This window comes from Nocardia sp. NPDC005745, from assembly GCF_040630775.1.
Classification (GTDB): Bacteria; Actinomycetota; Actinomycetes; order Mycobacteriales; family Mycobacteriaceae; genus Nocardia.
In genome coordinates, this window is the sequence record NZ_JBEXYF010000010.1 from 1 (window position 1) to 113,086 (window position 113,086).

The 113,086-nt window shown below is 69.5% G+C and carries 108 protein-coding genes, 1 rRNA gene and 1 riboswitch (1 of these 110 cut by a window edge); of the genes, 49 read left to right on the forward strand and 60 right to left on the reverse strand.

Annotated elements, in window-relative coordinates; all coding sequences use genetic code 11:
• The first annotated feature begins 158 nt into the window (after positions 1–158).
• Positions 159–275, forward strand: a 5S ribosomal RNA gene (gene rrf / locus ABZ420_RS12840).
• A gap of 66 nt (positions 276–341) precedes the next feature.
• Here the strand turns inward: rrf and ABZ420_RS12845 are convergent.
• Entirely contained in the window at positions 342–1,214 is an 873-nt protein-coding gene (locus ABZ420_RS12845) for a helix-turn-helix domain-containing protein (protein WP_357121080.1), read from the reverse strand.
• 96 nt (positions 1,215–1,310) lie between these two features.
• Between ABZ420_RS12845 and ABZ420_RS12850 the strand changes: the two genes are divergently transcribed.
• Together ABZ420_RS12850 and ABZ420_RS12855 are read left to right on the forward strand one after the other, a co-directional pair.
• Entirely contained in the window at positions 1,311–2,102 is a 792-nt protein-coding gene (locus tag ABZ420_RS12850) for an SDR family oxidoreductase (RefSeq protein WP_357121083.1), read from the forward strand.
• Between the two features lies 1 nt (position 2,103).
• Complete coding sequence (locus tag ABZ420_RS12855) at positions 2,104–3,180, forward strand: diacylglycerol kinase (protein ID WP_357121086.1); 1,077 nt, start codon at positions 2,104–2,106, stop codon at positions 3,178–3,180.
• 446 nt (positions 3,181–3,626) lie between these two features.
• Here the strand turns inward: ABZ420_RS12855 and ABZ420_RS12860 are convergent, their stop codons facing one another.
• The gene (locus ABZ420_RS12860; RefSeq protein WP_357121089.1) at positions 3,627–4,679 is read right to left on the reverse strand and encodes an aminotransferase class V-fold PLP-dependent enzyme; all 1,053 of its coding nucleotides are present in this window, start codon (positions 4,677–4,679) and stop codon (positions 3,627–3,629) included.
• A gap of 78 nt (positions 4,680–4,757) precedes the next feature.
• Positions 4,758–5,234: a nuclear transport factor 2 family protein gene (locus tag ABZ420_RS12865; RefSeq protein ID WP_357121092.1), complete on the reverse strand. Its 477-nt coding sequence runs from the start codon at positions 5,232–5,234 to the stop codon at positions 4,758–4,760.
• A 242-nt stretch (positions 5,235–5,476) separates the two neighbouring features.
• On the opposite strand from ABZ420_RS12865, the gene ABZ420_RS12870 reads away from it, so the two are divergent.
• The 3 genes from ABZ420_RS12870 to ABZ420_RS12880 all read left to right on the forward strand — a co-directional run bounded on the left by ABZ420_RS12870 (position 5,477) and on the right by ABZ420_RS12880 (position 7,709).
• The gene (locus ABZ420_RS12870; RefSeq protein ID WP_357121095.1) at positions 5,477–5,737 is read left to right on the forward strand and encodes a three-helix bundle dimerization domain-containing protein; all 261 of its coding nucleotides are present in this window, start codon (positions 5,477–5,479) and stop codon (positions 5,735–5,737) included.
• A gap of 142 nt (positions 5,738–5,879) precedes the next feature.
• Positions 5,880–6,617: an IclR family transcriptional regulator gene (locus ABZ420_RS12875; protein ID WP_357121098.1), complete on the forward strand. Its 738-nt coding sequence runs from the start codon at positions 5,880–5,882 to the stop codon at positions 6,615–6,617.
• A 225-nt stretch (positions 6,618–6,842) separates the two neighbouring features.
• Positions 6,843–7,709 carry an expansin EXLX1 family cellulose-binding protein gene (locus ABZ420_RS12880; protein ID WP_357121101.1) on the forward strand — a complete coding sequence of 289 codons (867 nt, stop codon included), beginning with the start codon at positions 6,843–6,845 and terminating at the stop codon, positions 7,707–7,709.
• Positions 7,710–7,712: 3 nt separating this feature from the next.
• Here the strand turns inward: ABZ420_RS12880 and ABZ420_RS12885 are convergent, their stop codons facing one another.
• Both ABZ420_RS12885 and ABZ420_RS12890 read right to left on the reverse strand, forming a co-directional pair.
• The gene (locus ABZ420_RS12885; protein ID WP_357121104.1) at positions 7,713–9,404 is read right to left on the reverse strand and encodes an FAD-binding dehydrogenase; all 1,692 of its coding nucleotides are present in this window, start codon (positions 9,402–9,404) and stop codon (positions 7,713–7,715) included.
• Entirely contained in the window at positions 9,401–10,039 is a 639-nt protein-coding gene (locus ABZ420_RS12890) for a TetR/AcrR family transcriptional regulator (protein WP_040866469.1), read from the reverse strand. The genes ABZ420_RS12885 and ABZ420_RS12890 overlap by 4 nt, the downstream gene beginning before the upstream one ends.
• Positions 10,040–10,270: 231 nt before the next feature.
• Between ABZ420_RS12890 and ABZ420_RS12895 the strand changes: the two genes are divergently transcribed.
• Positions 10,271–11,275: a zinc-binding alcohol dehydrogenase family protein gene (locus tag ABZ420_RS12895; protein WP_357121579.1), complete on the forward strand. Its 1,005-nt coding sequence runs from the start codon at positions 10,271–10,273 to the stop codon at positions 11,273–11,275.
• A 215-nt stretch (positions 11,276–11,490) separates the two neighbouring features.
• The gene (locus ABZ420_RS12900; RefSeq protein WP_357121107.1) at positions 11,491–12,090 is read left to right on the forward strand and encodes a cutinase family protein; all 600 of its coding nucleotides are present in this window, start codon (positions 11,491–11,493) and stop codon (positions 12,088–12,090) included.
• A gap of 66 nt (positions 12,091–12,156) precedes the next feature.
• Here ABZ420_RS12900 and ABZ420_RS12905 read toward each other — a convergent pair whose 3' ends face one another.
• The 4 genes from ABZ420_RS12905 to ABZ420_RS12920 all read right to left on the reverse strand — a co-directional run bounded on the left by ABZ420_RS12905 (position 12,157) and on the right by ABZ420_RS12920 (position 18,466).
• Entirely contained in the window at positions 12,157–14,187 is a 2,031-nt protein-coding gene (locus ABZ420_RS12905; protein ID WP_357121110.1) for an SDR family oxidoreductase, read from the reverse strand.
• Between the two features lie 302 nt (positions 14,188–14,489).
• Positions 14,490–16,193, reverse strand: a complete 1,704-nt coding sequence (locus ABZ420_RS12910; protein ID WP_357121113.1) for a bifunctional metallophosphatase/5'-nucleotidase — start codon at positions 16,191–16,193, stop codon at positions 14,490–14,492.
• An 84-nt stretch (positions 16,194–16,277) separates the two neighbouring features.
• The gene (locus ABZ420_RS12915; protein WP_357121116.1) at positions 16,278–16,934 is read right to left on the reverse strand and encodes a biliverdin-producing heme oxygenase; all 657 of its coding nucleotides are present in this window, start codon (positions 16,932–16,934) and stop codon (positions 16,278–16,280) included.
• Between the two features lie 107 nt (positions 16,935–17,041).
• On the reverse strand, positions 17,042–18,466 hold the full coding sequence (locus ABZ420_RS12920; protein WP_357121582.1) for a threonine/serine exporter family protein: 1,425 nt from the start codon (positions 18,464–18,466) through the stop codon (positions 17,042–17,044).
• 233 nt (positions 18,467–18,699) lie between these two features.
• Here ABZ420_RS12920 and ABZ420_RS12925 point away from each other — a divergent pair, with 233 nt between their 5' ends.
• The gene (locus ABZ420_RS12925; protein WP_357121585.1) at positions 18,700–19,554 is read left to right on the forward strand and encodes an LLM class F420-dependent oxidoreductase; all 855 of its coding nucleotides are present in this window, start codon (positions 18,700–18,702) and stop codon (positions 19,552–19,554) included.
• Between the two features lie 141 nt (positions 19,555–19,695).
• On the opposite strand, the gene ABZ420_RS12930 is transcribed toward ABZ420_RS12925, so the two are convergent.
• Genes ABZ420_RS12930 through ABZ420_RS12940 form a run of 3 tightly spaced genes read right to left on the reverse strand, consistent with a single transcriptional unit; the run spans position 19,696 to position 22,918 of the window.
• Positions 19,696–21,336, reverse strand: coding sequence for an ABC transporter permease (locus tag ABZ420_RS12930; RefSeq protein WP_357121119.1), 1,641 nt, complete (start codon positions 21,334–21,336; stop codon positions 19,696–19,698).
• Positions 21,333–22,265 carry an ABC transporter ATP-binding protein gene (locus ABZ420_RS12935; protein WP_040866512.1) on the reverse strand — a complete coding sequence of 311 codons (933 nt, stop codon included), beginning with the start codon at positions 22,263–22,265 and terminating at the stop codon, positions 21,333–21,335. The genes ABZ420_RS12930 and ABZ420_RS12935 overlap by 4 nt, the downstream gene beginning before the upstream one ends.
• Complete coding sequence (locus ABZ420_RS12940; RefSeq protein WP_357121122.1) at positions 22,265–22,918, reverse strand: TetR family transcriptional regulator; 654 nt, start codon at positions 22,916–22,918, stop codon at positions 22,265–22,267. Before ABZ420_RS12940 ends, ABZ420_RS12935 begins: the two co-directional genes overlap by 1 nt.
• Before the next feature lie 103 nt (positions 22,919–23,021).
• On the opposite strand from ABZ420_RS12940, the gene ABZ420_RS12945 reads away from it, so the two are divergent.
• Positions 23,022–24,974, forward strand: coding sequence for an acyl-CoA dehydrogenase (locus tag ABZ420_RS12945; protein ID WP_357121125.1), 1,953 nt, complete (start codon positions 23,022–23,024; stop codon positions 24,972–24,974).
• A gap of 37 nt (positions 24,975–25,011) precedes the next feature.
• Here the strand turns inward: ABZ420_RS12945 and ABZ420_RS12950 are convergent, their stop codons facing one another.
• From ABZ420_RS12950 to ABZ420_RS12960, 3 genes are all read right to left on the reverse strand, one after another.
• Positions 25,012–25,908, reverse strand: coding sequence for an NERD domain-containing protein (locus ABZ420_RS12950; RefSeq protein WP_357121128.1), 897 nt, complete (start codon positions 25,906–25,908; stop codon positions 25,012–25,014).
• 109 nt (positions 25,909–26,017) lie between these two features.
• Positions 26,018–27,415, reverse strand: coding sequence for a DUF2252 domain-containing protein (locus ABZ420_RS12955; protein WP_357121131.1), 1,398 nt, complete (start codon positions 27,413–27,415; stop codon positions 26,018–26,020).
• A 50-nt stretch (positions 27,416–27,465) separates the two neighbouring features.
• Positions 27,466–29,160: a GMC family oxidoreductase gene (locus ABZ420_RS12960; protein WP_357121134.1), complete on the reverse strand. Its 1,695-nt coding sequence runs from the start codon at positions 29,158–29,160 to the stop codon at positions 27,466–27,468.
• A 218-nt stretch (positions 29,161–29,378) separates the two neighbouring features.
• Here ABZ420_RS12960 and ABZ420_RS12965 point away from each other — a divergent pair, with 218 nt between their 5' ends.
• From ABZ420_RS12965 to gcvP, 8 genes are all read left to right on the forward strand, one after another.
• Positions 29,379–29,972 (forward strand): CDP-alcohol phosphatidyltransferase family protein, encoded by a 594-nt coding sequence (locus tag ABZ420_RS12965; RefSeq protein WP_357121588.1) that lies wholly within the window; start codon positions 29,379–29,381, stop codon positions 29,970–29,972.
• Positions 29,973–30,014: 42 nt separating this feature from the next.
• Positions 30,015–30,413 (forward strand): glycine cleavage system protein GcvH, encoded by a 399-nt coding sequence (gene gcvH, locus ABZ420_RS12970; protein WP_040866479.1) that lies wholly within the window; start codon positions 30,015–30,017, stop codon positions 30,411–30,413.
• Between the two features lie 168 nt (positions 30,414–30,581).
• Positions 30,582–31,067: an FHA domain-containing protein gene (locus ABZ420_RS12975; protein WP_040866480.1), complete on the forward strand. Its 486-nt coding sequence runs from the start codon at positions 30,582–30,584 to the stop codon at positions 31,065–31,067.
• A gap of 93 nt (positions 31,068–31,160) precedes the next feature.
• Positions 31,161–31,964, forward strand: a complete 804-nt coding sequence (locus ABZ420_RS12980; RefSeq protein ID WP_357121591.1) for a MerR family transcriptional regulator — start codon at positions 31,161–31,163, stop codon at positions 31,962–31,964.
• 158 nt (positions 31,965–32,122) lie between these two features.
• Positions 32,123–32,596, forward strand: coding sequence for a bifunctional nuclease family protein (locus ABZ420_RS12985; RefSeq protein ID WP_357121137.1), 474 nt, complete (start codon positions 32,123–32,125; stop codon positions 32,594–32,596).
• Positions 32,597–32,783: 187 nt separating this feature from the next.
• Complete coding sequence (locus ABZ420_RS12990) at positions 32,784–33,341, forward strand: MerR family transcriptional regulator (RefSeq protein WP_040866483.1); 558 nt, start codon at positions 32,784–32,786, stop codon at positions 33,339–33,341.
• Positions 33,342–33,413: 72 nt separating this feature from the next.
• On the forward strand, positions 33,414–34,829 hold the full coding sequence (locus ABZ420_RS12995) for a M14 family zinc carboxypeptidase (protein WP_357121140.1): 1,416 nt from the start codon (positions 33,414–33,416) through the stop codon (positions 34,827–34,829).
• Between the two features lie 93 nt (positions 34,830–34,922).
• Positions 34,923–35,022: riboswitch (glycine riboswitch) on the forward strand.
• A gap of 157 nt (positions 35,023–35,179) precedes the next feature.
• Complete coding sequence (gene gcvP / locus ABZ420_RS13000) at positions 35,180–37,990, forward strand: aminomethyl-transferring glycine dehydrogenase (protein ID WP_357121143.1); 2,811 nt, start codon at positions 35,180–35,182, stop codon at positions 37,988–37,990.
• A gap of 25 nt (positions 37,991–38,015) precedes the next feature.
• Here the strand turns inward: gcvP and ABZ420_RS13005 are convergent, their stop codons facing one another.
• The 8 genes from ABZ420_RS13005 to ABZ420_RS13040 all read right to left on the reverse strand — a co-directional run bounded on the left by ABZ420_RS13005 (position 38,016) and on the right by ABZ420_RS13040 (position 43,656).
• A complete protein-coding gene (locus ABZ420_RS13005; protein WP_357121146.1) occupies positions 38,016–38,498 on the reverse strand; it encodes an SRPBCC family protein in 483 nt (160 codons plus the stop codon).
• Positions 38,495–38,836: a metalloregulator ArsR/SmtB family transcription factor gene (locus tag ABZ420_RS13010; protein ID WP_357121149.1), complete on the reverse strand. Its 342-nt coding sequence runs from the start codon at positions 38,834–38,836 to the stop codon at positions 38,495–38,497. Before ABZ420_RS13010 ends, ABZ420_RS13005 begins: the two co-directional genes overlap by 4 nt.
• Before the next feature lie 94 nt (positions 38,837–38,930).
• Positions 38,931–40,535 (reverse strand): VWA domain-containing protein, encoded by a 1,605-nt coding sequence (locus ABZ420_RS13015; protein WP_357121152.1) that lies wholly within the window; start codon positions 40,533–40,535, stop codon positions 38,931–38,933.
• Positions 40,536–40,707: 172 nt separating this feature from the next.
• Entirely contained in the window at positions 40,708–40,980 is a 273-nt protein-coding gene (locus tag ABZ420_RS13020) for a WhiB family transcriptional regulator (RefSeq protein ID WP_357121155.1), read from the reverse strand.
• Between the two features lie 28 nt (positions 40,981–41,008).
• The gene (locus tag ABZ420_RS13025) at positions 41,009–41,554 is read right to left on the reverse strand and encodes an HNH endonuclease (RefSeq protein WP_357121158.1); all 546 of its coding nucleotides are present in this window, start codon (positions 41,552–41,554) and stop codon (positions 41,009–41,011) included.
• A 50-nt stretch (positions 41,555–41,604) separates the two neighbouring features.
• Complete coding sequence (locus ABZ420_RS13030) at positions 41,605–41,832, reverse strand: hypothetical protein (RefSeq protein WP_357121161.1); 228 nt, start codon at positions 41,830–41,832, stop codon at positions 41,605–41,607.
• Between the two features lie 29 nt (positions 41,833–41,861).
• Positions 41,862–42,398 (reverse strand): DM13 domain-containing protein, encoded by a 537-nt coding sequence (locus ABZ420_RS13035; protein WP_357121164.1) that lies wholly within the window; start codon positions 42,396–42,398, stop codon positions 41,862–41,864.
• Between the two features lie 115 nt (positions 42,399–42,513).
• Complete coding sequence (locus tag ABZ420_RS13040; protein ID WP_357121167.1) at positions 42,514–43,656, reverse strand: acyl-CoA dehydrogenase family protein; 1,143 nt, start codon at positions 43,654–43,656, stop codon at positions 42,514–42,516.
• An 89-nt stretch (positions 43,657–43,745) separates the two neighbouring features.
• Here ABZ420_RS13040 and ABZ420_RS13045 point away from each other — a divergent pair, with 89 nt between their 5' ends.
• Positions 43,746–44,444: a helix-turn-helix domain-containing protein gene (locus ABZ420_RS13045; RefSeq protein WP_357121170.1), complete on the forward strand. Its 699-nt coding sequence runs from the start codon at positions 43,746–43,748 to the stop codon at positions 44,442–44,444.
• A gap of 27 nt (positions 44,445–44,471) precedes the next feature.
• Here the strand turns inward: ABZ420_RS13045 and ABZ420_RS13050 are convergent, their stop codons facing one another.
• The 4 genes from ABZ420_RS13050 to ABZ420_RS13065 are packed head-to-tail and all read right to left on the reverse strand — an operon-like array spanning position 44,472 to position 48,185.
• On the reverse strand, positions 44,472–45,761 hold the full coding sequence (locus ABZ420_RS13050; protein WP_357121173.1) for an acyl-CoA dehydrogenase family protein: 1,290 nt from the start codon (positions 45,759–45,761) through the stop codon (positions 44,472–44,474).
• A gap of 2 nt (positions 45,762–45,763) precedes the next feature.
• Entirely contained in the window at positions 45,764–46,402 is a 639-nt protein-coding gene (locus tag ABZ420_RS13055) for a TetR/AcrR family transcriptional regulator (protein WP_357121176.1), read from the reverse strand.
• Complete coding sequence (locus ABZ420_RS13060) at positions 46,399–47,448, reverse strand: zinc-binding dehydrogenase (RefSeq protein ID WP_357121180.1); 1,050 nt, start codon at positions 47,446–47,448, stop codon at positions 46,399–46,401. The genes ABZ420_RS13055 and ABZ420_RS13060 overlap by 4 nt, the downstream gene beginning before the upstream one ends.
• The gene (locus ABZ420_RS13065) at positions 47,445–48,185 is read right to left on the reverse strand and encodes an SDR family oxidoreductase (RefSeq protein WP_357121183.1); all 741 of its coding nucleotides are present in this window, start codon (positions 48,183–48,185) and stop codon (positions 47,445–47,447) included. The genes ABZ420_RS13060 and ABZ420_RS13065 overlap by 4 nt, the downstream gene beginning before the upstream one ends.
• A gap of 244 nt (positions 48,186–48,429) precedes the next feature.
• Here ABZ420_RS13065 and ABZ420_RS13070 point away from each other — a divergent pair, with 244 nt between their 5' ends.
• A complete protein-coding gene (locus ABZ420_RS13070; protein WP_357121186.1) occupies positions 48,430–50,610 on the forward strand; it encodes a malate synthase G in 2,181 nt (726 codons plus the stop codon).
• Between the two features lie 588 nt (positions 50,611–51,198).
• A complete protein-coding gene (locus ABZ420_RS13075; protein WP_157113816.1) occupies positions 51,199–51,774 on the forward strand; it encodes a hypothetical protein in 576 nt (191 codons plus the stop codon).
• Positions 51,775–51,901: 127 nt separating this feature from the next.
• Here ABZ420_RS13075 and ABZ420_RS13080 read toward each other — a convergent pair whose 3' ends face one another.
• Entirely contained in the window at positions 51,902–52,777 is an 876-nt protein-coding gene (locus ABZ420_RS13080; RefSeq protein ID WP_357121189.1) for a hypothetical protein, read from the reverse strand.
• A 46-nt stretch (positions 52,778–52,823) separates the two neighbouring features.
• Entirely contained in the window at positions 52,824–53,549 is a 726-nt protein-coding gene (locus ABZ420_RS13085) for a hypothetical protein (RefSeq protein WP_357121192.1), read from the reverse strand.
• Positions 53,550–53,960: 411 nt separating this feature from the next.
• On the opposite strand from ABZ420_RS13085, the gene ABZ420_RS13090 reads away from it, so the two are divergent.
• Positions 53,961–54,719 (forward strand): NAD(P)H-dependent oxidoreductase, encoded by a 759-nt coding sequence (locus ABZ420_RS13090; protein ID WP_357121594.1) that lies wholly within the window; start codon positions 53,961–53,963, stop codon positions 54,717–54,719.
• A 7-nt stretch (positions 54,720–54,726) separates the two neighbouring features.
• Here the strand turns inward: ABZ420_RS13090 and ABZ420_RS13095 are convergent, their stop codons facing one another.
• The 13 genes from ABZ420_RS13095 to ABZ420_RS13155 all read right to left on the reverse strand — a co-directional run bounded on the left by ABZ420_RS13095 (position 54,727) and on the right by ABZ420_RS13155 (position 69,515).
• Complete coding sequence (locus ABZ420_RS13095) at positions 54,727–55,368, reverse strand: DUF305 domain-containing protein (RefSeq protein ID WP_357121195.1); 642 nt, start codon at positions 55,366–55,368, stop codon at positions 54,727–54,729.
• A gap of 2 nt (positions 55,369–55,370) precedes the next feature.
• Positions 55,371–56,945, reverse strand: a complete 1,575-nt coding sequence (locus tag ABZ420_RS13100) for a hypothetical protein (RefSeq protein WP_357121198.1) — start codon at positions 56,943–56,945, stop codon at positions 55,371–55,373.
• A gap of 158 nt (positions 56,946–57,103) precedes the next feature.
• On the reverse strand, positions 57,104–58,036 hold the full coding sequence (locus ABZ420_RS13105) for a 3-methyladenine DNA glycosylase (RefSeq protein ID WP_357121597.1): 933 nt from the start codon (positions 58,034–58,036) through the stop codon (positions 57,104–57,106).
• A gap of 37 nt (positions 58,037–58,073) precedes the next feature.
• On the reverse strand, positions 58,074–59,138 hold the full coding sequence (locus ABZ420_RS13110; protein WP_357121201.1) for a hemolysin family protein: 1,065 nt from the start codon (positions 59,136–59,138) through the stop codon (positions 58,074–58,076).
• Positions 59,131–60,513, reverse strand: a complete 1,383-nt coding sequence (locus ABZ420_RS13115) for a hemolysin family protein (RefSeq protein ID WP_062967740.1) — start codon at positions 60,511–60,513, stop codon at positions 59,131–59,133. Before ABZ420_RS13115 ends, ABZ420_RS13110 begins: the two co-directional genes overlap by 8 nt.
• Positions 60,514–60,757: 244 nt before the next feature.
• Entirely contained in the window at positions 60,758–62,194 is a 1,437-nt protein-coding gene (locus tag ABZ420_RS13120; RefSeq protein ID WP_357121204.1) for a GuaB1 family IMP dehydrogenase-related protein, read from the reverse strand.
• Between the two features lie 207 nt (positions 62,195–62,401).
• Positions 62,402–63,247 carry a DMT family transporter gene (locus ABZ420_RS13125; RefSeq protein ID WP_357121207.1) on the reverse strand — a complete coding sequence of 282 codons (846 nt, stop codon included), beginning with the start codon at positions 63,245–63,247 and terminating at the stop codon, positions 62,402–62,404.
• Between the two features lie 4 nt (positions 63,248–63,251).
• Positions 63,252–64,853 carry a DEAD/DEAH box helicase gene (locus ABZ420_RS13130; protein WP_357121210.1) on the reverse strand — a complete coding sequence of 534 codons (1,602 nt, stop codon included), beginning with the start codon at positions 64,851–64,853 and terminating at the stop codon, positions 63,252–63,254.
• A 179-nt stretch (positions 64,854–65,032) separates the two neighbouring features.
• Complete coding sequence (locus tag ABZ420_RS13135; protein ID WP_357121213.1) at positions 65,033–65,971, reverse strand: M56 family metallopeptidase; 939 nt, start codon at positions 65,969–65,971, stop codon at positions 65,033–65,035.
• Positions 65,972–66,014: 43 nt separating this feature from the next.
• Positions 66,015–66,413 carry a BlaI/MecI/CopY family transcriptional regulator gene (locus ABZ420_RS13140; RefSeq protein WP_040866505.1) on the reverse strand — a complete coding sequence of 133 codons (399 nt, stop codon included), beginning with the start codon at positions 66,411–66,413 and terminating at the stop codon, positions 66,015–66,017.
• A gap of 71 nt (positions 66,414–66,484) precedes the next feature.
• Positions 66,485–67,384, reverse strand: a complete 900-nt coding sequence (locus ABZ420_RS13145; RefSeq protein ID WP_357121216.1) for an ABC transporter ATP-binding protein — start codon at positions 67,382–67,384, stop codon at positions 66,485–66,487.
• The gene (locus ABZ420_RS13150; RefSeq protein WP_357121218.1) at positions 67,381–68,472 is read right to left on the reverse strand and encodes an iron chelate uptake ABC transporter family permease subunit; all 1,092 of its coding nucleotides are present in this window, start codon (positions 68,470–68,472) and stop codon (positions 67,381–67,383) included. Before ABZ420_RS13150 ends, ABZ420_RS13145 begins: the two co-directional genes overlap by 4 nt.
• On the reverse strand, positions 68,469–69,515 hold the full coding sequence (locus ABZ420_RS13155; protein WP_357121221.1) for an iron ABC transporter permease: 1,047 nt from the start codon (positions 69,513–69,515) through the stop codon (positions 68,469–68,471). The genes ABZ420_RS13150 and ABZ420_RS13155 overlap by 4 nt, the downstream gene beginning before the upstream one ends.
• Before the next feature lie 131 nt (positions 69,516–69,646).
• Between ABZ420_RS13155 and ABZ420_RS13160 the strand changes: the two genes are divergently transcribed.
• From ABZ420_RS13160 to ABZ420_RS13195, 8 genes are all read left to right on the forward strand, one after another.
• Complete coding sequence (locus tag ABZ420_RS13160) at positions 69,647–70,354, forward strand: hypothetical protein (protein WP_357121223.1); 708 nt, start codon at positions 69,647–69,649, stop codon at positions 70,352–70,354.
• A 383-nt stretch (positions 70,355–70,737) separates the two neighbouring features.
• Positions 70,738–71,544 (forward strand): carbonic anhydrase family protein, encoded by an 807-nt coding sequence (locus ABZ420_RS13165; protein ID WP_357121226.1) that lies wholly within the window; start codon positions 70,738–70,740, stop codon positions 71,542–71,544.
• Between the two features lie 196 nt (positions 71,545–71,740).
• Positions 71,741–72,142, forward strand: coding sequence for a hypothetical protein (locus tag ABZ420_RS13170; RefSeq protein ID WP_357121229.1), 402 nt, complete (start codon positions 71,741–71,743; stop codon positions 72,140–72,142).
• Between the two features lie 241 nt (positions 72,143–72,383).
• Positions 72,384–72,773, forward strand: a complete 390-nt coding sequence (locus ABZ420_RS13175; RefSeq protein WP_357121600.1) for a PaaI family thioesterase — start codon at positions 72,384–72,386, stop codon at positions 72,771–72,773.
• Positions 72,774–72,849: 76 nt separating this feature from the next.
• Complete coding sequence (locus ABZ420_RS13180; RefSeq protein ID WP_062967452.1) at positions 72,850–73,152, forward strand: urease subunit gamma; 303 nt, start codon at positions 72,850–72,852, stop codon at positions 73,150–73,152.
• A 50-nt stretch (positions 73,153–73,202) separates the two neighbouring features.
• The gene (locus ABZ420_RS13185; protein ID WP_357121232.1) at positions 73,203–73,514 is read left to right on the forward strand and encodes an urease subunit beta; all 312 of its coding nucleotides are present in this window, start codon (positions 73,203–73,205) and stop codon (positions 73,512–73,514) included.
• A gap of 56 nt (positions 73,515–73,570) precedes the next feature.
• Entirely contained in the window at positions 73,571–75,292 is a 1,722-nt protein-coding gene (locus ABZ420_RS13190) for an urease subunit alpha (RefSeq protein ID WP_357121234.1), read from the forward strand.
• Positions 75,293–75,399: 107 nt separating this feature from the next.
• On the forward strand, positions 75,400–75,873 hold the full coding sequence (locus ABZ420_RS13195) for a hypothetical protein (protein ID WP_357121237.1): 474 nt from the start codon (positions 75,400–75,402) through the stop codon (positions 75,871–75,873).
• Between the two features lie 69 nt (positions 75,874–75,942).
• On the opposite strand, the gene ABZ420_RS13200 is transcribed toward ABZ420_RS13195, so the two are convergent.
• Positions 75,943–76,485, reverse strand: a complete 543-nt coding sequence (locus tag ABZ420_RS13200; RefSeq protein ID WP_357121240.1) for a YaeQ family protein — start codon at positions 76,483–76,485, stop codon at positions 75,943–75,945.
• A 136-nt stretch (positions 76,486–76,621) separates the two neighbouring features.
• On the opposite strand from ABZ420_RS13200, the gene ABZ420_RS13205 reads away from it, so the two are divergent.
• Complete coding sequence (locus ABZ420_RS13205; protein WP_357121243.1) at positions 76,622–77,188, forward strand: hypothetical protein; 567 nt, start codon at positions 76,622–76,624, stop codon at positions 77,186–77,188.
• Positions 77,189–77,203: 15 nt separating this feature from the next.
• Here the strand turns inward: ABZ420_RS13205 and ABZ420_RS13210 are convergent, their stop codons facing one another.
• Positions 77,204–78,796 carry a phosphatase PAP2 family protein gene (locus ABZ420_RS13210; RefSeq protein WP_357121246.1) on the reverse strand — a complete coding sequence of 531 codons (1,593 nt, stop codon included), beginning with the start codon at positions 78,794–78,796 and terminating at the stop codon, positions 77,204–77,206.
• 187 nt (positions 78,797–78,983) lie between these two features.
• On the opposite strand from ABZ420_RS13210, the gene ABZ420_RS13215 reads away from it, so the two are divergent.
• Positions 78,984–79,598, forward strand: coding sequence for an LppP/LprE family lipoprotein (locus ABZ420_RS13215; RefSeq protein WP_357121249.1), 615 nt, complete (start codon positions 78,984–78,986; stop codon positions 79,596–79,598).
• A 171-nt stretch (positions 79,599–79,769) separates the two neighbouring features.
• Here the strand turns inward: ABZ420_RS13215 and ABZ420_RS13220 are convergent, their stop codons facing one another.
• On the reverse strand, positions 79,770–80,426 hold the full coding sequence (locus tag ABZ420_RS13220) for a TetR/AcrR family transcriptional regulator (protein WP_357121252.1): 657 nt from the start codon (positions 80,424–80,426) through the stop codon (positions 79,770–79,772).
• An 18-nt stretch (positions 80,427–80,444) separates the two neighbouring features.
• Here ABZ420_RS13220 and ABZ420_RS13225 point away from each other — a divergent pair, with 18 nt between their 5' ends.
• The 3 genes from ABZ420_RS13225 to ABZ420_RS13235 are packed head-to-tail and all read left to right on the forward strand — an operon-like array spanning position 80,445 to position 81,723.
• Entirely contained in the window at positions 80,445–80,897 is a 453-nt protein-coding gene (locus ABZ420_RS13225; RefSeq protein ID WP_357121255.1) for an SRPBCC family protein, read from the forward strand.
• Positions 80,894–81,235 (forward strand): winged helix-turn-helix domain-containing protein, encoded by a 342-nt coding sequence (locus ABZ420_RS13230; RefSeq protein ID WP_357121258.1) that lies wholly within the window; start codon positions 80,894–80,896, stop codon positions 81,233–81,235. Before ABZ420_RS13225 ends, ABZ420_RS13230 begins: the two co-directional genes overlap by 4 nt.
• Before the next feature lie 26 nt (positions 81,236–81,261).
• Complete coding sequence (locus ABZ420_RS13235) at positions 81,262–81,723, forward strand: SRPBCC domain-containing protein (protein WP_357121261.1); 462 nt, start codon at positions 81,262–81,264, stop codon at positions 81,721–81,723.
• A gap of 369 nt (positions 81,724–82,092) precedes the next feature.
• On the opposite strand, the gene ABZ420_RS13240 is transcribed toward ABZ420_RS13235, so the two are convergent.
• On the reverse strand, positions 82,093–83,010 hold the full coding sequence (locus ABZ420_RS13240; protein ID WP_357121264.1) for an SDR family oxidoreductase: 918 nt from the start codon (positions 83,008–83,010) through the stop codon (positions 82,093–82,095).
• Positions 83,011–83,105: 95 nt separating this feature from the next.
• Here ABZ420_RS13240 and ABZ420_RS13245 point away from each other — a divergent pair, with 95 nt between their 5' ends.
• Positions 83,106–83,705, forward strand: a complete 600-nt coding sequence (locus ABZ420_RS13245) for a TetR family transcriptional regulator (RefSeq protein WP_357121267.1) — start codon at positions 83,106–83,108, stop codon at positions 83,703–83,705.
• Positions 83,706–83,790: 85 nt separating this feature from the next.
• Here the strand turns inward: ABZ420_RS13245 and ABZ420_RS13250 are convergent, their stop codons facing one another.
• The 4 genes from ABZ420_RS13250 to ABZ420_RS13265 form a co-directional block, all read right to left on the reverse strand.
• Complete coding sequence (locus ABZ420_RS13250) at positions 83,791–86,184, reverse strand: excinuclease ABC subunit UvrA (protein ID WP_357121270.1); 2,394 nt, start codon at positions 86,182–86,184, stop codon at positions 83,791–83,793.
• A gap of 301 nt (positions 86,185–86,485) precedes the next feature.
• Positions 86,486–86,896: a VOC family protein gene (locus tag ABZ420_RS13255; protein ID WP_062967434.1), complete on the reverse strand. Its 411-nt coding sequence runs from the start codon at positions 86,894–86,896 to the stop codon at positions 86,486–86,488.
• Positions 86,897–86,901: 5 nt separating this feature from the next.
• Positions 86,902–87,351 carry a helix-turn-helix transcriptional regulator gene (locus ABZ420_RS13260; protein WP_040866561.1) on the reverse strand — a complete coding sequence of 150 codons (450 nt, stop codon included), beginning with the start codon at positions 87,349–87,351 and terminating at the stop codon, positions 86,902–86,904.
• A gap of 72 nt (positions 87,352–87,423) precedes the next feature.
• Positions 87,424–88,731 (reverse strand): hypothetical protein, encoded by a 1,308-nt coding sequence (locus ABZ420_RS13265; RefSeq protein WP_357121273.1) that lies wholly within the window; start codon positions 88,729–88,731, stop codon positions 87,424–87,426.
• A gap of 200 nt (positions 88,732–88,931) precedes the next feature.
• Here ABZ420_RS13265 and ABZ420_RS13270 point away from each other — a divergent pair, with 200 nt between their 5' ends.
• Positions 88,932–89,510 (forward strand): TerD family protein, encoded by a 579-nt coding sequence (locus ABZ420_RS13270; RefSeq protein WP_357121276.1) that lies wholly within the window; start codon positions 88,932–88,934, stop codon positions 89,508–89,510.
• A 7-nt stretch (positions 89,511–89,517) separates the two neighbouring features.
• On the opposite strand, the gene ABZ420_RS13275 is transcribed toward ABZ420_RS13270, so the two are convergent.
• The gene (locus ABZ420_RS13275; RefSeq protein WP_357121279.1) at positions 89,518–89,838 is read right to left on the reverse strand and encodes a metalloregulator ArsR/SmtB family transcription factor; all 321 of its coding nucleotides are present in this window, start codon (positions 89,836–89,838) and stop codon (positions 89,518–89,520) included.
• Positions 89,839–90,512: 674 nt separating this feature from the next.
• Here ABZ420_RS13275 and ABZ420_RS13280 point away from each other — a divergent pair.
• The 3 genes from ABZ420_RS13280 (at position 90,513) to ABZ420_RS13290 (ending at position 93,025) form a co-directional block, all read left to right on the forward strand.
• On the forward strand, positions 90,513–91,451 hold the full coding sequence (locus ABZ420_RS13280; protein ID WP_357121282.1) for a CorA family divalent cation transporter: 939 nt from the start codon (positions 90,513–90,515) through the stop codon (positions 91,449–91,451).
• A gap of 151 nt (positions 91,452–91,602) precedes the next feature.
• On the forward strand, positions 91,603–91,971 hold the full coding sequence (locus ABZ420_RS13285; RefSeq protein ID WP_357121285.1) for a nuclear transport factor 2 family protein: 369 nt from the start codon (positions 91,603–91,605) through the stop codon (positions 91,969–91,971).
• Between the two features lie 151 nt (positions 91,972–92,122).
• The gene (locus ABZ420_RS13290) at positions 92,123–93,025 is read left to right on the forward strand and encodes a trypsin-like peptidase domain-containing protein (protein ID WP_357121603.1); all 903 of its coding nucleotides are present in this window, start codon (positions 92,123–92,125) and stop codon (positions 93,023–93,025) included.
• Between the two features lie 8 nt (positions 93,026–93,033).
• On the opposite strand, the gene ABZ420_RS13295 is transcribed toward ABZ420_RS13290, so the two are convergent.
• Positions 93,034–93,720, reverse strand: coding sequence for a TVP38/TMEM64 family protein (locus ABZ420_RS13295; protein ID WP_357121288.1), 687 nt, complete (start codon positions 93,718–93,720; stop codon positions 93,034–93,036).
• A 180-nt stretch (positions 93,721–93,900) separates the two neighbouring features.
• On the opposite strand from ABZ420_RS13295, the gene ABZ420_RS13300 reads away from it, so the two are divergent.
• Genes ABZ420_RS13300 through meaB form a run of 3 tightly spaced genes read left to right on the forward strand, consistent with a single transcriptional unit; the run spans position 93,901 to position 99,076 of the window.
• Entirely contained in the window at positions 93,901–95,757 is a 1,857-nt protein-coding gene (locus ABZ420_RS13300) for a methylmalonyl-CoA mutase family protein (RefSeq protein ID WP_357121291.1), read from the forward strand.
• Positions 95,757–98,036 (forward strand): methylmalonyl-CoA mutase, encoded by a 2,280-nt coding sequence (gene scpA, locus ABZ420_RS13305; RefSeq protein ID WP_357121294.1) that lies wholly within the window; start codon positions 95,757–95,759, stop codon positions 98,034–98,036. Before ABZ420_RS13300 ends, scpA begins: the two co-directional genes overlap by 1 nt.
• Positions 98,033–99,076: a methylmalonyl Co-A mutase-associated GTPase MeaB gene (gene meaB / locus ABZ420_RS13310; protein ID WP_357121297.1), complete on the forward strand. Its 1,044-nt coding sequence runs from the start codon at positions 98,033–98,035 to the stop codon at positions 99,074–99,076. Before scpA ends, meaB begins: the two co-directional genes overlap by 4 nt.
• A 145-nt stretch (positions 99,077–99,221) precedes the next feature.
• Here meaB and ABZ420_RS13315 read toward each other — a convergent pair whose 3' ends face one another.
• Genes ABZ420_RS13315 through ABZ420_RS13325 form a run of 3 tightly spaced genes read right to left on the reverse strand, consistent with a single transcriptional unit; the run spans position 99,222 to position 102,141 of the window.
• Positions 99,222–100,184, reverse strand: coding sequence for an endonuclease/exonuclease/phosphatase family protein (locus ABZ420_RS13315; protein WP_357121300.1), 963 nt, complete (start codon positions 100,182–100,184; stop codon positions 99,222–99,224).
• A 23-nt stretch (positions 100,185–100,207) separates the two neighbouring features.
• Positions 100,208–101,092, reverse strand: coding sequence for an amidohydrolase family protein (locus ABZ420_RS13320; RefSeq protein WP_357121303.1), 885 nt, complete (start codon positions 101,090–101,092; stop codon positions 100,208–100,210).
• Positions 101,089–102,141, reverse strand: a complete 1,053-nt coding sequence (locus tag ABZ420_RS13325) for a nucleoside hydrolase (protein ID WP_357121306.1) — start codon at positions 102,139–102,141, stop codon at positions 101,089–101,091. The genes ABZ420_RS13320 and ABZ420_RS13325 overlap by 4 nt, the downstream gene beginning before the upstream one ends.
• A 117-nt stretch (positions 102,142–102,258) precedes the next feature.
• Between ABZ420_RS13325 and ABZ420_RS13330 the strand changes: the two genes are divergently transcribed.
• A complete protein-coding gene (locus tag ABZ420_RS13330) occupies positions 102,259–102,834 on the forward strand; it encodes a helix-turn-helix domain-containing protein (RefSeq protein WP_357121309.1) in 576 nt (191 codons plus the stop codon).
• 88 nt (positions 102,835–102,922) lie between these two features.
• Here ABZ420_RS13330 and ABZ420_RS13335 read toward each other — a convergent pair whose 3' ends face one another.
• Positions 102,923–104,263, reverse strand: coding sequence for a CoA transferase (locus ABZ420_RS13335; protein WP_357121312.1), 1,341 nt, complete (start codon positions 104,261–104,263; stop codon positions 102,923–102,925).
• Between the two features lie 569 nt (positions 104,264–104,832).
• Here ABZ420_RS13335 and ABZ420_RS13340 point away from each other — a divergent pair.
• Positions 104,833–105,375: a hypothetical protein gene (locus ABZ420_RS13340; RefSeq protein ID WP_357121315.1), complete on the forward strand. Its 543-nt coding sequence runs from the start codon at positions 104,833–104,835 to the stop codon at positions 105,373–105,375.
• A gap of 270 nt (positions 105,376–105,645) precedes the next feature.
• Positions 105,646–106,404, forward strand: coding sequence for an alpha/beta fold hydrolase (locus ABZ420_RS13345; protein WP_357121318.1), 759 nt, complete (start codon positions 105,646–105,648; stop codon positions 106,402–106,404).
• Between the two features lie 9 nt (positions 106,405–106,413).
• On the opposite strand, the gene ABZ420_RS13350 is transcribed toward ABZ420_RS13345, so the two are convergent.
• The 3 genes from ABZ420_RS13350 to ABZ420_RS13360 form a co-directional block, all read right to left on the reverse strand.
• Entirely contained in the window at positions 106,414–106,800 is a 387-nt protein-coding gene (locus tag ABZ420_RS13350) for a DUF2784 domain-containing protein (protein ID WP_357121320.1), read from the reverse strand.
• A gap of 46 nt (positions 106,801–106,846) precedes the next feature.
• Positions 106,847–108,277, reverse strand: a complete 1,431-nt coding sequence (locus tag ABZ420_RS13355; protein WP_357121323.1) for an SDR family NAD(P)-dependent oxidoreductase — start codon at positions 108,275–108,277, stop codon at positions 106,847–106,849.
• Between the two features lie 108 nt (positions 108,278–108,385).
• On the reverse strand, positions 108,386–109,318 hold the full coding sequence (locus ABZ420_RS13360; RefSeq protein ID WP_357121326.1) for an alpha/beta fold hydrolase: 933 nt from the start codon (positions 109,316–109,318) through the stop codon (positions 108,386–108,388).
• Positions 109,319–109,666: 348 nt separating this feature from the next.
• On the opposite strand from ABZ420_RS13360, the gene ABZ420_RS13365 reads away from it, so the two are divergent.
• From ABZ420_RS13365 to ABZ420_RS13375, 3 genes are all read left to right on the forward strand, one after another.
• Complete coding sequence (locus ABZ420_RS13365; RefSeq protein WP_357121329.1) at positions 109,667–110,812, forward strand: acyl-CoA dehydrogenase family protein; 1,146 nt, start codon at positions 109,667–109,669, stop codon at positions 110,810–110,812.
• Positions 110,796–111,458: a TetR/AcrR family transcriptional regulator gene (locus ABZ420_RS13370; RefSeq protein WP_062967385.1), complete on the forward strand. Its 663-nt coding sequence runs from the start codon at positions 110,796–110,798 to the stop codon at positions 111,456–111,458. Before ABZ420_RS13365 ends, ABZ420_RS13370 begins: the two co-directional genes overlap by 17 nt.
• Positions 111,459–111,920: 462 nt before the next feature.
• Positions 111,921–112,676, forward strand: a complete 756-nt coding sequence (locus tag ABZ420_RS13375) for a hypothetical protein (protein WP_357121333.1) — start codon at positions 111,921–111,923, stop codon at positions 112,674–112,676.
• A 9-nt stretch (positions 112,677–112,685) separates the two neighbouring features.
• Here the strand turns inward: ABZ420_RS13375 and ligD are convergent, their stop codons facing one another.
• Positions 112,686–113,086, reverse strand: partial view of a non-homologous end-joining DNA ligase gene (gene ligD, locus ABZ420_RS13380; RefSeq protein ID WP_357121336.1) — the 3' end only. It continues 601 nt past the right edge of the window; the window shows 401 of its 1,002 coding nt (coding positions 602–1,002); its start codon lies beyond the right edge, outside the window; its stop codon occupies positions 112,686–112,688.

A 113,086-nucleotide genomic window follows, 5' to 3' on the forward strand; every position in this document is an offset into this window, starting at 1 on the left:
ACAAAGGTTGCTACGCGTCCACTGTGCGGTATCTGAAACAACACACAGATACCCCTTTTTTCGACACCCCGCACGGGTGTCGCCCACCAACCCCCTAACAGGGGTGGGCGACCGTGTGCGGGAGTGGTGGTGGAGGGGTGTGGATAGTTTCATAGAGTTACGGCGGCCATAGCGGTAGGGAAACGCCCGGTCCCATTCCGAACCCGGAAGCTAAGCCTGCCAGCGCCGATGGTACTGCACTCGACAGGGTGTGGGAGAGTAGGACACCGCCGGAACATCCTTCACGAAAGGCCCTCGACACCGTCGAGGGCCTTTCGTCGTTTATCAGGGAATTATTTTTCTTACCGTTCGGCGGTGAGCGCGGTCGTCAATGCGGCTGCCGTGCTCCGCGTCGCGTCCATGAATTCCTCGCGTTCCGCTCGGGTCGTCGCGGCGCGCAGCGGTCCCAGCTGCACTTCGTATGCGGCGGCGCCGCTCGCGTCGAAAACCGGCGCCGCGAGATAGCTCAGCGGCAAGACTTCCTCCGAATCCAGCTCGGCCCTGGTGAAGGGCCGCGAGGTGAGCGCGGCGAGCTGGCGAAGCGCGCGAGTGCGCAGATGAGCTTGCAGGAGTTCGGATCCCACCGCGCCGAGCAGATCCACGAGCAGATCGACCATCCCCGCGTCGTCGGCGCGGGGCCGGAAGACGGCCACCCCGCGCTCGCGGACCAGCGCCAGCAGCGCACCGGCCGTCCGTTGATCCGTTTCTGCGGCCGTGCGCAGCCAAATGTTCTGCTCATTCGCGGGCCGCCACGGCATCACGCTGGCGCCGGCCGGGAACTGTAGCGGAATGCGATGTCCCACCGGGATTCCGGGAACGACCCGGTCGACGCCGTGCCGCACGTCGAGCACCGTCAGCCGGTCGGGTTCGATGCGGCTGAACGTGGCGCCGTACCCGGTCCGGGCGGCGAGACCGGCGAGCAGGCCGCCGACGCCGTGTGGGAGGGCGGCGCCGTGCAGACCGGCCAGCGCAGGCCCGATGCCGTAGCCGCGAGCAGGGTCGCGAACCACCCAGCCGGCCGCGTCCAGTTCGCTGAGGATCGCGGTCGCGGTGGCACGGGCGATGCCGAGACGTTCGGCGATGCCCGCGACACTGATCGGCTCCCCGGAGGTCGCCAGCAACGACACGATTTCGACGACGCGACGCGTCGGTGGCGACGCCGATCGATCCGGCATGTCCGCAACCCCTTGTCCCGCTCGGGTGAGCGACCTACGATGACGAATATTAGATCACATGTTGTCGAATATTCGTCACCAGCGTAGGGAGCGCGAATGATTCTGGATCGGTTCCGAATCGACGATCAGGTCGCCATAGTCACCGGTGCGGGCCGTGGTCTCGGCGCGGCCATAGCGGTGGCGTTCGCGGAGGCGGGGGCGGATGTCGTCATCGCCGCGCGGACCGAGAGCCAGCTCGAGGAGGTGGCCGCGCGCGTGGCCGGCGCAGGGCGACAGGCTCACGTGGTGCCCGCGGACCTGAGCGACGCCGATGCCACGGCGGCTCTCGCCGCGGCGGCGGTCGAACGCTTCGGACGACTGGACATCGTGGTCAACAATGTGGGCGGGGCGCTGCCGTGCCCGCTGCTGGACACGACGCCGCAGGCGCTGACGGACGCGTTCGAGTTCAACGTCACCAACGCGCATGCCCTGGTCCGGGCCGCGGTACCGCGCATACTCGAAACCGCCGGTGGCGGTTCGATCCTGAACATCACGTCGACCATGGGTCGGCTGCCGGGTCGTGCGTTCGCTGCGTATGGCACCGCCAAGGCCGCCCTCGCCCACTACACCAAGCTCGCCGCCCTCGACCTGAACCCGCGTATCCGGGTGAACGCCATCGCGCCGGGGTCGATCCTGACCTCCGCACTGGAGATCGTCGCGGGAAACGACGCCATGCGCACCGAATTGGAATCGAAGACACCGTTGCATCGCATCGGCGAACCCGAAGACATCGCCGCGGCCGCGCTCTATCTGGTGTCGCCCGCGGGCAAGTACCTCACGGGCAAGATCCTCGAGCCCGACGGTGGCTTGATCATCCCGAACCTCGACCTCCCGATCCCGGATCTGTGACATGACATATCGCGTAGTGCAATGGGGCACCGGCAATGTGGGCAGGCATGCCCTGGCCGGCGTGATCGCCCATCCCGAACTGGAACTGGCCGGCGTGTGGGTGTCCGGCCCCGCCAAGAGCGGCATCGACGCGGGGACGCTCGCCGGCCTCGAGCACCCCGTCGGCATCACCGCCACGACCGACGCGGACGCGTTGCTCGCGTCACGGCCGGACTGCGTCGTCTACTGCTCCATGACCGACAACCGGCTGTTCGAAGCCGTGCAGGACCTCCAGCGCATCCTGGCCGCCGGAATCAATGTCGTCGCCTGCGCACCGGTGTTCTTCCAATACCCCTACGGAGTGCTGCCCGACGAGCTGCTGAAACCGGTGCAGGAGGCGGCCGCGCAGGGGAATTCGTCGCTGTGGGTGAACGGTATCGACCCGGGTTTCGCCAACGACCTGCTGCCGCTCGCGCTCGCGGGGACCTGCCTGCGCGTCGACCAGGTGCGCTGCCTGGAGATCGTGGACTACGCCAGCTACGACAACCGGGCGGTCATGTTCGACATCATGGGCTTCGGCAAGCCTGTCGACGAGATCCCCATGCTGTTGCAGCCCGGGGTGCTGTCGCTCGCCTGGGGCGGCACGGTCCGTCAGCTCGCCGCCGGGATAGGCGTCACTCTCGACGCCGTCACCCAGTCCTACGAGCGCATCCCGGCGCCGGAGTCGTTCGACATCGCGACCGGGCACATCGCCGAAGGAACCGCGGCGGCATTGCGTTTCGAAGTCCGGGGCATGGTCGGGGACGTGCCGGTCACGGTGCTCGAGCACGTGACCCGGCTGCGTCCCGACCTGTGCCCGGACTGGCCACAGCCGGCGCACCCCGAGGGCTCCTACCGGGTCGAGATCACGGGCGAGCCCGATTACGCGCTTGACCTGGTGACCTCGAGCCGCAACGGGGATCACAACTACGCGACTGTCCTGGCGACGGGCTTGCGCATAGTCAACGCCGTTCCCGCCGTCGTTGCCGCTCCCGCAGGCATCCTCACCGCGCTCGACCTACCGCTGATCACGGCTCCCGCGCACCGCCCTGGCCGGTGAGCGACCTCGCGGCCCGAGGCGCGCGGGTATCCGGCCTGCCCTGATCACCGACCGGTGACGAGGTCCCCGCGCTGAGCAATCGGCAGCGGCCCTTCGAGTTTTCGGCTCCGGCACGGCTCATTGTCCGGCCGTGTGGCCACGCGGCTGCGGCCAAGGCTCCGGTCTTGGTCGCAGACCGGTGATGTGCGAAGCTCTGTCTCGTGGGCCTGCTCGAGGTATTCGGCGGCCTCGACGCTCCGGCCGTGGTCGAAGACCGGCGGTGCGGCCACACGGCATACCGCGCTGAATTACGCCCGCTTGGTCTCCGACCCGGCGATGCGGTGCACTGCCCCGCCGCACTCCGGCCCTGTTCTCGGACCGGTGGCGCGGTCGCGTCCCGCTACGGCTTGCCGCGCTGGAGCTCGCCGATCTCTGACCGGCCGGGCGGTACGCGGCTGCCGCGGGGACTAACCGGCGCGCAGTGCGGACAGCGCCCGCTCGACGTCGTCGGCGCTGTTGTAGAGGTGGAAGGCGAACCGCAGCCCGCCGCCGCGCGCCGAGGCGATCACCTCGGCCTCCGCGAGCCGGGCTGCCAGGTCCCCCGCGCCGGGCACGGAGACGATCGGCGAACGCGCGTCGACGGGCTCGAATCCCAGGTCGCGCAGGCCGTCGCGGAAGCGGTCGGCGAGTTCGAGGTCGTGCGCGCCGATCTTCTCGACGGTGAGTTCCTCGATCAGCGACAGCCCGGCCAGCGCCGCCACGACGCCGAGCCAGTCCGGGGTCGTGTCGAACCGTCGTGCCGTCGCGGGCAGTGCGACCGGGCGGTAGAGCTCGGCCCAGCGGTCCTCGGCGGCGTACCAGCTCGAGCCCACCGGACGCAGGTCCGGGACGAGGTCGCGCGGTGTGGCGAGGAACGCGACGCTGCGTGCGCCGATCAACCATTTGAAGGTGGCGCACACCCAGTAGTCCGCGTCGGTGAAGCGCAGTGGCAGCCATCCCGCGGCCTGGGTGGCGTCCACCAGCAGGCGCGCGCCGTTGGCCCGGGTCACCGCCCGCAGTTCGGCCAGATCGGTGACGCGGCCGTCCGCGGACTGGACCACACTCATGGCCACCAGCGCGGTCTCCGGCCGCACCTGCGCGGCCAGCTCGCGCAAGGGCGCGAAGCGCACGACGAGGTCGTCCCGGTACACGAAAGGCATGGACACGGAGGAGAATTCGCCTTCCGGCAGCAGGACCTCCGCGCCGGGCGGCAGTGCGGTGGCCACGGGGGCGATGAGTCCCGCGACACCACTGCCGAGCGCGATGTCGTCGGCGGTCGCGCCGTCGAGCAGCCGGGCGAACCCGGCACGCAGGCCGGGTGCCAGTCGATCCACCTCGGTTGTCGGCGCGCCGCGGCCGGACGCCCAACTCGCACTCGCGTCGCGGACCGCGGCCAGCGCCCTGGCGGACGGCAGACCGAAGGACGCGGTGTTCAGGTAGGTGGTTTCGGGAGTGAACTCGTCAGGCGCAAGGGAGGGCATGCTCGCAGCATCCGCCGGACCGCGCCGGGCCGTCCAGCGCCACCGGGCCGATAGTGGACCGATTTCCGCGCCCGGCGATCACTTCTCCGGTGCCCACATGTTGGACAGCAGTTGGAAGCTGGGCGTGTCGGCCAACGACTGCATGGATTCGTAGATGCGGCGGTAGCCGGTGGAGGCGATGCGCCATTTGCCATCGGCGTCGCGGCGGTAGGTGTCGGTGTAGTAACCGGCACCGCGGATCAGGACCCCGTACTCGGTGGCGATGACGGTGTCCTCGAAGGCCCAGGATCCTGTGGCCGTCGCGCCGTCGACGCTGATCTCCGGGTGGTTGGCGATGTGCACGGAGACGATCGAGGGGCCGAGGTTCTCCCGCATGAACGCCGTGATGGCGTCACGGCCGTCCAGGTGCAGCGGCTCGCCCATGGCGTGCGTACCGTAGCGGCCTTCCGCGTCGAGGGCGAGGGTGTCGGCGAAATCGTCCCAGTCTTTGAGGTCGAGGCTCCGGAAGTAGCGGTACTTCAGCTGGCGGACGGCTTCGATGGCGTCGAGATCCATCTGTCGAGCCTGGCACGCGCGGCCGCCGCAGACAAGAACGTGTTCTATTTTGCTGGCGATCGGCGTCGAACGGTGGATGATCGCGTCCCCCGGAAAGGCGACTTCGGATGCAGGGGGGCGCGGCCGACGGTCACAGACGGGGTGTCGAACCGGTTCGACCGGGTACCCGTAGGACAGGAGTTGTCGTACGGCTACGACAGCGCCTCGGGTACCGATCTCGTCACGACCAGGGGAATCTTGCGATGACCGACCGTCCTGCCACTCACGACACGAACCAGCAGACCCCGCTCGACCAGGAACTCGCCTTGAAAGCGGCCGCGCAGCGCTTGGAGGACGAATTCGACGGCGTCGCCAGCGAAGCCGCGATCGAGGATCATCTGCACTCGTCCTACGATCATGTCGCCGACCACGCCACCGTCGTGAACTACCTGCCACTGCTGGCCGAGCGGTACACCCGCGAGTGGCTGTTCACCCTCGCGGATTCCGCGCACGGGTCGCCCTAGTGGCCTCTAAGCTCTACGCGAGTACGCGTGGAGGTTGGCAATGACGGTCGAGGTGATGACCGATCCCGAGCCGGGGGAGTTATGGACCGGATCCGGACAGGCAGCACGGCCGGGTCAGCCCCCGGTATCGATGATCGAGCGTATGACGCTGATACTGGAGGCTTTCGACGGCGTCACGCCGATGCTCACCCTCGTCGAACTGGCCGAGCGCACCGGGTTGCCGCGTTCGACCGTGCACCGCATTCTCGACCAGTTGATCCGGCTGCGCTGGCTGGCGCACGCGCCCGGCGGCTACCGGCTCGGTCTGCGCACGCTGGAGCTGGGCGGACTTGCCGCCGAGCACAACGAGATCCGTGACGCGGTGAGTCCGCTGCTGCACGATCTGTGTCAGCAGACCGGAATGGTCGGGCACCTCGGTGTGCTGGACGGGCGCGACGTGTTGTATCTGGACAAGGTCGGCGGCCGGTTCGCCGCGAGCGTGCCCACCCGGCTCGGCGGCCGGATGCCCGCGCACAGTACGGCGTTGGGCAAGGCGCTGCTGGCCACGTTGGACCCGCACATCGTGGAAGCATCCTTCCGGGACCATCTGCCCCAACTGACCGCACGCACTCTCACCGACAGGACCGAACTGCATCGGGAACTCGGCCGCATCCGCAATCGCCAGGGTGTCGCCGTCGACAACGAGGAGTGCGTACCCGGTCTCGCATGCGTGGCCGTGCCGATTCGCGGGCGCGGCGCCGCGGTGGCCGCGGTGTCGCTCTCGGGCCGCACCGGTTCCGAGACAGTGGTGCCGGACACCGCTCGGCTGGCCCGCGCGCTGGCCGAAGTGGCCCAGGAGGCGGGACGAAACCTCTTCCCTCGGCACGCGCGCAGGCGCTGACCTCACCGTGGGCGCGGCTGTCTGGCCCCGAGCCGCGCCGGATCATTTCCGACCAGCCGGTGCCGCCGCCGGGTGGTGAGGCCGAAATTAGCGGCGCGCTTGCTGAATTGCGTGTCTTTCACAGCGAAGAATTTTCGTTCGCGCTGCGCCGGGGCGGTGGGGCTGCTTTCCTGATGAGGTCAGGATGGACAGTCCGCGAGCAGGTGAGCCGGAGTCGGGGAAGCGATGCACCGGGTACCGATCCAAGAGCGGCCATCTCGTTCCGAGTGGCTATGGTTCGCCGCAGGCGTGCTGGCCACCGTCGCGGTGGGCGTCTGGCTGGTGCGGCCGTCGGCGCCCACCTGTGTCGCGGCGAGTCCCTTGCACGAGGCGTCCTCGCCGTCCCGATATCCGGTGACCGCCATGACATTCGCGCCGATCGGGCCGGAGACGTCCGCCGAAGCGCGCTACTTCGTCCTCGGCAAGCAGGTGTCGTGCTCCTTTCACGAGCTGCCGCCGGACGGCTTCTACGCCGGGCTGTCCACCCCCGACTTCGGGCGCGCCGACCTGTGCGGGGCGTATCTGGACGTCGCGGGTCCGCGCGGGTCGGTCCGGGCACTGGTGGTCGACCACTGCCCGGCATGCGGTCCGGGGCAGCTGGATCTGAGCGCGGCGGCGTTCGAACGGATCGCCGATGCCGACGAAGGGGTGGCTCGGGTCGGCTATCGCCTGGTCCGCGACCCGCAACCGGTGGAGGAGCTGACCTACGAGGTGAAGCAGGATTCGTCCGCGTCCTGGTTCGGCCTGCTGTTCGGCGGCACCGGAAATCCATTGCGTGAGGTTGCTGTTCGACCCGCTGCGGGCGGTCCGTGGCGACCGCTCACCCGGCGGGCGGACAACTATTGGACCCTCTCCGGCGCCGGGCCGGGCCCGTTCACCGCGCGCGTGACAGATGTCTACGGCAACGAGGCCGAGATCACCGATGTCACGGTGGAGCCGGGGCGGTACGCGGCACGGACCCGGCTCTACTCCGGCGCTCCGTCGTTCACGTCCGCGCCGGTCCTCGCCACCTCGGCCGGGACCGGCGCGGTCGCCTCCCGCTGCGAGCGGTAGCGGTCAGGAGAGTTCCGCCGCCAGCGCACGCCCGGCGGCCCGGCCCGAGAAGATGCATCCGCCGAGGAAGGTGCCTTCCAGCGCGTTGTATCCGTGCACGCCGCCGCCGCCGAACCCGGCGACCTCACCCGCGGCGTACAGACCAGGGAACGCCGTGCCGTCCGGTCGGATCACCTGGGAATTAAGGTCGGTCTGCAAGCCGCCCAGGGTTTTGCGGGTGAGGATGTTGAGCCGCACGGCGATCAGCGGGCCCGCGGCCGGATCGAGGATCCGGTGCGGTTTGGCGACCCGGCCCGCCTTGTCGCCGAGGTACCGGCGCGCGTTGGCGATCGCCATCAGCTGGCTGTCCTTGCTGTACTTGTTCGTCAGTTCCCGGTCCCGCGCGACGATCTGGCGTTCCAGATCGTCGTGGTCCAGCCGGGGGCCGCGAGCGATCTTGTTCATGCCCTCGACCAGTTCGCGCAGCGTGTCCGCCACGACGAAATCGACGCCGTGCTGTTTGAACGCCTCGACCGGCCCCGGTGCGCCCTTGGCGACGCGGCTTTTCAGCGTGAGTTTGAGGTCCTTGCCGGTGATGTCCGGGTTCTGCTCGGAGCCCGACAGCGCGAACTCCTTCTCGATGATCGACTGGGTGAGCACGAACCACGAATAGTCGTGGCCGGTCTTCAGGATCTCCTTCATCGTCGAGTTGGTGTCGAATCCGGGGAAACACGGTGCGGGCAGGCGTTTTCCGTTCGCGTCGAACCACATCGAGGACGGACCGGGGATGATCCGGATCGCGTGATCGGGCCAGATCGGGTCCCAGTTGACGATGCCTTCGGTGTAGTGCCACATGCGGTCCCGGTTGACGATGGCGCCGCCCGCGGTCTCGGTGATGGCGAGCATCCGGCCGTCGACGTGCGCGGGCACGCCGGAGATCATGGTCTCCGGGCACGGACCCAGTCGCTGGGTGGGCCAGTTGCGCCGGATCAGCTCGTGGTTGTGGCCGATTCCGCCGGAGGCCACGATCACGGCCTTGGCGCGCAACTCGAATTCGCCCACCTCGGTCCGCGACGAGGCACGTCCCCGATCCAGATCGGTGTCCTCGAGCACCGCGCCGCGCACGCCGACCACCGCGTCGTTCTCCACGATCAATTCGTCCACCCGATGGCGGAAGCCGAATCGCACCAGTCCGCGCCGCTCGCCATCGAGGACCGGCTCGGCGAAGACCCGGACCACCTCGGGGCCGGTGCCCCAGGTGAGATGGAAGCGCGGCACCGAGTTGCCGTGTCCGTCGGCGCGGTCGCCGCCGCGCTCGGCCCAGCCGACCAGCGGCGTCACCCGCAGACCGAGTGCGCGCAGGTACTCCCGCTTCTCGGTGGCCGCGAACCGCACATAGGCCCGCGCCCACTGCCTGGCCCACTTGTCCTCGTCTTCGCGGTCGAATCCGGCCGAGCCGAGCCAGTCCTGCAAGGCCAGATCGTAGGAGTCCTTGATGCCGAGGCGCCGCTGCTCCGGGCTGTCGACGAAGAAGAGCCCGCCGAGCGACCAGAACGCCTGACCACCGAGATTGTTGCGATTCTCCTGGTCGAGCACGTGCACCGTGCGACCGGCCTTGACCAGTTCGTGCGTGGCGACCAGGCCGGCCAGCCCGGCGCCGACGACGAGGACGTCCGCCTCCGGCGTCGCCTCGGGACTGCTGTGGGACATGTTCATCCTTCGGTTGCGGTGCTGTAGGCCAGCACGACGTGGTGGAACAGTTCGGTGCGGCGCTCGCGCGCGGCACGGCTGTCCGGCTCCATCAGGACCTGCACGCTGGTCCCGTCGTGGACGGCGATGAGCGCTTGGCCGAACGCCTCCGGGTCCGGCACGGTGCGGCCGCCGCGGGCGAGCGCCGCGACGATGGTCGGCATGAGGGCCGCGACGATGGCTTCCTCGCGGGCGGCCATCACCCGGCGCAGCGCGGGGGTGCGCAGGGCGTGCGCGGTGAATTCGGCGGTGATCCGGTACCAGCCCTCGTCGACCGGCACCGCCCGTTCCAGTCGCCGGACCGCAGCGCGCACGTCATCGGCGCCGTCGGCGGCGATCTCGTCGAGGATGGCGCCCGCCTCGGTGAGCATCGCCGTCGAGCGCTGCTCCCACATGGCCAGGAACAGCTCGTCCAGCGAGCTGAAGTTCGAGTAGAACGCCCCGCGGGTGAATCCGGCGCGCTCGCACACCCGCTCCACGGTGGCGCGCCCGAAGCCTTCCTCGGCGAACGCGTCGTAGGCCGCGGTCAGCAGCCGGTTCCTGGTTTCGGCGCGGCGGCGGGTGACCCGGGCGGGTGCGGCCTGCGCGGCATCGGACGCCATCGGGCACCTCCTCGGTTCGGCCTCGACCAGGGCATCTGATCTCGATCAGGGCATCGGATACAGAAATGTACTCGATACAGAAACGTATCAGACGTCGGTGGGCGGTGTGGCCGAATCCGCCGAGTAGGGTGATTTCGGCGCACCCGGCCCCGCCGGGATGCCCGGTCCGTGTCGATCCGATCGGAGCGAGGTGATCCGACGATGAGCCAGATCCGCGGCGGTAGGGCTTCGATGCGATGCTGGCGGGTGCGCAGGCCGGGCCCGATCGATGGCGTCCCGTTGCACGCGGATCGAACCTCCGTCCCGGAACCCGGTCCCGGCGAGCTGGTGGTGCGTGTACTGGCCTGCGGCGTGTGCCGGACCGACCTGCACGTGGCCGAAGGTGATCTTCCGGTGCACCGGGCCGGAGTTGTGCCGGGGCATGAGGTCGTCGGCGAGATCGTCACGGTCGGGCAGGGTGCGGAGGGGGAGGGTTTCGCGGTGGGGGACCGGGTGGGCATCGCCTGGCTGCGGCACACGTGCGGGGAGTGCAAGTTCTGCCTGCGCGGCGCGGAGAACCTCTGTCCGCATTCGGCCTACACCGGCTGGGACGCCGACGGTGGTTACGCCGAATTCGCTTGTGTTCCTGCGGCATACGCATTGCGCTTGCCCGCGGGGTACTCGGATGCCGACACCGCCCCCTTGCTGTGCGCGGGCATCATCGGGTACCGGGCGCTGCTGCGGGCCGCCGTTCCGCCGGGCGGTCGGCTGGGAATCTACGGCTTCGGCGGCAGTGCGCACATCGCCGCCCAGGTGGCCGCCGCGCAAGGAGCGGAAGTACACGTGATGACCCGAGATCCGGCGGCGCGGGAACTCGCGACCGCGCTCGGCGCCGCGTCGGTGCAGGGCGCCGCGGATCCGCCTCCGGTGCTGCTGGATTCGGCGATCCTGTTCGCGCCGGTCGGTGAGCTGGTGCCGCCCGCGCTCGCGGCGCTCGATCGTGGCGGGATCCTCGCCGTCGCCGGTATTCATCTCAGCGACATTCCCGCGCTGAACTATCAGCGGCATCTGTTCCAGGAAAGGGAGATTCGATCGGTCACCGCGAACACCCGTGCGGACGCTCGCGAATTCCTGGCTTTCGCCGGCGAGCACCGGATACATCTGACCACGCACGGGTACTCCCTGGACATGGCCGATCGGGCGCTGATCGACCTCGCGCACGGACTATTCACGGGCGCAGCGGTTCTCGTACCGTAAAAACTCCGGAGAACACGATTCGGCGCTGACTCGGTATCGGTCGGGTGGAGTTCCTTGACGGCCTCCTGGACCGTTCTTACCTTCGCGGATATAGCCGAGTAATTGTCACTGACAAGTGTCGCTCGGCTGTCTCACAACGGCGTGAGTAGGTGAGTACGATGGCCAACCGGAAGGTAATTCACTTCGAAAAGTGGCGTGTAGTAGAGGCATTCGCTGTGCTATTGCTCGTCGCGGGGTTCGGGGCTGCGACGGGATTGCACGCATGGGCGACGTCCTGTGCGGCGGTCGACGTGGTCGTCGCCCGGGGCACCCACGAACCCGGATATCTGGGTGCGGTGGTGGGCGACCCGCTCTATGACGCACTGTGGCGAGCACTTCCGGTCGATTCGCAGGCATATCGGGTGGACTACCCCGCAGACCTGCTCGACCCGTCCTCGATCGGCCGCGGCACCCAGGACATGACCGCCCATGTGCTGTGGCAAGCGGCGCGGTGCCCGGATCAGCGGTTCGTCCTGGTCGGCTTCTCGCAGGGGGCCGTCGTGACGCACGGGGTGCTCGGCACCGGCATCGTGACCGCGCTCGGTGGCATCCGGACCCTGCCCGCGGATCTGGAATCCCGCGTGGCCGCGGTCCTGTTGTTCGGTGATCCGATCCGGCTGGTCGGCTGGTCGGTGCCGGAGCAATACGCCTGGCGGACCGGAAACTACTGCGCGAGTGGTGATCCGGTGTGCGAGGGCGGCATCCGTCCGGCCGCGCACACGGACTACCGCTGGGCCATGTGGCCCGCCGTGGAGTTCGCGGTGTACCGGATGTGACCGCGCGGGACCGGGAATCCGCAGGAGTGGGGCCGACCGAGGTCGGCCCCACTCGGCTGTGCGGAGCTACCAGTGCAAGCCCGGGACCACACGAGCGATGCGCGCCGCGGGGGCCGGCAGCGCCATGAGCGGCATGATCACCGGGGCCAGCGCGGACAGCGCGCCGCCGCCGGTCGCGGGCGCGGTGGCGGGCGACGGATCGGCCGCACGGCGCTCCGCGTCGCCCTGCGCGGCGCGGGACTCGCCGAACATGCGGTAGCCCTGGTGCATGATCTGACGCTTCACCGACGGCATCAGCAATTCCACCGCCTGGGCGAAGGTGCCGACCGGCGTGTCGATGCGATGCGGCCGGTCCTCGAGCGCACGCACCACGATCGCGGCGGCCTGCTCCGGATCCGGCACCGGAAGCGAGCGGTAGAGGTCGGTCGGCGCGATCATCGGGGTCCGCACCAGCGGCATCCGCACCGAGGTGAACGTGATCCCGGCATCCCGGTTCTCCACCGCCGCGATCTCGCTGAAGTTGTCCAGCGCCGACTTGCTCGCCACATAGGCGGCGAATCGGGGCACCTTGGTCTGCACCGCGATCGAGGAGATGTTCACCACGTGCCCGAAGCGGCGCGCCCGCATCGACGGCAGCAGTCCGAGGATCAGCCGCACGGCGCCGAAGTAGTTCACCGCCATGGTGCGCTCGAAATCGTGCATCCGGTCGGTGGAGTTGAGCACCGAGCGGCGGATCGAGCGGCCCGCGTTGTTCACCAGGTAGTCGACGTGGCCGTGGTCGTCGAGCACGCACTGCACGAGCTTCTCGACCGCTTCGGAGTCGGTGATGTCGCACGGATAGGTATGCGCGACACCGCCTTCGGCGCGCACGGCGTCAGCGGCGGCCGCCAGGTCGTCGTGGCCACGGGCGACCATCAGGACCGTGGCGCCGCGCCGGGCGACGGCGTGCGCGGTGGCCAGCCCGATACCGGAGGACGCGCCGGTGATCAGCACGACCCGTCCGGCGAGCGGGTCGCCGGTGATGGACACGCGTCCGCGCTGCGGGTCGAGGTGGTCGCGCCAGTACTGCCACAGCCGCTCGGCGTAGCTGTCGAACGACGGCACCGTCAGGCCGCACCCGCGCAGCTGGGCGCGGGTGGAGTCGCTGATGAACTCCGCTGAGAACGAGGTGTGTGGAGCGACTTCGACCGGGATGCCCACCTGCTCGAGCAGGAAATCGCGCACGGCGGTGAGGCCGGGGATCTGCGCGAGCCCGCTGAGCGCCAATGCGCTGCCCGGCACCGTGCCGACACCGGTCGGGGCGCCCGCGGCGGCGGCGAGCGCGCGGTACACCTCGCCGAACGGCTGCGGCTCCGGGTTGACCAGGTGGAAGGTGCGTCCGTCCAGGCCGGGGCGGCGGATCAGCTCGGCCATTGCGGCCGAGACATAGTCCACCGGAACGATATTCGTGGCGCCGAGGTCGGGGAGCGGCAACGGCAGCTCGGACGGCAGCGCGGCCAGCCGCGCGATCGCGCCGAAGAAGTAGTAGGGGCCGTCGATCTTGTCCATCTCGCCGGTGCGGGAATCGCCCACGATGATCGCGGGGCGATAGACCCGCCAGCGCACGCCACGCGACTCGCGGACGAGCTTCTCGGCGGCGAACTTGGTGCGGTGATACGGCGAGGTCAGCCGCTGCCCGAGGTCGAAGTCCTCCTCGAAGAACTTGCCTTTGTGGTCGCCTGCCACGGCCACCGAGGAGACGTGGTGCAGCACCGCGCCCAGCTCGCGGGCCAGGGCCAGCACCGAGCGCGTGCCGGTGACGTTCGCCGCGTGCGCGGTGTCCTCGTCGGCGGTCATGTCGTAGACGGCGCCCAGGTGGACCACGTGGTCGGCCCGCGGCGCCTCGCACGCCAATCCCAGGCCCTCGGCGGTGAGATCGCCGATGAGCGCGAAGACCCGCTCGGCGCCGCGCCAGCCCGCCGCGATGTCGGTGAATTTCGCCAGCGACGTCTCACGCACCAGCACGTGGACGATCGCGTCGGCGTCGCGATCCAGCAGGTCCTGCACGACCCGCCTGCCCAAGAATCCGGTTCCGCCCGTCACGATGTAAGTGGCCATCGCACTCTCCTGCTGCTTACTCGAACCATGTTGTCGCACAAGTCATCCGGCATGCGGCAATGGATGCGGACAGCGTTGATTCGGCCCCCAGCGACAGACGTCGGGCCGAAAGTAGGAACACCTTCGTCCTGACTTATTACTGAAGAGTAATGGAGCGCGCGCTGCCCCGGCAAGCGATCATGGGCCGTGTGGCCTGTGGGGCTGATCACCGTCCGTGCAGGTCAAACGGTATGTGTTACATGGATTTCTAGTTACTCGCGTTCTGGTCGAGTGTCCAGCAACTTCATGGCGTCCCGATGCGGCTACTTCTTCTCGACCCGTGCGGACGGGGCTTGCAACGGGGGCTTGTCACGCAGGAACGTCTCGAAGGCGTCCAGGTCGGTCGGGCCCACCGCGGTGTCGGCGCCCTCGGTGAAGACGGTGAATCCGTCGCCGCCCGAAGCGAGGAAGTTGTTGGTCGTTACGCGATAGGCGGCGACCGGGTTGAGCGGCTGTCCTCCGATGCGGACGCTGCCCGCGATCACCTTCGCGCCTGTGGGAGCGGTATCGGAGTAGGCGTAGCCGATGCCCGCGAGGGACAGGATCGTCGGATTGCCGGGGTTGGTCCACTGCTGCTCCAGCAGGCGCAGAATCTGGCTGCCGGTGAGCGTGAGCGTGACGACCTGGTTGCCGAACGGCTGGACGGTGTAGAGGTCGCCGTAGGTGATCGGTCCCTGTTTCAGATCGGCGCGTACGCCGCCTGGGTTCATGAAAGCGGCCACGGCGGCGGCCGGGCCCGCGGTGACCGACAGCATGGAATCGGCGATCACGTCGCCCAGCGGTGAGGTGCCCGCCGGGTTCGGCTCGTGCGGCAGGGTGGCCGCGGTCGCGCCGACCACGCGGCCCGCGCGAGGCCGGGACTGCTCGGTGTAGAAATCGATCAGCGCGGTCGTCGGGGCGTCGGGTGTCACCTCGCGGGTCACCACTCGATTGACCGCCGACGCTTGCACGCCGTCGGGGCCGAAATGCAGCGTGACATCGGTGATGAGCCGTCCATAGGACGATGCCTGGGTGATGACCTTGCCCCCGGCGGTGCACACGTAGGGCTGGTGGCTGTGCGCGGTGAACACCGCCCGGACCGCGGGGTCGATCCGCTCGGCCAGCCCGGTCACGTTCGGGGTGACGTTCGCGCAGCCGTTGTAGTCCAGTGGTGCGTCCGGTTCGGGCCGCTGGGAGCCGCCGTCGTGCACCAGCGCCACGATCGCCTCCGCGCCCGCCGCTCTGATTTCCGGCACATAGCGGTTGATCGCGGCGGCCTCGTCGCCGAACAGATAGCCCCGGATGCCCTCGGGCAGAACGATATTCGCGGTTTCGGGGGTGACGGTGCCGACGACGCCGATCCGGTGCCCGCCCACCTCCAGCAGGGTCCACGGGCGCAGTGCGGGTGGCAGGTTGCCCTGCGCGTCGGTGACGTTCGCGGCCAGGTAGGGGAATTTCGCGCCGGTGAACGGAGCGCCGGGAGAACATCCGTCCCACGCGCACCCGCCCTGCTGCAAACGCGTCAATTCTCGTACACCGTCGTCGAATTCGTGATTGCCGACCGCGGAGGCGGCCACTCCCACATTGCCGAGGAACTCGATCGTCGGCTCGTCGTGGAACAGGCTGGAGACCAGCGGGCTCGCCCCGATGTTGTCCCCGGCCGCCAGTACGGCGCTGGACGGATAGGCGGCCTTCAGCCGGGCCAGATGGGTTGCGAGATAGGCGGCTCCGCCCGCGTCGTATTTGCCGATCTTCCCATTGGACCCGCTCGGCGGCTGGAGGTTTCCGTGCAGATCGTTGAAGCCGAACAGGTGCACCTCGTCCGGCTGCGCGGGACGCAAATCGTTCGTCGAGATCAGGGGCACGATCTGTGCCGCCGTCGACGAGCCGGGCCCGGCGCCGGGGTCGGACGTCGTGCCACAACCCCCCACCAGACCGACGCCGACAAGACCGGCTAGAACCACAGCGATGCGACGGCGCGCTCTCATACCATGACTGTCCCACGTCCCCGGCATTCGCGCAGCACTGCCGAAATGCCGCGCGCCGCAGCGCGATGCGTCATGTGGATCGGGCTACTGAGCGGCCGGGAATTCCTCGGCGAGTTCCTCGAAGACCGCGGTGTTCATCGCGAAGGCGCGCTTGCCCTCGTCGAGTACGCGGCGGCGCTCCAGATCATCGAGCGGCAGGCGATCGAGCAGGCCGCGGTATTCCCGCTTGAACGCCGCCGGATTGCGTACGCCGTCGAAGACGTAGAAACGCACCCCGTCGCCGCGATGGGGAAGGTTCCACAGCTTTTCGGCGGTGCCGCGGATGACTTGTCCGCCGGACAGGTCACCGAGGTAGCGGGTGTAGTGGTGGGCGATGTACCCGGCGGGCCAGTCGCGCGCGCACGCGTCGATGCGTTCGGCGTAGGCCGCGGTGGCGGGCAACGGTTCCAGGCCGGTACGCCAGCCGGAGCCCAGCAGATGCGCGAGATCGCGTTCGAGCTCCGCGGTGCGGGCCAGCTCCGGCCGGATGAACGGTCCGGCGACCGGGTCGTCGGCCAGCGTCTCCCACCGCTGTTCGAGCGCGCGGTAGATGAACCAGAGCTGACCGGTGTAGCGGTGATACGAGTCGACGCCGAGGGATCCGCCCAGCATGTCGCTCATGAAGCGGGAGTTCTCCGCGTCCGCGTGCTGCTGCGCGGTGGCGGTACGGATCTGCTTCGAGAACGGATCTGTTTCCGGCATGTCCGAACCACCTCACCTCACACCGGGGCCGCCATCGCATTGCGCCGCCCTGACCAGTTCGATAAGAGGTTACCGGGCGGGCGTTCGGCGCGCATGCGCCTCGCGGTTCAGTGCGCGGACGCCGAGCGGCGCCGTCGCCGCACGATCGGGCGGCGCAGCGAGCCGAACCGGCGCAGTATCCGGGGCCTGCGCACGGTGCGGTCGCACCACTCGCCGAGGGTGACACCGGCAGCCAGCGCGCAGCCGATGCCGAAGGCCGACAGCAGTTGGTTGCCTCCGATCAGCAGTTCGTCGTTGAGCAGGGCGTAGAGCCCGCGGTAGACCTTGAGGCCGGGCAGCAACGGGGTGATGCCCGCGACCGCGACGACCAGCGGGGGAGTCAGCGCCCGGCGGGCCATCAGGCCACCGGCCAGCCCGACCAGCGTGGCGGCCGCGCCGGAGGAGATCACGGGACCGAACCCGGCCTGCTGGACGAGCAGGAAGCAGATGATGCCCGCGGCGCCGCTGCCCGCCGCGGCGGCGAGGGCCCGGCGCTCGGCGTAGCAGGCGAGCGCGAACGCCAGGGCCGCCACCGCACCGGCCAGGATCTTCACCGGCAGGTCGGTGATGTCGCCGGCGGAGGTCAGATAGACCGGTGGCACCGTGGCGTCGAGGAGGTCGGCGATGCGCAGGGTGAACGCGATGCCCGCGATGATGCCGCCGGTCATCATCATCACCTCGAGCATGCGGGCCGTGGCGGTGATGGGGGCGCCGGTGATCGCGTCCTGCACCGAGCCGACCAGTTGCAATCCACTCAGCAGCACGGTGATCCCGGCGGCGATGATCAGGGTCGGGTCGGCGTCGATCCGCAAGCGCGCGGCCAGGCTCGCCAGCACGATGGCCGGGATCGCGGCGATGGCACCGCCCACCATGTGCTGGAAGAAGAAGGGCAGTCCGTAGCGATTGAGGACGCGATTGGTGCGGTCGATCGCCGCGGTGGTCGCGAAACTGACCGCGGCCACGAGGGCGCCGGCGCCGAGCAGCGCGGCGATCGCGGCCGCCATCAGCGACCACGCGGCGGTGGCGGTCCACCGGGGGTAGGGGTGCGGCGCGGAGGTGATGGCGTCGAGTGCGGCGCGGGCCTGGTCCGGGGGTACCAGTTCGTTGCGGATTCGGCGGGTGAGTCGGTCCACCGCGGCGAGCCGGGTGAAGTCCAGGGCGCGATAGTGCACGATCCGCATGGTGCTGGCCGGCGGCAGCGCGGGCCCGCGGTCGGCCCAGATGCGGATGGCGTCGTAGGTGACATCGATGCTGCAGCGGGACAGGCCGTAGGTGGCGGCGATGAACCGTACCGTCGTGGTGGTGTCCACCACGCCGGTGCCGGAGGCGAGCACCACCTCGCCGACCCGGACCGCGAGGTCGAGGACTTCGGCCACTCTGGCGTCATCGGTGAGGTCGATCGGCTGCAACGGCGTCGGCGCGGTGACGATGGTGTCCGCGGTCGCCTGCCGGTCGGCCACCAGCAGGCCGACGGCCTGGGTGACGACGGGTATGGGCCGGGCGCGCCGCAGGCGAAGCCCGCGACGCCAGCCGAGGTGATCCACCCGTTCGGTGGTGACATCGCCTACGGAAGATGCGTCGAGACTCATGCAGGCGAACCTAGTCATCCGACGTCTCCTTGGCATCCGTGCGGGTCGTGGCGGGCGCGCCGGTGCCGCTCACCCCTTGGTGGACCCGGCGAATCGTGGTAGAACTTGTTCTAATTTCGGCGATGGGAGCGCGTACGGTGCGGTACGGAATCGTGTTGTTCACCAGCGATCGGGGCATCACCCCCGCGGATGCGGCGGTGGCCGCCGAGCGTGCCGGTTTCGACACGTTCTATGTCCCCGAGCACACGCACATCCCGGTGGTTCGCGCGGCGGCGCACCCGCGCACCGGCGATGCGAGCCTGCCCGACGACCGCTATCTGCGCACCCTGGATCCGTGGGTCGCGCTGGGTACCGCCGCGTCCGTGACCGAGCGCATCGGGTTGTCCACCGCGGTGGCGCTGCCCGCCGAGCATCACCCGATCACGCTGGCCAAGACCATCGCCTCACTCGACCATCTGTCCGGCGGCCGGGTCAGTCTCGGCGTCGGATTCGGCTGGAACACCGACGAGCTGGCCCACCACGGTGTGCCCGCGGGCAAGCGCAGGACGGTGCTGCGTGAGCATCTCGAGGCCATGCGTGTGCTCTGGACGGAAGAGGAGGCGGACTTCGACGGCGAGTTCGTCACCTTCGGCGCCAGCTGGTCCTGGCCGAAGCCGGTGCAGAAGCGCATTCCGGTCCTGCTCGGCGCGGCGGGCACCGAGAAGAATTTCACCTGGTTGGCGAACTACGCCGACGGATGGATCACCACGCCGACCGAGGACGGGTTGGATCAGAAAATCGCACTGCTGCACCGAGTGTGGCGCGAGCACGGGCGCGCCGACCGCCCCGAGGTCGTCGCGCTCGCCGGGCGGCACGACGCCGAGCAGCTGGCGCGCTGGGCCGAAGCGGGTGTCACCGAAGCGGTTTTCGGGCTGCCCGATCGCGCGGCGGAGGACGTGCGCGCCTACCTCGCGCGACTGGCCGGGAAGCTCGGTATCGAGCCCAACGGGTGACGCGCTCGGCGCGCTACCACGGTCACCCGTGGCCGCGGTCGATCGGCAAGCCCGCGAGGACCGGCGCGAGGCGAGGCGATCTGCCCCCGGACGAGAAGTGGCCCGCGCGAAGCGGCTTCGCGCGGGCCACGGGGTCCGTCGTCAGCGCAGGTCGCGCCTGCGGAACGCGGTGACGCCGACGGCCAGCAGGACCGCGGCGACCGCGAGCAGCCACAGCACCGGCAGCGCCTGGAATTCGGCGCCGGGCACCTTCGGTGGGTGGACGAACGGCACCAGATCCACCATCCATTGCGGCAGCCCGTCCAGCGAACCCACGAAGAAGATCACCACCATGGCGCTGAGCACACCCCAGGCGACCGGGGCGAAGCGCGGTGCGACACCGTAGAGCGCGACCGCGATGCCCGTGACGACCCAGACCGCGGGTACCTGCACGGCGGCGGCGCCGATCGATTGCCCGAGTTTCGTGCCGAGATCACCGCCGGTGGCGCCGTACACGATGCCGATCGCCACGCCGGAGACCAGCAGTGCCGTGGCGGGCCCGAGCAGCGCGAAGCCGATGTGGCTCAGCGCGTAGCGCACGCGGCCCACCGCACCGGACAGCGTCGCCTCGACCCGGGCGCTGGTCTCCTCGTCGTGCAGGCGCAGGGCGGCCGAGATCGAGTAGGCGGAGGCCGCCGCGGCCAGCATCGTGATCGCGTAGGTGATGAACGACTGCTGTAGCTGCTGGGAGCCGCCCATCCGGGTGACCATGTCGCGGATGGACGCGCTGCCGTCGAGCATGTCGCCGACGCTGTCGACCGCGCCGCCGATCAGCAGGCCGTACAGGGCGAAGCCGACCGTCCACGCCAGTAGGGTGCCGCGCTGCAACCGCCAGGCCAATCCGAACGGGCCGGACAGCACGGGCGCCGCGGCCGGCGGCCCGGGACGCTCGGCGATGAGCCCCGAACCGACGTCGCGATTGCCGAGCAACGTGTACGCCAGCGCGGTGCCCGCCACGGCGAGGACGGCGAAGGGCAGCAGCACCCACCATCGTTCGTCGGCGTACGGGCGGATCTGCAACGACCATCCGATCGGCGAGAACCAGGACAGCACACCGTTTCCGGCGTCGCCGACCGCCCGCAAGGCGAAGGCCGCGCCGAGGGCGCCGAAGGCTACGCCGCGCGCCACTCGCGCACCGGCGCTCACCTGAGCGGCGACCGCGGCGATCGCCGCCCAGACGATGCCGGACGCCGCCAGCGCGGCGCCGAAGGCCACCGATCCCGCGCCGGGCAGGTCGGCGGCATACAGCGCCGAAGCGCACACGATCCCGGCGAGCATCGCCCCGGTGTAGGTCATGATCAGGGTGGCGGTGAGACCGGCGAAACGCCCGATACTGGTGGCGCCCACCAGTTCCGCGCGCCCGGTCTCCTCCTCGACGCGGGTGTGCCGGATCACCGTGAGCACCGTCGCGATGGCGATCATGGTGTACATGGCGCCGGCTTTCCAGGTGCCGATCGAGCCGAGCGCCGAGCTGAACACCGGACCGTACATGGCGATCAGCGCGGGGCTGTCGGCCGTAGTGCGCGCGAAGCTGTCCAAGGACGCCTGGTTGTCGTACAGGTCCTTGATGCTGACCACCTGGAACGCGGGCATTACGCCGATGAGCAGCGTCCACAGCGGCAGCACGATCCGGTCGCGGCGCAGGTACAGCCGCAGCAACCGCCCGGTGCCCGCGAAGTCGCGGGAGACGCCGAGCGCCGGCGCCGACGCCGGCGCGGCGCGCCCGGCGATGGCGGTGGTCATGCTCGCACCTTCTCCCCGGTGACCGCGGCGGACTCGGCGTCGTGGCCGTCGACGTGGTAGTGCCGCAAAAACAGCTCCTCGAGCGTCGGCGGCGTGCTGGTCAGGCTGCGCACGCCCGCGTCGCCCAGCACCCGGATCAGCTCGCCCAAGTGCTCGTTGTCGACCTGGCAGCGCAGCGTGTGGTCGTCGAGTTCGATGTCCTCCACGCCGGGGATGCGGCTCAGATCGCCCGCGTCCCCGATCAATTCGGCGGTGATCGACGTGCGCGACAGGTGGCGCAGGTCCGACAGCGACCCGCTCTCCACCGTGCGCCCGGCCCGGATGATGGTCACCCGGTCGCACAGCACCTCGACCTCGGACAAGATGTGGCTCGACAGCAGGACCGTCGCGCCGCGCTCGCGCGCCTCGTGCACACACTCCCGGAAGACCTGCTCCATCAGCGGGTCCAGACCCGAGGTCGGCTCGTCGAGCAGGAGCAGCCGCGCGCCGGAGGCCAGCGCCGCGACCAGCGCGACCTTCTGGCGGTTGCCCTTGGAGTAGGTGCGCGCCTTCTTGCGGGGGTCGAGGTCGAAGCGCTCGATCAGCTCGTCCCTGCGTTTCTCGTCGAGACCGCCTCGCATCCGGGAGAGCAGATCGATGGTCTCCCCGCCCGACAGCGACGGCCACAGCGTCACATCGCCCGGCACATAAGCCAGTTCGCGGTGCAGGGCGACCGCGTCGGCCCACGGGTCGCGCCCGAACAGCCTGGCCTGCCCGCCCGTGGCGCGCAGGATGCCGAGTAGTACCCGGATGGTGGTGGACTTGCCCGCGCCGTTGGGGCCGAGGAAGCCGTGGATCTCGCCCTCGGTGACCGTGAGGTCGAGGCCGTCCAGCGCGGTGACGTGACCGAAAGTCTTGCGGAGACCGCGGACTTCGATAATGTCGGACATCACTTCTCCTTGGTGAATGTGTCCAAGATCGTGGGATCGGTGATCAGCCCTTGGGTGTAGAACTCCAGGGCCGGTGGGGTGAGTTCTTCGGTGAGTTCGCGAATCGCCTTGCGATAGTCGATCTTCTCGTCGCGGTGCTGGCGCATCTGCATGTACAGCATGGTCGCGCCGACGTTCAGCATCATCAGATAACGGGCGCGCGCCGCGGGATCGCGGCTCGGCTTGACCCTGCCCGCCTCGACCGCCTTCTCGAGATAGCCCTCGGCATCGGCGGCCATGTGCTCGAACAACGATTCCGCCATCGGTCCGCCCGCCTGCAGGCTGCGCACCATATAGGCGACCAGCGGCGCGTACGACTCGACCTCGGCCAGGGCGTCGAGCATGCCCGCCTTCATGGACGACGCGGTGATCGCCTTGACCTTCTCGTCGCGGATCAGCTGCAGGACTCGGTCGTCGCAGGCGGCGCGCAGGCCGTCCTTGGAACCGAAGTGATGGTTGACCAACCCGGGCGAGACGCCGGCGGCGGCGGCGATCTTGCGGACTCCGACTTGGAATCCGTGCTCGCCGAACACCTCGATCGCGGTATCGCGAATGCGGGCCGCGGTGGTCAGATCCTCGGCGGATCCTTGCGGAACGGGCTGTTGGTTAAACACATGTTCAGTATATTAAACGCGTGTTCAACGGTCTAGCAAGACCCCGTCCCGGAGTTGTCGCGCATCACGGTTTGCCGCCCGTCTACCGGGCTATCGTCGAGACATGACTAGCGGCACGGCAACGACGGCGGACCACCTACGCGCGGCACTCGACGGACCCTGGGCGGCCGTCCGGGACGAAGCCCGGACCCTGCTGGCCGGGGAGGAGTTCACCGGCGACCCCTACCTGGACTACAAGGCCGCGCGAGCGCGGGTACTCGAGCAGATGAAGGCGATCTCCACCATGGGGTTCGCCGAGCGCGGGTTCCGCCGGGAGAACGGCGGTACCAGTGAGCCGGGCGCCGCGGTGGTCGGGCTGGAGATGCTGGCGTACGCGGATCTGTCGCTGTGGGTGAAATCGGGCGTGCAGTGGGGACTGTTCGGTGGCGCGGTGGAGAACCTCGGCACCGAACGGCACCGCGAGTACATCGAGCGCTTGATCTCGCTGGACCTGCTCGGTTGCTTCGCCATGACCGAGTCCGGGCACGGCAGCGACGTCGCGAACCTGGAGACCACCGCAACCTACGACCCGCAGACCCAGGAGTTCGTGGTGCACTCGCCGACGCCGTCGGCCCGTAAGGACTACATCGGCGGCGCGGCCGAACACGCGCGGATGGCCGCGGTGTTCGCGCAGCTGATCACGCTCGGCGAGAACAAGGGCGTGCACTGCCTGCTGGTGCCGATCCGCGACGAGAACGGCGCCGACCTGCCCGGCGTGACCACCTACGACGACGGTCTCAAAGGCGGCCTGCCGGGCGTGGACAACGGGCGCATCGTCTTCGACCACGTGCGGGTGCCCCGGGAGAACCTGCTCAACCGCTATGCCGATGTCGCGCCGGACGGCACCTACAGCTCCGAGATCGAGAACCCGAGCCGCCGGTTCTTCACCACGCTCGGCACCCTGGTGCGCGGGCGGGTCAGCGTCGGCGGCGCCGCGGCGGCCGGCGCGCGGGTCGCGCTGAGCATCGCGGTGCGCTACGCCCTGCAACGCAGGCAGTTCTCCGACCCCGACACCGGTGTGGAGACCGTGCTGCTGGACTACCGCAGCCATCAGCGCAGGCTGCTGCCGCTGGTCGCCAAGTCCTACGCCCTCGCGTTCGCGCAGAACGACCTGGTGCGCCGGATGCATCTGGTGCAGACCGGCCAGAACCTCGAGGAGGGCGCGCAGCGCGCGCTGGAGAAGCGCGCCGCGGGCCTGAAGGTAGCGCAGACCAACCACGCCACCCGCGCCATCCAGGAGTGCCGCGAAGCGTGCGGCGGCGCCGGCTACCTCACGGAGAACCGGCTGGTCACCTTGAAGGCCGACACCGACGTCTTCACCACCTTCGAGGGCGACAACGTCGTGCTCACCCAGCTGGTGGCCAAGGAACTGCTCACCTCCTACGCCGACGAGGTGCGCGACCTGGACGCGCTGGGCTGGGTGCGCTTCGCCGCCACCATGGCCGGTGACGTGGTGCGCAAGCGGTCCGGCGTGCGCCAGCTCATCCAGACCCTGCGTGACCGGGGAGACGACTCCATCGACGAGGGCGACCTGTCCCGCCGGGTGGTGCAGTTGCAGTTGTTCGCCGACCGCGAGGACTACCTGGTCCGGACCGCGGCGCACCGGCTGCGCGCCAGGGCCGAGGAGACCGGTCCGTTCGAGGCGTTCAACAACGCCCAGGACCACATCCTGGCCGCGGGCGCGGCGCACATCGACCGCCTGGTGCTCGAGGCGTTCATCGAGGGCATCTCCGACATCGAGGACCCCGAGGCGCGCGAACTCGCCGACTGGATGTGCGACCTGTTCGTCTACTCCACCATCGAGGAGAACCAGGCCTGGTACATCATGCACCGGTTCATGTCGGTGGACCGGGCCAAGGCCGTGCGCCGTGGCGTGAACGAGCTGGTCGACCGGCTGCGTCCGCACGCGCTGACCCTGGTCGAGGCCATGGGGGTGCCGGAGTCGGTGCTGCGCGCGGCCATGCTCGACGACGCGAGCGTCTTCGAGCGGAACCAGCCGATCTCGGCGTCTTCGTAGCGGCTGCCACGATCGGCCGCTGCCCGCGCGCGGCCGATCAGCCCGGCCCGTACGTCGTCAGGGCGGTGACCAGGAACCACACCATCCAGACGAAGCCGACCACCATGCCGATCGCCAGGAGGGTGCGCATCACCGCGCGGCCGAAGTCGAGGTCACCGCTTTCCCGTGGGTACAACTTCCACGGGCTGTACCAGGGAGCCCGGATGGCGTACCGGGACGCCTGCGCCTCTCGTTCGGCCTGCGCGAGTTCCTCCGCGTAGGCCTCGGCCTGCGCCTGATTGGGGCCGCCGTGCCAGAGCGTGATGTCGATCGGGCCGAGAAAGCCCTCGTTGATCAGTTCCTGCGGCGCGGGCAGATAGGGCAGGATGCCGAGCCCGCGGAACGCGACAGCGACGTCGTTGGCCGTCCAGAGGTGTTTCTCCTCGGCGGCGAGCGCGTCGAAGTAGTGCCGGAGCCGGCCGGGATCGTCGCCGATGATCACGTCGAAACTCGGATCGGCCCAGCGCTGTTCGAGCTGGAGCTGGGCGCCGGGCAACGTGACGAGCAGCGCGACGCCGTGCACGACGCGCTGCCCGAGACCGCGGGCGGCCAGCCATTCCTGCAGCGCGAAGGTGTGCTCGCGGGACTTGTCCAGCGGGGTGCGGCGGTCGCGGCTCTCCGTCGCGATCGGTTCGCCGCCGATGCTCCACGGCCCGTTCAGCGGGACCTCGAGCACACCGTCCTGGCGGGCGACGAGCGCGTCGGCCTCGATCACCACGCAGCTGGTCGGTGTCCAGATCACGGCATCGAACTGGTGCAGCCGATCCTTGTGGAACAGGCTGCAGGTGATCGTCGCGACACCGTGCGGACTCGCGGAGTCCTTCCAGGTGCGCAGCCAATCGATCAGCGCGCGCTCGGCATTGGTGCCTGCGGCGTTCTGGACTCGCACGAGCATTGGCGGCCACCCTTCACGTCGACACTCGACAGGATACGAGGTGCCGCAACGGGTTCGCCGCGCCCACGCCGCGCGAACGGCGTGTCGGGTGCACGCCCGGGTGGAGGCGCTACTCCGGTTCCGCTGCGTCGACCCGGCCGGTCCGCACGGCCTCGACCAGTTCGGCATGGTCGGCCTCGGTGCGGTCGGCGTAGCGCACCGCGAACGCGGCCACCGCATCGTCGAAGCGCTCGTCACCATCCAGATAGCCCGACAGCAAGCGCGGATCCAGCGACCGGGAATGGGCCCTGGCCAGCAGTGCGCCCGCCAGCCGCCCGTAGTCGTCCAAATCGGTCGCGGGCAGCTCGGCGGGATCGATGCTGCCCTTCAGGTTGCGGAACTGCCGGACGATGAAAGGCAATTCGGCGCCGTCAGCGGCCGGGGCGAGCGAGGTCCAGCCGAGCAGGATGTCGGATTCGGACTGGACGAGCCGCGCCCCCTGCACGATTCGCTCTCCCTCGTGGCGCACGGCATGGGACGGCAGGAACGGGGCGAGTGCCGCCGTCGCGGCCTGCTTCACCTGTAGGACCAGCGCTTCGCCGTCGTTGCCGTGCAGCAGCGCGAGGTAGCTGTGCAAGCCGACGCTTCCGGTCCCGACGATCCGGAACGCGATGTCCGACACCGCGAATCGGGTCAGCAGGGTGCGCCGCGACTCGGACAGGGTGTCGGCGTAGCGCTCCAGGCCGCCGATCACCGCCGCGGCGACATGCTCGTCCACCGCGGTGAGGATCGGGGGATCGCTGAGAAAGCGGTGCTTGCGGATGCCGGTCCGGTGATCCTCCAGGTGCTCGGTCCACTTCGCCACCACCTTGGCGCTGGTGTTCTTGCGTGCCTTCTTGGCCGCCTTCTCGAAGTCGTCGAGCAAGGCGTCGGCCTTGGCGCGGGTGATCACCGACTCGTCGGGAAGCGCGCACCAGGACGTCATGAACGGCATCGCGGCCAGCTCGTCCGCGGCCAGGCGGTAGGAGCGGGCGGCGTCGCGCGCCGCGGTGCGGCACTCGTCCTCGTCGGCGCCCGCCTCGCGTCCGGCCAGCACCAAACTGGCCGCCAGCCGCTCCAGATCCCACTCCCACGGGCCGGGCACGGTCTCGTCGAAATCGTTGATGTCCATGATGATCTCGCCGCGCGCGGTGCCGTACAGGCCGAAGTTCGCCGCGTGCGCGTCACCGCACAACTGGGCGCTGAGCCCACTGTCCGGGCCACCCGCCAGATCGGCCGCCATCAGACCCGCCGCGCCCCGGTAGAAGGTGAACGGCGAAGCGATCATCCGCCCGATTCGCAGCGGTATCAGGTGCGCCAGCCGGCCCGCGTTGCTCGCCTCGACGAAGTCGAGCACACCCGGCCGCCGCACGCTGGTCGCCTCCCGGTCCCGTGCGATGACCGGAACCCGCTGACGCAGAGCGCGTCCGCGGGCGCGGACCTCCTCCGCGGGCACGTAGGAGCGCAAATCGATACGACTGTCCGACACAACGGCTCACGCTAGCCGGAACCGACCGTTCACGCTGCGTGGCCGAGCCCTCATCGTGCCGTGACGCCGGGCGGCGCAGGCTCGATCGGCAGCCGCAGCGCGCCCGGCGCCGCCGCGGGCACCGTGGGATGCGCCGGGGGCACCGCGGCGATGCGCCGGTAGGGCGAACCCAGTTCCGGCCTGGGGTCGGGATCGTCGTGGTTGGGCCAGTACGCCATGGCGCGCTCGGCCTGCGCGGTGATCGTCAGCGACGGGTTCACGCCGAGATTGGCGGTCACCGCCGAACCGTCCGCCACGTGCAGGCCGGGATGGCCGTAGACCCGCTGATACGGGTCCACCACGCCGGTCCGCGGGCTGTCGCCGATCACGCATCCGCCGATGTAGTGGGCAGTGGCGGGGATGTCGAACACATCCATGATCAGCCCGTGGGTGTCGCCGTCGACCTTGGCGCCGAACCGCCTGCCGATGTCATGGGCCAGCGGGATCCAGGTCGGGTTCGGCTCGCCGGTGCCCTGCCTGGTCCGCAGCCGCCCGCGCTTGCGGAACGAGGTCAGCGAGTTGTCCAGCGACTGCATGATCAGCAGGATCACCGACTTCTCCGAGGCGTGCCGCGCGTCGAGACTGCGCAGGAACACCAGCGGATGCAGCACGATCGCCAGCAGGAAGCGCAGGAAGCGGAACGCCCCGCCGTCCACGATGGGCACCGACATCGGGAACAGCGCGTTCTGGCCTTTGCCGTAGTGACACACCTCGACGTGGGTATCGGGCTCCGGGTGGATCGAGGAGGTGATCGCGATGCCCTCGGCGAAATCGCGGCGGGCGCGGCTGACCACGTTGAGGATGGCCTCGGAGTTGCTGCGGGTCAGTTCGCCCAGCCGGGGCGACAGGTGCGCCAGCACGCCGTCGTCGCGCATCTTGTGCAGCAGCTTCTGGGTGCCGAGCGCGGCGCCTGCGAACACGACCTGCTCGGCGGTGAAGGTTCTGCGCTGCTTGCGGATCCAGCGGTCGGAACGCTGGGTGTCGACGGCGTAACCGCCGCCGGGCAGCGGTCGCACTGCGGTGGCCGTGGTGAGCGGATGAATTTGCGCCCCGGCCTGTTCGGCCAGGTGGAGATAGTTGGTCGTGGTGGTGTTCTTGGCGTTGTGCGGGCAGCCGGTGAAGCAGCGCGCGCAGTGCACACAGCCGGTGCGGCGCGGGCCCGCGCCGCCGAAATAGGGGTCGTCCACCTCGGTGCCGGGAGCGCTCTCGTTGAAGAACACGCCGACCTCGGTCGGGTGGTAGGTGTCGGCCACGCCGAGGTCCTCGGCGATCTCCCGGATCACCTCGTCGGCCGGGGTCGTGCGCGGGTTGGGCGCCACGCCGAGCATGCGCTTGGCCTGGTCGTAGTACGGGGCCAGTTCCGCGCGCCAATCGGTGATGTGCGCCCATTGCCGGTCGGTGTAGAAGTTCGGCAACGGTTCGTAGAGCGTGTTCCCGTAGATCAGCGACCCGCCGCCGACCCCCGCGCCGGAGAACACGGCGCACTTGCCCAGCAGGCTGATCCGCTGCGGTCCGGTCAGGCCGAGTCGCGGGGCCCAGATCGACTTGCGGACATTCCAATTGGTGCGCGGGATGTCCTCGGCGTTCCAACGGCGGCCTGCCTCGAGCACGCCCACCCGGTAGCCCTTCTCGGTGAGCCGCAGCGCGCTGACGCTGCCGCCGAAACCGGAACCGATCACCACCACGTCGTAGTCGAATGTGGACATGACTTCCTCTCGCTCACCGGCCACACGATGAGAAACACTTCGAATCATTCTGTCACCGCCGCGCTGTGGCGGAAACCATCCTCGCACGTGCCTGCCGCGGCAATATCCGGAAATTCGGCGCAGGGAGATGGCGAGGACCGGGGCGGGTGGGGTATGCACGGGTCGTGACAACCGAATCGGGCACCGCCCAACCGGAGGAACGCGCCGCAGGCGGCGGCGTGCGGGGCGTCTTCGCCGATCGCGTCCTGACCGTGCCGAACGCGCTGAGCGTGCTGCGCCTGCTCGGCGTCCCGCTGTTCCTGTGGTTGCTGCTGATCGAGCGGGCCGATGGCTGGGCGTTCGCGCTGCTGATCGCCAGCGGCGTCACCGACTTCCTGGACGGCAAGCTCGCCCGGCTGCTCGATCAGTCCTCACGACTCGGGGCGCTGCTGGATCCGTTCGTCGACCGGCTCTATCTGGTCACCACGCTGGCGGCCTTCGTGATCCGCGGCCTGATGCCGTGGTGGGTGGCCGCGATCCTGGTCGGGCGCGACCTCGTGCTCACCGCGACGCTCTCGGTGTACAAACGCCGCGAACTCCCCCCGCCGGAAGTGATCTACCTCGGTAAGGCGGCCACCTTCGCGCTGATGTCCGCGCTGCCCTGGCTGCTGGCGGGGGAGATGGACTGGGCCGCCGACGGTTTGGGGCGGGCCTTCGGCGCGGCCTTGCTGATCTGGGGCACCGCGGTCTACGTCTGGACCGGCGTGCTCTATACCGGTAGAGCCATCGCGGTCGCAAGAGCGATACCGGCTGTGGGGCACCGCGCGGCGTAGCCGATAGAGTTTGCGTGCAACGTTCAAACGAAAGGACGGCCTGTGACCCAGACCCCCGACGATCTGCGCTACACCGAGGAGCACGAGTGGGTACGCCGGATCGCACCGACCCGGGTGCGGGTGGGCATCACCGACTACGCCCAGTCTCAACTCGGTGACGTTGTGTTCGTTCAGCTGCCCGAGGCGGACGCGGACGTGGCCGCCGCGGACAGCATCGCGGAGGTCGAGTCCACCAAGAGCGTGTCCGACATCTACGCGCCGCTCAGCGCGAAAGTGGTTGCGGTCAACGACTTGCTGAACTCGGAGCCGGAGACGTTGAACACCGATCCCTACGGTGACGGATGGCTGTTCGAGTTGGAGGTGGGTGATGCGGCGAGTCTCGACGCGACACTCGGTGAACTGCTGGATGCCGCAGGTTATCAAGGAGTTATCGGGGGCTGAAGCAGCCTTCCCAGTTCTACCTGCACGGGTGCGGCCCGGCAGGGTACGGTCAATGCCAACAGATGCACCCGGCGGTTGTGCCGGGAATCTAGGGACTCGACGGCAGGTCGTGATGCCAGAGGTATCACCTGCTTGCATGGATAATCAGGTTCGAGGAGGAGAGAAACGGTGAGCGAGAACAAAGACCCGGGTTACGGGGAGACCGCGGCCGAGACGACGTCGGTCTTCCGCGCGGATTTCCTGAACGAGGTCGACGCGTCGCGCTCCGGAGAGCCGACCGGCGAGCAGCCGGTCCAAGGGGTCGAGGGTCTGCCCGTTGGCGCGGCCCTCCTGGTCGTCAAGCGCGGCCCGAACGCGGGCTCGCGGTTCCTGCTGGATCAGCCGACCACGTCGGCGGGGCGCCACCCCGACAGTGACATCTTTCTCGACGACGTCACCGTCAGCCGTCGGCACGCCGAGTTCCGTCAGGACGACGATTCGTTCCAGGTCGTCGATGTGGGCAGCCTCAACGGCACGTACGTGAACCGGGAGCCGGTGGACTCCTCGGAACTGCAGAACGGTGACGAGGTGCAGATCGGCAAGTTCCGGCTGGTGTTCCTCACCGGACCGCGCGCCCAGGTGTCGGACTCGTCGGCGGGCGCGGGGAGTCTATGACGGCGTCGGCGCCGGGTCGCGCGCTCATGAAAGGCTCGGAGTCATGAAGGACCCGGCGCTGTGACCGGTGCGGCGCAGTGGGCACGCGGAGGAATGTCGATCGGCTCCGTGCTCGACCTGCTGCGTCCCGACTTTCCCGATGTCACCATTTCCAAGATCCGCTTCCTGGAAGCGGAGGGCCTTATCCGGCCGGAGCGGACGCCCTCGGGCTACCGCAGGTTCTCCGTGGCGGATGTGGAACGGCTCCGGTTCGTGCTGACCGCGCAACGCGATCAGTACCTGCCGTTGAAGGTGATCAAGGAACAGCTCGAGGCAATCGACAGCGGTGCGGCGACGCTCGGTGTGCGGGAAGCCCGCGCCCGAGCGCACTCCGTCCGCACCGGTGCGCCGGAGCCCACACACGCCGCGGCGGACGCCGACCAGGCCGTGCCGGGTGCCGAACGTGAGGTGCGCCCGGTGGCCGCGCCTCGGCGGCTCGGTGTGGTGCCGAGCGAGGTCTCCCCGGATGATCTGCGGTTCGATCACGAAATCCGGGTCACCCGGGCGGATCTGCTCGACCAGGCCGGGATCGAGGAGCGGTTCCTCAACGACCTCATCCGGGCCAACCTGATCACGCCCGGCCCGGCGGGGTACTTCGACGCGGACGCGGTCACGCTGGCCAAGACGGCCCGGGCGATGGCCGAATTCGGTTTGGAGGCACGGCATCTGCGTGCGTTCAAGCTCGCCGCCGACCGGGAGGCCGCGCTCGTGGCACAGATCGTCGCGCCTATCGCGAAGAGCCGGGACGCCGGCGCACGCGCCCGTGCGGAAGAGACGGTGCGGGAACTGGCCGCGCTGTCGCTGACCCTGCACACGTGTCTGGTGAAGTCCTCGGTCCGGGGCTCGCTCGGGGGCTGACCCCGGGGTGCCCCAGGTCCGTAGGTTTCGGCGATCCAACACGGTGATTTCGGCTGTGCAGACGGATCGCTGGACCGGTGCGGGTTCGCCTAGACTCGTGGTACGGCGAGCTCTGCGGCGGTCATGCCGGGCCGGCGGCGAGTATGGGAGGCAGTGCGATGAGCGAAATGCGCGTGATCGGCATCCGTGTCGAGCAGCCACAGAACCAGCCCGTGCTGTTGCTCCGCGAAGTGGCGGGCGATCGGTATCTGCCGATCTGGATCGGGCAAGCCGAGGCGACGGCGATCGTGCTCGAGCAGGAGGGGGTGACTCCGATCCGCCCGCTGACGCACGATTTGATCAAGATCCTGATCACCGAGCTGGGGCACACCCTCAAGGAGGTGCGCATCGTGGATCTGCAGGAGGGCACGTTCTACGCCGACCTGGTCTTCGAGAACGATGTGCGGATTTCGGCGCGGCCGTCGGATTCGGTTGCGATCGCCTTGCGGGTGGGTTGCCCGATCCATGCCGAGGAGTCGGTTCTCGAGGAAGCCGGCCTGGTGATGCCGGATGAGCGCGAGGACGAGGTGGAGAAGTTCAAGGAGTTTCTCGAGTCGGTGTCCCCCGACGACTTCAAGGCGACCGATAGCTGAAGTAGAGGTCGAGACTTTTTCCGCGCGTCGCGTTTGGCTCGATGACGCCGCTCCCTGGACAATCGGGGGGAGTAATCTCGACAGTTGGGCCACGACCGTTTCGGCCGAATCCGCACCGATTCGGTCGGTGACGGAGCCGGGTCATCGATGAGGCTGGGAATGCGTCGGCGAAGCAAGGGAGTGGTCAGTGGCAGAGCAATCGCAGGATGTGGTACAGCCAGGCCTGTTCCCCGACGATTCGGTACCTGACGATCTGGTCGGCTATCGCGTTCCCAGTGCGTGCCAGGTGGCCGGAATCACCTATCGGCAGCTCGACTACTGGGCGCGCACCGGTCTGGTGGTGCCGTCCATCCGGAGTGCGGCGGGCTCGGGGAGTCAGCGGTTGTACTCGTTCAAGGACATCCTTGTCCTGAAGATCGTCAAGCGGCTGCTCGACGCGGGCATCTCGCTGCAGAACATCCGGATAGCCGTCGACCATCTGCGCAGCCGCGGCGTGCAGGACTTGGCGGGGATCACCCTTTTCTCCGATGGCACCTCGGTCTACGAGTGCACCTCGGCCGAGGAGGTGGTGGATTTACTGCAGGGTGGGCAGGGGGTCTTCGGGATCGCCGTCAGCGGCGCCATGCGTGAGCTGACCGGCGCCATCGCCAATTTCCCGGCGGAGCGCGCGGCGGCGATCACCGAGCGTCCGGAGGACGAGCTGTCATTCCGTCGGAAGGCGCGGATGAACCGCAAGACGGGCTAGAATTCGCCAGGTCAGCGCGGAAACGCAGGAACAACGCTTTCACGGCCGGGTAAGGCGTGCAGCCTCCCGGCCGTGTTGGTGACACGCCGTCGGCGGCGGGAGAAGGGGCCGGGGCGGCAGCGAGAGGGGGGCGCCGTGCGGGCGGGGGACATCACCGGGCTCGTCGGGCCGATCGGCCGGATCGAGGCATTTCCGACCGTCGATGAACTCGACGAGTTCGCCGACGCGCTCGCCGCGGATCACCCGGATCGGATCTCGATCACCCAGCTGGGACGCTCCCGCGGCGGTGATCCGATTCGCGAGGTGACGGTCGGATCGGGCGCGCAGCACATCTTGGTGTTCGGCAACCCGCACCCGAACGAGCCCATCGGCATGGCCACTATTCGGCACCTGCTCGGCCGGATGGCCGCGGACGAGGCGGTGACCGTCGGAGCCACATGGCACTTCCTGCTGTGCGTCGACCCGGACGGGACGCGGTTGAACGAAGGGTGGTTCGCCGGGCCGCACACCAGGACCGGCGTCGCGCGCGGCTTCTACCGGCCGCCCGCGGCCGAGCAACCCGAATGGTGCTTCCCGGCCGAGTGGCGCGGCAGACGCGTCGGGGTGCCGCTCCCGGAGACGAAGGCGATGATGTCGCTGATCGACCGCACCCGGCCCGCGCTGATCGCCTCTTTGCACAACGCGGAATTCGGCGGCGGATTCTTCTACACCACTGGCGGTGACCCTGAGTACTGGACGGCGCTGACCGCTCTGCTGGCCGCCGCCGAAGTGCCGATCTACCAGGGCGAGCCCGACGCGCCGGGCGCGCGCACGCTGGCGCCCGGAGTCTTCGAACTGCCGCCGTTCGACGCGATGGCCGATCTGCTCGCGGCACAGGGCCTGGACTCGGTCGCCGCGCTGGGCGGAGGAGGCTGCCGGGACTACGCGGCGCGCTACGGCACGGCGATCCTGGTGTGCGAGTTGCCGCTCTGGGTCGACCCGCGCATCGGCGACGGCTCGGCGGGCGACCGCGTGCTGGGCGACCTGCTCGACGCCACCGCCGCCGACTATCGGGCCATGGCCGAGGTCGCCGCCGAGGTGCTGGCCCGCCTCGACGGCCGGTTGAGCGGCCGCAGCCCGTTCGAACGGTCGGTGCGTGCGCTGGTCGCCGGATTGCCCGGGCTGGCCGTGAGCAGACAGGCTGTGCCGGAACGGAACCGGATCGCGACCAGGGGCGAGATCTTCGTCGAGCGGTACGACTGGACCGCGATGCTGCGCCTGCGGCTGGGTGGCATGTTGCTGCGCCTGCTGGAGGAGGAATACGCCCGCGACGGCGCGCCGGTGCTGGCCGTCGAACGCGACCGGTTCGCCGCGGTGTTCCAGCAGTGGTGCGCCGACGTGGAGCAGAACGCGCCGGGCGCCGTGGTGCCGCTGAATCGTCTGGTGCGTATCCAGGCCGAGGCGATCCTGCTTGCCGCGATGAGGGTGCGCGCGGGCCTGGCCGTCTGACGGTCGCTCCCGTTCGAGTGACCAGAACGACACGGTTCGCGCGGGGTCCCGGGGCGCGCTCCGGCGTGGCGTCGGCATAAACTGACCGTGCGTCGCCGCCGTGCGGGAGAGTCTCGGTCTCGAAAAGAGTCCGAGCGCCGAAGGAGCAGCACCTCCCCGTCAATCTCTCAGGCAAAAGGACCGTGCGGGCTTCGGCGCCTCTGGAAAGCGGTGGCTTCGAGCCGCCCGCCCATGGGGAAAGGGTCTCGGCCACCGGTCGCGGCACCCGAATCTCTCAGGCGCCACGACAGAGGGGGAGGGCCGGTACCCGTCGACTTCGTGGTCGACCCCGCCCGACCTTGGGAGCTGTTGTGACTCGCTCATTCGCCGACCGCCATATCGGACCCGACCGGGACGAACTGGCCACGATCCTGGACGTCGTCGGCGTGCCGTCGCTCGACGAACTGGCTGCCGCGGCGCTGCCCGCGAGCATCCTGGACGGCGACGGACTGGCCGGGCTGCCCCCCGCGGCCTCCGAGCACGAGGTACTCGCCGAACTCGCCGGACTCGCGGCATCGAACACCGTGGCCACCTCGATGATCGGGCTCGGCTACTACGACACGCTGACCCCGCCGGTGCTGGTGCGCAACCTTTTGGAGAATCCGGCCTGGTACACCGCGTACACGCCCTATCAGCCGGAGATCAGCCAGGGCAGGCTGGAGGCCCTGCTCAACTTCCAGACCATGGTGTCGGAGCTGACCGGCATGGACGTCGCCAACGCGTCCATGCTGGACGAGGCGACCGCCGCCGCCGAGGCGATGACGTTGCTGCGCCGGGCGAGCAAGGTGAAGTCCGGCAGGCTGCTGATCGACACCGACCTGTTCCCGCAGACCAGGACGGTGCTCTACACCAGGGCCGAGCCGCTCGGCCTGGAGATCGTGGAGGCCGACCTGTCCACCGGCGAGCTGCCCGAAGGGGAGTTCTTCGGTGTGCTGGCGCAGTCGCCCGGAGCCTCCGGTCGCGTCGTGGACCGCACCGGACTGATCGCGGCGGCGCACGAACGCGGCGCGCTCGTGGCGATCGGCGCCGACCTGCTGGCCATGACCCTGATCGCGCCGCCCGGTGAGCAGGGCGCCGACGTGTGCTTCGGCACCACCCAGCGCTTCGGCGTCCCGCTCGGCTTCGGTGGTCCGCACGCCGGATACCTCGCGGTGCGGCAGGCGCAGGCCCGTCAGCTGCCCGGCCGCCTGGTCGGCGTCTCGGTGGACGCGGACGGCGCGGTCGCCTACCGGCTCGCCTTGCAGACCCGCGAGCAGCACATCCGCCGGGAGAAGGCGACCTCCAACATCTGCACCGCGCAGGTGCTATTGGCCATCGTGGCCGCGATGTACGCCTCCTACCACGGCGCCGACGGGCTACGGGCGATCGCCCGCCGGGTGCACGGGCACGCCGCGGCGATCGCGGCCGGGCTGGACGGCGCGGTCGTGCACGACAGTTTCTTCGATACGGTGCTCGCGCACGTGCCCGGTGGTGCGGAAGCCGTCGTGGCGAAAGCGAAGTCGCGCGGCATCAACCTGCGCCTGGTCGACGCCGACCACGTCGGCATCGCCTGCGACGAGGCGACCACCGACGCGCATGTCGCGGCCGTGCTCGAATCCTTCGGTACCGCGGTGTCGTCCGAGCCGGGGACGGCCGCGCCGGTCGCGGCGATCGAGAACCGCGCCTCGGAGTTCCTCACCCACCCCGCGTTCACGAAGTACCACACCGAGACGGCGATGCTGCGGTATCTGCGCACGCTGTCCGACAAGGACATCGCATTGGACCGCAGCATGATCCCGCTCGGCTCGTGCACGATGAAGCTGAACGCCACCGCGGAGATGGAGGCCATCACCTGGCCGGGTTTCGCGCGCGTGCATCCCTACGCGCCGGTCGAGGACGCACCCGGTCTGCTCCAGGTGATCGCGGATCTGGAACGCTGGTTGTCGGACATCACCGGCTACGACTCGGTGAGCCTGCAGCCCAACGCGGGCAGCCAGGGCGAATACGCCGGGCTGCTGGCGATCCGCCGCTACCATCTCGACCGCGGTGACACCCACCGCGACACCTGCCTCATCCCGTCCAGCGCGCACGGCACCAACGCGGCCTCGGCGGCGATGGCCGGACTGCGCGTGGAGGTGGTGAAGTGCCGCGCCAACGGCGACGTCGACCTGGACGACCTGCGCGCCAAGATCGCCGATCACGCCGATCGCCTGGCCTGCATCATGATCACCTATCCGTCCACGCACGGCGTCTACGAGCACGAGGTCGCCGAGTTGTGCGCGCTGGTACACGACGCGGGCGGTCAGGTCTATGTGGACGGCGCCAACCTGAACGCCCTGGTCGGTCTCGCCCGGCCGGGTCGGTTCGGCGGCGACGTGAGCCACTTGAATCTGCACAAGACGTTCTGCATCCCGCACGGCGGCGGGGGCCCCGGCGTCGGCCCGGTCGCGGTGCGCGCGCACCTGGCGCGGTATCTCCCCGGCGATCCGCTGGAAACGGGATCCCACGCGGTGTCGGCGGCGAAGTACGGTTCGGCCTCCATCCTGCCGATCACCTGGGCCTACATTCGCATGATGGGCGCCGACGGGCTGCGCCGCGCCTCGCTGACGGCGATCGCCTCGGCGAACTACATCGCACGGCGGCTCGACGAGTATTTCCCGGTGCTCTACACCGGTGAGCGCGGCATGGTGGCCCACGAGTGCATCCTGGACCTGCGCGAGATCACCAAACAGACCGGCGTCACCGTCGACGATGTGGCGAAACGCCTGGCGGACTACGGTTTCCACGCGCCGACCATGAGCTTCCCGGTGGCCGGTACGTTGATGGTAGAACCCACCGAGAGCGAAAACCTCGCCGAGCTGGACGATTTCATCGAGGCGATGATTTCGATCCGCGCGGAGATCGATCAGGTCGCCACGGGTGTGTGGCCGGTGACCGACAACCCGCTGCGCGGCGCGCCGCACACCGCGGCGTCGCTGGTGGGGGATTGGGAGCACCCCTACAGCCGGGAAGTCGCCGTGTATCCGCGGGGTCTCGGGCATGCCCGCGCGAAGGTGTGGCCGCCGGTGCGCCGCATCGACGGCGCCTACGGCGACCGCAACCTCGTGTGCGCCTGCCCGCCGCTGGAGGCGTACGCGGGCTGAACTGCGGCCCGGCCGCGCCCCGCCGTCATGCCGCGGCGGCCGCTTTCGCGTAACTGTTCGCCAGGTCCGGCCAACCGCCCGCACTGCCGACAGCGTCGTGCATGGATTCCCAGCCCGGTCCGTGCTTCTCGAAACCGGAGTGCACCAGCGTGACGGCGGTGCGATCGGGAGCGATGGCCGAAAAGGTGACGTCGACGCGGCTGGCGCGTTCCGGATCGGTCTCCTGCTTCCAGTCCAGACCGATCTGCCAGGAGAACGCGAAGTGGCTGGGCGGCTGCCAGACCAGCACCGTTCCCCAGGGGCATTCGGTGCCGTCCTCCTCGCGGCCGAGGCAGCGGCCGCCCACGCGCGGCTCGATCACCTCCTCGGCGAGCAGGCCGGTGCCGATGTGGTGCTCACGCGGCCACCAGCGGTCGATTCCGGTGGTGAACACCTCGTACGCGGTCTCGATGGGTGCGTCGACGACCAGTTCGACTCGCACGTCCTTGCCGTTGACCTGTTGTGTCATGGCTGCTCCTCCTTGCCTGCTCGCCGTTCGGCGGCCCGCCGGTTCGCCTCGTCCTGAAAGGCCGACATCGCGGTCGTCCAGAAGTGCGTGAAGTACGCGCGCAGCGCGTCGATACCGGTGGGATTCAAGCGGTAGACCCGGCGCGTGCCGACCGCCTCGTGGGTCACCAAACCGGCCTGTTCCAGTACTTTGAGGTGCTGGGACACGGCGGGCCTGCTCACCGGCAGGCCCTCGGCCAGCTGCCCTACCGCGCAGGGCCCTCTGCCGAGGCGTTCGAAGATCGCCCGCCTCGTCGGATCGCCCAGTGCGTCGAGGGCTGCGTCTCGGTAAGTGCCCACAAACCGTAAGTCTAGACTTACTGTTATGCGCTGTCGAGAGCTTCGAGTGAAGTGAACTGCGGGTACTCGGGCGGGAGCTGCCGGGTGCGCGCGGCTACGGCGTGGTGAGCGCTTTGACGACGGCGTTGCCGAAGCCGATGTCGTCGGAGGTGGACGGGCGGGTGTAGCTGCCGCCGGTTTGCTGCGCCAGGGCTTGGAGTGTCTGGGTGCCGCTGCCGCCGAGCACGATCACGTCGATGCGCACAGGGCGGGCGCGGTCGATGGCCGCGGTGATGTCGGCGGCCAGTTGGGGGCCGGTGACCGTGGAATCGTCGTCGGGTCCGTCGGTGATCAACAGCACCGAGTTGGTGCGGCCGGGCGTGTATCCGGCGACCGCGCTCTTGTACGCCGCGATCAGGGACGGATAGGCCTGGTCGGAGCGGTTCTCGTCCGGGCGCACCGAACCGAGCGCGGTGGTGATCTTCGTACGCTGCTCGGCGGTCAGCGGCGCGGTGGCGGCCGCCACCCGGTACGGGGTGCTGCCGTCGAGGTTCTTGCCGAAGGTCCACACACCGAGGCCGAAGTCGGGTGGCATGACCGTCATGGTGGAGTTCAGGGCGGCGAGGACGTTCGCCAATCGCGTGGTCGAGCCCTCGGCGGTCCCCATCGACGCGGAGACGTCGACCAGAACCGTCGAGCGCACGCCGAGGACGGGATTCGCCAGCGTGGCGCGCACCTTGTCGAGCGCGCCGCGCGGCGGGACGGCGGCCGCGGCGGGCGGCGCACTGCCGAAGCCCGCCGCGACGAAGGACTGCGCCTGCTCGGGCTTGCGCAAGTAGTCGGTGAACCGTCCGGCGATGAGGTTCTGCGTCTTGTCCACCCAGGCGCCGGACATCAGCGCGGCCGGGTAATCGGCCACCGGTGCCGACCCGGCGGGATGGAACGCGACAACACCGGCCATGCCCTTGAGTTGCTGTTCGGTAGCCGCTATGGCGTGCAGCGGCGCTTCCTGGCTGGTGAGTTGCGCGGGCACCGCCGCGGCGTCAGGTGCTTCGGGCGCGTCGGCGGCGAGCCCGGAGATCGCGGCGACCACCTGGCCGGACTGCGCCGCCTGTTCGCTGAGCGGCTCGGCTCCCGAGACCGCGGTCCCGACCGCCGTGGCCGCGGCCAGCGTGGCGTCACCCGAGGGCAGCGCCATGCGCAGCCCGCCCCATCCGTCCAGGCCGATCTCCCCGAGCGATCCCTGCTGCAACCTCGGCAGATCCGCCCAGGACACGTCGGCCTGCTCCAGTGCGCGACGCAGCTCCTCCGGTACCGCGAGCACGATCGGGCTGGTGGCGATGGGCACCGGTGCGCCCTCGATCAGGCCGGGGACCCGCATGGATTCGATGGAGCGGGTCGAATCGGCGATCCACAGCGCCGGTTGCGGGCCGAGCGCCTGGTCCCACGGCTTGCCGCTGGTGAACGCGGCGACGATCGCGGCGGACGGCTGCGCGGTCACGTCGACCCGCGCGCAGTGGTCGCGCACTTTCGGCTGGGTGGCGTTGTAGCTGTCCGCGGCGGCGCGCACCTGCGCCGCGATGGTGGGATCGGCCGTCACCCAGAGCGTCGCGGGGCCCTCCACGCATTCGGCCGCCGCCGCGCTGTCCTGATCCGCCGCGCGATCGCGCAACTGGAACCAGCCGACGACGATCGCGGCCAGTAACGCAACGGCGATCACTGCGATAACCGGACCTTTGCTGATGCCTCGGGACCTGGTTCCGCTGCGATGAGTGCCCACGGCGCCCAGTGTATGGTCACCGGCGCCGGACGAAGTCGGCGAGGCTTCTCCCGACCGGCACGAGGGGCACGGCAGTCCGCCGTCGCACCCGGAAAGGCGCGACGGCGCGACCTCAGTGGCGGATCACGCGTCCGCGGTCGAACTCGTGCCCGCCCCAGACGCCGGACTGCCCGGTACGCGCGGCGAATTCGCCACACGCGTCCAGGATCGGGCAGCGGGCGCAGACTTCGCGCGCGTAGTCGAAGTCTTGCGACGGGTACGGGAACCAGGCTTCGTGGTTCGGGTCGCCGCGGCAGGCCGCCCGGTGCCACCCTCGGGAGTCCGAGAGCGGGAGCAGGTCGGTCAGGGTCAACTCCGCGACGGCGGTGGTCTCGGTGCGCGTCATCGCGTTCTTCTCCTTTCTCGGGTCGCGGTCAGGTCGCGGCGAGTTGTCTCCAGATCCGGCGCTGTTGCCTGACCTGATGGGTGGGGGCCTTCGGCTCCCAGAGCAGGCGCATGCCCGCCTCCTGCGGGGTGCGGTCCGCCTTGGCCGTGTTGCACGGTGCGCAGCAGGCCACGAGGTTGCTCCAGGTGTTCGGCCCGCCCCGCGACCGCGGCCGGATGTGGTCCACGGTGCGCGCCCACCCGGCGCAGTAGCCGCACCGGTTCCGGTCGCGGCGCAGCACGCCGGCCTGCGTGGCCCTGCTCTCGTCGTGCGCCCGCGCGGTGTGTTCCAGGTAGACGTAGCGCAGCAGCCGAATCGTCTGCGGCAGAGCGATTTCCACGTGCCGGGACCGGATCGGGAAGTGCGGCTCGCGCTCGGCCACCGATTCCGCGGCTCCGGCGACCAGCAGCACCACGGCCCGGTCGGCCTTGATCTCGTCGAGCGCCTCGTAGGACGCGTTCAGGACGAGGACCCCGGTGTGTATCCAGTTGTCGGCGGTTATCGCCGCCTGATCGGCGGCACGGCGGAACGTCATGGGAATCACCATGTTTCGTGCGAAATGAAGCGGAGAGAGGAATGCGGCGATCAGCCGACGATCTGGAGGCGGCTGACGTCCGGTTCGCCGTGCGATGCGCGCAACGGCCTGCCGAACGCATCGCCCGCGGCCGCCGATCGCGCCGCCCTGGTCCGCATTCGCTTCGTCGTTTCCGGATTCACTGCCGCCCCTCCTCTCCACTGCTCGGCGACCACCTCGAGGCGGTGGTCGGTGTCGAAACACATGGTGGCACAGCGCACCCGCCGTTGTCGGGTCATTTTTCGGCGGTGCGGCCCACGGACCGGGCTCAGGCCGGTCGCAGTTCGGCCGCGCCGAAGGAGACGTTGAACCGGTCGCACCAGATCGTGACGCTGGTCAGCTGGGCCAGGTCGGCGTCGGCGGGGACGGGGTAGTTCTGGTTGCCCTGATTGCCCTTGAGCTTGCCCAGGTCGGTGTGGACGCCGTCATCGAAGACGAACCACCCGTCGCGGCCCTCGCGCACCGGCGCGTCGGTGAGCCAGACGTGCAGGTCGGGGCCGTCGGAGGTGTCGAGGTTCTCTACTCGCAACACCCTGCTGCCGTCGGGCAGCCGCAAGACCACGACGGCGCCCGAGGTGGCGTGCTCGTGCGAGACGAAGGCGCCCCGGGCGATGGCCTGCGGCTGCGCTTGCGTGCCGCCCGGACCGGGCGCCGCGGTGACCGACGGCGCCGCCTCCTGCACTGTGGTATCGGTGAACAGCCGCCACGGCTGGAACACGGCCAGTCCTACGCCCAGGCCCACCACCAGCAGCACGGCGACGGCCCAGGTGATCGGCGATCGTGCGATTCCGCGTGCGGACACCATGGCTTCTCCTCGGAGCGTCGTCGTGTGGCCGGAAAGGCCCGTTCACTGCGCGAGGGTTCTCGCCCCCATCGATTATGGAGGCGAGTGGCGACGGCGTCGACGGAATGGACAGGCGTCATCCGATCGGGGACTGCCCGAGCAGAACACGGCCGGAGAAGTGGGTCTGCTTGGCTCGCGGCAACGGGTGGAACAGGCAGCCGTGCACGTCGCGATAGCGCATCTCGAGTTCGCAGGTGCGGGAATAGCCCACTCCGCCGGCGGTTTCGATCGCCAGGCGCACGGTGCGCACGAGCGCGTCCGCCGCGGCGGTCTTACGGCTGAGCGTCCGGCTCGCGTACTGATCGGTGTCGGCGAAGCGCAGATTCTCCGAGGCGTTGAACATGGCGTCGACTAGGTCGCCCGCGGTGGTGTGCGCGGTGGCAAGCTCGCCGGCCAGCTGGACGGTCGGCGCGTCGGCGCGGCCCGCCGCCAGTGCGGTCGCGATCTCGACCGCGCCGTCGGCGATACCGAGGTAGGCCGCCATCACCAGCGGCATCGCCGCGCCGAGCACGACGTTCAGCAGCGGCGGCCACACGGTGGCGGAGCGGGCCAGTGAGACCGCGGCGTCGGGCACGAAGACGTCGTCGAGGACGGCGGTGTGCGATCCGCTGGCGCGCAAACCCATGGTGTCCCAAGTCTTTTCGATCCGTACACCGGCGGCGGTGAACGGGATGGCGCAGTGCAGCACCTGCGGGCCGTCCGGTGCGGCGTCCCAGCGCACGCTGGTCACCAGGACGGTGCCCGCCTCGCATCCGCTCGCCGGCGCCTTACGCGCGTGCACCCGGTAGCCGCCCTCGACCCGCTCGGCGCTGCCGTTGGAGCCGACCCAGTCGGAGGCGCCGGTACTGACCAGGATCGCGCCCGCGACCACCTTGGCGAACAGCGGCGCGGCGTCGATGCCGTGGTTGTGCCGCCACACCTGGGCGGCGACCAGGTGGGTGTGCATCGCGAAGGCGACCGCCGTGGAGGGGTCGTGGCGGCCCAGTTCCCGCAGAATCGCGCCCATCTCGCGGTGGGTGACCCCGCCACCGCCGAACTCGGCGGGTACGAGAGCCGCGGACAGCCCGCTGTCGCGCAGCAGGTCGAATGCGGCGAGGGAGATCTCGCCGGAGTGGTCCCGGGCGGCGACCTCGGGACGCAGGGTCTCGCCGACGTGGCGCGCGCGGGCGATCCAGTCCGTGATGATGGTTTCGGTGATGGCAGGAGCTGTAGTGGTCATGTTTCGAAACTAAGAACGGCCGCGATAACCGGATAGTGCAGAAAGTGGACCCCGCCGGTCCAGAAAATAGACCCCGTTCCCGAGGTGCCATGACGACTTCCACGCCGAGTTACGGCCAGTACTGCCCGATCTCCCGGGCGCTCGACCTGGTGGGTGAGCGCTGGTCGCTGCTGATCCTGCGCGACCTGCTGCTGGGCACCACCCGGTTCAACGATCTCGCGCGCGGCTTGCCCGGGCTGTCGCGCAGCCTGCTCGCCAAACGCCTGCGGCAGTTCGAGCGGGCCGGGCTGGTGGAGCGACCGGTCGGGGAGTACCTGCTCACCGACGCGGGGCGGGAGTTGGAGCCGATCCTGTTCGGCCTCGGCGAATGGGGCGCACGCTGGACCTTCGGTACGCCACGCGACGACGAGCGCGATCCCGCCCTGCTGGTGTGGTGGATGCACACGCGCGTGGACACCTCGTCGTTCCCGGGCCGCCGCCACGTGCTGCTGGTGCGCTTCACCGACGACCTGCGCCGCTTCTGGATCGTGCTCGAGGCGGGCGTGCCTTCGGTGTGCGAGTCCGATCCCGGCTACCCCGTGGACGTCGCGATCAGCTCCGATGTCGCCTCGCTGTACCAGGTGTGGCTGGGGCGGCTGCCGCTGGCGCACGCGCTGCGGACGGGCCGGGTGGCGTTCACCGGCCCGCCCGCGCTCACCCGCCGGATGCCGTCGGTCCTGCGGCTCAGTCCCGTGGCCGGATACACGGACACCTCGCACGTGGACGCGGCCGCCCAGCGCGCTTCCTGAACTCGGACCGCGGCCCGCGCGCCTTGCTCAGAGGTTCCCGACGATGTGCTCGAGACGCTGGGCGACCAGTTCGCGCGCCTTCTCGCGCAGCGCGGGCCGGTATCCGCTCGGGTACACGGGGTCCGCCGGGGCGTAGTCCTTCAGGACCTCCTTCGCGAGGGTGATCTTGTGTACTTCGGTGGGTCCGTCGGCGATGGCCATCACCTCGGCGTAGCCGAGCATGTCGATGAACGGCAGGTCCTGGCTGACGCCGAGCGCGCCGTGCAGGTGCAGCGCGCGCTGGGCGATGTCGTGCATCACCTTGGGCATGGCGACCTTGATCGCGGCGATGTCCTTGCGGACCTTCCGGTAGTCCTGCTCCTTGTCGATGCGCCACGCGGTGCGCAGCACCAGCAGCCGGAACTGCTCCATCTCGATCCAGCTGTCGGCGATGCGTTCCTGGGTCATCTGCAATCCGGCCAGCGGGCCGCCGCGCATCGGACGCGACACCGCTCGCTCGGCCATCATGTCGAACGCCTTGCGGACCATGGCGACCGTGCGCATCGCGTGATGCACGCGCCCGCCGCCCAGTCGCGTCTGCGCGACGACGAAGCCCTGCCCCTCTGCCCCGAGCAGGTGGTCGGCGGGCACGCGGACGTCGGTGAACCGCAGATGGCCTTCGTGCTCGCTGAATCCGGCGACGTGATAGTTCTTCACGATCTCCAATCCCGGGGCGTCGGCGGGCACGATGAACATCGACATGCCCCGGTACGGGCTCACCTCCGGATCGGTCACCACCATGACGATGTGGAAGGCGGCGAACTGCGCATTGGAGTTGAACCACTTCTCGCCGTTGATCACCCAGTGGTCGCCGTCGCGCACCGCGCGGGTGCGGAACAGCGTCGGGTCCGAGCCGCCGGTCGGCTCGGTCATCACGTAGCACGAGCCGATCTCCCCGGCCAGCAGCGGCTCGAGATAGGTCTTCTTCTGCGCCGGCGTGCCGTAGTGGGCGAGGATCTCCGCGTTGCCGGAATCCGGTGCCTGGCAGCCGAATACCGAAGGCGCCCACACCGACGTGCCGAGCACCTCGTTGAGCAGGGCGAGCTTCATCTGCCCGAAACCGGGGCCGCCCAGTTCCGGCCCGAGGTGGCAGGCCCACAGGCCCTGCTCCTTGACCTGCTCCTTCAGCGGCCGCATCAGCGCCATCGCCTCACGGTTGGTGCGGTCGTACGGGTTGGGGTAGAGCAGGTCCAGCGGCTCCACCTCGGTGCGGACGAACTCCGCCGCCCAGTCCAGCTTCCGCTGGTACTCCGGGTCGGTCTCGAAATCCCAAGCCATGGTCAGCCTTTCGTGTCTGGCGCGGTGCCGGTCACCACGCCGTCGAGCAAAGTGGTCGCGAGGATGTCGGCGATCTCGCCGGGGGAGCGGTCGCCGTGCGGGCGGTACCAGAACGAGACCATGTTCAGCATGCCGAGCACGCTGTTGGTGACCACGTGGTCGCCGGTGCGCAACAGCCCTTCCGCGTGACCGGCGTCGATGACGCGTTGCCAGCAGTGCTGCACCCGGTCGCGCAGCTCCTGTAGCTGCGCGGCGCGCTCGCCCGTGAGCGCGCCGACGTCGCGCAGCTGGATTGCCACCTCGCGCTGATGGCGAACGATCAGCCGCACGTGACTGTCAATCATCTTGCGCAGCTTGGTGACCGGATCGTCGGGCCCGTCGGAGATCTGCCCTGCCTCGACCAGCATCAGCTGGATGTAGTCGCGCAGAATCTGCCAGAGCAGTTCCTCCTTGGAACCGATGTGGTAGTACAGCGCGCCGCGCTGCACGTCGGCCCGCTCCCCGATCTCGGCCACGCCGGTGCCGTGGAAGCCCTGCTCGGCGAACAGGTCGATCGCCGCACGCACGATCCGCGCCCTGGTGTCGCTCGCCGTCGATTCGGCGGCGGGCGGGCGGCCGCGTCTGCGCGAAGGGGCGGTCATCTCGACGGGTCCAGCACGATCTTGCCCACCCCGTCGGCCCGCTCGGCGAACATCCGGTAGGCGTCGGGCCCCTCGGACATGGGCAGGTGGTGGGTGACCACGGCCTCGGGCCGCAGCCTGCCGCCCGCGGTGAGTCTCAGCAGCGCGGGCAGTTCGTACTGGATCGCGCACAGCCCGATGTGGAATTCGAGGTCCTTCACCTGGGCCGCCATCAAGTGAAACGGGAAGGCGCGGTTGTGGCTCACGCCGATCACGCTGACCCGGCCACCGTGCCCGACGGCGCTGATCGCCAGCTTGACGGTTTCGTCGGCGCCGACCGCCTCGATCGCTACATCCGCTCCACCGCGCAATGTTTCGCGGATCGCCTGCTTCGGATCGTCCGATTCGACCGGCTCGGCGCCCAGTTCGGCGGCGCGCTCGCGGCGTTCGGCGAGCAGGTCGACGCCGAGCACCCGGGCCGCACCCATCGCGAAGGCGGACTGCACCGCCATGAGACCGACCGGACCGAGCCCGATCACCACCACGGTGTCGCCCGGGGCGATCCGGGCGCGCCGGGCTCCGTACCACGCGGTGGGGGCGTTGTCGGTGAGCACCACGGCGGCGGTGTCGCTCACCTCGTCGGGCAGCTTCGCCAGATTGCCCCCGGCGTGCGGTACGGCGAGCAACTGGGCCTGACATCCCGCCAGCGAGCCGCCGAGCCCATAGCAGGCGTCGACCGGTAGTGGGTGGCGCTCGCACGCGGTGACGATCCCGGCGCGGCACTGCGCGCAGCCGTCGCAGCCCGCCGAGGCGGCGACCAGCACGCGGTCGCCGACGGCGAACCCCCGGGCGTGCGGTCCCAGTTCCACGATCTCGCCGACCGCTTCGTGTCCGACGCCGTAACCGGAGCCCGCGACGAATCCGTGTCCGGCGTAGATGTGCAGATCACTGCCGCAGATGCCGGCCGCGGTGACCCGGACGATCGCGCCGTCCGGTCCCGGCAGGACCGGGTCGGGCCGATCCTGATACGAGATCTGCTGCGGGCCTTCGTAAGCCAATGCCTTCATCGCCAGCCTCCGTCGATCGCGAGGGTGGCACCGGTGCAGAACGCCGAGGCTTCGGTGGCGAAGAACAGCGCCGCCCCGACGATCTCCTCCGGCTTGCCGACTCTGCGCAGCGCGTTGTGTCTGGTGAGTTCCGCGCGCAGCTCATCGGGCCACGCCGTGGCGATGTCGGTGTCGAAGGGGCCGCACTGGATGGTGTTGACCCGCACGTTCGGCGCGAACGTCTGGGCCAGCCCGCCGGTCAGGGCGTTGAGTCCGGCCTTGGCCGCCGAGTACGGGACCGCGAAGGGCTCCGGCCTGGTCGCCTCGATCGAGGAGACGTTGATGATCGAGCCGCCGCCGTCGGCCGCCATGCGGCTGCCGATCAGGGCCGACAGCCGGAATGGACCTTTGAGGTTCACCCCGATGACCTTGTCGAACAACTCCTCGGTGACCTGGTCCAAGCTCGGGTACAGCGGGGAGAGTCCCGCGTTGTTGACCAGCACGTCCACCCGGCCGAACGCGCCGTAGACGGTCTCCACCAAGGCGTCGCACTGCGACCAGTCGCTGACGTTGCAGGCCACCGGCAGGGCGCGGCGCCCGAACCGCCGCGTCACCTCCTGCGCGAGCGCGGCGCACCCGTCCAGCTTGCGGCTCGCGATCACCACGTCGGCGCCGGCCTCCGCGAACGCCAGCACCATCTGCTTACCCAGGCCTCGACTACCCCCGGTGACGACGGCGACCTTGTCGGTGAGTGGCACTCGAACTCCTGCCTGCCATGAAATGTTCCGATCAGTACATTAAGTCGGCCGCGGGTTACGATCAAGGGGCTGTCCGGCCGACCGTCGACGGCTCGACGACCCGCCGGGTGGGAGACCAGCTCATTCGGCGTGGCGGATGCATTCGGGCACAGTGCCCACAGCGACCCGGCGCGCGGCGACACCACTACCCACGGGTAACATGGCACTGTTTTCCCACTCGGCTTTCTCGGAAGTGAGGCAGTAGATGACAGAGCGGATTCAGGTCGGCGGGCTCCAGGTGGCACGCGTTCTCCACGAGTTCGTCGAGAACGAGGCGCTCCCCGGTTCCGGCGTGGATTCCGCCGCGTTCTGGGCCGGCGCCGAGCAGGTCATCAACGATCTCGCTCCGCGCAACCGCGCTCTGCTGGCCGAACGCGACGAGATCCAGGGCAAGGTCGACGCGTGGCATGCCGAGCACCCCGGCGTGAACTACGACAAGGCCGCCTACAAGAACTTCCTGACCGAGATCGGCTACCTGCGCCCCGAGCCCGCCGATTTCCAAATCACCACGCAGAACGTGGACGACGAGATCGCCGTCACCGCGGGCCCGCAGCTCGTGGTGCCCGTGATGAACGCTCGCTTCGCGATCAACGCCGCCAACGCCCGCTGGGGCTCGCTGTACGACGCGCTCTACGGCACCGACGCCATCTCCGAAGCCAACGGCGCGGAGAAGGGCACCGGCTACAACAAGGTGCGCGGCGACAAGGTCATCGAGTGGGCGCGCAACTTCCTCGACGACTCGGTCACCCTCATCACCGGCTCGCACATCGGCTCGACGTCCTACAAGATCGTGGACGGCGAACTGGAGGTCGGTCTGGAGGACGGCACCAGCATCGGCCTGGCCGACGCCTCGCAGCTGGTCGGTTACCTGGGTGACCCGGAATCGCCGAGTTCGGTGCTGCTGAAGCACAACGGTTTGCACATCGAGATCCAGATCGACCCGCAGTCGCCGATCGGCAGCACCGACACCGCGGGCGTCAAGGATGTCGTGCTGGAGTCCGCGGTCACCACGATCATGGACTTCGAGGACTCGGTCGCCGCGGTGGACGCCGAGGACAAGGTGCTGTGCTACCACAACTGGCTCGGCCTGATGAAGGGCGACCTCGCGGAAAAGGTCAGCAAGGGCGAGAAGACCTTCACCCGCACCATGAACCCCGACCGCGTGTACACCGCGCTGGACGGCGGCGAACTGACGCTGCACGGCCGTTCCCTGCTGTTCGTGCGCAACGTCGGTCACCTGATGACCTCCGACGCGATCCTGGACGCCGAAGGCAACGAGGTGCCCGAGGGCATCATGGACGGGCTGATCACCTCGCTGATCGCCAAGCACAGCCTGGCCGAGGACGCGAAGCTGAAGAACAGCCGCACCGGCTCGGTCTACATCGTGAAGCCGAAGATGCACGGCCCGGACGAGGTCGCGTTCACCAACGAGCTGTTCGGCCGGATCGAGGACGTGCTCGGGCTGGCGCGCAACACGCTCAAGGTCGGCATCATGGACGAGGAGCGCCGGACCACGGTGAACCTGAAGGCCTGCATCCAGGCCGCCGCCGAGCGGGTGGTGTTCATCAACACCGGCTTCCTGGACCGCACCGGCGACGAGATCCACACCTCCATGGAGGCCGGGCCGATGGTTCGCAAGGCCGACATGAAGTCCCAGCAGTGGATCCTGTCCTACGAGGACTGGAACGTCGACACCGGTCTCGCGGCGGGCCTGCCCGGCAAGGCGCAGATCGGCAAGGGCATGTGGGCCATGCCGGACCTGATGGCCGACATGCTCACCCAGAAGATCGGCCACCCGCGCGCGGGCGCCAACACCGCGTGGGTTCCCTCGCCGACCGCCGCCACCCTGCACGCGACGCACTACCACCTGGTCGACGTGTTCAAGCGGCAGCAGGAGATCGCGAAGGGCGGTCGCCGTGCCACCGTCGACGAGATCCTGGAGATCCCGCTGGCCGCCGCGCCGAACTGGACCGACGAGGAGAAGCGCCAGGAGCTGGACAACAACTCCCAGTCCATCCTCGGTTACGTGGTGCGCTGGATCGACCAGGGCGTCGGTTGCTCCAAGGTGCCCGACATCAAGGACGTCGCGCTCATGGAAGACCGTGCGACCCTGCGCATCTCCAGCCAGCTGATGGCCAACTGGCTGCGCCACGGCATCGTCACCGCCGACGAGGTGGTGGCCAGCCTGGAGCGGATGGCCCCGGTCGTGGACCGGCAGAACGCCGGCGACCCGAACTACCGGGCGATGGCGCCGGACTTCGCGGGCAGCATCGCGTTCCAGGCGGCCAAGGAGCTGATCCTGGAGGGCACCAAGCAGCCCAACGGGTACACCGAACCGATCCTGCATCGCCGTCGCCGTGAGGCCAAGGCGCTGGCCTGCGTCTAGTTCCACCTGTCGCGAATCCCCCGGCCCCGGCGGCCGGGGGATTCGCGCTTTCGCGGCGGTCGGAGTTTCGACTCCCGTTTATCGGTCCGTTACCCTGGGTGCCGCACGAGATCGTTCGATTTGTGAGGAAGATTCATGGGAAGCGTTGTGCTCGACATCGTGGCATTGCTCGCCAATCGCGCGGCGATGTTCTGGAATTGGATGGCCACCGGATCGGCGGGCTTCCCGCCGCTGTGAGCGTGCGGTGCACGATCTGTTTCGAGTAGCGAATCCCCTGGTCAGCTAGCGCTGGCCGGGGGATTTTCCGGTTCGGGATGGAATCGGAAAACGTTCCGGAATGTTTGTTTTCACACTGAGGATCTCACTGCTCGCGGCCGCGGGTAAGTATCGGCTGTCCGAATTCGGTGGACATGGCCGCACCGGACCGCAGGAACTCTCGTGCGCGGATTCTCGAATTGGACGTGCACCGGTGCCGCAGGCTATCTGTCGCGCTCGAAGCGGCTTCCCCGTCGTCGGGTTCATCAGGGGGGCTGGCGATTTCGGCACCGATCCCGCGCGCGAAGCCCCTGCCCCTCGTATCTTGAACACGTGAACTCCGCAGGCTCCGTGCGCACACGGTCGCGTATTCCTCGTTGGTTCGTGCTGTGGATGGGGCTGCTGACCGCCCTGGTCGCGCTCTGCTGCGCGGCGCTGTTCTGGCAACTCGCCGCGGAGGGAACGTTTCCCACCCTCGTCGTGCTGTGGGTGGTCCTCGGCGTGCTCGGCGGAATCGCCGTCCTGTTCGGGCTGCTCGGCCTGCTGCGCTACCGGGCGTTCTTCTACAGCCTCGCCTCGCCCGTGCTGATCGGCGTCCTGGTGGCGCTGACACTCTACGACGTCCCGGAGGACACCGGCTGGCGGTTGTCTCGCGGCATCCTCGAAGACCAAGCCGTCGACTGTGCCCACCCCGGCCAGCGCACCCGCCTCGGTGTCTACACCATCACCTTCGTCACGCCGCGTGACGGCGGCTGCCTGTTCTACACCCAGGCGGGCGACTCGGATTCGGAAGGCTTCGCTTTCTTCCGCGACCCGGCCACCCCACCGCACCTCGGCCCGCCGGCCACCAACGGCATCGAGTACTCCGCTTTCGACGGCCAGTGGTACCGCTTCGTCGACACTCACTGAGCCCGCTCGCCGAAGATCTCCTCGAGCGCGCTCGCCGTCGCGGCACGGGTGATCTACTCTGTGAGGCGCGCATGATCGGTGCTTGCGGCGTTTCGGGAGTCCGAATTGCCGGGCGTCTCCCAATCCGTCAAATGGCGAGATCGTCGAAGATCGCTTCCAAGGTGTCGGCGGTGACGGCGCGAGTGATCCATGTGGTGAGACGGGCATCGTCGGTGCAACCGTTGATTTCGGCGGCCAAGGCCTCAGGGACGTGAAATCCGCGGGTGGCGAGCACGGTCAGCAGCGCCTTGGCTTCTCCTTCCGCTTTGCCCTCGGTCTTGCCGTCGGCGTACAGCTGCTTGAAGTACTGGCTGTAGTACGGGGACGTGTCGGTCGTCATCAGCATCTCCAGGAAGTGCCGGGCCGCTGCTTTCGGCAGTGCGGCCAGTACCAGGTCAATGTACCTTTGTCCGTCCGCGGAGTCGTGTGCTGTCGCGGCGAGGGCGGTGAGAATCGAGTCGCGTTCGGGGTCGTTGCGGTGGGCGATGGCGGACAGGGCGGCCAGGTCGGGGCGCTCGAGCGCGGTGTGGGTGTCGCTGACCACCGGCACGTTGGCCGGGCTGAGGACCATCGGCGACAGGGTGAACCCGGGAGCGACCGTGATCGGGCGGCGGCAGTGCCCCGCGGCACGTTCGTTCGGGCACACGACGACGAGCAGGACGAGGCAGCGCAGGCGAGCACGCAAGGTCGTCAGGTAGACCGGCCAGCTCCAGGCCTTGTCGTCGTCGCGCTGCAGTTGCACCTCCACGACGATCCCGAGAACCGGGACATCGGCGTCGGTGAGGGTGACGACCAGGTCCGCGCGATACTCGGTCGGCTCGATGTCCGGTAGGTCGCCGGAGTCGACGCGGGCGTGATCGAACTCGGGAAGTGATAGGCCGAGTGCGGAAGTCAGCAGTTCGGCGACCAAAGTTGGTCTGCGGCGGACCAATTCGATGAGGACTTCGTGTACCGACGAGGGCATGGCGCGGACGTTACCGATAGCCGCCGACAGGTCCGGGTGGGGTGGATCACCATTCGAACGGCAGCGGCCGGCGGGGCTCGATCCAGAGGGCTTCGGCGAGGGCGCAGAGCGTGCCGTCGGCGCGGGCCAATGCCACGCCGACCGTGTGTTTCCGGCCGTTCGCGGAGATCGGCCAGCCGTAGGAGAGGTAGGGGTCACCGGCGCGGACCGGTTCGAACTGCGTGGCGGTGAGGGCGGCCGTGACCGCGCCCGGGCGTAGATCACGCAAGGCCATCGCGGCCCAGCCGCCGGGGCAATCCAAAGCGGCCCAGACGTTCTCGGTGGAAAGAAAGCCGTCGGGCCCGCCGAGCAGGGGATCGGGTGTCCAGGCGGCGACGACCATGTCGTGCGTGGGCATCGCCCAGGGCGACAGGCGCAAGCCTCGGCCGGGTGCGCAAGCGGCTCCGCAGCCGTAGCAGTGACTCATCTTGCGCAGCACGTCGGCGGTCGCGGTCGCCGCCCGTGCTTCCGCCCAAGCGGGCGCGGGCCGCGGCGTCACCGTAACCATCGACTCGGACGCCTCGGCGAGCACCGTGCCCTCCCGATCGGTGAGCGACGAGCCGTCGGCGGCCAGCACAACCGGGGAATTCACGGAAACTGCGCGCCGGAAGTCGACGCGCACCTGCGCGGCGCCGCTCGCCGCGGCGAGCAGGCCCGCCACGTACCCGCCGAACGCCACTCCCGGATAGCCACGCACGTGACCTGGCACCGTGAACGTATCCGTCCGAATCATCCGCTGCCCAACCTCTCCCGGCCGACGATCATGACCCGGCTCAGCCGACCATACCGTCCCGGCGTCGCCGGACGGTCTCCGGGCAACCTGTCACGCCGCCGGCGAGGATGATCTCGCCGATCACCCACGAGCCAGCCGTTCCAGCGCGCCGCGTGATCCGGGCACACGCCGTCGATCTGGCCCGCTCGCAACCGTGCTGATGGGGGAACTCGCGAGGCCGACCGGGTGCCTCGCCCCCTGGTCGAAACCGTGTGCGCGGGACCTGTGCGCATTTGCTCGACGTCCTTCCCGCCGGGACATTCCACGCCATCGCGGCAGTCCGTCTGCCGCCGCGCGTCCGCGCAGGTCGAGGGGATGGCGGAATATCCGCTGTTCCGAACGCTGTTGCGCCGGGATGTGACGAAAGCCGGAATGAACGTACTGATCGTGTACGCGCACCCGAAGCCGGATTCACTCACCGGTGCGCTCAAAGACGTGGCCGTGCGGCAATTGCGGGCGGACGGGCACGACGTGCGGGTTACCGACCTCTACGCGATGGGGTGGAAGGCGGCCGCCGACACCGACGATTTCGGCGGGGTCGAAGAGCCCAACTTCATGCTGGCCTCGGGCGTGGCATACCGCGACGGGACGCTGAGCCCCGACATCCGCGCCGAGCAGGAGAAACTGCTGTGGGCCGACGCCGTCGTCCTGCATTTTCCGCTCTGGTGGTTCGGCATGCCCGCGATCATGAAGGGGTGGGTGGACCGGGTTCTCACCTGCGGTTTCGCCTACGGAGCCGGGGGCAAGGCGGTGCCGAGGTACGGGGCGGGCGTCCTGGCGGGGCGGCGTGCGATGCTCGTGGTCTCGATCGGCGGCAAGCAGCCGTCGTATTCCGATCGCGGGATCAACGGCCCGGTCGAGGATCTGCTGTTCCCGATCCACCACGGCATCCTGTACTACACCGGCATGGACGTGCTGCCGCCGTTCCTGGTGCACGACACGATCCGGCTCGGGTCCGAACGTTTCGACGACGTCGCGCACGGTTTACAACAGCGGATGTCGGCGCTGGCGCGGGTGGAGCCGATCGGGTACCGCGCGCAAGCCGGGGGCGACTACGACCGGAGCCTGCGTCTCGAGCCGGGGCGTGAGGCGCGGGGGGCGACCGGTTTCGGGTTGCATGTGGCGTCGTGACCGATGGTCACGGCGGTGCCGGAGCCCCGCGCTGGGCGAGCAGCATGCCCATCACCCCCGCTTCCTGACCCTGACCGTGGATCATGGACCGGGCGATCTCCTTGACCGGCCCGGAGCGCAGCAGACCGTCGGCGGCCTCGGCCATCGCGATGCCGCCCTGGTGATGGCGAAGCATCAACTGCAGGAACAGGATTTCCGCGTCGCGGCTACGCGCCGACGCCAAGGTGTCCAATTCCGCCGTGCTCGCCATCCCCGGCATGGGCGGGGCGGCGGCGCTGTGCGCAGACGGATGCCGATGCGCCGACGCGTCCGCGCTGTGCATCCACGCCATCGGATGAGCTGAGCCGGGGGCCGCGTCCGCCAGGCGCAGCCAGCCGAGCATGGTGCCGATCTCCAGGCGCTGGGTGCGGTCGAGCTGCTCGGCCAGCCGGGCGATCGCCGGATCGACCGAGCGATCCAGCCGCTGCACCATGAGCAGCGCTTGCTGGTGATGGGTGGTCATGTCCTGGACGAAGCCGATCTCCACGTCGGTGAGAATCGGTGTCGCGGACCGACCTTCCGGAAAGATCGCGGGGCGCAGCGCGGCGCCGAGCACGAGCAGCGCGAAGGCCGCCGACGCCAGGGCCGCGACGCGCGTCCAGTGCCGCATCGCTACGACCCGACGATCGAGCGCTGGTCCGGCGGTGGCGAATACACCTCGTCGTCCAGTTGCAGCACCATGAAACCGTTGTCCGAGCACGCGACGTAGAGTTGCGTGCCGCGCCATTCCGGCGGCGAGAGACACCAGTCGGTGGACACGTCGCCGAAGGCGAGCCTGCCGGTGCGCGCGGTGGTGGCATCCCGCGGATCGAACTCTCCCTCCAGCACCGCGCGCAGCGCCGACGGCGCGCTCATCAGCGGAACGCCGATGATCGAGGCGAGCGCGTGCGGCGAGTTCCACAGGCTCAGGTTCTGCCCGGTGCGGGCGGGCGGGTTGTAGTAGGCGATCTCGCGGATGGCGTAGGGATCGCGGATCTCGAAGACCCGGATGCCCGAGGAGATCCACCCGCAGGCCAGCGCGGTCGGGTTCGCCTGCCGGTCCGCGGCGCAGTAATGCGATTCGTAGGCGAAGGCGGAACCGCCCATGGAGGAGCCGATATTGCTGTCGAGGTGCTGGGGCAGGTTGATCTCGAGCTTGATCTTGCCGACCACCTCGGGCGCGGTCTCGTCGGAGATGTCGATGAGTTTGACGCCGCCGGAACCGCCCTCGTCCACGGTGTAGAGGTAGGGCTTGCCGTCGTAGCTGACCGGGACACTGTGCTGGGTCGCCCAGCCGTCCGTCCAGAACGTCCGGCCGAGGTGGTGCACCTGCGGGTTCGGGTCGCGGCGCTGCACCGCGCTGATGTCGAGGACGGTGAAGCCGCCGAGCGCGGAGATATACATCCGGTTGCCGTCGGGGCTGATGCCGAAGCCGTGCGCCTCGATGCCGGTCAGCCCCTGCCAGACGACGTGCGGGTTCGCCGGATCGGTCAGGTCGACGGCGCTGACGAATCCGGGCGCGATTCCCGAGGCCCAATACGTGTTGCCGTCGGGGGAGAAGCCGCCTTCGTGCGTGGTGATCGGCAGCGGCATCAGCAGATTCGTCCCAGGGCCGGGATTGAGCAGTCGCGGATGCGCGCAATCGGAGACGTCGTAGACCGACAGGTAGCCCACGCCCTCACCGACCGGCACACCCGTGCCGACCAGCAGTTTGCGCTCGGTGTTGACCTTGAGGCTCTCCCAGGTGCCCGCGAGCATGGCGGGCTCGGTCAGCGTCATGGTCGGGCGCGGATGCGCCGGATCGGACACGTCGAGCACCTGGACGCCGCGCGCCTCGCCGATCAGGTCACCGGGAAAGAACGAGCCCAGATAGGCGCAGTGTTCGAAGCTGGTGGAGGTGATGCCCGCGCCACGGCCCGCGTAGCCGCCGACGAAGGAGATATTGCACCGGTAGCCCTGCGTGCTGCGCCCACTGTCGCGGTCGGCGGCGGTGACGTCGCCTTGCAGGCCGTTCTCGGGTGCGGCGCCCGGTCCGCAGTCGGCGCGGGGCACCGAGGTGCGCCCGACGTCGAGGAACTCCTGGACGGCGTTCCGGATCTCCGAGGGCGGATCGGCCGCGGCGCTCGCGGGCAGCAGCACGGCCGTGACCATGCCTATGGTGAGCAGAGCGAGCGATTTGGCACGGCACAGCCTGGCCAGTGGGCGCATCGTCGCGACCCCCCAACTTCGTCGTCGAGTTTGGCTACCAGAGTGACTGGGACAGTCAGCACTGAACTGACTGAATGGTAGTAATCCGCGGTAACTTCCGAGGAGGGTTTCGTCGAATCCGCACGGATCCGGGAATTTTCCGTTGGGCCGCGGCGGCGTCAGCGTGGGTGGATCGATTCCGAGTACTCGTCTGCGACAGCGTCGGATGCCAGCAGTTCGTCGCAGACGCTCAGAAAGGTTCGGCGCAGTTCGGCGGCGCGTTCGGCCAACGCGGACTGGGCGCGGACGTACTCGGCTCGTCCGGCGGGCGTCTCGACGCGCACCGGGTCGTAGCCGAACCCGGACAGGTCGTAGGGACTGGCGCGCATGTCGAGTTCGCGTGCGGCGCAAGCCGACTCGAAGCAATCCAGCAACAACTCCGAAGGGATCAGCGGGACCAGCTTGAACCCCCACTTGTACAGGTCCATGTTCGCGTGCAGACAGCCCGGCTGTTCGCGGTGGATCTGGTCGTCGCGGGTGAGCGGCTCGGCATTGCGGCCGACGGCGTCCGGTGTGAAGAAGCGGTAGGCGTCGAAATGCGTGCACCGCAGCGACATCGAGTCGACCACCGCGTCGGTGCCCGCGCGCCCGAGCCGCAGCGGCACCTTCTGGTGGCGGATATCGTCGGTCCGATACACCATGGCCCATTCGTGCAGGCCGAAACAGGACAGCTGGGCGGGGCGGGACGCGGTGGCGCGCAGCAGTTTCGCGACGAACGCGACGGTGTCCCTTCGTTTGACCAGGTAGGCGGGATCGGCCGTGTAGACGCTCCGCCCGGCGGGATCGCCGGTAGTCGAGTCGGTCGCTTCGTCGGCACGGTGATACCCACGGGCGCCGTCGTACTCGGCGGCATCCGCCAGGCCGATGCCGTATCCCGGATGCCAGCGCCGTAATTGGGCGGGTTTATGTCCGTAGTAGGTGAACAAGAAGTCGATCACCGGGTGCGATGACCCTTGTGCCCGCCGCTCGAGATAGGGCCCGACCAGATCGTCCAGCCGGGCCCGGTGCGCGGCGGCGGACGCCCGCCACCGCGCACCGGACAACACCCGCATGCTCACCGCACCTCGCGCGAGCTGGTGATGCCGATCGTCATTCGCCCACCCGGTGCGTTCCGTCTCGGACGGTGCCGACGAACTCCTCGACCAAGTCCTCCAGGGCGACGATCCCGGTGGTGTTGCCCCGGTCGTCGACCACGCGGCCGAGATGACTGTTGGTGCGGCGCAGCCGGGCGAGCGCCTCGTAGAGCGTGGTCTTCATGCCGACCGTCGGCAGCGGGCGGATGTCGGTGCGCGGGATCGGCGTCCCCGGACCGGCGCTCTCGTCGGCGACCTTGTCCAGCACATCCTTGACGTGCAGGTACCCGACCAGTGAGCCGTCGTTCGCCCGCACCGGGAAGCGGGAGAAGCCGGTCTCGGCGACGGCGGACTCGATGTCCCCGAGCGTGGTCCCGTTACCGCGCAGCGGGATCGATCGGGTCGCGTCCCGAGGCACCATCACGTCGGCGACCACGCGATCGCTGGTGCCGAGGGCCTGGGTGAGACGACGGTGCTCTTCCTCGTCGAGCAGCCCCTCGGAGCGGGACTCACCGATCATCTCGGCCAGTTCGACCGTCGAGACGGTGGCCTCGAGTTCGTCCTTCGGCTCGATCCGCAGCAGGCGCAGCGACAGATTGGCGGCAAGGTTGTACAGCGCGATGAGCGGGCGGGCCAGCCGCAGCCACATCAAGTGCAGCGGCACCAGCAACAGCGCGCTGCGTTCCGGTCCGGCCAGCGCGATGTTCTTCGGGATCATCTCGCCGAACAGGATGTGCAGGATGACCACGATGGTCAGCGCGAGGGCGAACGCCACCGGGTGCAGCAGCTGGCCGGGCAGGCCGAGCAGCTCGAACGGGCCTTCGAGCAGGTGGGCGACGGCGGGTTCGCCGACGCGGCCGAGCAGGATCGAGCAGATGGTGATGCCCAGCTGCGCGGCCGCGAGCATCATCGAGAGGTTCTCGCCCGCCCGGATGACGGTGTTCGCGTTACGCTTGCCCTGCGCGGCGAGCGCTTCCAATCGGTCGCGGCGGGCGGAGATGAGCGCGAACTCGGCCGCGACGAAGAAGGCGTTGCCACCCAGCAGCACCACGGTGAGCAGGACGCCGAGCAGGTCACCCATGGCTGTGCTCCTTGGTCGCGAGGGCGTCGGCGTCGACCGGGATCAGCCGGACCCGGTCGATGCGCCGTCCGTCCATGCGCTCCACCCGCGCGATCCAGCCGCCCGCGTCGGGGCTGTCGGCCGTCGTCCACTGCTGCGAGCGAGGATTCGGCAACACGACCTCGTCACCCGTCACCGGGATGCGGCCGAGCCTGGTCAGCACGAGGCCGCCCAGCGTCTCGTACTCGCCCTCGGGGGCGTCGTATCCGGTGGCCCGGGAAACCTCGTCGATCCGCAGCAGGCCCGAGCAGTCCCAGCCGTCGGAGACGCGCCGCACGTCGCGCTCCTCCTCGTCGTGCTCGTCGCGGACGTCGCCGAGGATCTCCTCGATGATGTCCTCCATGGTGACCATGCCCGCGGTGCCGCCGTACTCGTCCACGACGAGGGCGACCTGCATGCCGTCGGCGCGGACGCGTTCGAGCACCTCATCGCCGTCCAAGCTGGCCGGCACGATCGGGACCGGCTGGGCGAGCCGGTACAGGGGGATCGTCCTGCGCGCGTGCACCGGACGGGTGAAGGCCTGCTTGACGTGCACGAAGCCGAGGGTGTTGTCGAGGTCGCCGTCGATCACCGGAAAGCGCGAGTAGCCGGTGCGGCCCGCCGCGTCGATCAGGTCGGCGATGGTGTCGTCCTTGTCCAGTGCTTCGATCTTCACCCGGGGGGTCATCAGTTCCTCCGCGCTGCGCTCGCCGAACTGCAGGGAACGGTCCATCACCTGGGCGGTGGGCTGGTCGAGCGCGCCGCGCAGCGCGGAGGTGCGCACCAGGGAGCCGAGTTCCTGCGGTGAGCGGGCCGACCGCAACTCCTCGGCGGGTTCGACGCCGAGCCTGCGGACGACCCAGTTGGCGGTGCCGTTGAGGAAATGGATCATCCACTTGAACACCACCGAGAAGGCGATCATCGGTCCGGCCGTGACGCGGGCGGTGCCCAGTGACTTGGCGATGGCGATGTTCTTGGGCACCAGCTCGCCGTAGATCATCGACAGCGAGGTGGCCAGGATCAGCGCCAGCGTCAGGGCGATACCGCTCGCGGCGGCTTCGCTCAGCCCGGCGGCGGTGAACAGCGGATTCAGCAGCCTGGCCAGCACCGGCTCGGCGATGTACCCGGTGATCAGCGTGGTGATGGTGATCCCGAGCTGGGCGCCCGACAGCTGGAACGACAGAGTGCGATGCGCCTTGCGGACCATGCGGGCGCGGACGTCGCCGGTGCGGGCGTGCGCCTCGACGGTGCTGCGCTCGAGCGCGGTGAGGGAGAATTCCGCGGCGACGAACAGGGCCGTGCCCGCGGTGAGTGCGATGAACCCGATCAGGCTGAGCGCGGTGAGCGCGATGGACATCGTCAGCACCACCTGCACGGTGCTGCGAGACGGCCTGGGCGGAATGGGACTACTGCGGGGAGGAGGACGCCGGGTCGGTCACCCGGCTCGGTAGAGGAGCCCTCCTGTGCGGCGCCCTCGGACGCGGGTGACAACTGGATCCTTTCGCGAATGTGTCGTGGTGCCGGTGTCCGGCAACCACCATGCTACCGGCCCACGCGCGAAGCGGCGTGGGCCGGTACCGGTGCGATGCGCGTGTCGGCGCTCACCAACCGCCGGGCAGCGGGCGGCCTTCGGCGAACCCGGCGGCGGACTGCACGCCGAGTACGGCCTTGTCGTGGAATTCGGTGAGCGTTCGCGCGCCCGCGTAGGTGCACGCGCTGCGCACGCCCGAGCAGATGTGATCGAGGAGGTCCTCGACGCCGGGGCGCTCGGGGTCCAGCCGCATCCGGGAACTGGAGATGCCTTCTTCGAACAACGCCTTACGCGCCCGGTCGAATTCGCTGTCGGAGGCGGTGCGGGCGGCGACGGCCCGCTTGGAGGCCATGCCGAAGCTCTCCTTGTACGCGTTGCCGTCGCGATCGACGCGCAGGTCACCGGGAGATTCGTAGGTGCCTGCGAACCAGGAGCCGATCATCACGTTGGACGCCCCCGCGGCCAGCGCGAGCGCCACGTCGCGGGGATGGCGCACGCCGCCGTCGGCCCAGACGTGCACGCCGAGTTCCCGGGCGGCGGTAGAGCATTCGGCCACCGCGGAGAACTGCGGGCGGCCGACGCCGGTCATCATCCGGGTGGTGCACATGGCGCCGGGCCCGACACCGACCTTGACGATGTCCGCGCCCGCCTCCGCGAGATCCCGAGTGCCCTCGGCGGAGACGACGTTGCCCGCCGCCAGCGGGACGCCGAGCCCGAGATCGCGCACGGCGGAGAGCGTTTCGAGCATCTTGGCCTGGTGGCCGTGTGCGGTGTCGATGACGAGCAGGTCGGCGCCCGAATCCACGAGGGACTTGGCCTTCGCGGCCACATCGCCGTTGATGCCTACCGCGGCCGCGACGCGCAGCCTGCCCGCGGCGTCGACGGCGGGCTGGTAGATGCCCGCGCGCAGGGCGCCGGTGCGGGTCAGCACCCCGGCCAGGGTGCCGTCCTCGGCGGTGAGCACGGCGAAATCGGCGTGCTCGGCGTGCAGCAGGTCGAACAGGTCGCGCGGGGTGGTGCTCGCGGGGGCCCGCACGAAATCGGTGGCCGCGACCTCACGGAGCCGGGCGAAGCGGTCGACGTCGGCGCAGGCGGCCTCGGTCACCACGCCGACCGGCCGTCCGCCGTCGACCATCACGACCGCGCCGTGCGCACGCTTGTGCATCAGGGCGACCGCCTCGGAGACCGAGCGGTCGGGGTCGAGGGTGACGGGGGTGTCGGCGGTGAGCGAGCGGCTCTTGACGAACGCGATGGTGTCGGCGGCCGCGGTGATCGGCAGGTCCTGCGGAAGCACGACGATACCGCCGCGCCGGGCCACCGTCTCGGCCATTCTGCGCCCGGCGACCGCCGTCATGTTGGCCACGACGATGGGGATGGTGGTGCCCGACCCGTCGGACGTCGAGAGATCGACATCGAAGCGCGACGCGACGTCCGTCCGGTTCGGGACGAGGAAGATGTCGTCGTAGGTCAGGTCGTACGGCGGCTGATGACCGGGGAGAAAGCGCACTCGACCGATGATATCCGTGCGCCGACCGCAGCGCGCCGTTCTCCCGGAGGTGCTGCCGCATTTCCCGGGGATCTCGGGCGAACGCCGGGGAGTGGTATCGGACGGGGCAGGACGCGGCCGCTTCGTAGCGATGGCCCGGCTCGTGGCGTGGCATGTTCCCGGACCACGGCCGGGGTCTTCGCGCGGGCCGATCCTCCGGCCACGGCTTCAGGCGGTGGCTTCGGAGCGGGACAGCGCGATGGTGGTGGCCACCATGACGAGCACCGCGCCCGCGGTGACCAGCAGTCCGGCGGTGTCCGCGCGCAACCGCTCGTCGAGCACGGCGATGCCGATGAACGCGGCGGCCAGCGGCTCGGCGACCGAGACGGCGGGCAGCGAAGCGGTCAGCGGCCCGACTTGATAGGCGCGCTGCTGCAGATAGACGCCGGTGACACCGGCCGCGATCAGCGCCCAGGTCTGCCAGCCGCCGAGCACGTCCGCGAGACCGTGTTCGAACAGGCCGGTGACGTAGTCGGTGAGTGCGGCGGCCAGCCCGTAGAGCGAGCCGCTCGCGGCGCCGAGCAGCAGCGCGCGCCACGTGGGCCTGCGCGCGGCGATCCCAGCGGCTGTAGCGGCGGCGATCAGGCCGACCAGAAGGCCCAGCGGCAGGACCCAGTGTCGTAGCGGCGCATTGATATTTCCCTCGGTCGGATCGCCGACGAGCACGAAGCAGGCCAGCGCGGCGGTCAGCGCGAGCGCGGTCGCCCACGTGCGCGGCGCCACGCGACGGTCGTTCAGCCGGGCCGACAGCGGCAGCGCGAACACCAGCGCGCTCACCAGGATCGGCTGCACCAGCAGGACCGCGCCCAAGGCGAGCGCGGCGACCTGCATGGCGTATCCGCCCGCGTCGCCGACGACGCCGCCCCACCAGCGGGGAGTGCGCAGCAGCGAGCGGACCAGGGACTCGCTCTCCGGCACCTCGGACGCCGCGCTCTGCTGCGCGACCGCGGCCACCGCGAACAGCAGTGCGGCGAGCAGGGCGCAGAGAACGGCGGCTGCCGGATGAGTCGACACCCGACTAGTTTGCTGTGCGATTGCCTCTCGCGGGAGACTGCTGGGCTCGCACGGCGCGTCGCCGCGTGCGGCCCGCCGTGTCGCCGGACGCGGAAGCCGCGGTGCGGCCGGAGAACCCGCTTGTCGCGCCGGAATTGCGGGTGGCAGTGCCCTTGGCCGAGCCCGCGCCGCGCCCCACGGGGTTGCTCGCGGTGACCTTCGCGGTGCCTCGGCGGCGCGCGGGCGCGGCGACCGCTTCCCCGCCACGCCCCGTCCCCGCGGCCGACCGGCTCCCGGATTGCTTCGCCGCACCGGCGCCACGGCCACCGGCCGCCGTCTGCTCACCGCGCCTGCCCGGCTTGCGCCGAGCGGGTTTCGCGGAGGCCGCGGCAGGGGCGGTCACGGGCGCGGCCGCCGCCGCGATCGGAATACCGGATGGCCTGCGGGCGCCGGTGATCTCGATCAGCGTGCGGTCGCCGGGCCGGACCGCGACCCCGTCGACCTCGACGCCCGCCTTGCGGGCCATCGTCTCGACATCGCGGCGCTCTTCGTCCATCACCAGCGTGACGACCACACCGTCCTCGCCCGCGCGGGCGGTGCGCCCGGCCCGGTGCAGGTAAGCCTTCGGCTCCGGCGGGGGATCGACGTGCACGACCAGGGAGATCCCGTCAACGTGGATGCCGCGCGCCGCGACGTCGGTGGTGACCAGTACCGGCACCGAACCGTCGGCGAACGCGGCGAGAGTGCGGGTGCGGTTGTTCTGCGCCTTACCGCCGTGCAGCACACCCGCCGGGATGCCCGCGCCGCGCAGTTGCTTGGCGAGCCGGTCGGCGCCGTGCTTGGTGCGGACGAACATGATGGTCAGCCCGTCGCGGGCGGCGATCTCGGTGGCGACCGTCCGTTTGGCCACTTTGTCACCGACGTACAGCAGATGATGCGACATCGTGCTGACCGCCGCCGACGGCGGCGCGGTGGAGTGTGTGACCGGGGCGCGCAGGTAGCGCTTGACCAGTTTGTCCACCTCGCCGTCCAGCGTGGCGGAGAACAGCAGGCGCTGGCCGTCGCGCGGCGTGCGGTCGAGCAGCTTGGTCACCTGCGGCAGGAAGCCCATGTCGGCCATGTGGTCGGCCTCGTCCAGGGTGGTGATCAGCACCTCGGACAGGTCGGCGGACCCTTGCGCGATGAGGTCGGCGAGTCGCCCCGGCGTGGCGATGAGCAGATCGACGCCGCGGGCGAGCCGGTCGGCCTGACGCTTGATCGGGGCGCCGCCCACCACCGAGGCCACCCGCAGGCCGAGCGCGAGCGCCGGTTCGTCGAGCGCTCGCTCGATCTGCGCGGCCAGTTCGCGGGTCGGCACCAGCACGAGTCCGCGTGGGCGGCCCGGCTTGGCCGAAGCGCCCATCAAGCGGGTGAGCATCGGGAGGCCGAAGGCCAAGGTCTTTCCGGAACCGGTCGGCCCGCGGCCGAGTACGTCCTTGCCTGCCAGGACGTCCGGCGCCGTGGCGGCCTGGATCGGGAACGGCGTCTCGATGCCGTCGCGTCGCAGTGCCTGTATGAGCACGGCGGGCAGGCCCAGTTCCGCGAAGGTCGCGGTGGGCGCCGCGGCGACGGTGGTCGAGGGGGTCACGAGGTGGATGTGCCTTTCGTCGCACGGCGCATTCCAGCGGAACGCGCTGTTCGGTGGGGTGAAGAGCGGTGCGCGATGCGGTTCACCGCGCTGGGCGCGGGCTATGACGCGCGCCGGGTGGAACGAGAGGGTGCGGCCGACCAGAGGCGGGCCGAGTTTCCAGGATACGTGCCGGGGAGTCAGCTGTGGAACAGGCGGCTCAGTTCCACGAGCCAGGGTACGGCCACGGCCTGGGTCGGCACCACCAGTATTGCGGCCGAGCCGAGGTAGGCGGCCGTGGCGATGCGGATGTCACCGATCCGCTCGCTGAGTCGCTGGATGCGGATGAGCGTGGTCGGGCCGCCTGCGGCGAGCGCGCCTTGCGGCGCGGTGGATTTCGCGCACGCGACGAGGGCGCGGGCCAGCGGCTTCGGACCGGTGACCTTGACCGCGGAGTCGTCGGCGAGCAGTTCGATGAGCAGTTTGACCGAGCCGAGCGCGGCCTTGCTGCGCACCACTCTCGGGAACGCCTCGTGCACCGCCGTGAACGCCTCCAGCACGAGATCGTGCCTGGCCCGCAGATGCGAGCGTTCGTGGCTGACGATGGCGGTGACCTCGGCGTCGGCCAGATTGGTCAGGGTGCCCTCGCTGAGCACGACGCGCTGGCGCAGACCGGGCAGGCAGTAGGCGATGGGCTCGGTCGCGGCCAGCACCCGGATGTCGGCCGCGCGCCGGTGCGGACCGCTCTGGTCGAGCAGATCCACGAGCATGCGGTGGCGCGCCCGCCGCCTGCGGGTGTGCACGCCGACCCGGACGACCGCGTAGATCAGCCGGGCGCCGACCAGCAGGGTGAGCGCGAAGACGAACACGTAGGCCAGCCACAGCGGCAGGCCGAGCGCGTCGATCTCCCGGGTCGGCGCCGTGGTCGGGCGGCCGTCGGGGCCGGGCACGAGCAGCTCGGCGGCGATGGCCAGCCCGGAGCCGAAGGCGCTGAGCACGGCGGCGAGCGCGATGGCCTGCCAGAGCACCAGCGCGGCGCGGGGCGTCCGGTATGTCCAGGTCGCCCGGCTGAGCAAGGCCGGGGCAGGCCCCGCGAGAAGCAATGCGAGTCCGGCGAAGACCGGCGCGGTTGCGTTCATCGACTCAGCTCACTGCGTTGTGGGGCCAGGGCGCCCGAGGAGTCTACTGCGGCGGCGGCGCCGAGTCCTCGTCCTCGGTAGCTTCGAGCTTAGCGAGTGCTTCGCGCAAGGCGGCAGCCTCGTCCTTGCCGACCTGCTCTACGAAGTGCACCAGCGCGGCGGCGCGGCTGCCCGCCGCGTCGGCCTGCTGTAGAGCGTCGACCATCAGACTGGCCACGAGTTCGTCCCGGGTGTGCACGGGCGCGTACCGGTGCGCGCGGTCGTCGCGCCGCTGCACCACGAGGTTCTTCTTCGCGAGGCGTTGCAGCACGGTCATCACCGTGGTGTACGCGAGCTCGCGGCGTGCGGCGAGCGCCTCGTGCACCTGCCGGACCGTTTGTGGTTCGTCGGCCGACCACAACTGGTCCATGACCGCTTTCTCGAGTTCACCAAGACCTGCCATCCCACAATTTTAGGTACTCAACGACGCCGATGCGTACTACAGGGTGTCGTAACCGTGAAATAGCTGGTGTGTCATTTCTCATAGGGCGCCGATTCGGCGCCCGTATCGGCCGGTCCGCCGACCTTTCCGCGTACATGCCGCGTCCCGATCGGCACGATCATCGGGCGGCCCGACACCGGGTCCTCCAGCACCGTCGCGTCCAGATCGAACACCGCGCCCAGCAGCTCGACCGATATCACCTCGCCCGGTGCTCCCGCGGCGACCACGCGCCCGTCGCGCATGACGACCAGCTGGTCGCTGTAGCGGATCGCGAGATTGAGATCGTGCAGCACCATGACGACGGTGCGCCCGAGATCGGCGTGCAACCGGTCCACCAGATCGAGCACCTCGATGGAGTGCGCCAGATCCAGATACGTGGTCGGCTCGTCGAGCAGCAGGATGTCGGTGCCCTGGGCCAGCGCCATCGAGATCCAGGCGCGTTGGCGCTGCCCGCCGGACAACTCGTCGAGCGCGCGGTCGGCGAGGTCCGCGATCCCGGTTTGTGCCAGCGCGGTCGTCACCTCGGTTTCGTCCGTCCCCGACCATTGCCGGAACCAGGACTGGTGCGGGTGGCGCCCGCGGGCGACCAGATCGGCGACGGTGAGTCCTTCCGGCGCGACCGGCGACTGCGGCAGCATGCCGACGACGCGAGCCACGTCCTTGGTCTTCATCGTCGAAATGGCCTTGCCGTCCAAGACGACTCGGCCTTCTCGGGGGCGCAGCAGACGGCCCAGCGAACGCAGCAGGGTGGACTTTCCGCAACCGTTGGGTCCGATGACGGTCGTGACCACCCCGGGGGTGATGGTCAGGCTCAGCCCGTCGACGATCACCCGGTCGCCGTACCCGAGAGTGACCTGCTCGGCGCCGAGCCGGTGCCCCGGAGCGCTCGCCCGCCCCGTGGCGTCGGGGGTGGTGATGTCCGCGATCGTCATGACAGCGTCGCCTTCCGGTTCATACGCACGAGCAGGTACAGCAGGAATGGTCCGCCGAATGCCGCGGTCACGACGCCGACGGGCAGCTCGACCGGAAACAGCGTGCGCGCGGCGGCATCCGCGCCGACCACCAGGATGGCGCCGACGACGGCGGAGCCGACGAGCGGCTCGCCCGGGGTGCGCAGCAGGCGTCGTGCGATCTGCGGCGCGGCGAGGGCGACGAAGCCGACCGGCCCGACGGCGGCGGTCGCCACCGAGGCGGCCACCACGGCAGCCCCGATCAGGATGGCCTGCTGGGTCTGGATGCGCACTCCCAGTGCGCGCGTGGTGTCGGAGCCGAGGCGCAACGCGGCGAGGGTGCGGGCGGAAGCGAGCGCGACGACGGCGGCGACCCCCGCGGCGATCGCGGCGGGCGCCAGGTGCGCCGAGTCGGCCGCGTTCAGCGATCCGTTCAGCCACAGCTGCGCGCGCTGGGCGTCCCCCAGGCTGGCGCGGGTGAGCAGCCAGCTGATCCCCGCTGTCAGCAGGGCGTTCACCCCGACGCCGATCAGCACCAGCCGCAGCCCGGTGGCGCCGTACCCGCCGGTGGCGGTGCGGCCCCACGCGAGCAGGTAGATGGCGACGGCGGTGAGCAGACCGCCGGCGAGCGCGGCCAGTGGCGCACCGACCGAAGCGGCCAGTCCGGTGCTCGCGCCGCCGGTGCCGACCAGCACGGCGACAGCGCCCAGGCTCGCGCCCGAGGTGATGCCGAGCATGTCCGGCGCGGCCAGCGGATTGTGCAGGATGGACTGGGTGATCGCGCCCGCGAGCCCGAGCGCGAGCCCCACCACGAGCGCGGTGAGCGCGCGCGGCAGCCGCGATTCGAGCACGATGAACCGCTGTGCTCTGGTGCCGCCGCCGGTGAGCACGTCCAGCACGCGCCCGAGCGGCAGATGGGATTCGCCCACCGCGATGTCCAGGCAGAAGAGTCCGAGCGCCAGCGCGATCAGGACCGCGACGATCAGCATCATCCGCGGTCGCAGCACCGCCGACACCGGGCCGACGCGCAGTGCGGGACGCGCGCTCGTGGTTCGCGGCGAGATCGTCACAGATTCACCAGCTTTCGCCGACGCACGAATGCGAGGAAGAACGGCACGCCGACCACGGCCAGCATCACCCCGACCTCCAGCTCGCCCGGCCGGGCCACCAGACGGCCCGCCACGTCGGCGCTCAGCAGCAGCAACGCGCCGAACAGCCCGGAATAGGGGATCAGCCAGCGATTGTCCGGCCCGGTGACCGCGCGTGCCAGGTGCGGGACGGCCAGGCCGAGGAAGGCGATCGGACCGACCGCCGCCGTCGCCGCGCCCGTCAGCAGCACGACCGACGCGAGCCCGAGCGCGCGGCTGCGGCCGACGTGCACACCGAGTCCGCGCGCGACGTCGTCGCCCAGGCCCAGGACGTTCAGTCCCGGCGCTGCCAGCACCGCCAGCAGCATGCCCGCCGCCAGGAACGGCAGCACCTGCCAGAACACCGTGGCGTCGCGGCCCGCGACCGTGCCGATCACCCAGAACCGGTAGGTGTCCAGCGCGGACGAGTCGAACAGCACGACGGCGTTCGTCATCGCCTGCAGGAACGCGGTGACCGCGGCGCCCCCGAGCACCAGGCTCAGCGGGCTCGCCGTGCCGCCACCCACCGACGAGGCCGCGAACACCACCACGCCGGCGATCAGCGCTCCGGCGAAGGCGAACCAGATGTATTGCTCCGGTGCGCTGAAGGCGAACAGATACGTGCTCAGTGCGGCGAGAAACGCCGCGCCGGCGTTGAGTCCGAGCAATCCGGCGTCGGCGAGCGGATTGCGGGTGTAGCCCTGGATGAGCGCACCCGCGATACCCAGGGCCGACCCACAGACCAGCGCCAGCGCGGTCCGGGGCAGACGCAGGCCGCGCACGATCTGCTCCTCGGTGGAACCGGCTGCGCAGGCGAAGGGCCCGCCGGGGCAGGTGAGTGCGTGGTGCACGGCGTCGTACACGGTCCCCGGCGCGAGCGAGCGTGCGCCGATCGCGACGCCGGCGAGCACGGCGAGCAGTAGCAGAACGGTCGAGACGAGAAGTCCGGAAAGACGTCGCCGCCTCACGGTGGCAAGGGAGGTCACGGCGACGAGCTGCTCCTGAAGTCAGCGATACGGTTGCTAGGTCTGGTAAGCCTAACCTATCTTTCGCTACAGACGGGCATGGCCGAGTGTCCGCCGCGCCGCGCGACGGAGCCGATCCCCGAGGAGGTTCGATGACCGAGCTCATCACCACGCCACATCGCTCGACGACGGCGTTCGGACGCGCCGGTGCCCGGCTTCGCGCGCTTCAACCGGAGCATCCGCGGGTCTATGCCGTGGCCGCGATCGCCGAACAGGGGAAACGGCGCTGGTGGCAGCTGGCGGACGGCGTGCGCGAAGGGCGCGTCGAACTCATGTACCGGCGGCACGCGGCGGAGATGATCAGCGCCGACATCGCGGCGGAAGTGGTTGCCACGGCCCTGATCCACGCGATCGCCGGCCGAGTGGTCGCATTGCTCGTCGCGGAGGGTCGGGCGTGGGATCCAGGGCTGGAGAACCTCTGGGTCCATACCGACAACGATGGCGGAATCGACTGGGCGGGTCTGTCGGACACCACGATTCGCGTGATCGACGGTGACCCGCTGGCGGGCGGCCCGGGTGTGGTCACGCTGCCGTGCGCGGAAGCGATGTACGTCTGGCTCGCGCATCGCTGCGCGTCCGCGCTGACCGTCGTCCAACAGAGCATGACCCGCTGCTCCGGTTTGAGTGCCCGGCGGTTCTGGTCTCTCGTCGGTGAATCGGTTGCGGGTACTTCGACTTACGTCCCCGATCTCGCGCGGACCGATTCCGTCACCGGTGCCCGGCGTGGGCAGGGACTGCTGGCGGCGATGGCCGAGCGCGGGCTCCCCGTGCGGCGGACCGGGCCTTGCTTAGTTAGGTAAGCCTGACCTATAATCGAACGCGGCGTATGGATCGCGTGCGAGTCCCGAGGGCTGCGGTGACCCCCGATCCCTTGCCGCGGCGGGCTCCACTTCCGGTGGGGCCCGCCGCTCTGTCTTCCTGTGAACTACGTCGCCCGCTCTGGCGTGCCGCCCCGTCCCGGATCTAGTCTGACGCCGACACGAACGTAGAACCCGCTGCACAGCAAGGGTATTCGTCGCCCGGTCGTCCTCGGTGGGTCACCGCCGCGCCGTGGATTCGGCCCGGTGCCGTGTCGCGATCATCGGTGCGCAGCGTCGCGCGCCGGCTCCGAGCCGTCGATGATGCCCGCTTGCCCTCTCGCCGGGTTCACGGTGGCTCTCCGGAAGTTCGAGGGGTTGTCAGCTTGCCCACCAACACACCGTCCCGTCCCATCGCAGCGGTGCTGGCCGCCGTCGCGGTACTCGTGATTCCCGCTTGCGGCTCCGGCGAGCAGCAGCTGTCGAGCGGATCCTCCCCGCACGCCGCGCCGCACTGGGACTACGACGCCGAGGGTCCCGACCACTGGGCCGACCTGGACCGGGACTTCGTCACCTGCAAAAGCGGCCATCAGCAGTCACCCGTCGACCTGCCCGGTCACGCCCGGCTCGAGCCGCACGAGCACACCACCGTCGACTACCACTCGACACCCGCGGTGACGCTGCGCAACACCGGGCACACCGTGCAGGCGAATCTCCCCGCGGGCAACGGAAATCGCATCGTGGTCGACGGCGTGCCGTTCGAACTCACGCAATTCCATTTCCACCTGCCGAGCGAGCACACCGTGGACGGCGTGGGCGCCACGATGGAAGCACACTTCGTGCACAAGAGCGCGGCGGGCGGGGTGGCCGTACTCGGCGTGCTGCTGCGCGCGGCGCCGGGACCATCGGCGTTCGCGCCGATCCTCTCGGTCGCGCCGCGGGCGGTGGACGCCGACACCGTCGTGCCGGGCCCCATCGACCTGCGCTCCATGCTGCCTGTCGCCACCGACCAATACCGCTATCAGGGTTCGCTCACCACGCCGCCGTGCAGCGAGGGTGTCTCGTGGACGGTGCTCGGCAGTCCGGTCACGGTGACCCAGGACGACGTCGACCGGTACCGGACGTTGTTCGCGCACAGCAACCGGCCGACTCAGCCGCTGAACGGCCGGACGGTCACGCTGGCGGGCGGGTGAGGGCGAGAAGCGGCGTGAGCCGGTCGTGGCGCAGTGGTGGCAGCCGAGGACTTCTGTCGTCGATTCGAATGACTGTGCGCCGTCGAAACTCCCGGCTACGTTGTGTGAATTCACGCCGGGTGGCGGCGGGGACGAGCGGCAGATGTCGAGAAGCGCCGACTCCAGCACATGACCTCGCTGAATCGGGAGACGGCTCATGACAGGGAACAGCATCCATCGGATCATCAGCTGCTTGTCGATCGCGGCTTTCGCCGGAGCGATCGGTATCGGAGTGGTTGTGTCGGCGCCGAGCGCGGCCGCCGAATCACGGCATCGCGTCGATCTCACGGAGGCGTGCAAGGATCAATACCACCGGCAGACGGTCTACGTCCGGCACATCGATCAGAGGGTCGCCGGCATCGGGGGCAAGGCGACGCCGTACGGCTACTACTGCGCCGAATGGACCGAGCAGCTGACTGTGTCGAAGGATCCCGCCTACCAGGCCCAGGAGAAAGAAGTGGGTGATCTGGATGTGCAGGCGTACTGCTCGAAGAAATACCCCGGATCACGCGCGGTCGGCAACTTCGACGACGACCGCACCTGGGACTGCGTGTCCTGACGCACGACTGCCCTGTGGCGGCGGCACCGAACGGGCCCGACCGGCTCCTGAGGCTCGGCGGCCGGTTTCACGACCGCTTCGGCCCCGCGGCAACGTCGAGCGGCGTCCGAACGGTCCGGCGGTCACACCGGCAGGCGGGTGAGGCCGCGCGGGCGGGGAGCGGACGCTGTGCGACAGTGAATACATGACACAGCAGGAAACCCCGCAGGTCGGCTCGCTGGCGCATGTCACGCCCGAGCAGATGAACGCCTACAGCGAAGGCACCTTCGCCGACCTGATCGGCCTGCGCTACACCGAGCTCGGCCCCGACCGCGTGTGCGGCGAGTGGGTCGTCAAGCCGCACCTCTACCAGCCCGCGGGCATACAGAACGGCGGCGTGTACTGCACGGTCATCGAGACGCTCGCCAGCATCGCGGGCGGCGTCTGGTTCGGCGACCAGGGCACGGTGGTCGGCGTGAACAACAACACCGATTTCCTGCGCGCGGTGCGCGAGGGCACGCTGTTCGGCGAAGCGACGCCGTTGCATCGCGGCAGGCTCCAGCAGCTGTGGCAGGTCGTCATCACCGACGAGCAGGGACGCGCCGTGGCCCGCGGTCAGGTGCGATTGCAGAATCTGCCGCACCGTTCCTGAGCGCTCCTCCGGCGAGGGCGGAACGGGCGTGCCAGAATGTCCGTCACCCGCCCCTGCGAACCGGTGAGGAGCCCGGATGCGACTGTCACCGCACGAGCAGGAGCGCCTGCTGCTCAGCTACGCCGCCGAGCTGGCCCGGCGCAGGCAGGCGCGCGGGCTCAAGCTGAACCATCCCGAAGCGGTGGCGCTGATCACCGACCACGTGCTGGAAGGCGCGCGCGACGGCCGTACCGTCGCCGAACTGATGTCCTCGGGGCGGACGGTTCTCACCCGCGACGACGTGATGGAAGGTGTGCCGGAGATGATCCCCGACGTCCAGGTCGAGGCGACCTTCCCGGACGGCACCAAGCTCGTCACCGTGCACCACCCGATCGGCTAGGCGGCCGGTATGCGATACCCGAGCGGCCTCGAGCCGGACCGAGGCCCGGCGTGATCCCCGGCGAGTATTTCTGCGCCGAGGGCGTCATCGAACTGAACGCCGGTGCGCGGCGCCTCGAACTGGACGTGATCAATACCGGTGATCGGCCGGTGCAGGTCGGCAGCCATGTGCACTTCCCGCAGGCCAACGCGGCGCTGGAGTTCGATCGGGCGGCCGCGCACGGCCATCGTCTCGATATCCCGGCCGGGACCGCGGTGCGCTTCGAACCCGGTCTCGGGCAACGCGTATGGCTCGTGCCGCTGGGCGGCGCCCGCGAAGTCCACGGCATCAGCCTGACCCCGCCGGGCCGTCTGGATGACTAGCACGTGTGCCCGGCGCGGCGCGGGGCCGAGTGCGCGAGCGCAGGAGGTAGGACGCGATGAGTGAGCTGAGCCGGGCGCGGTACGCCGAACTGTTCGGGCCGACGACGGGCGACCGGATCAGATTGGCCGACACCGATCTGCTGATCGAGATCACCGAGGATCGCAGCGGGGGACCGGGGCGCGCGGGCGACGAGGCCGTGTTCGGCGGCGGCAAGGTGCTGCGCGAATCCATGGGCCAGTCCCGCGCGACGCGCGCCGAGGGCGCTCCCGATACGGTGATCACGGGTGTGGTGATCATCGATCATTGGGGAATCATCAAGGCCGACGTCGGTATTCGCGACGGACGGATCAGCGCGATCGGCAAGGCGGGCAACCCCGACACCATGACCGGCGTCCACCCGGACCTGGTCGTGGGCCCGTCCACCGAGATCATCGCGGGCAACGGCCGCATCCTCACCGCGGGCGCGATCGACTGTCACGTGCACTTCATCTGCCCGCAGCTGATGGAGGAGGCGCTCGGCGGCGGGATCACCACCCTCATCGGCGGGGGCACCGGTCCGGCGGAGGGCAGCAAGGCGACAACCGTGACGCCCGGGGCGTGGCATCTCGCGCGCATGCTCGAGGCCACCGACGCCTGGCCGCTGAACATCGTGCTACTCGGCAAGGGCAACACCGTGAGCGCCGAGGCCATGTGGGAGCAATTGCGCGGCGGGGCGTCGGGATTCAAGCTGCACGAGGACTGGGGCTCCACGCCCGCCGCGATCGATGCCTGCCTCACCGTGGCCGACGCCGCGGGGGTGCAGGTGGCGCTGCACTCGGACACCTTGAACGAGGCGGGTTTCGTCGAGGACACCCTGGCGGCGATCGCCGGGCGCGGCATCCACGCCTACCACACCGAGGGCGCGGGCGGCGGGCACGCGCCCGACATCATCACCGTCGCCGCCCACCCCAACGTGCTGCCCAGCTCGACCAACCCGACGCGTCCGCACACCGTCAACACCCTCGACGAGCACTTGGACATGCTCATGGTCTGCCACCACCTGAGCGCGTCGATCCCGGAGGATCTGGCCTTCGCCGAGAGCCGCATCCGCCCGTCCACCATCGCGGCGGAGGATCTGCTGCACGATCTCGGCGCCATCTCGATGATCGGCAGCGACTCGCAGGCCATGGGCCGCATCGGCGAGGTCGTGCTGCGCACCTGGCAGACCGCGCACGTCATGAAACGCCGCCGCGGCGCCCTGCCGGGCGACGGCGCGGCCGACAACGCCCGGGTGCGGCGCTACGTCGCGAAATACACCATCTGCCCGGCCGTCGCGCACGGCCTGGACCACGAGATCGGCTCGGTCGAAGTCGGCAAGCTCGCCGACCTGGTGCTCTGGGAGCCCGCGTTCTTCGGCGTCCGTCCACACGCCGTGCTCAAGGGTGGCGCGATCGCCTGGGCCGCGATGGGCGACGCCAACGCCTCCATCCCGACCCCGCAGCCGGTGTTGCCGCGTCCCATGTTCGGCGCCGCCCCGGCGACCGCCGCCGCCACCTCGCTGCATTTCGTCTCCGAGCAGGCGATCGAGGACGGTCTCGCCGACCGGTTGCGGGTCCAGCGCAAACTGGTGCCGGTCCGCAACGTGCGCGGCGTGACCAAGACGGACCTGCCGCACAACGACGCCATGCCGCGCATCGAGGTCGAGCCCGACACCTTCACCGTCCGCATAGACGGCGAGGTCTGGCGCGAAGAACCCGCCACCGAGTTGCCCATGGCGCAGCGGTATTTCCTGTTCTAGCGGCGCCGAGGTGTAAGGGTCTCGGTGGTGTGCCACTTGTGCGGCGGCTAGCGGGGGAGGAGCGTAGAGTCCGGTAGCCTGCTGGGCCTCGAAGAAGGGAGGGAAGCATGTTTCGACCAGGTGAGCGGGGGGTGGCGCGCCGAGTTCTGCTGGGCGTTGTGGGCGGAGGGACGTTTCTGGCGGCGATGTTCGCGACCTCCGCGGCCGCACCGTTGCCGTCCGGTAGCGGGCCGGCCGGAGAGCCGGACGGCTCGACCGTCACCTTGAACGACTATTGCCAGGATCCCGGCGCGGTCGGCCACCTCGCCGACGGGCGGACCGTCTACTGCACACAGGTGCGGGGCACCGACGCGTTCGTATGGTCCTACAGCCGAGACCCGATCCCGCGCGACCCCAACACACGCGGCTACACCTGCGACAGCGATGCCTGCCACTGGCCCGACGGCACCGCCGTCCCGAACTACGAGCGCTGCGGGATCCTGTGCGGCGAGCCTCCCACCAGCGGCGACAGGCAGAGCGGCCTCTACGACTGCGTCGAAACGGGAACCGAGTTCGAGGAGTGCGAACGCCGGATCCGATGAGCGGGTCGCGGCGGCTGCGGTAGCGAGACTCGATCCCGCCATGCTCGCCCGGCGGCACTCGGTCGAAGATTACGGGAGCCGGTGCTCGTCGACCGAGGTGCTCAGGCCGGTGCCGTTGAGGTCCAGATACAGCAGGCGCTCGGTGACCGACAGGGTGACGGTGTTGCGCCGTTCGACCGCGGCGACGGCGGCATCGATGAAGTCGCGGTCGAAGCCGTACAGCGGTATGGCTTCGGCGCGATGGATGCGTTTGCCGGTAAGTTGCGACAGCACCTTGATCGGATCGCGATGGGTGTATACGGCGACGCGATCGGCCAGTTTGCTGCCCCGGTGCAGCCGCTGGGCGTCCGGTGCGCCGACTTCGATCCACCCGGTGACGCGCCCGGTGAGGTCGCGGACCAGCACCGCGGGCTCGTCGGTGGAGGAGACCCCGCCGTCACTGAAGGCGATGCCCTCCTCGTACTCGAGGCAGTAGGCCAGCACGCGCGTCAGCATGAACTCCGCGGATTCCGACGGGTGACGCGCCACCCGCAACTCCAACTCCTGATAGACGCCGCGATCGACGTCGGCCAAGTGGACGGCGAAGTTGTGCAGTGTCGCGCTGAGTGCCATAGGTGCAGCAGCTTAACCCGAGGTGCGCTGGGTGCCGCGCCTTGCCCGTTGCCGGACCGCCAGGTGGGGCGGAAACGTCTCGTAGCCCGAAGTCGGCGGCTCGGCGAAGGACGTCGGCGGCTTCTAGGATTCGACGGTGACAGTTACCCGTGACGACTTGGCCGGTTACGTCGAGCGCGACTTGGACGCCGACCTGGCGCGATGGTTCGCCGACCGGCCGCCGGTCACCGTGCCGGAGGAGACCCGGCCCGTGGCACCCTTCCTCGAACGGTTGGCGCCCTCGAACGCGGCGGCGCTCGCGGCTTTCGATCGACGGGTGCGATCCGGGCGGATGCCGCAGTTCCTGGACATCCATTCTTGGTCCTACGGTTTCCACTTCGCCGGGAACGACTGCGGGATCCGGGATTCCGACTACGAGACCGAGCTCACCGACGAGGACGTGTACTCGATCGGCGCGGACGGCGGCGGCAACCTCTACGTGGTGCTCACCAACGGGCAGATCGCGATCTGGTTCCACGAGGAGGAAGTCGTCGAAGGAGAGACCCGTTTCGACGACCTCGATGTCTTCCTCTGGTCGGTCGTGCGGTACCACGCGGTGCGCGCCGGGGTCCTGGAACCGGCCGCGGTCGAGGCGGATTTCCTGTCCCTGGGCCAGGACGGCGCGCTCGAGCCGGACCTCGGCTCGCTGCGCTTCATGAAGTAGCCGCCGACCTGTTGCTCAGTCTTCGCCCGCTCGTCGCTGAAACGGTTTGCGGGCCCGGAAGATGTCGCGAACCCAGGGTGCTCGGCGGTGGTGGGGGCGACTGCGGTCGGCCCAGAGCGGATTGGATTCGTCCCGGCGGTAGGCCGCGAGCTGACCCGCGATGGCGAAGCGCAGGCGGGTGGCTTTGCCGACCACCTCACCGTCGGTGGCCAGCGCCTCCGGAGTGGGCAGCTGCACGAAGAGTTCGGGCAACTGGCGCTCGCCGTAGACCTTGCTGTGACCGATCGCCGCCAGCAGCAGCGCCAGCACGGCGCGGGTGCGCGACCACCGCAGATCGGCGCGCAGCCAGCGCACGTCGAGCAGGCCCGCGTCGAGCCGGCCGCGAAAAGCGGGCACGGCGCCGTGCGGGTGATAGGGACCGTTGCCGACGAACAGGAACCACACCCGCTGCCAGCGCCCGTCCAGGCAGATCTCGATCGGCTCGGCCCGGCGCAGGGTGACCACGAGCGCGGCGGCGAAGGCAGGCCACTTACCCCAGCGCGGCTGCCACTTCTCGCGCAGTTGCACCAGATCCGGATAGGCGCCGAGGCTGGCCGTGTTGATCAGATGCCTGGTGCGCGAACCGGTTTCGTCCTCGCATTCGACGCTCGCGATGTCGACCGCGACCGCCTCGCCGACGCCGGTGGCATCGATCACCTCGCGCAGGTCGTAGACGCCGAGGTCGCGGGCGAAGTGGTTGAGCGTGCCGGTGGGGATGACGACCAAGGGCAACTCGTGGCGCAACGCGACCGCGGCCACGGCGGCCACGGTGCCGTCACCACCGGCGACGCCGACCGCCAGCACCGGTTCACCGTGCTCGGCGATGGCCTGCTCGAGTTGTTCGGCACAGTCCAGATCGGGTCGGGTGCGCAGCACGGTGGCGGCGGGCAGCGCTGCCGCGACGTCGTCGGTGGGATCGTAGTTCGGATCGCCCGAGATCGGATTCACCATGACCACAAGGCCTTTGCCCTCCACCAGGGTGGGTACCTCGCGGACCGGGCGGGCTTGCGCCTCGTCGGATTCACGCACCGGCCACCAGCGCCGTGTGGCCAGTGCGACACCGGAACCGACGGCCGCGCCGACGAGCACATCCGAGCTCCAGTGCACGCCGGTGTGCACCCGCGAGTACGCCACGGTGGCGGCCAGCGGGGCGACGACCAGTGCGGTCCGCGGACTTTCCAGGGCCACGGCCGTGGCGAACGCCGCGGCGCAGGCGCTGTGTCCCGAAGGGAACGAGGAGGACGTCGGGGCGGGAGTGAGTCGCCGGTGCGCCGGCAGGAGTTCGGCGGCCGGCCTGCGCCGTGCGATGAGCGACTTGAGGCCGACGTTGACGACGAGACTGGCTCCGGCGAGGGAGACGACACCGCGCAGCGCGGCTCGCCGAGGTGCGCCCTGGCGGGTGGCGAGCAGCGTCGCGATGAACAGCCACAGCCCGCTGAAATCGGCGCTGTTGGTGATCCGCAGCAGCCCGCGGTCGACCATCGAAACAGGCAGTTCGGCGACCGCGCCGCCGATCGCTCGATCGATTCGTCCGATACCTTGGAACTTCCGGCGCACCCAGCTACTCACCCGGTCGACACTACCGATCACCGCGCAGACCTCGCCGAACGCGGTGCCGCGCAGCATTCGTGGGCAAGTGGCCTCCGGGACCGGGCAGAGATGGTGATCATGCCGAACACATGCCCGGAAAATCGCGGATGTAACGGCGTGTGTGCGATACCGACTTCCAGTTGTCGGGAATTCGAAAGGGAGGCGAATGAAGACGATCATCGGTGCGGTGGTGACGGCGATCGCGGTGAGCGTGGCTGTCGCGGGTTGTCAGGGCGAATCGGGTGCGCCGGCGACCGGAACGAGCGAACCCGGCCGGTCCACCGTCGAGGCCACTCGGGCAACGCCCGCGCGCGGCGGTGCCACCACCACCGAGGCCGCACCCGCGAAACTTCCTGCTACCAGCGGAAATGGGCGATGCGTCGATCCCGGGTCGAGCGTGGTCGCCCGCGCGATGACCTCGCTGGGGCCGGCGCCGGGCGGCACGCCGTACGTCGTCGACAGTGCCACCGACGCGTCCGCGGGAGCTTGCCCAGAACTGCTGTGGGTGCTGGCCGCGACTCCCGGCGGAACGGCGAGTTCCCCTTGGCACGTGCTGTTCTTCGACCACGACGGCTATCTCGGCACCGCGACGGCGAAAGCGACGTCCTACACGACGGTGGTCGGTTCGGGCGACCGCGATGTGCGGGTGCAGTACCGGTGGCTGGAGGGTCGCGACGCGAACTGCTGTCCCTCCGGCGGTCCGGTCGTGATCACCTTCACTCTCGCCGGCGACGGCCGCACGGTGACACCCAGTCCGGCGATCCCGGACCAGGTCGGGTGATCCAACGGACAGCGGCGGATGGCGAGTTGTCGTCATCGGCAGCGTGATCGGATGCACCGGGAAGTGTGCCGGGCCGACGCCGCAGAGCGACTCCGCCACCGAGCGAAAACGGTGATGGCGGTGAGGCGTTGACGTATGCAGGGTACGGCGTGGCCGTATCGGCTGTCCGGCCTATCGCATGGCGGTGGGAATGAGGTGGCGGCGGGCGAAGAGGCGGGCGTCTTCGTCGGTCTCCAGGGAGAAATAGCTGTCCGGGACGAGCAGGAGGGTGAGGGACAGGCGCGCGGCGATCTCGGCGGATGCGTCGGGATCGATGTCGCCGAGGTCGTCGGCTCGGCGGAGTTGTTCGGCGAAGAACGCGCGTGCCGCGGCGAGAAGTGTTGCGCCGTAGGTGATGACGAAGGGCTGGCCGCCTTCGTCGGCGAGCAGGATGCGGTTGGTGAGTGGGTCGGTGCGCAGCGTGCGCAGGGCGATGGCGAAGCCTTCGGCGGCGCGGTCGCGCACGTCGGTGTGGTCGGCGACGGCAGTCGTGATACCGGACAGCACGCGCCGCAGCCACACGGTCAGCGCCGTGGTGACGAGCAGATCCTTGCTGGGAAAGGCCCGGTAGACGGTGGCGCGATGCAGGCCTGCGCGGCGGGCGATGTGCTCCATCCGGACGCGATCGATGCCGTGGTCGCGGAATTCCGCCAGGGCCGCGTCGATGTCGCATATGTCGCAGATGTCGCATTCAAGCGTCGGTCGGTGAGCGTCTCGAGCAATATGCAACCAATGGTTGCGCGAGGGACGAAGGTGGGTTAGCGTAATGTGCAACCAAATGTTGCGCATGACGAAAGGGTGGCGAGTATGGAGTACGGCAGCATCGAACGGGAGATTTACGTCGACGCGTCGCCCGAGGTGGTCTTCGAGGTCGTCAGCCGCCCGGAGCACATCTCGGAATGGTGGACCGACGACGCCGAGTTCGACGTGGCGTCCGGCGCGGTCGGTGAGTTCGTCTGGGGTGACCGGGCGCAGGTCGCCCCGATGACCGTGGTGAACGTGGAGCCGCCCCGGGTGTTCTCGTTCCGCTGGTGCTATCCCGACGGCGCGGTCGACGACTCCGCCGGGTCGCTGCTGGTGACCTTCGAACTCGTTCCGTCGGGGGCGGGTACCACGATCCGGCTCACCGAGACCGGATTCCGGGAGATGGGCTGGGAGGCCGCAAAGGCGGCGGAGCAGTATCGCGAGCACATCGGGGGCTGGGACACCTACATTCCCCGGCTGGGGGAGTACATCGCCCGGCTGGTGTCGGCCCCGTGACCGTCGCCGTAGACGACGGCCTGTGGTCCGCGGTCGGAGATCCGACCCGTCGGCGGATGCTCGACCTGCTCCTCGCGGATGGCGGCGGCACCGCCACCAGTCTCAGTGAGCAACTGCCCGTCACGCGGCAGGCGGTCGCGAAACATCTCGGCGTGCTCGACCGCGTCGGCTTGGTGCACGCCACACCCGCCGGGCGGGAGCGGCGGTACCGGGTGGACGAGGCGCAACTGGCCCGTGCGGTCGCTCAGTTGTCCTCGGTGGGGGCGGCATGGGACGCCAGGCTGCGTCGTATCAAGCGCATCGCCGAGGCGATTCAGCGCAGTCAAGACCAGCAGTGAATTCGTGGAAGTCAACGACAATCGGCATGAAGGAAGTGGACGAATTGGTGGACATCCTGCACAGGGTAGGAATCAAATCCTCGGTGGCCGACGTTTACGCGGCCTTGACCACCACCGAAGGGCTGGCAGGCTGGTGGACGACCGACACCAGAGGCAAAGGCAGTGACGTCGGTGGTGTACTCGAATTCCGCTTCGGCGCAGGGGGATTCGACATGAGGGTCACCGAACTCGATCCGGGCAGGCGCGTGCGGTGGGAAGTGATCGATGGACCCGAGGACTGGGTCGGTACGGAGCTGCATTGGGATCTCACTCAGGCCGACGACTACGCCATCGTTCTGTTCAAGCATCAGGGCTGGAAGGAACCGGTGGAATCCATGCACCACTGCAGCACCAAGTGGGCGGTCTTTCTGCTGAGTCTGAAGTCGCTGATCGAAACCGGGAAAGGCGCGCCGGATCCCTACGACGTCAAGATCGACAACTGGAACTGACGTTTCCGTGGGAACCGGAGCTTTCGCGGCGGCGAGGGAATCGCGACAACATCTTTACCGGCGCACTTCAACCGGTGAAGGTGACCTCGGCCGTGTGGGGGCGTGCGCCGTCGCGCGGATCACCCGGTCAGACTTGGCTTCCCGACCGCATACGGGTCTCGAACGTCCGATGCGCCGTCGCCGCTTCGGTCAAGGGCAAGTGCCGTGCCGAGGATCGGCGTGAGCTCGACCCAGCGACCTTCGCAAGCCGGGCGCCCGGAGATCGCCGACTTGAAACTCCCGGCAGCGCCACCGTGACGGCGTCCTCGCCCCGACCGCGCGCACACTCGGCCTCGGCTCAGTAGCGTGGTCGCCGTCGCGGTACTACGGCTACTGGAAGTAGTGGCCTTTGTCGAGGTCATCGATGAGCCCGGGCTGGGTCGGCTGCCACCCGAGCCGCTGCCGGGTCAGCGCGCTCGAGGTGGGGCGGTCCATAGCGTAGAAAGCGGCCAGCCAGCCGAAGTGCGCGTCCGCATCCTGAGGTGAGACCGAGGCGACCGGCACGCCGAGGTTGCGCCCGATCGCCGCGGCGATGTCTCGCGTCGCGACGCCCTCATCGGCCACGGCGTGCAGGATCGATCTCGCCGGGGCATGTTCCAGTGCCAGCCGCGTCAGTCTGGCCGCGTCGAGCCGGTGTACCGCGGGCCACCGATTGGACCCATCGCCGATGTACCCGGCCACGCCCGTTTCGCGGGCGATGGTGACCAGCCGCGCCATGAACCCGTTGTCGCCTTCGCCGTACACCGTCGGGGCGAATCGCAGTACGCTGGAACGGATCCCGCGGTCGGCGAGCGCGAGCGTCGATTCCGCGGTGGCGAGCCGGAGCATCGGGCCCTCGGGTGTCGTCCCCGGCTCCAGGCCGAATCCGTCCTCCTCGGTCAGCACAGGGCCGGCGGCCTGCCCGATGACGCCGGAGGCGATGGCGAACGGTCGATCCGAACCGTCGAGCGCCGCGGCGATCGTCTCCACCGCACGGCGATCCGCTACGGCCGCGCCCCCGAAGTCTCCGGAGAACGCGATGTCGTGTTTGAAGGCCAGATGGATCACGCCGTCGGAATCGGCCGCGGCGTCGCGCAGCACCTCGAGGTCATCGAGCGAGCCACGCCGCACCTGCGCTCCGGCGGCGGCGAGCGCGGCGGCCGACGTGTCGGAGCGTGCGAGCCCGAGGACCTGGTGACCCGCGGTGATCAGTTCGGGAACCACGGCAGAGCCGATCCACCCGGAGGCTCCGGTGACAAAAACGCGCATGAGAAGTCCTTTGTGCGGATTCCGACCGACTGATGTCAGTCGCTGACATCAGCGTAGCAACGATGTCAGCAACTGTCATGACCTAGAATTCGGACATGGGTCGATGGGAGCCGAACGGGCGCGGCAGATTGGAGTCGGCGGCGCTCGAGCTCTACACCGAACGGGGGTTCGAGCAGACCACCGTGGCCGAGATCGCCAAGCGGGCCGGGCTGACCGAGCGCACGTTCTTTCGGCACTTCGCCGACAAGCGGGAGGTGTTGTTCCCCGGTGGAACGGCGCTGCACGATGTGTTGATTCGCGCCGTCGCGGAATCGCCGGAGTCGGCCGCGCCGATCCAAGCGACCGCGGCGGCCGTGGAAGCCATCGGCGCGGTGTTACAGGAGCGGCGGGAATTCTCCCGGCAGCGGCAAGCCGTCATCGACGCGAATGCCGAGCTGCGCGAGCGTGAACTCATCAAACTCGCCTCGTTGGCGGCGGCGATAACGGGCGCGCTGTGTGAGCGCGGTGTCGCCGAGCCCGCGGCGAACCTGGCCGGGGAGACCGGCATCGCCGTATTCCGGGTGGCGTTCCGGCGCTGGCACGACGACGCGAACACGAAAGAACTGCCGCGCCTGGTACGGGAGTCGTTCGGCGAGTTGACGGTCGTGGTGAACGGCGATGCCGGAGCCGCCGCGATGTCGGACCACCTTCGCTAGGCAGCAATCGTCGCAGCGCAGGCAGCCGGTGGCCACCGAATCGCTCGGTGGCCACCGAATCGCTCGGTGGCCACGACGGCCTCGATCAGGCGCCGATGTAGTCCGCGAGGTGCTTGCCGGTGAGGGTGGAGCGAGCGGCCACGAGGTCGGCGGGAGTGCCCTCGAAGACGACCCGGCCGCCGTCGTGTCCGGCGCCGGGGCCGAGGTCGACGATCCAGTCGGCGTGCGCCATGACCGCCTGGTGATGCTCGATGACGATGACCGACTTGCCGGAGTCGACGAGCCGGTCGAGCAGGCTCAGCAGCTGCTCGACATCGGCGAGGTGCAGGCCGGTGGTCGGCTCGTCGAGGATGTAGACGCCGCCCTTGTCGGCCATGTGGGTGGCCAGCTTGAGCCGCTGCCGCTCGCCGCCGGACAGCGTGGTGAGCGGCTGGCCGAGGCTGAGGTAGCCCAGCCCGACGTCGGCGAGCCTGCCGAGGATGGCGTGCGCGGCCGGCGTGCGCGCCGCACCGTCGCCGAAGAACTCCTGGGCCTCGAGCACCGACATCGCGAGCACCTCGCTGATGTCCCGCCCGCCGAGGTGATATTCCAGCACCGATGCCTGGTACCGCTTGCCCTCGCACTCCTCGCAGGGAATGGCCACACCCGCCATCATCGCCAGGTCGGTGTAGACGACGCCCGCGCCGTTGCAGGTGGGGCAGGCTCCCTCGGAGTTCGCGCTGAACAGCGCCGGCTTCACGCCGTTGGCCTTCGCGAACGCCTTGCGGATCGGGTCGAGCAGTCCGGTGTAGGTCGCCGGGTTGCTGCGCCGCGAGCCACGGATGGGCGCCTGGTCCACCGACACCACGCCCTCGCCCGTGGGAATGGACCCGTGCAGCAGCGAGCTCTTGCCGGACCCTGCCACACCGGTGACGGCGACCAGAACTCCGAGCGGAATGTCGACGTCGACGTCACGCAGGTTGTTCGCCTTCGCGCCACGGATCTCCAGCGCGCCCGTGGGTTCGCGCACCGTCTCCTTGAGGGACGCCCGGTCGTCGAAATGGCGGCCGGTGACCGTTCCGCTGGCCCGCAGCCCTTCGATGCCGCCCTCGAAGCAGACGGTGCCGCCCGCCGCGCCGGCGCCGGGGCCGAGGTCGACGACGTGATCGGCGATCGCGATCGCCTCCGGCTTGTGCTCCACGACGAGCACCGTGTTGCCCTTGTCGCGCAGCCGCAGCAGTAGATCGTTCATCCGCTGGATGTCGTGGGGGTGCAGGCCGATGGTCGGCTCGTCGAAGACGTAGGTGACGTCGGTGAGCGAGGAGCCGAGGTGGCGAATCATCTTGGTGCGCTGGGCCTCACCGCCCGACAGCGTGCCCGATGGCCGATCGAGCGAGAGGTAGCCAAGCCCGATCTCCACGAACGAGTCGAGGGTGTGCCGCAGCGCGGCCAGCAGCGGCGCCACCGACGGCTCGTCCAGGCCGCCGACCCATTCGGCCAGGTCGCTGATTTGCATCGCGCAGGCGTCGGCGATGCTGATCCCCTTGATCTTCGACGACCGAGCCGCCTCGCTCAGCCGGGTGCCGTCGCACTCGGGACAGGTGGTGAAGGTGACCGCCCGGTCCACGAAGGCGCGGATGTGCGGCTGCATCGCCTCCCGGTCCTTGGCCAGGAACGTCTTCTGGATCTTGGGGATCAGCCCCTCGTAGGTGAGGTTGACGCCCTCGACCTTCACCTTGGTCGGCTCTTTGTACAGGAAGTCCTGCATCTCCTTCTTGGTGTACTTGCGGATCGGCTTGTCCGGGTCGACGAAGCCCGACTCCGCGTAGACCCGCACCGTCCAGAAGCTGTCCGACTTCCAGCCGGGAATGGTGAACGCGCCCTCGGTGAGCGACTTGGAATCGTCGTAGAGCTGCGTGAGGTCGATATCGGACACCGAGCCCCTGCCTTCGCACCGTGGGCACATGCCGCCGGTGATGCTGAAGCTGCGGCGCTCCTTCACGGTCTTCCCGGCGCGCTCGGTCGTGACCGCGCCCGCTCCGCTGATCGAGGCGACATTGAAGGAGTACGCCTGCGGCGAGCCGATGTGCGGCTTCCCGAGCCGGCTGAAGAGGATGCGCAGCATGGCGTTGGCATCGGTCGCGGTGCCGACCGTGGAGCGCGGGTCCGAACCCATGCGTTGCTGGTCGACGATGATCGCGGTGGTCAGCCCTTCGAGCACGTCGACATCGGGCCGGGCCAGCGTCGGCATGAAGCCCTGGACGAAGGCGCTGTAGGTCTCGTTGATCAGCCGCTGCGACTCCGCGGCGATGGTGCTGAACACCAGGGAGCTCTTGCCCGAGCCGGAGACGCCGGTGAACACCGTCAGCCGTCGCTTCGGGATCTCGATGCTGACATCCTTCAAGTTGTTCTCGCGCGCGCCGTGCACGCGGATCAGATCGTGGCTGTCGGCAGCGTGCGGCGCGGGCGACCGCGTATCCGTCGTCGTGGCCGTGCTCATCGTGTCTCCCTTTGTCGGGCGGGGCCGCCTGCGCGGCCCGGGTCGGCGGCGCCTGGCTCGATTCAACCAGGTGGACCGATCCGTCTGAGTGTTTGTCGATGCGTCCGGTCCGAGACGTCGGACCAGCGGCGGGTCGCGGCCGTCACCGGGACGGGCCGGTCGTGAGGCGGCTGCGTGGGTGGCGGCTCCGTAGCCGGCGCACCGCCCACCGAGTCGCAGGCACGCGGACGTCTTCGTCACGCATGACGTGCTGCTCGGTGTGACGGTGGCCATCGCGCGGGTCGCGACCGCGCCGGGCGGCTCAGCGCAGTTGCTGGATGCGGATCAGATTGCCCGCGGGATCGCGGACGGCGCAGTCGCGGACCCCGTACGGCTGCTCGGTCGGCTCCTGGACGATCTCCGCGTCCCCGGCCACCAGTCGCTCGAAAGCGCTGTCGAGGTCTTTGGTAGCCAGAAGGATGCCGCCATAGGTGCCCTTGGCCATCATCTCGGTGATGGTGCGGCGCTCGTCATCGGTGATGCCCGGGTCGGCACCCGGAGGGTGCAGAACGATGGACGTGCCCGGCTGGTCGACGGGGCCGACCGTGAGCCAGCGCATCCCTTCGTAGCCGACGTCGTTGCGCACCTCGAAGCCGAGAAGGTCACGGTAGAAGGCGAGGGCCGCGTCCGGATCGTCGTGCGGCAGGAAGCTCGCGTGAATGGTGATGTCCATGGCAGTCAGGCTAATTGCGGCTCGGTAACCGGCGCTTCTCGATTCCTGATCGGTCTGGTCACCTGTTTCGCGACACACGAGGGAATCCCCGCCGTCGTGCGCGCGGCGTCGCGCCGGTAGACGCTGGGCGGCACGCCGACCAGCTCGGTGAAGCGCGTGCTGAAGGTGCCCAGCGACGAACAGCCGACCGCGAAACAGACCTCGGTGACGCTGAGGTCGCCGCGGCGCAGCAGCGACATCGCGCGTTCGATGCGCCGCGTCATCAGATAGGCGTACGGCGACTCGCCGTAGGCGAGCCGGAACTGGCGGCTGAGGTGCCCGGCCGATATGTGCGCGTCGCGCGCGAGCGCCTCGACGTCCAGCGGCTGCGCGTACTCCCGGTCGATGCGGTCGCGGACGCGGCGCAGCCGCGCGAGATCGTGCAGGTGCTGCGTCGCGGCGGGTCTGCTGGTCACTCACCAGATCGTGCCACATCACGGTGACAAGTGACCGCGTGGAGCCGCTGAGCCGGCCGGCTACCCCCGCCGCTACCAGAAGGTCGCCGAGAGCTCGTACTCCGCGAGCGCGGCGCGCACCAGTTCGGTGAGCCGCTCGGCGTCCAGGAGCGTCGGCGGGTGGAAACCCATCACCCGCAGCGTGATCGTTTCCCCGGTTTCGACCAGCGCGACGTACAGATTGCCGCCGCGCTCTGTCACGACGGTCGGCGAGTTCAGGCTCTGATTGACCAGTCCGAGCATCATCGCCGAGGCCGGGCGGCCGTCGATGCGGAGGATCTCGGAGTCGAGCTTGCCGAGGCTGGAACACACCGTCGAGATCGCGTCGGTGGCGGCTTGCCGGGCCAGCGCCGCGTAGCGCCCGCGCGGCAGCGCCACCGCGACCGGGACCAGCGGTGGGACATCCGGTCCACCGGCCGTGGCCGCGCTGAGCTGTTCCTTCATCACCGCGCGCAGCGGAGCTAGGTCGGCCGGTTCGCCGTCGCGCGTATCCACCTCGAAGGCGATGGAGGTCAGCGCGTTCGCGCGAAGATCATCGGCGGTGCGGGTGCTGACCGGCATCATCATGCGAACCCGGCCCTCGTCGTCGGTGCGGCCGATCGTGGTGGCGATGGACGCCATCATCGCCACCGCCAAGGTGGTGCCGGTGCCGCCCCGGCTGCGTGCCGCCGCATGCCAGAGCTGCGCCGGGACCGTCGTGGTGACCGTCGGCAGGCGGAAGTCCCGCGCGTCCTCGTCGGTAGGTCCGGTCTTGCCGCCCCGCCCGGTCACGGCCAACCGCAACGCCAGAACGGCAGCCGACGGCAACGACCGGGCGCGCCGCGCGGCATCGCGAAGATCTCCGGCCAGCAGACGCATCCGACCGAATTCGTCGCTGCGGTACGCCAACTCGAGCCGCTTGTCCGCGACCGCGTCCGTGACCGCCGCGCAGAAGGCCTGGCCGTCCGCGAGGGTGTGCGAGACCAGCAGCGACACCGCGCTTCCTCCGTTGTCGAGGTGGGTCGCCGCCAGCCGCCACGCGGGTCCGCCGAAGGTGCGCAACTCGGCATGCCCCTGCTCGGCGATCCAGGCTTCCAGATCGCCCGGAGGGATGGGCGCTTCCGCGACCTCCAGCGGGCTGAACTCGGTGCGGGTGGTCCACCGGTCCCCGGCGGCCGGGATCATCGCGGGCGCGACCGCTCTCCCCAGCCTGCCGTGCCGCAGTGCCTCGTGGAAACGCTCCAGCGCCGCCATGTCGACCGGACGGTCGTAACGCCAGACCGCCTGTATCGCCAGGGTTCCCCCTAGCGCGGAGTGCCCCCGCGCACTCACGCAATCGATATCGGTCAGGCGGTAGGTCACGCGAATCTCCCCTCGAGTTCTGGACACCGGAGCAGGTCCGCACCGGCGTCGTCGCCGCCACAACTCGCCGCTACGACGATGAGGATCGTTCGAATGTCCGGTTTCGAGCTGTTCGGCCAAACAAGAGCATTAGCCCTGGCAACGTCGTGGTCAACCCTACTGGCGGGTTCGGTGGGGGCGCCCGCGATGGGGCGCCGGAAGTGGGGCAAAAGCTACTCGTCGGTTCGCTGTCCTGCGCGAACGCGAACCTGCCCGCCAGCTGCGCGGAAACCGCGACACGGGGGTGCGAGCCGCCGAACCGGCCCGATTCGGGCGCTGGAGTTGGACGGGCGACCACTTCAGCAACGGGCTGGTGGACGAGTAACGCCCGCCGGATCGCGCCGGCGGATCAGCGGCAGGTAGTTTCGTCCACGATCTACTACAACCAGCCCGAGACACGCGCTGTGCGGCTCACGGCCGACGGCCCCGACGAACAGTCCGTCACGATACGGCTGGATCGGGTGCCTGCGTTCTGCCGCCGGATCGTGCCGGCCGCCGCCTTGGAGGGCGCGGACGCCACGTTCGGTGATGTCGGCGCGATCGAGGTCGAGGCGGTGCCGGGGATCGAGCGCGGCGTTGTCACGCGCGCGACGTTGGACGCTGCCACCGAAGAACGCACGTTGGTACTGGCCGAGATGTACCTGCGCGGCGACGTCTGGCGGTTGCGTGCGGTGGGGCAGGGGTATCCGACGGATCTCGCGACGCTGGCTCGCCACTACGGGGTGGACGTTTCGGAGTGACGCCGGGTCAGTCGTGATGCGCGCGGTGGTGGCGGAAGGCCAGACGGACGAGGTCGGCGATGTCGGGGTCGGCGATGGCGTAGACGTGACGCCTGCCGTCTTTGTGGGCGCGGACCAGCCCGGCGAGTTTGAGTTTGGCCAGATGCTGGCTCACGGCGGGTACGGAGTGGCCGATGGCGGCGGCGAGGCTGCCGACGTCGCGCTCGCCTTGCGCGAGCAGCCAGAGTATCTGCAGGCGCGCGGTGGCCGCGAGCATGCCGAAAACCGCTGCGGCGTCTTGTAATCGCTCTTCCGGGATGGGGCCCGGCGGCTCGCTGTGCTCGGTCACGTCCGCCTCCATAGCTGTCGGTAGGGTGACACGGCCGTGTCCGGCTGTGCAACCGCACGGTCGCCACCGACCGGCCGGTGCGCCGCAGGACCGAAAACCGCTGTCCTGGCCGTCATCCGGGCCGTTGGATTTCCACCGGGTGGCGCGTTGTCGAATACTTGCGCAACTGATTGACGTACCCCGATCGGCGGGTTTCTAATGATGGATGGCGCAATTCGTGCGCCGGTCGACCAACGAAGCGAGGTGAGCGGCAGATGCCGGTTGACAGTATCGACGTCTACAGCCGGGCCGCCCTCGAGAAACGGGTCGCGCCGCCGCGTCGTTGATCTGTACGCGATCGGCGGCCGGGCAACGGCGCCCTGATCGTCCTACGCGGCATCGCATTCCACATTCGTCAGCTCTTCGACGCGTTACGGCGGCGCGTGAGTGTCCGGCCGATGCGCTGGTCCTTTGTCCACGGCGCGACCGGGTTCGTCGTGGCTCGACGCTGCCCGCCCCGTGCGCGCGTCCTCTGTCCCGGAGGGGCGTGCCAGCCCCGCACGATAGTAAGTATTGGAGTCCCCGCTATGGCCACATTGCTCGAGAAAGCCCAAACATCGTCTCGGTCACGGAAACCGGAGCGTCCGCAGCAGGCGGCCTCGCTCCTGCGCTCCTTCCCCGGGCAGCGGTAGTCGATGACGACCTTTCTCAGCGCCGTGACCGCCGACCACTTCGACACCGAAGTGCTCCAGCAACACTGGATTCCACTCGCCGCCGATGACGCCGACACCGCTGCCGTGCTCCGGGAACGGCTGGGGATCGACTTCACCGCCGCCCGCAGGCAGGTCTGGGAGTCCGACAACTTCCTCTATTTCCCGGTGGTCGCCTGCTACCAGCGCGGCGAGACGATCGAATACGCGACGATCGTCTTCGCCTTGGGCGGTGAATTCCTCGTGACGCTCCAGCCGTCCGAGCATTTCGTCCCCTTCGACAAGGCGGTCGCGAAAATGCGCCGCAGCCAGGAACTCGCCGGCTCCGCACACGGGGTGATGTACGCGCTGCTGTGGGCGCTGAACGAGGCGTCGGAGCGGGTGCTCCACCACGCCGGTGACGCGCTGGAGGCGATGCACGAGGAGGTCGAGCAGGCGCTCGAACTCCATGATCGAAGCGGCACCGACATCGCTGACCTGCGCGAGGCCATGTCACGGCTGGACGCCACCGCGCGCATCGTCGCACGAACGCGCGAGACCCAGCTGCAACTGGCCCGCACCGCGCGCCACCTGATGGCCGACGCCGGGTCCGGCCACGGGAAGCTGAACGATTCCATCGGCCTCCTGCTCGCCGACATCGACGGGGTGAAGGAGCTCGCGGGCGTCGAATCAGAGAAGGCCCGCTACCTCCAGCAGTCCATGACGACCTGGCTGGGCGCGCGTCAGAACGAGGTCGTCAGGGCGTGCACCGTCGTCACCGCGGCTTTCCTGCCGCCCACGCTGATCGCGGGCTGCTACGCCATGGATCTCACCGGCATCTCCGAAATCTCCTGGCAGCTGGGTTTTTTGGTCACCACACTGCTGGCGCTGCTGGCCGCTGTGATCCCCTTGGCGTACCTGAGGAAGAAGGGCCTACTGCGCTGAATCCCCGCCCACGTGGCGACCGCTTCGTTTCCGGCGATCATTACCTCGCGCGTAATCGACGCGAGGCGCGCGGCACGGCAAGGTTGGGGTCAGCCGATCGGAGAACCTCGGATCGGTGACTGTAAACCATTACCGCACAGGAGGATTCATCATGTCGCGCTACGACGAAGCGGTCGATCGTTACTTCGCCGCGTGGAATGCCACCGACGAGGAAGTCAGGGCCGCGGCGGTCGCGGCCGCTTGGACCGAGGACGGTGGATACACCGATCCGCTCGCGGAGGTGAGCGGGCACGCCCAGCTGGCGGCGGCCATCGGAGGAGCGCAGGCGCAGTTCCCCGGCTTCGAGTTCCGCCGGGTGGGCGAGGTCGACGGCCACCACGACATCGCCCGCTTCTCCTGGGAGCTGGTCTCGGCGGCCGATGGCAGCGCCCCGGTCGCGGGCTCGGACGTGATCACCCTCGGCGCCGACGGCCGGATCACGAGTGTGCACGGCTTCCTCGACCGGGTGCCCTCGGCGTAGCCCGCGGGCCATTCCGCGACACGCCCGGCAGGCCGCAGTCCGGTTTGCGCCTGCGGCGAACACGGTGCGTCGTCCACGCCACGGGGGCATCCTGGACGTCAGGAGTGCAGTTCCGGCGAACAGGGTGGTGGTCGGCGTGGACAACGCCGCGATGGATGCCTACTCCCGCACCGTGATCGCGGTGGCGGCGTCGGTGACCCCGCACGTGGCCAGTGTGCGGACCAGGCGGGGGAGCGGATCGGCGGTGGTCTTCACCGACGACGGATTCCTGCTGACGAATGCGCACGTCGTCGGCGTGGCGAGCGGGGGAGAGGTGGTCTTCGCCGACGGAGTGGAATCCCGGTTCGAAGTGGTCGGGGTTGATCCGCTGTCGGATCTGGCCGTGCTGCGCGCTCGCGATGGTGCGCCGGGCGCGGTGCCGCTCGGGGACGCCGACCGATTGGTGGTCGGTCAGCTGGTGGTGGCGGTCGGCAGCCCGCTCGGCCTGGCGGGTTCGGTGACGGCGGGCGTGGTGAGCGCGCTCGGGCGCGCGGTTCCGGTGGCGTCTCGCCGCGCCGGGCGGGTGATCGAGGACGTGATCCAGACCGACGCCGCGCTGAACCCCGGTAATTCCGGTGGCGCCCTGTCGGATTCGGCGGGCCGGGTGGTCGGCATCAATACCGCGGTCGCGGGCATCGGGCTCGGCCTGGCCATCCCGATAAACGCGACGACGCGCCGGATCATCGGCACGCTGCACGCCGAGGGACGCGTCCGGCGCGCCTACCTCGGCTTGGTCGGCGTGCCCGCGCCGCTGCCCGAGCCGGTCGCCGCGCGCACCGGGCAGGCCGCCGGAGTGCGCATCGTCGAGGTGGTCCGCGGCGGCCCCGCCGAACAGGCCGGGCTGCGCCGCGGTGATCTGGTGCTGAGCGTGGCCCGGTCGGAAGTGCGTGACGCCCAGGGCATACAGCGACAGTTGTTCGCCGAGGCGATCGGCGTGCAACTGCCCGTCACCGTGCTGCGCAACGGGGCCATGGTGGACGTGATCGCGGTCCCGGTGGAATTGGCGGCGGACTGAGCGCGGGCCTAGTCGGCGGCCGGGACCGGCTCGGCGGCGGGCGTCGGCGCAGGTGACTCTGTCTTCCATCGCGCGTCGACGACCAAACCGCCCAGGCCGACGGCGAGGCAGACGCCGGACAGCGCCAGCATCGCCGGATGGGTCGCCCCGGTGAGCGCGTCACCGAGGATGACGGTCCCGATGGTGCCGGGCAGTACGCCGAGCACCGTGGCGATCAGGTAGGGCCAGAACCGGATCGACGACAACCCGCAGCAATAGTTGATCACCGAGAACGGCACCGCCGCGATGAGCCGCAGCGAGCCCACCGCCAGCCAGCCCCGGCGTGCGAGACGTTCATCGATCGCGCGCACCGCGGGGTGGGTGAGCCGGGCGGCCACCTGATCGCGATCGAGCGCGCGCACGAGCAGGATCGCCAGTACCGCGCTGACGGTCGTCGCCCCCACCGCCAGCGTGATGCCCAGCAGCGGGCCGAACAGCAGTCCGGCGCTCACGGTGAAGACGGTGCGTGGGATCGGCGCCACCGTCACCAAGGCGTGGACCAGGAAGAACAGCAGCGGAAAGACGGGGCCGACGGATGTCGCCCAGTCCTGCACCTGGCGGGGCGACGGCAGCGGAACCAGCAGGGCCGCGCCGAACAACGCGACCGCGCCGACGATCAGCGCGACGATACGCGGGTCCCGGAGCAGCCTGGTCATCCGCGACAGGTTACCGGTTGGTAGTGGCGGGCAGGATCAACCGGCTGGGAATCCGCCCGCTAGCATCAGAGGAGCGGGACGAATGCCCGTTAACCGAAGTAGTCGCTGAGCTGGGCGAATGTGAGGGTATCGGGCGCACACTGCCGGTGCGCCCGTGTTGAGGAAGAGGAACAGCAAGCTATGCCGATTGCTTCAGATTCCGGGGCCGATCCGGTGCCCGAATACGCCGCGTGGCGCAAGGGCGTTGCCGGGGTGCTGGCCAAGGCTCGCCGCGTCGATGTCGGCGAACTTCCCGAGGAGCCGGAGCGGCTGCTCGACGAGACCACCTACGACGGGCTGACCGTCGCCCCGCTCTACACCCGGCGCGACGAGTTGCCCGAACAGCCCCTGCCGGGAACTTTCCCCTTCGTTCGCGGCCGCGACGCCACCCGGGATGTACACCGCGGCTGGTTCGTCAGCGCGCAGTTCGCCCAGCGCGACGCCGCGGCGGCCAACCGGGAGATCCTGGCCGCGCTGGAGAACGGGATCAGCGCGATCTGGCTCGGCGTCGGCGAGCGTGGCGTGCCGGTGGCGGAGCTGCCGACCGCGCTGAACGGCCTGCTGTTCGAATTGGCCCCCCTTACGCTGGACGCGGGCAGCGACGTCGCGGACGCGGCGGACCAGGTGTTCGCGGTGCTCGACGGCTACGCCGCGCCCGCTCGCGAGGACATCCGCGTTTCCCTCGGCGCCGCACCCTTGACCAGCCGCTTCGCCGACCTTCCCGATACCGGTCTCGCCGAGGCCGTCGCGCTGGCCGGACGGGCCGCCGGACGGCCGGAAACGGTTCGCGCGATCACCGTGGACGGCACCGCCTTCCACGACGCGGGCTCCTCCGACGCGCAGGAACTGGGCGCGGCCGTCGCCGCGGGCCTGGCCTATCTGCGGGCGCTGACCGAGAGCGTCGACATCGCCGACGCGCTGGAACAGTTGGAGTTCCGGTTCGCGGCCACCGATGATCAGTTCGCCACCATCGCGAAGCTCCGTGCCGGCAGGCAGCTCTGGGCGCGGGTCGCGCAGGTCTGCGGCGCCCCGGATTTCGGCGGCGCGCCGCAACACGCGGTCACTTCGGCCGCCATGATGAGCCGACGTGATCCCTGGGTGAACATGCTGCGCACCACCCTCGCCGCGTTCGGCGCGGGCATCGGCGGGGCCGACACGGTGACGGTGCTGCCGTTCGACTCCGCCCTGCCGCCCGGTGAGCTGGGCGTCTCGAAGTCGTTCGCCGACCGGATGGCTCGCAACACCCAGTTGCTGCTGCTCGAGGAATCGCATCTCGGCCACGTGCTCGACCCGGGTGCGGGCTCCTGGTACGTCGAGGACCTCACCGCCGCGCTGGCGGCGAAGGCGTGGGAGTTCCTCCAGGAGATCGAGGCGGCCGGTGGCTACCTCGCCGCGCTGGAGTCCGGTCTGCTCGCCGAGCGCGTCGCCGCGACGAAGGACGCCCGGGATGCCGATGTCGCGCACCGCAAGACCGCCGTCACCGGCGTGAACGAATTCCCGAACCTGGCCGAACAGCCGTTGTCCGAGGCGGCGCGGCAGGCGGGCCGGGTCGCTCGCTACGGCGCCGCGTTCGAGCAGTTGCGCGACCGCTCCGACGCCTACCTCGCCGAACTCGGCGCGCGGCCGAAAGCGCTGCTGGTGCCGCTCGGTTCGGTGGCGGAGCACAACGTGCGGGTCACCTTCATCGCGAACCTGCTGGCCTCCGGCGGCATCGAGTCGATCAACCCCGGGCCGCTCGCGGTGGACGGCATCGCCGCCGCGGCCACCGAAGCCGGGGCGCCGATCGCGGTCCTGTGCGGGTCGGATGCGCGCTACGGATCCGAAGCCGGTGCGGCGGTGGAGCAATTGCGTGCCGCCGGCGTGGGAACGGTGCTGCTGGCGGGTTCGGCGAAGGCCGTCGCCGACCTCGACGACGCGCGCCGCCCGGACGGATTCCTCGCCGCGCGCATCGACGCCGTAGCCGCACTGTCCGGCCTGCTGGAGAAGGTGGGAGCCTGATGACTACTCGTGAGATCAAGCATGTGATCGGCAGTTTCGCCGATGTGCCGCTGGCCGAGCGCGCGCCGGAGCCTGCCGGGGTGGACGCGGCGCAGGTGACCGAGTACGTCCGCGCGGCAGCGGCGGCCAACCGGTACGCACCCGAGCAACTGGTGTGGTCGACGCCCGAAGGCATCGATGTGCCGCCGGTGTTCACCAAGGCCGACCGGGACGCCGTTGCCGCCGAAGGGTATCCACTCGACAGCGTGCCCGGTGTCGCGCCGTTCGTGCGCGGGCCGTACCCGACGATGTACGTCAACCAGCCGTGGACCATCCGCCAGTACGCGGGCTTCTCCACCGCCGCGGATTCGAACGCCTTCTACCGGCGCAATCTGCAGGCGGGCCAGAAAGGCCTGTCGGTCGCGTTCGATCTGGCGACCCACCGCGGCTACGACTCCGATCACCCGCGCGTGCAAGGTGACGTCGGCATGGCGGGCGTCGCGATCGACTCGATCCTGGACATGCGCCAGCTGTTCGACCACATCCCGCTGGACCAGGTCAGCGTCTCGATGACGATGAACGGCGCCGTGCTGCCGATCCTGGCGCTGTACGTCGTCGCCGCCGAGGAGCAGGGTGTCGCGCCCGAGCAGCTGGCCGGAACCATTCAGAACGACATTCTGAAGGAGTTCATGGTCCGCAACACCTACATCTACCCGCCGAAGCCCTCGATGCGGATCATCTCCGACATCTTCGCCTACACCAGCGCGAAGATGCCGAAGTTCAACTCGATCTCCATCTCCGGCTACCACATCCAGGAGGCGGGCGCGACCGCCGACCTGGAGCTGGCCTACACCCTCGCCGACGGTGTCGAGTACATCCGCGCGGGCATCGACGCGGGCATGGAGGTCGACAAGTTCGCGCCGCGCCTGTCGTTTTTCTGGGCCATCGGCATGAACTTCTTCATGGAGGTCGCCAAGCTGCGCGCCGGGCGCCTGCTGTGGAGCGAGCTGGTCGCGAAGTTCAACCCGAAGAGCGCGAAATCGCTGTCGCTGCGTACTCATTCGCAGACCTCCGGCTGGTCGCTCACCGCGCAGGACGCCTACAACAACGTCGCGCGCACCTGCATCGAGGCGATGGCCGCCACCCAGGGGCACACCCAGTCGCTGCACACCAACGCGCTCGACGAGGCGCTGGCGCTGCCGACGGACTTCTCCGCCCGCATCGCCCGCAACACCCAGCTGTTGATCCAGCAGGAGTCCAACACCACCCGTCCGATCGACCCGTGGGGCGGTTCGTACTACGTCGAGTGGCTCACCCACCAGCTGGCCAACCGCGCCCGCGCGCATATCGCGGAGGTGGAGGCGCACGGCGGTATGGCGCAGGCGATCGGCGAGGGCATCCCGAAGCTGCGTATCGAGGAGGCCGCCGCGCGTACCCAGGCGCGCATCGACACCGGCCAGCAGCCGGTGATCGGCGTCAACAAGTACCAGGTGGAAGAGGACCAGCAGGTCGAGGTCCTCAAGGTCGAGAACTCGCGGGTGCGCGCCGAGCAGATCGAGAAGCTGCGGCGGCTGCGGACCGAGCGCGATCCCGACGCCGTGCGGCGGGCGCTGGCCGAATTGACCCGTGCCGCGGCCTCCTCCGAGGGTGGCATGGCGAACAACCTGCTCGCGCTGGCGATCGACGCGGCCAGGGCCAAGGCCACCGTCGGCGAGATCTCCGATGCGCTGGAGCAGGTGTACGGACGGCACCAGGCCGAAATCCGTACGCTCTCCGGCGTGTACCGCGACGAGGCAGGAAAGGTCACCAACATCACCAAGGCGAGCGAGCTGGTCGAGGAATTCGCCGAGGTCGAGGGCCGCAGGCCGCGCATCCTCGTCGCGAAGATGGGCCAGGACGGCCACGACCGGGGACAGAAGGTGATCGCCACGGCCTTCGCCGACCTCGGCTTCGACGTCGACGTGGGCCCGCTGTTCCAGACCCCGGAAGAGGTGGCGCAGCAGGCGGCCGACAACGACGTGCACGTCGTCGGGGTGTCGTCGCTGGCGGCGGGCCACCTCACGCTGGTGCCCGCCCTGCGGCAGGCGCTGGCCGATGTCGGACGCCCCGACATCATGGTCATCGTCGGCGGCGTGATCCCGCCCGGTGACTTCGAGGAGCTCTACCAGGCGGGCGCCGCGGCGATCTTCCCGCCCGGCACGGTGATCGCGGACGCGGCGATCGACCTGCTGAAGAAGCTCGGCGCCGAACTCGGTCACGAACTCGGCAGCGGCGCCACGGATTCCGCCGCGACGGAATGAGCGAAGCCGGTTCCGCGGCGCGCGCCACCCCGAAGGCGGCCGCGCGCCGCACGATCGACGTCGACGCCCTGGCCGCGGCGGTCCGCGCCAACGAGCGGGCCGCCCTGGCGCGGGCGATCACGTTGGTGGAGTCCACCAGGGCCGATCACCGGGCGCTGGCGCAGCAACTGCTGCTGAAGGTTGCGCCGGAGGCGGGCGCCGGGGGCGCGCCCTCCAACCGCGTCGGCATCACGGGCGTTCCGGGCGTCGGCAAGTCGACCTTCATCGACGCGCTCGGGATGTATCTGATCGGGCAGGGCCACCGGGTCGCGGTGCTCGCGGTCGACCCGTCCTCGACCCGGACCGGTGGCTCCATCCTGGGCGACAAGACCAGGATGGCGCGATTGTCGGTGGAACGCGACGCCTACATCCGGCCTTCGCCCACCGCGGGCACACTCGGCGGCGTCGCCAAGGCGACGCGGGAGACCATCGCGCTGCTCGAGGCGGCGGGCTACGACGTGATCCTGGTCGAGACGGTCGGGGTGGGTCAGTCGGAGGTCACGGTCGCGAACATGGTCGACGTCTTCTGCTTCCTGACCCTGGCCCGGACCGGCGATCAGCTGCAAGGCATCAAGAAGGGCGTGCTCGAACTCGCCGATCTGGTCGCGGTGAACAAGGCCGACGGCAAACATCAGATCGAGGCGAAGGCCGCCGCCCGGGAACTCGCGGGTGCGCTGCGCCTGATCCATCCGCACGACGCGCTGTGGCGGCCGCCGGTGCTGACCATGAGCGGGCTGGAAGGCGTCGGTCTGGACCGGTTCTGGGACACGGTGCTCGAACACCGTCGTGTGCTCACCGACGCCGGTGAGTTCGCCGAGAAGCGGCGTCGCCAGCAGGTCGATTGGACCTGGACCATGGTGCACGACCAGTTGCTGCGCAGGCTCGCGGACAACCCGGAGGTGAAAGCCATTCGGACGCAGGTGGAAAAACAGGTCCGCGACGGCACCCTGACGGCCGCGCTCGCCGCCGAGGAACTGCTGCGCGCGTTCGACGGACGCTGACCTGCCATAGCCGCCGGTCGTGCGGCATCGCGAGGGTGGCCGGGTCGATGCGGAACTGCGGAATCACCTAGGCCTGTGCGACCGTTCGCGCGGCGGACACCCGACGGTCCCGGGATCCGGCCCACCTCCGATGGCGCGGGGTGGCTTACCCCTGCTTTCCGTGCAAGCGGACCTGCGCCACCAGCGCGCGGTGGTCGGCTCCCGGGAGGTCTACTGTCTCCACAGCGACCGCGCGACCGTCTGCGACGAGAATGTGGTCGATGCCGACGAGGGGCGGCCAGCGTTTGTCGGTCGGATAGGTGACCAGATGCCCGGCGCCCGCCTGTTCGGTGGCGTCGCCGAAGCGCCCGGAGAGCATCGCACGGAACTGCCGGTGATCGTAGGTCGCGTTGAAGTCGCCGCCGGCGATCGCCGGTCGATTCGAGGGCGATCGGTCGAGAATGTCGCGCAGCCGGGACAATTCGTCGGCCCAGACGCGCGTCCCGTACACCGGCGGAACCGGGTGGAAGGCGTACACCGTGACCGGCCCTGCGCCCGGGATCTCGGCGGTCGCCGAGAGCTGGTTCAGCACGAAGCCGTCGTACTCCACGGTTTCCGACAGGCGGTGGCTGCTCCAGATTCCCGTCCCCGTCGCGGTTCTTCCCGGCGACAGGAAACGGTACGGCAGCACCTGATCGAGACCTGCCCGGCCGAGATACTCGACCGCCGTGGGAGTGAGCTCGTTGACGGTGAGCACGGCGACCCCCCGTGCGCGCACCTCATCGACCAGCGCCCGGGGGTCGGCTCCGTCGAACAGCAGATTGGCCTGCATCACGGTCACGGTGTGCCCGTCAGTGTCGTCCGGGTGGCCGACATACAGCGGCGCTTGCGTCCACGTCGCGATCGCGACGACCACGATCGCAACTCCCGCGCCGATCCGGTGCCGCATGGCGACGAAGGCGACCGCACCCAGGACGGCCGAACCCATCAAATAAGGCGCGCCCGACGCCGCCAGAACCAGTATTCGAGACGACGACCCGTTGAAGTGCAGGGCGATCCCAGCGACGGCGGCCAGAGCCGCAACCCACGCCAGCAGACGGATACCGAGCAGAACCGACTTCGAAATCACGTCCGATACCCGAGCGCGCCCGCTCACTCGATACCGAACAGCGTCGCCGCGTTGCGGTAGCAGACCTGACGCAACCAGTCGTCACCGAGTTCGAGCCGTTCGAGCGCCTCGATCGAATGACCGTAGGAGTGCGGGATATTGGGAAAGTCGCTGCCGAACAGGATGCGGTCGGCGAAGGCGCGCAGCCTGCCGTGCTCGTGCGCCGGGAACGGAGCGTCGGCCTCGGAGAAATCGGTCCACACCATCGTGGTGTCCAGCCGCACTTCCGCGTAATCGCCTGCGAGGTCGAGGAATTCGGAATACTCGGGCGTGCCCATGTGCGCGATGATCAGCCGCAGGCGCGGAAAGCGCCGCAGCACACCGGCGATCGGCTCCGGGCCGGTGTGGGTTCCGGGCGCGGGGCCGGAACCGCAATGGATGACGATGGGGATGCGCGCGTCCTCCAGCAGGCCCCACACCGGGTCCAGCAGTGGGTCGCCCGGGTGGTAGCCGCCGACTTGGATGTGCGCTTTGAAGACGCGGGCGCCGCGCTCGACCGCCTCGCCGACGTAACCGGCCGCCCGCGGCTCGGGAAAGAAGGTGGCGGTGTGCAGGCAATCCGGGGTGCCGGCGGCGAAGTCGGCGGTCCATTCGTTGAGCCACGCCGCCATGTCCGGTTTGTGTGGGTACACCAGCGCGGTGAACGCGCGCACGCCGAAGTCGCGCAGAGTCTTCAACCGGACCTCGGCATCGTCGCGGTAGGTGATCGGCCAGGTGCGGCCGGTCAGCGGCCCGACCGTGTCGAAGTACGCCCACACCTTCCGCATCACCTGATCGGGCATGAAATGGGTGTGCACGTCGATGATGCCGGGCAGGCCCAGCCCGGTGCGGAAGGCGGACAGGTAGGTCGCGTCGTCGGCGGCGGTCATCGGACCTCCTGCGCCGCGGGCGGGTGTACCGTCAGCGCGAGGTCGCCGACCCGGGCGATCAGTCGTTCGAAGAACAGCTCGGGGTCGGTGCCGATCACGATGTCGGCGTTGGGTTCCCGCCCCCACATGCCCGCCCAGTCGGCGACCGTGGTCGCGCGGGTGAGGGTGCCCGCGAGTTCCACGTCCACCGTCGCCGGACGGGTGCGGGCCAGCGCCGGGTCCAGCGCGACCGCGGCCGCGAACGGATCGTGCATGTGGGCCAGATACCCCAGGTCGTACCCGTGATGGAAGTCGAAGTAGAACCGCACGGCATCGGTGACGTGCCGGATGATCGGATTGCTCGCGGCCGAACGGGCCTCGGGCGGGTCGGTCGGCGAGACGACCTCCACCGGATAGCTTTTCGCCCGCTCGGCCAGACGGACCAGGTGCTCGGGTCGCATCTCGATCGTCTCGGTGATGTCGAGCGCGCAGACGATCGGCCTGCGCTCGGCGGGCGCCGCGGCGAACGCGTCGAAGACCTCTTTGGCGGCCTCCGGGTCGACGTGCACATTCCACTCGTTGGTGGGCGTGGTGTTGCCCGGATGGTTGAACGCGCCGCCCATGATGACCAGACGATCCAGCAGCCGCGGCAGATCCGGTTCGATCCGCAAGGCGAGGGCGAGATTGGTCAGCGGCCCGGTGCAGAGGCCGACGATCTCGCCGGGATGGGCACGCACCAGTTCGGCCCACATCAGCGCGGCCGATCGCGGCGAGAGACGGCGAGCCGAGGGGGGAAGTTCGGCGTATCCGATGCCCTGGGGTCCGTGCGTGTCCTCGGTGGTGCGCAGCGGGATCGCCAGGGGATCGGCCGCGCCGAGCGCCACTTCGATCACGGGTGCGCGGCAGACGTCCAGCCAGGCGAGATTGTTCGCCGCCACCTGCGCCGCCGGAACGTTGCCCGCGGTGGCGGCGATGCCGGCGATCTCGGCCTCGGGGGAGCCGAGCAGGTACAGCAGCGCCAGGGAGTCGTCGATGCCGGTATCGACGTCCAGGATGATCTTCTGCCGCACGGCACGAGACTAGCGAGCCTGGATGCCGGGGCCGCGCCGAGGTGCCGATTGCTCGGCGGTCGCAGCAGGTAGTACATACGTCTAGTACGTTTGTCTAAGACGTTGTAGCCTGTGGGTATGGGAAATCGCGAGGATCTGCTGGCGGGAGCACGGAAAGTCATCGTCGAGCGAGGCGTCGCCAAGGCGACCGCCCGCGACATCGCCTCGGCGGCCGGTGTGAGCCTGGCGGCGATCGGCTACCACTTCGGCTCCAAGGACCAATTGATCACCGAAGCGCTGAGCGACGCTTTGGGCACCGCGATCGGCGACAACATGGAGGCGAAGATTCGCGAGGGCAGCGGCTCGGCGCCCCTGGCGGCGTTCGCCGCCATGTGGAACGGCATGCCCGCGGTGTTCACCGAGTACCGCGACAGCATGCTGGCGAGCATGGAGAACCTGGTGCGCGTCGCGCGCTCGACGGAGTCGCAGGAGTTCTTCGCCCAGAGCCTGCCCGGCGCCTACCGGGACATGGCCGACGCGCTGCGGCAGGCGCACCCGCAGCTGAACGAAGAGCAGGCCGAGGCGATCGCCGAGCTGTACTTCGTGCTCGTCCAGGGGCTCGGCGTGCTACAGACCATCGCTCCGGAGGCGAACCTGCCGGACGGTGACCGCCTGGCGCAGGCGGTCACCGCGCTGGCGGGGGTGGAGATCTAGGAGCGCTGCCACGGTGCCGACTCGGTCGCCATGCTCAGCCCGCCGCCAAGAGGCCGCGGACGATCTCCGCGGCCTGCCGACGGGACGGTCAGTGCGTCGGCAGCGGCCACGCGGGATGGTCCGCGCCGTAGGCGGGCGCGGGCGAGGCGTAATCCGAGTACTCGGCCAGCACAGGCGGCGCGGTGACGACCTGTCCGTGCCGGACCACATGCGCCGCGCTGGGCATCGCGGGCTTAGGGTGACGCGGTGTGCGGTCCGGCGCGTCGAGCAGCCAGGACGCGGTGCGCGCCAGAGCCACTCGTACGTCCCGTCCGACGCCGTCGTCGCTGCGCGCGACCAAGGCGTCGATCACTCCCGCGGCGAGCAGGTAACCCGACGCGTGGTCGAGTGCCTGCGCGGGCAGCGCCCCCGGCACGGCGGGCGCGCCCTCGACGATCGAGATGCCGGACGCGGCCTGCACGATGCTGTCGAAACCGCGACGCTCACCCCATGGACCGGCTTCACCCCAGGCGGACACCCGCCCGTGGATCAACCCAGGACGGGCGGCCGCTCGCACCCCGGCCCGCTCCAGCGCGCCCGGCCGGTATCCGGTGATCAGTACGTCGGCGGCGGCGACCAGATCATCGATGCCGTGGGTGCGCAGGTCCACCAGCGTCGAGCGTTTGCCCTGGCAGGTGTCGGCGAATTGCCAGGAGATCTCGGGCAGCTGCGGCGGGTCGACGCGCAGCACTTCGGCGCCGAGCAACGCCAGCGCGCGCGTCGCGACCGGTCCAGCGATCACCCTGGTCAGATCGAGCACCCGCACGCCCCGCAGGGGGTGCAGAGGCGCGGTGCCCGCCGGTAAGCCGGTCTCCCCGCGGTCGGGGCGGTCGGTGATCGCGACCAGCGGACCCGCTGCCGCGGCCTGTCCCTGCGGGCTCGCGGCCCATTCCTCCTCGGTGCGGACGCGCACCGCGATGGCCCCGTGCGCGGCGGCCTGCTCCTCCAGGTCCGAGGCGCGGATCATGGCCATCTGGGCGACGGCGAGGTCGACCGGCGCGGAGTCGGGCAGGCCGAGCGTGGCGAACAGTCGCGCCCGGTGATGCGCATAGTTGGCGTGCGTGCGAACCCAGCCGTCGAAGGTGGGGAAGAAGCCGGAAAGATCGGCGAACGGTGTCGGCATCCGGCCGCCGATGCGTAACAGACGCTCGCTGGAGAAGGCCGCGGTGATGCGGGCGGGATCGAGGCGATGCGCCACCGGGTCGAGACCGCGTGCGGTCCGCATGCGGTTCGCGGCCGTGGTGAGCGCCGCGATCGAACCGGCGGCCAGTGCCCAGACCGGTAATGTCGCGGCGAGATTGCTACCCGGATCGGGTGCGGGGGAGATGCGCGAGGCGGTGACACCTATACCGGCCTCGTAGTCCTGGACGAGCCGTGCGTGCGTGTTCACTCGCTTCAGCCTAGTTGGCGCCCCGGGGAACTCGCGTGGCGTGGTCCCTCCGGCCAGGCATGCGCGAAGGACGCCACTTCCGCCCGCCGCGCCGCTCCCCGCGGCCACCTGCGCCGATTCGGCTCGAAGACGCGTCGGCTCCGCGCACCGGTGCGCCGTGCCCCGATGCGACGATGCTGTCGTCGACCGGCCGTCGCGTTCGGCCGGGTCGGACCGTCGCGGGCGGCCGGGCGGCGACCGCGTGATCGTAGACGCGTGTTCACGGGGTAGCGGATGAAGTGCTGACGGGTCCGAGGCCTTTGGGGAGACCCACGAGTTCGCGGGATCGAGACCGGGCGGATCTCAGGGCTCGCACGGCGTGAAAAGAGCTGTCCGAGAGAACTTCTCGCCACTGAGGATAGTGACGCGCGCCGGACCGCGCGGAATGGGCCAGCATATCCCCAGGCTGCACGGCAGCAGTCGGCGCGGGACGCCGCGCGGATCCGATGACCTGTCCTTCGTTGTGCGGAGAAAGGCAGAGCATGGCCGCAGAGGAATACCGCGGCACCGATATGTGAGGTCGAGAGACGATGACGAACGTCTATGCCGGAAGCGTGGAATACACGGTGCCGACGACCAGGACGAAAGAGAACTCCGCAGCACGGGAGCGCGTTCCGGTCTTCGGGATCGATATGAGTCCGCGCACCGCTCTGCTCCCGGACCGGGTTCGCCGCGCGCCGATCGAACACGACTACGAACTGATGGCCGTGCAGGACGCCCAGAACGCCGGGTACCTCCGGGAGATCCAGGACCTCGCCGCGGAGCGCGCGTCGCTCGGGAACGCCGGCCACGACCAGGCGACGCGACTGCGCGTGGCGCAACTCGAGGCCGCGCTCACGGCGGCGACGGCGGACGCGGTCGCCGCGGGAGTCACGGCAGGCGACGTCGATCGTGCGGTGGAGTACGGCCGCGCCGGCGCCTACTGGGCCGACCGGCCCGCGCACCGCTATCTGGGCCGCATCGCCCAGCTGACCGACGAGATGTACGCCCGCCTCGATGAATTGGCCGGTTACCGGCGGCGGGTCGCCGAACTCGAACAGCGGCTCGCCCAAACCGGCCGCGGCGAGTCCTGATCCGTCCGCTTTCTCCGCGCGACCCCGGAACCACCCGCCCAGCGGGGACGGGGATGCTGCATCGGTGCAGGAGATCTTTCGTACCGCAGGCGTGGACGGGTGGGTTCATGCCCAGTGCGTCGACTGTGGCGCGGAAGCGGCCCTGACCGGGTCTCGGTCGCTCGCCAGGCCCGGGACCACTGCATCAGAAAGCTCCCGCACTCGGTCGCGGCGACTACCGTGGTCTGGTCCGCCGCGCGGTGGGACGACGACGGCGAAGGGAGACCGAACGTGGCAGGCGGCAGCACCGACTCGGAGTGGTTGCGGACGCTGCGATCCGAGGCGGTCGCGCGGCAACACCTGCTGTGCTTCCCACCCGGCGGAGGGTCGGCCACGGTATACCGGGATCTCGCACAACGGTGCGGGGTGGGCGTCGCGGTGCTCGCGGTGCAGTATCCGGGGCGGCAGGACCGATTGGGTGAGGACCCGATCACCGACCTGGTCGCGCTGGCGGACCGGATCGCCCAGGCGGTGCTCGCGCAGGGCCGGATCGCGCGGCTGTCGTTGTTCGGGCACAGCATGGGCGCGACCGTGGCGTTCGAGACCGCGCGCAGGCTCGAGCGTGCCGGGCAGCCGGTGGCCACCCTGTTCGTGTCCGGCCGTCCGGCACCCACTTTCGAGGAGACGCAGCGGTTGCACCTGGCCTCCGACGACGAACTCATCGATGACCTGGTACGGCTGGCCGCGGATCCCGCCCCGCTCGAGCTGCTGCGCGCCGAGCCGGGCCTCGCCGAACTCGTACTGCCCGCCGTGCGCGCCGACTACCGAGCCGTGGAGACCTACCGGTATCAGCCGGGGGAGCCGCTGCGCGCCGATATCGCGGCGCTGGTCGGCACCGAGGACCCGACGATGCGACCCGAGCAGGCCGACGAATGGCGCGCGCACACCAGCGGAGGATTCGACCGGGCGACCTTCCCCGGCGGCCATTTCTACCTGGACGAGCACGTCACGGAGGTGGCGGGCTTCGTCGGGCGCCATCTCGGCGCCTGAGCACCGGCGTCAGTGCGGTGCGTGGACACGGGCGGCCGGGGCGGGCCGGCGCTGCGCCCACACATAACCGATCCAGGACGCCACCACCAGCGCGGCCGCCACTGCGCGCACCAGCCCCAGCGCGTGTTCGGGGTAGATCACACCGGTGAGGTAGTGGTCGATGAATCCGCTCGACGGCAGCCGTTCTCGGCCGGCGTTCTCGCGCGCCCAATTCTCCAGATGCGTAAGCGGGCAGTCGAAACCGATCACGATCGTGCCGAACCCCCAGCAGACCGCGAGCAGGTGTAGCCAGATCGTGCGCGGAAAGCGCCATGCGAGGAATCCGCCGACCACCACGTAGGCCACGAAGGCGAAATGCGTGACGGCGGTGGCGTCGGCTGCCAGCCGGTAGAGCACGCCTCCAGGGTAGTCCTCCGCCGCGTGACGGAGCCCGGATCGACCGCTACCAGGGGGAGGGCTGATAGTCCTTGAGGAAGCAGCCGAACAGATCGGTGCCGTTCTCACCCTGCACGATGGGGTCGTAGACGCGCGCCGCGCCGTCGACCAGGTCCAGCGGTGCGTGGAAGCCCTCGTCGGCGAGCCGGATCTTGGTGTAGTGCGGTCGCTCGTCGGTGATCCAGCCGGTGTCGACCGCGGTCATCAGAATGCCGTCCTGCTCCAACATCTCGCGGGCGCTGGTGCGGGTCAACATGTTCAACGCCGCCTTGGCCATGTTGGTGTGCGGGTGCCCCGGGCCCTTGTAGGCGCGGGAGAACTGCCCTTCCATCGCGGAGACGTTCACGACGTACTTCCGGCGGGCCCCGGCGGCGGCCATCGCCGGTCGCAGGCGGGAGACCAGGATGAACGGCGCGACCGAATTGCACAGCTGCACTTCGAGCAGTTCGGTCGGATCCACCTCCGCGACGGTCTGCACCCAGCTGTTGGTGTGCGCGAGATCGGGCACCAGGCCACCCGCGTCGATCGCGACGCCGCGCGCGATGCGTTCCGGCGTCGCCGACCCCGCGACCAGCGCCAGCTCGGCTACGTCGGCGGCGGTCAGCGCCGGGGTGAGCGACGCGGTCAGCGCGGTGGGGTGGGCCTGCATGGTCTTGCCGAAGCTCACCACCTCCGGCAGCGCGCCCGCGGGCAGTGGCCCGGATTCGGCGTCGACCAAGGCGCTGTAGGCGCCGGGGGAGCGGCGCACCGTCTGCGCGGCGTTGTTGATCAGGATGTCCAGCGGGCCCTGGGCGGCGACGTCGTCGGCCAGGGCGACCACCTGAGCCGGATCGCGCAGATCGATGCCGACGATGCGCAATCGGTGCAGCCAGTCCGCGCTGTCGTCCATCGCCGCGAAACGCCGGATGGCGTCGTTGGGGAAGCGGGTGGTGATGGTGGTGTGCGCGCCGTCGCGCAGCAGGCGCAGCGCGATGTACATGCCGATCTTGGCGCGGCCGCCGGTGAGCAGCGCCCGCCGCCCCGTCAGATCGGTGCGGGCGTTTCGTTTGGTGTGGCTTCTTGCCGCGCACTCCGGGCACAGCTGGTGGTAGAAGGCGTCGACCTGGGTGTAGCGCTGCTTGCAGATATAGCAGGGGCGCGCGCGGAGCAGCGTGCCCGCGCTGGCTCCGTCGGTGGCCGAGCTGATCGGGATGCCCGCGGTCTCGTCATCGATCCGGTTCGGGGATCCGGTCGCGGTGGCGGCGACCACCGCGCGGTCGGCGGCCGAGACCGCCGCGCGCGCTTCGGTGCGGCGGCGTTGCTTGAGCTTTTTGAACATGTGGCCGACCGCCCGCTGCACGGCCACCGAGTCCGGATGATCCTTTTCGAGCGTTCCGGCCTGCTCCAGGACCCGAAGACAGGTCGCGAGCTCTTCGGGATCGATCATGTTTTCGGCCATCGGGGCGGGGGACATCCTTCATCGAGCTGGGCAGACGACCGGCCCATTGTCGCAAACCCCGCCTGCCGGGTGGTCGCCCGGTCGCCCGCGCCGTGCTCGAAGCGTCGGTCAGCTGCTGCGCGGGGAGATGGCAGCCCGGTCGGCGCGCAGGTCGTCGACGAAGTTGGCGACCGCTTCGGCGACCAGCAGTGGCTCGGTGATCGGCAGCCAGTGATTCGCCGGAACGGCGCAGCGCCACAGCTTGTCGACCCAGCGCGTGGAGGCGTCGTAGACGGCGGCGGGCACGAACGGGTCGGTGGTGTCGACGAGCAGCTGGACCGGGACCGCCGTCCGCCGCACCCGCGGCTTGCCCAAGTGGTGCAGCAGATTGGCTTGGGCGATCCGGGCACCGGCGACGAGATCGGTGCGCCAGGTGGGCGCGACCCGCGCGGGCACCGGCGTGAGACCGCCGAGCCGGCCCACGAGCAGCCCGCGCACCCGCGGAGGGTAGAGCCTGCGGGCGATCGGGCCGGGCGTCAGCGCCCAGCGCGCGCCGCGCAGCCACCAGCCCAGGTCGCCGAGTTCGCGTCCGGCGCGCGGCGCCAGCGCGCGCAGCCACAGACCCAGATGATCGAGGTTCGGTCCCGCGATCGCGGTGAACGAGGCGATGCGGGTATTGGCCCGCTCGTCGCAGACCGCCTCCCACAGTTGCACGGCGCCCCAGCCGTGGCCGCACGTGTGCACCGGCCTGCGCGGGCTGGCTGCGTCGATCACCGCGAAGAAGTCCTCCGCCAGCAGGTCGAGGCGATACTCCGACAGCGCCGCAGGGGTGGCCGAACGTCCGTGACCGCGTACGTCGTAGGTGATCACCCGGAAGCCGTCGGCCAGCAGGGCCGCGACTGTCGACCACACGCGGTGGGTGTCGGTGAGGCCGTGCACCAGCACCAAGGGCTCGGCGGCGGCATCACCCCACTCGTAGACGGCGAGATCGGCGCCGTCCCGGTCGACCGTCCAGGTGCGGTCCGGGCGGGGCGTTTCGGTGATGTCGAGCAGTTCGGCCATGTCATTACCCCTTCGCTGCCGGCTACCGATCCGATGGCACGTCGCCGTCGTGCCCGACGTCAGTGATTCCGATACGGACAGTACGAAGAATTGACCCATCGAGGGAAAGGTAAAACGCCCGAATATGGCGCAGCTCACCAACGAGCGAACCGGCCGCGCTGATCGAGCGCAGGCCACCGCCCGCACTCGCGGCCTTGCCTCGGTATCCCTGGGCGGGCTGCCGGTCCGGCCCGTCCGCGGAGCGTGCTCGAGACGGTGCGTCACGCTTGTTGACAACTCGCCAATAGTCCGGGAATCTGGGGCGTAACCGGTGACGAGACCGGACCGGAGCGAGCGAAGGATCGAGCGATGGCACGCGCGGCGTGGAGTGACGACGAGGTCGAGGCGGTACGAGATCTGGCAAGGACCTTTTTCGAGAAGGAGGTCGTCCCGCACGAGGAGAAGTTCGTCGCCCAAGGGCACCCCGATCGCGCCCTGTACAACCGGGCGGGTGAACTCGGCCTGCTGTGCCCCGCCATTCCGGCGGAATACGGCGGAGGCGGTGGCACCTTCGCGCACGAGGCCGCCATCATCGAGGAGCAGGCGCGCGCGGGCGACGGCTCGATGGGCATCCCCGTGCACAGCTCGATCATCGCGCCGTACCTGTACGAGTTCGGTTCCGAAGAACTCAAGCGGCGCGTGCTGCCCAAGGCCGCGAGCGGCGAGATCGTGCTGTCCATCGGCATGACCGAACCGGGCACCGGATCCGACCTGCAGAACATCAAGACCCGCGCGGTCCGGGAGGGCGACGAGTACGTCATCACCGGCTCCAAGATCTTCATCACCAACGGCTGGTTGTGCGACGGCATCATCATCGCCGCCAAGACCGACCCCACCAAGGGCGCGGCCGGAGTCTCGCTGATCTTCGCCGAAGTCGGCGACGACACCCCCGGCTTCAAGCGCGGGCGCATCCTGAACAAGATCGGCGGCAAGGCCCAGGACACCGCCGAGCTGTTCTTCGACGGCCTGCGCGTGCCCGCGTCCAATCTGCTCGGCGAGGCCGAGGGCCAGGGCTTCTACCAGATGATGCAGATGCTCGCGCAGGAGCGATTGGTCACGGCCGTCATCGCGGTCGCCATGATGGAGAAGGCGGTGCAGCTCACCGTCGACTACACCAAGGGCCGCGAAGCGTTCGGCAAGCCGCTGTTCGCGATGCAGAACACGAAGTTCGAGCTCGCCGAGTGCGCGACCATCACCAAGGTCTCCCGCACCTTCCTCGACGACTGCCTCGACAAGCACCTGCGCGGCGAACTCGATATTCCCAGCGCTGCCATGTCGAAGTACTGGCTGACCGATCAGCTCGGTATCGTGGTGGACCGCTGCCTGCAATTGTTCGGCGGCTACGGCTACATGACGGAGTATCCGATTTCCCAGCTCTACACCGGTGCCCGCGTCCTGCGCATCCTCGCGGGCAGCAACGAGGTGATGAAGGATCTCATTGCCCGGTCTCTCTGACACCACGAGCGCGACCGCGGACGGTGGCGCCGATCCGGCGCTACCGCGCCGCCGCAGGCTCGAGCCCGACGAGCGGCGCGCGCAGATCCTCGCCTGTGCGATCGACATGTTCGGCGAACGCCCGTACGCGGCCGTCTCCACCGCCGAACTGGCGCAGCGGGCCGGTGTGGCCCGCGGTCTGATCAACCACTATTTCGGCAACAAGCGCGATCTCTACCTGGCCGTGGTGCGGCGGATGGTGACACTGCCCAAGCTCGACAACATGGCCGTGCCCACCGGCTCGTGGCGCGAGCGGGTCGACGCCAGCGTGCGCTGGTTGCTGGACACCATCGCCGAGCACGGCAGCACCTGGGTGAAGGTGACCAGCCACGAGGGAGTCGGAGACGATCCCGAGGTGCAGCAGATCCTGGACGCGGCCGACGATGCGGCGGCCGAGCGGCTGCTGCTGATGGTCGGCCTCGCCCATTCGGCACACGATGCCCAACTGCGCGCGATGGTGCGTGCCTACGGCGGGCTGGTGAAGGTCGCGGGCCGGGAATGGATCACGCGCGGCACGCTCACCCGCGAGCAGGTGCACGACCTGCTGTGCGACATGTTGCTGACCCTGGTCACCGAATCGCTGCCCAAAGTCGACCGCAGGCAGTGAACGGCGCCGCGGGTCACCGCGCGCCGCTGTAGCGAGCCGGTCGCGGGACGCTCGGCCCGCGACCGTGGCGGCGGTCGCACAGACCGTTGAACCGTTTCCGGCGACGGTCCGCATGTTGGCCGCCGCGGCCACGGCGAGCGCGCACAGCACAATGCCAGGCAGGCCGTAAATGCATCGAGCAAATTCTGGGCCCCGGCATGCCTACGGAGCATGTCAGGCGGCTCGACGTCGCCTTATCGGACGTGAATATTCCTCGGGAGAGCGGCGATCACGCAGGCGGCCGGTAGACCAGCATGCGCCTCGGTTACCGAAGCCGCGAGTTCGTTATCACGGCCCGATCACAAATGTCGGACACTTCGGATCAACTTTTCGCGGCGCGCGTCCTATTCTGTGTCGGTATATCGGGGCGGGTCCGGATAGTCCGAGGTTCCTGCGCGGTGTGGTGGTGTGGAGAGGACCTTGATGACACGGGCAGAACGGCGTGAAACGGATCGCTGGCCGCAGGCGCAGCCGGAGGATCGCTGGGCGGAGCCGGAGCCCGACGGCCGCTGGCCCGACGACGAGGACGAGCGCTGGCCCGAGCCGCCGAGCCGCCGCCGGACCGGACGGCTGCGCGTGGAGATCCCGCCGATCGTCAATCCGTACGCGATCATCGCCCTGGTGGCGGCACTGCTCGGGTTGTTCCCGGTGGCCATCGTGTTCGGCTTCATCGCCTTCAGCCATCCCCGCGGCCGAGTGATGGCGATGTTCGCGCTGCTGCTCGGCGTAGCCGAGATCACCGCGGTGGCGGGATTCATCCTGATGACGAGCAACTGGCTGCCGGATGTGACCAACCGCACGGCCTCGCTCGGGCCCGCGCCCGTCGCCTCGACTCCCACCACCGTCGAGCGTCCGGTGGTGACCACCACGACCGCCGCACCCAGCCTCGCGGTGACGACCACGCCGCCGGAGAGCCAGGAATCGGTCACGAAGGGCGCGCCGTGCACCGACGCCCAGCTCGGCAAGATCGGCAGCGCCACCACCGGCGGCACGCTGATCTGTCTCACCGCCGCCGGTGGCAACCAGTGGTCGGGCCCGCACGTGGTGGCGACCGCCGTGCAGCAGGCGGGCTCGAAGTGCGACGCCTCCGGCGCCAAGACCGGGCGCACCGCCGATGGCCGGGCCTTGGTGTGCGAAGTCAGCGGCCGCAGCGGCACATGGGTGCTGTGGACCGAGTAGCCGTCGACGCTATTCGGGCTTCTTCGCGCGGCTCGGCTGCACCCGGGGCGGCTCGTTCGGCATCTTCGGGTACTGCGGCGGCCACGGCGCGTCCATGAGGCCGGCCGCCATGTCCCGGTCGGACATCTCCAGCAGCGGGGCGATGGACTGCGGCGCGCGGTCGGCCCACGGGTCGCCGGATTCGGCGTAGCGCGCGGGCACGGTCGCGATGGTCAGGTCGTCGGGCACCACCGAATCCAGATCGGACCAGCCGATCGGCGTGGACACCTGCGCGCCGACCTTCGGTCGCACGCACCACGCGCCGAAAACCGTTTTGTGCGGAGCGTTCTGATTGAAATCGATGAACACCCGGTTGCCGCGTTCTTCTTTCCACCATTGCGCGGTGATGTCCTCGGGGTACCGGCGCTCCA

Bases quoted from the DNA above. Each gene is read 5' to 3' on its own strand.
- ABZ420_RS13235 (WP_357121261.1), top strand. From the start codon at position 81,262: ATGAAGGAAGTGGACGAATTGGTGGACATCCTGCACAGGGTAGGAATC.
- ABZ420_RS13255 (WP_062967434.1), bottom strand. From the start codon at position 86,896: ATGGACATCACCATTCACGCGAGCTTCCTGCCGCACGACGATCCGGAC.
- ABZ420_RS13220 (WP_357121252.1), bottom strand. From the start codon at position 80,426: ATGCGCAACATTTGGTTGCACATTACGCTAACCCACCTTCGTCCCTCG.
- ABZ420_RS13005 (WP_357121146.1), bottom strand. From the start codon at position 38,498: ATGACACAACAGGTCAACGGCAAGGACGTGCGAGTCGAACTGGTCGTC.
- ABZ420_RS12885 (WP_357121104.1), bottom strand. From the start codon at position 9,404: ATGAACATGTCCCACAGCAGTCCCGAGGCGACGCCGGAGGCGGACGTC.
- ABZ420_RS13200 (WP_357121240.1), bottom strand. From the start codon at position 76,485: ATGGCACTCAGCGCGACACTGCACAACTTCGCCGTCCACTTGGCCGAC.
- ABZ420_RS13040 (WP_357121167.1), bottom strand. From the start codon at position 43,656: ATGACCACTACAGCTCCTGCCATCACCGAAACCATCATCACGGACTGG.
- ABZ420_RS13030 (WP_357121161.1), bottom strand. From the start codon at position 41,832: ATGACCCGACAACGGCGGGTGCGCTGTGCCACCATGTGTTTCGACACC.
- ABZ420_RS13145 (WP_357121216.1), bottom strand. From the start codon at position 67,384: ATGACGATCGCGGACATCACCACCCCCGACGCCACGGGGCGGGCGAGC.
- ABZ420_RS12915 (WP_357121116.1), bottom strand. From the start codon at position 16,934: ATGCCGGAAACAGATCCGTTCTCGAAGCAGATCCGTACCGCCACCGCG.
- ABZ420_RS13180 (WP_062967452.1), top strand. From the start codon at position 72,850: ATGCGACTGTCACCGCACGAGCAGGAGCGCCTGCTGCTCAGCTACGCC.
- ABZ420_RS12985 (WP_357121137.1), top strand. From the start codon at position 32,123: ATGAGCGAAATGCGCGTGATCGGCATCCGTGTCGAGCAGCCACAGAAC.
- ABZ420_RS12895 (WP_357121579.1), top strand. From the start codon at position 10,271: ATGCGATGCTGGCGGGTGCGCAGGCCGGGCCCGATCGATGGCGTCCCG.
- ABZ420_RS13365 (WP_357121329.1), top strand. From the start codon at position 109,667: ATGGCACGCGCGGCGTGGAGTGACGACGAGGTCGAGGCGGTACGAGAT.
- ABZ420_RS12880 (WP_357121101.1), top strand. From the start codon at position 6,843: ATGCACCGGGTACCGATCCAAGAGCGGCCATCTCGTTCCGAGTGGCTA.
- ABZ420_RS13280 (WP_357121282.1), top strand. From the start codon at position 90,513: ATGACGACCTTTCTCAGCGCCGTGACCGCCGACCACTTCGACACCGAA.
- ABZ420_RS13360 (WP_357121326.1), bottom strand. From the start codon at position 109,318: ATGGCCGAACTGCTCGACATCACCGAAACGCCCCGCCCGGACCGCACC.
- ABZ420_RS13195 (WP_357121237.1), top strand. From the start codon at position 75,400: ATGTTTCGACCAGGTGAGCGGGGGGTGGCGCGCCGAGTTCTGCTGGGC.
- ABZ420_RS13135 (WP_357121213.1), bottom strand. From the start codon at position 65,971: ATGAACGCAACCGCGCCGGTCTTCGCCGGACTCGCATTGCTTCTCGCG.
- ABZ420_RS13060 (WP_357121180.1), bottom strand. From the start codon at position 47,448: ATGAAGGCATTGGCTTACGAAGGCCCGCAGCAGATCTCGTATCAGGAT.
- ABZ420_RS12930 (WP_357121119.1), bottom strand. From the start codon at position 21,336: ATGACCACCGCCATCGCCGGGCGCGCCGCGCCGGCGTCGGCGCCGGCG.
- ABZ420_RS13100 (WP_357121198.1), bottom strand. From the start codon at position 56,945: ATGCGCCCACTGGCCAGGCTGTGCCGTGCCAAATCGCTCGCTCTGCTC.
- ABZ420_RS12910 (WP_357121113.1), bottom strand. From the start codon at position 16,193: ATGAGAGCGCGCCGTCGCATCGCTGTGGTTCTAGCCGGTCTTGTCGGC.
- ABZ420_RS13375 (WP_357121333.1), top strand. From the start codon at position 111,921: ATGACACGGGCAGAACGGCGTGAAACGGATCGCTGGCCGCAGGCGCAG.
- ABZ420_RS12875 (WP_357121098.1), top strand. From the start codon at position 5,880: ATGACGCTGATACTGGAGGCTTTCGACGGCGTCACGCCGATGCTCACC.
- scpA (WP_357121294.1), top strand. From the start codon at position 95,757: ATGACTACTCGTGAGATCAAGCATGTGATCGGCAGTTTCGCCGATGTG.
- ABZ420_RS13085 (WP_357121192.1), bottom strand. From the start codon at position 53,549: ATGATTCGGACGGATACGTTCACGGTGCCAGGTCACGTGCGTGGCTAT.
- ABZ420_RS13045 (WP_357121170.1), top strand. From the start codon at position 43,746: ATGACGACTTCCACGCCGAGTTACGGCCAGTACTGCCCGATCTCCCGG.
- ABZ420_RS12870 (WP_357121095.1), top strand. From the start codon at position 5,477: ATGACCGACCGTCCTGCCACTCACGACACGAACCAGCAGACCCCGCTC.
- meaB (WP_357121297.1), top strand. From the start codon at position 98,033: ATGAGCGAAGCCGGTTCCGCGGCGCGCGCCACCCCGAAGGCGGCCGCG.
- ABZ420_RS13070 (WP_357121186.1), top strand. From the start codon at position 48,430: ATGACAGAGCGGATTCAGGTCGGCGGGCTCCAGGTGGCACGCGTTCTC.
- ABZ420_RS13020 (WP_357121155.1), bottom strand. From the start codon at position 40,980: ATGACGCGCACCGAGACCACCGCCGTCGCGGAGTTGACCCTGACCGAC.
- ABZ420_RS13035 (WP_357121164.1), bottom strand. From the start codon at position 42,398: ATGGTGTCCGCACGCGGAATCGCACGATCGCCGATCACCTGGGCCGTC.
- ABZ420_RS12845 (WP_357121080.1), bottom strand. From the start codon at position 1,214: ATGCCGGATCGATCGGCGTCGCCACCGACGCGTCGCGTCGTCGAAATC.
- ABZ420_RS13295 (WP_357121288.1), bottom strand. From the start codon at position 93,720: ATGACCAGGCTGCTCCGGGACCCGCGTATCGTCGCGCTGATCGTCGGC.
- ABZ420_RS13105 (WP_357121597.1), bottom strand. From the start codon at position 58,036: ATGCGGGTGTTGTCCGGTGCGCGGTGGCGGGCGTCCGCCGCCGCGCAC.
- ABZ420_RS13340 (WP_357121315.1), top strand. From the start codon at position 104,833: ATGACGAACGTCTATGCCGGAAGCGTGGAATACACGGTGCCGACGACC.
- ABZ420_RS12950 (WP_357121128.1), bottom strand. From the start codon at position 25,908: ATGCTCGTGCGAGTCCAGAACGCCGCAGGCACCAATGCCGAGCGCGCG.
- ABZ420_RS13175 (WP_357121600.1), top strand. From the start codon at position 72,384: ATGAACGCCTACAGCGAAGGCACCTTCGCCGACCTGATCGGCCTGCGC.
- ABZ420_RS13090 (WP_357121594.1), top strand. From the start codon at position 53,961: ATGAACGTACTGATCGTGTACGCGCACCCGAAGCCGGATTCACTCACC.
- ABZ420_RS13050 (WP_357121173.1), bottom strand. From the start codon at position 45,761: ATGGCTTGGGATTTCGAGACCGACCCGGAGTACCAGCGGAAGCTGGAC.
- ABZ420_RS13095 (WP_357121195.1), bottom strand. From the start codon at position 55,368: ATGCGGCACTGGACGCGCGTCGCGGCCCTGGCGTCGGCGGCCTTCGCG.
- ABZ420_RS13080 (WP_357121189.1), bottom strand. From the start codon at position 52,777: ATGCCCTCGTCGGTACACGAAGTCCTCATCGAATTGGTCCGCCGCAGA.
- ABZ420_RS13055 (WP_357121176.1), bottom strand. From the start codon at position 46,402: ATGACCGCCCCTTCGCGCAGACGCGGCCGCCCGCCCGCCGCCGAATCG.
- ABZ420_RS12890 (WP_040866469.1), bottom strand. From the start codon at position 10,039: ATGGCGTCCGATGCCGCGCAGGCCGCACCCGCCCGGGTCACCCGCCGC.
- ABZ420_RS12850 (WP_357121083.1), top strand. From the start codon at position 1,311: ATGATTCTGGATCGGTTCCGAATCGACGATCAGGTCGCCATAGTCACC.
- ABZ420_RS13355 (WP_357121323.1), bottom strand. From the start codon at position 108,277: ATGGCCGAAAACATGATCGATCCCGAAGAGCTCGCGACCTGTCTTCGG.
- ABZ420_RS13225 (WP_357121255.1), top strand. From the start codon at position 80,445: ATGGAGTACGGCAGCATCGAACGGGAGATTTACGTCGACGCGTCGCCC.
- ABZ420_RS13250 (WP_357121270.1), bottom strand. From the start codon at position 86,184: ATGAGCACGGCCACGACGACGGATACGCGGTCGCCCGCGCCGCACGCT.
- ABZ420_RS13245 (WP_357121267.1), top strand. From the start codon at position 83,106: ATGGGTCGATGGGAGCCGAACGGGCGCGGCAGATTGGAGTCGGCGGCG.
- ABZ420_RS13110 (WP_357121201.1), bottom strand. From the start codon at position 59,138: ATGGGTGACCTGCTCGGCGTCCTGCTCACCGTGGTGCTGCTGGGTGGC.
- ABZ420_RS13330 (WP_357121309.1), top strand. From the start codon at position 102,259: ATGGGAAATCGCGAGGATCTGCTGGCGGGAGCACGGAAAGTCATCGTC.
- ABZ420_RS13140 (WP_040866505.1), bottom strand. From the start codon at position 66,413: ATGGCAGGTCTTGGTGAACTCGAGAAAGCGGTCATGGACCAGTTGTGG.
- ABZ420_RS13170 (WP_357121229.1), top strand. From the start codon at position 71,741: ATGACAGGGAACAGCATCCATCGGATCATCAGCTGCTTGTCGATCGCG.
- ABZ420_RS13320 (WP_357121303.1), bottom strand. From the start codon at position 101,092: ATGACCGCCGCCGACGACGCGACCTACCTGTCCGCCTTCCGCACCGGG.
- ABZ420_RS13285 (WP_357121285.1), top strand. From the start codon at position 91,603: ATGTCGCGCTACGACGAAGCGGTCGATCGTTACTTCGCCGCGTGGAAT.
- ABZ420_RS12855 (WP_357121086.1), top strand. From the start codon at position 2,104: ATGACATATCGCGTAGTGCAATGGGGCACCGGCAATGTGGGCAGGCAT.
- ABZ420_RS13025 (WP_357121158.1), bottom strand. From the start codon at position 41,554: ATGACGTTCCGCCGTGCCGCCGATCAGGCGGCGATAACCGCCGACAAC.
- ABZ420_RS13300 (WP_357121291.1), top strand. From the start codon at position 93,901: ATGCCGATTGCTTCAGATTCCGGGGCCGATCCGGTGCCCGAATACGCC.
- ABZ420_RS12960 (WP_357121134.1), bottom strand. From the start codon at position 29,160: ATGTCCACATTCGACTACGACGTGGTGGTGATCGGTTCCGGTTTCGGC.
- ABZ420_RS13240 (WP_357121264.1), bottom strand. From the start codon at position 83,010: ATGCGCGTTTTTGTCACCGGAGCCTCCGGGTGGATCGGCTCTGCCGTG.
- ABZ420_RS12865 (WP_357121092.1), bottom strand. From the start codon at position 5,234: ATGGATCTCGACGCCATCGAAGCCGTCCGCCAGCTGAAGTACCGCTAC.
- ABZ420_RS12945 (WP_357121125.1), top strand. From the start codon at position 23,022: ATGACTAGCGGCACGGCAACGACGGCGGACCACCTACGCGCGGCACTC.
- ABZ420_RS13290 (WP_357121603.1), top strand. From the start codon at position 92,123: ATGGATGCCTACTCCCGCACCGTGATCGCGGTGGCGGCGTCGGTGACC.
- ABZ420_RS12980 (WP_357121591.1), top strand. From the start codon at position 31,161: ATGTCGATCGGCTCCGTGCTCGACCTGCTGCGTCCCGACTTTCCCGAT.
- ABZ420_RS13190 (WP_357121234.1), top strand. From the start codon at position 73,571: ATGAGTGAGCTGAGCCGGGCGCGGTACGCCGAACTGTTCGGGCCGACG.
- ABZ420_RS13215 (WP_357121249.1), top strand. From the start codon at position 78,984: ATGAAGACGATCATCGGTGCGGTGGTGACGGCGATCGCGGTGAGCGTG.
- ABZ420_RS12860 (WP_357121089.1), bottom strand. From the start codon at position 4,679: ATGCCCTCCCTTGCGCCTGACGAGTTCACTCCCGAAACCACCTACCTG.
- ABZ420_RS13160 (WP_357121223.1), top strand. From the start codon at position 69,647: ATGACCGAGCTCATCACCACGCCACATCGCTCGACGACGGCGTTCGGA.
- ABZ420_RS12905 (WP_357121110.1), bottom strand. From the start codon at position 14,187: ATGGCCACTTACATCGTGACGGGCGGAACCGGATTCTTGGGCAGGCGG.
- ABZ420_RS13115 (WP_062967740.1), bottom strand. From the start codon at position 60,513: ATGTCCATCGCGCTCACCGCGCTCAGCCTGATCGGGTTCATCGCACTC.
- ABZ420_RS12935 (WP_040866512.1), bottom strand. From the start codon at position 22,265: ATGTCCGACATTATCGAAGTCCGCGGTCTCCGCAAGACTTTCGGTCAC.